Here is an 82,055-nt window from a genome sequence, read left to right as displayed (position 1 = left end):
TCTGGCGTTGACTTTTGGCACGCTGTTGAGTTCTCAAGGAACGGACGCTTCCTTCGGTCCCGTTTCACCGGGCCCTCCGGGCGCTTCCCTTCGGTCTTGCGTTTCCGACTCTATCAGATCCTCGCGGTCCTGATTTCCGCCGGTGCGTTTCGGCCTTTCGGCTTCTGCGCGGTTCCAACCTTACCAGATCCGTTCGGCGTTTCCGCTTTCCGTTTCCGGCTCCCTGCTGGAGCGGGCCGGCCGTCCGGCTTTCGCTTTCCGGCCTTTCCGACGTTATCAGATCCGTTTTCCGTTCCGGGCTTCCGGTTATGGAAGCGGTCGGTTCGAATGTGAATCCGAATTTCCCCGTCGGAGGGGGTTGTTCGCGCCTTCCGGCGTGATCACTACTTTAGCGGCTTTTCCCGGTGACTCATAATCGAGTCGCGGTCGAATTCCGGCATGCCGAAATCCGTCCCGTTCGGGAGTCGTGCAGGTAGTGATGGTGCCGTTTGGCGTGAGGGGCTGTCACGGCGCCGGTCGGCTCCGTGACAACTCGGAGAACACTACATGAGGGGTTGGGGCGCTTCAAACCCGCCTCGACGGCCGTTTCGCGTCTCTCCTCGCAGCCGGCCGATGGGCCTGGCGGTCCGCTTCGACCAGCGCTACGGGCACACGTTCGTGGTTTCGAAGGTGACGTACCCGGCCGTGGCCGCGCGGGTGAGGGACGGCGCGCTCAAGAAGGACACGGCCGAGGTGGTGGTGGAGCTGCTGCGGCCGGTGCGGGCGTGGCCACCGCGCGGGTCTTGTGCGGCGGTGGCCACGGGCCGGCCGGGCCGGGTCCGATTCCGTACGTACGGGGCCGGGCGGGCCGGTTCCGTACGGGGGCGTGGCCGGCCGGGTTCCGTGCGTACGGAGCGGGGTCAGCCGTTGCCGGAGGCCAGTTCGCGGCTGCGGTCGCGGGCGGCTTCGAGGGCGGCGATCAGGGCGGCCCGTACGCCGTGGTTCTCCAGTTCGCGGATGGCGTTGATGGTGGTGCCGGCCGGCGAGGTGACGTTCTCGCGCAGGGTGACCGGGTGCTCGCCGCTGTCCCGGAGCATGGTCGCCGCGCCGATCGCGGCCTGCACGATCAGGTCGTGGGCCTTGTCGCGCGGGAGGCCGAGCAGGATGCCGGCGTCGGTCATCGCCTCGACGAGGAAGTAGAAGTACGCCGGGCCGGAGCCGGAGAGGGCGGTGGCGGCGTCCTGCTGGGTCTCCGGGACGCGCAGCGTCTTGCCGACGGTGGCGAAGATCCCCTCGGCGCGGGTGAGGTGCGCGGCGGTGGCGTGGGTGCCGGCCGAGATGACGGACATGGCCTCGTCGACGAGGGCCGGGGTGTTCGTCATGACGCGGACGACCGGGGTGGCCGCGGGCAGCCGCTCCTCGAAGAAGGCGGTGGGGATGCCGGCGGCGCCGCTGATGACGAGGCGGTCGGCGGGGACGTGCGGGGCCAGCTCGGTGAGCAGGGCGCCCATGTCCTGCGGCTTGACGGTCAGGATGAGGGTGTCCGCGCTCTGGGCGGCCTCGGCGTTGGTGACGGGGGTGACGCCGTAGCGGGTGCGGAGCTGGTCGGCGCGTTCCGGGCGGCGGGCGGTGACCATGAGGTCGGTGGGGGCCCAGCCGCCTCGGATCATGCCGCTGAGGAGGGCCTCGCCGATTTTTCCGGTGCCGAGTACGGCGACCTTCTGGGTCATGTTGCGGTTCACCTCGCCGGTGGGGCTTCGGGTACGGCGGCCGGGCGGGCCGCGCGGTGCCCGGTCATCCTCGCATCGCCTAGGTCGTCGGGGAGCGCCCTGAGAATCGGCTGCACGTGTCCCGCGGGGCGAACAGGCCGTACAGGAGGAGCTGCGGCATCAGGACGGCGGGCAGCTCGGCACGTCAAGGGCGGGCGCGCTCCGGCGGGCGCCGTAGTGATCGGAATCGACTGTTCCTTTTCGCTGACTCAGCGTTTACACGACGGTTACACGGCGACTCGCGCAAAGTCATGTCGCGGTGGACAGAATGAAGTTGACCGCCCAACCATGCGGGAAGAGGGGGCGACGCCATGCGCCGCGTGCTGCTGTTCGTCGTGGCAGCACTGCTGGCGTTCCCGGTCGGCGCCGAGGGCGCGTACGGGCGGGCGCCCGGGGCCGGGATCACGGCCGGCGCCGGGACCGGTGTGCGGGCCGCCGGCGTACGGGGTGCGCTCGACGCCGTCGCGCCGTACGCGTACGAAGAGGGCGGGCCCGCGGACTCGGTGGCCGAGCGCTGCCCGACCGGCCGCGCCGCCCGGTCCACGACCGGTGTGCCGGCCTTCCACCCCGGCGACCAGACCAGGTGCGCGAGCGACCCCACGGTCCCGCCGGCCGCCGGCCCGTCGCCGACGGCCCCGGTCACCGGACACCGTGCCATGCCTCTGACACGTTCGGGGCAGCTTCCGATCAGTCATCGCGTCTTTCGCTGCTGATCCGCTTCGGCGGTGACCGACGGCTGGTGACCAGTGGCTGGTCACCGCCACCCCCCATCACCGGCGAAAGATCTCCCGGCCGCGCCTGCCGACAGGCGCCCCACGGGCCGTCCCCCGTGCCCGCGCAGCACCCCTTCACGGATCGATCCGGACATCCGTACCTCCGCACGGCACACGTCCGTGCCGTGCGTTCCACCGCAACGCGCTGGAGGCATCCTCATGCGGAAACTCATGGCCATACGCCCGGATTTCACCGCTTCCCTCGTCGTCTTCCTGGTCGCCGTACCGCTGTGCGTCGGCGTGGCCGTCGCCTCCGGCGTCCCGGCCGAACTCGGCCTCGTCACCGGCATCGTCGGCGGCCTGCTCACCGGGCTGCTGCCCGGCAGCAGCCTCCAGGTCAGCGGCCCGGCGGCCGGACTGACCGTCCTCGTCTACGAAGCGGTGCAGGAATTCGGGCTGAGCACGCTGGGCGCGCTGGTGCTGGCCGCCGGAGTGCTTCAGCTCGGGATGGGCGCGCTGCGGCTGGGGCGGTGGTTCCGCGCGATCTCCGTGGCCGTCGTCCAGGGCATGCTGGCGGGCATCGGCCTCGTCCTGATCGCCGGCCAGCTGTACGCGCTCACCGACGCCAAGGCCCCCGGCACCGGCCTCGCCAACCTCGGCGGCCTGCCGGAGCTGGCGGCCGACACGGTCTGGTCGGACCAGGCGCTGACCGCGACGGCGATCGGCGTCGGCACCATCGCCGTCCTGGTGGTGTGGCCGCGCTGGCAGCGCGCGGCCCGCGTCCTGCCCGCACCGCTCGCGGCGGTGATCCTGGCCACCGCCACCGTCGCCGCGCTCCGGCTGCCGGTCGCGCGGGTGGAGGTCGAGGGGCTGCTGTCCGCCGTACAGCCGCCGGGGGGTGCGGACTTCGCCCGGCTGGTGGGCGTCGGCGCGATCGGCACCATCCTGGCCTTCGCCCTCATCGCGTCCGCCGAGTCGCTGTTCAGCGCCGCGGCCGTGGACCGGCTGCACGACGGACCGCGTACGGACTACGACAAGGAGCTGATGGCGCAGGGCGCGGGCAACACGGTGTGCGGGCTGCTCGGCGCGCTGCCGATGACCGCGGTGATCGTCCGCAGCTCCGCGAACGTCCGGGCGGGGGCCCGTACGAAGGTGTCGCGGGTGCTGCACGGCGTCTGGCTGCTGCTGTTCGCGGCGGCGTTCCCGACGGCGCTGGGCGTCGTGCCGCTGGCCGCCCTGGCGGGGGTGCTCGTCCACGCGGGCTGGAAGCTCATTCCCGTACGGGATCTCGTGCCGCTGTGGCGTGAGCACCGGGGCGAGGCCGTGGTGCTCGCGGGAACCGCCATCGCGATCGTCGTCACCAACATGTTCGAGGGTGTCGTCATCGGGCTGCTGATGGCGGTCGCGAAGTCCGCCTGGGAGACCTCGCACGCGCACCTTGAGGTGTCGGGGCTGGCGGAGAGCGGGCCCATCCGGGTCCGCGCCCTGGGCAACGCCACGTTCCTGCGGCTGCCCAGGCTGCTGGACCAGTTGGAGGCGCTGCCGCGCGACCGGGCCGTCGTCCTGGACCTCTCCGGGCTGCGGCACCTGGACCGCGCCTGCGCGGCGGCGCTCGGCAGCTGGGCGGAGCGGCGGCGGCCGGCCGGTGATCCGGACGCGGACGCGGGCGGGACGGGGGCCGGGGACGGCGCGGGGCCCGGCGGCGGTGCGGGGTCCGGCGGCGGTCCGGGTCCGGTGGGCGGGCCACGGCCCGGCGCCCCGCGGGGGACGGCTCCCGGTGCCGGTGCCGCCACCGCCACGATCGCACCGACAGCCGGACATAAGGGTGGATAAGCACCGTTAAGCGGAAGGGGGCGGCGTTGCGGGGCCAAAGGGCCGTAGGGTCGGGGAGCTTGATCACCCCGTCCCCACGACCCTAGGAGCCCCGTGACCCGCCGGCCTCTCCGCTCCTGCGGTGCGACCGCCGCGCTCTCCGTCGCCCTGCTGCTGTCCTCCTGTACGAGCGCGACCCGGCTGGACGGCACGGAGGGCGCGGGCAGCGTGCAGGACCCGCTCTTCCCCGCCCTCGGCAACGGCGGGTACCAGGTCGGCCACTACGGGCTCGACCTGGATTACGACGTCCGCGGCGGCACACTGGACGCCACCGCCGAGATCAGCGCCACGGCGCAGGAGGACCTCGCCTCCTTCAAGCTGGACCTCCAGGGGATGAAGGTGCACGGGGTGCGGGTGGACGGCAAGGACGCCCAGTTCTCGCGCAAGGGGCACAAGCTGACCGTCCGGCCGGCGGAGCGGCTGAAGAAGGGCGCCGCGTTCCGGACGACGGTCGAGTACGACGGCACGCCGGAGGAGATGACGGACCAGGACGGCGCCACCGAGGGCTGGGTGCGGACCGGGGACGGGGCGTTCGTCGCGGGCCAGCCGGCCGGGTCCATGACGTGGTTCCCCGGCAACAACCACCCGCGCGACAAGGCCGCGTACGACTTCAGGATCACCGTGCCGGACGGCTACACCGCCGTCGCCAACGGGGAGCTGCGCAGCCGCAAGAGCGCGAAGGGCCGGACCACCTTCGAGTGGCACAACGCCGAGCCGATGGCCTCCTACCTCGCCACCGCGACGATCGGGAAGTTCACCGTCACGGAGACGCGGACCAAGGGCGGGCTGCCCGTCTACACGGCGGTGGACCCGGCGGAGGCCAAGGAGAGCGCGGGGGCGCTGGACCGGCTGGACGAGATCCTGGACTGGTCGGTGAAACGGTTCGGCCCGTATCCGTTCACCACCGCCGGGGCGATCGTCGACCGTACGCCGGAGCGGGTCGACTGGGGCGCGCTGGAGACGCAGACCAAGCCGGTCTACGCCGGGGCGCCGGACGAGGGCACGGTGGTGCACGAGACCGCGCACCAGTGGTTCGGCGATTCGGTGACACCGAAGACCTGGAAGGACATCTGGCTCAACGAGGGGTTCGCGCAGTACGCGGAATGGCTGTGGGAGGAGGACAAGGGCGGCCGTACGGCGCAGCAGCAGTTCGACGAGCTGTACGAGACGGACGAGGACGACGAGGAGATCTGGGGCTTCCCGCCCGGCGACCCGGGCGGCCCGGAGAACGTGACCGGCGATCCCGTCTACAAGCGCGGCGGCATGGTCCTCCAGCAGCTCCGGAAGGCCGTCGGCGACAAGGTGTTCTTCTCGATCCTGAAGGACTGGCCGGCGGAACACCGGCACGGCAGCGCCGACACCCGGCAGTTCATCGAGTTCTGCCAGGACCGTACGGACGAGGACCTCACGGACCTCTTCGACGACTGGCTGTACGGGGAAGGAAAGCCGGACTGGGAGTACTGAGGCGCGGCGGGACGTGCGGGCGACCGGTAAAGGGCTTCCGGCCGCCGTTCGCACTTCGGTTCACCGTGCGGGACGGCGTGATCGTGCGGCACCACGTCCACGAGGACGGCCTGGCGATCGCCGTGGCCCGCACGCCCGGGGAGTGAGACGGGCGCGGCGCAGGTCTCAGCCGCGCTTCTTCTTCGTCTTCTTGGCCGCCGGGTTGCCCGTACGCGCCTTCCGGCGGCGCTCGTAGCGCTCGCGTTCCGCCTCGTACTCGGCGCGCCGCAGCCCCTCGCCCGGCGCCTCGACCAGGGTGCGGCAGAAGTAGGCGAGCAAGGAGCCGATGAAACCGATGAGCTGCATGCTCTGCGCGGACCGGTCGACCGGGCGGTCACCGGCCGCGTCGGCGGGGCGGGTCAGCCGTTCCCATGTACGGCGGAAGGCGACCGCGCTGCACACCGCGAAGCAGGCCACGATGAGGGCGTTGAGGAACGAGCCGACCTCGGCGATCTGAAGGCCCTGGAAGGCGAAGCGCAGCACCACCGCGCCGGCGGCGGCGAGTGCCAGGGAGCCGACGGCGGTCCCGGCCCGGCGCAGGCCGTAGCCGCCGTCGTGGTGCAGCCAGGTGGTCCCGAAGAAGCGGATCGGGACCGGTTCGGGGCCGGACCGGTCCGGGGCGGGCGGTGTCTCGTCGCTCATACCGGCGATTATCCCTGGTGGGCCGGGGTGCCCGGGGACGCGCCCGGGCGGGCCGGGGACGCCGCGCACCGGGGCGGGCCGGGCCGTCCCGTGCCCGGCCGGCTCCGGCCGGTCAGTTGGCGCAGCGCGGTGCCACGAGGCCGTCACTGCCGGTGTGCACATAGCTGTCCGAGACGTACTCGCCGGGCGCGATGCAGTCCCAGATGTCGGTGGTGCCGTACGGGCCGCTGACCCGCTGGCCGTGGCGCTGGCAGCGGATGGTGACCCGCGCGCCGTACGGGAGCTGCCGGACGACGGAGGCGCCGGTGCTCGGGCCGCTGCGGACGTTGACGCGGTAGCCGGGCGCGACCGGGTAGGAGGCCGCGGTCGCCGCCATCGCCTCGGCGGCCACGCCCTCGGCCGCCGTGACCGCCTCCGCCTCCGCGACCGCCGCGGCGCCGTCCGTGCCGGTGCCGTCCGTACCGACGGTGTTCTCAGGCGTGCTGCTCATGCGTACTCCCCGTTGCGTGGTCCCGGTGTCGCGGCCCGGTCCGCGTGCCGCGGCCGGTGCACCGCGCACGCTAGCAAGCCTCACCTGTCCCGTACGCACCATCGACTAGGCTCCGTGCGTCGCATCTGCGGCCCATGGACACGGGGGTGGGAAGATGCCGCCGCTGCGCGGTTCAGAAGCGGACCCGGAAGCGGAACGTCCGCGATACGCCGGCCGGTACCGTCTGGACGCGCGCCTGGGCTCCGGCGGGATGGGTGTGGTGCACCTGGCGCGGTCGTCGTCGGGGCTGCGCCTGGCGGTGAAGGTGGTGCACGCCGAGTTCGCCCAGGACCCCGAGTTTCGCGGCCGGTTCCGGCAGGAGGTGGCGGCGGCGCGGCGGGTGAGCGGCGCGTTCACCGCGCCGGTCGTGGACGCCGACCCGGACGCCGGCCGCCCCTGGATGGCCACCCTCTACATCCCCGGGCCGACCCTCGGCGACCATGTGAAGCGCAACGGCCCGCTGGCGCCCGCCGAGCTGCGGCGGCTGGCCGCGGGCCTGGCCGAGGCGCTGCGCGACATCCACCGGGCGGGCGTGGTGCACCGCGACCTCAAGCCGGGCAACGTGCTGCTCGCCGCGGACGGCCCCAAGGTCATCGACTTCGGTATCTCGCGCCCCTCGGACAGCGAGATGCGCACCGAGACCGGCAAGCTCATCGGTACGCCGCCGTTCATGGCGCCCGAGCAGTTCCAGCGCCCGCGCGAGGTGGGCCCGGCGGCGGACGTCTTCGCGCTGGGCTCGGTGCTGGTGCACGCGGCGACCGGGCGGGGGCCGTTCGACTCGGAGAGCCCGTACATCGTCGCGTACCAAGTGGTGCACGACGAGGCGGATCTGACGGGCGTTCCGGAGGACCTGGCGCCGCTGATCCGCACCTGCCTGGCGAAGCACCCGTCCGACCGGCCGACGCCGGACATGCTGATGCGGATGCTGCACACCGAGGTGCCCACCGAAGCGCACGACGACCTGCTCGCGAGTATCCCGGACACTCCGGTCGCCCTTGTGCCGGAGGGCGGCCGTTCGCCGGAGGGCGCCCCCGCTCCGGAGGACGCGCGCGTGCCGGCCCAGCGGGAGCCCGTACGGATCGCCCCGGCGCCCGTGCCGTCCGCCGCGCCGGACCCGGCCGGGGCCACGCACGTACGGGACCGGCAGCCGGAAGCGGCCCCGGAAGCGGAAGCAGAAGCGGAGGTGGGACCGGGAGAGGGAGCGGGACCGGACGCCGCCGCGCCCGCCGCGGGAAAAGAGACGTCCCGCGCCCCGCGTGGCGCCCGCCGCTGGGCCGTCTGGACCGGCGTGGCGGCCGTGCTGGCCGGTGCGGGGATCTTCGCGGGCGTACGGTTCCTGGGCTCCGGCGACGACCCGGCGCTCCAGACGCGCACCGCCGGCAGCACCGCCCCGGCCTTCCGCCCCTGGCACACGCCGCTGGTCCAGCGGCCCGCCGGGTACCCGGCCGAGACGCCCTTCTGCGCGTACGGCGCGAACGCCCTGTTCTGCGTCGAGCGGGGGCTGAAGGCCGCGCGGGTCGAGCCGGGGAACGGCACGGTGACGTGGCGGCGGGCGAGCGGGCCGGTGCACAAGGGCGACACCCCGCCGGGCGCTCCGGTGTTCTCCGGCGGACTGCTCTACGTACGGTCCCCCGACGGCAAGCGGCTGGAGGCGCTCGACCCGTCGCCCGGCGGGCAGGGGGCGACGCGCTGGAGCAAGGAGCTGGCCGGGTACGCGCCCGAGGTCCGGTTCGTGGGCGGCACCATGCTGCTGACGGCGGCGGACGGCCTGGTCACCGCCCTGGACAGCGCCACCCACCAGGAGCGCTGGCACAAACGCTTCCCCGCCCAGCCGCTCGGCCAGTTCACCGCGTACGGGGACGGCCGTACCGCCTACGCGGCCACCGTCGCGGCCGACGGGGCCACCACCGTGGTCACCGCGATCGACCCGGCGCACGGCACGGTCCGCTGGGAGCGGCGGCTGCCCGGCGCGCTCACCGTGGTGGGCGCGAGCGCGTCCGGATCGGTCTACCTGACCGCCGCCGACCCGCTGATCGTCACGCGCACCGCGGCCGTCGTCCGCTACGACCCCGGAACCCACCGGGTACGGCGGCTGCCGCTGGCCGCGCCGGTGGACGACGCGGCGGCCGTGGTACGCGGCGAGACGGCCTATGTGCTCGCGGCCGGCGGCACCCTCCAGGCCGTCGGCGACCGGCACTGGACCGTGGAGACCTCCGTCAGCCGGGCCTCGGCGCCGGTGCTCGCCCCGGCGGACGACCGGCTGTACTTCACCGGCGCCGACGGGCGGCTGCTGGCCGTGGACACCCGGCGCGGGGCGCTGCTCGGCCAGACGCCGCCCCGGCTCGCCACCGGCCGCAGCGGGTACCTGGAGAAGCTGCCCGCGCCGCTGCCGGACCCGCGGCACGGCCGGATCTACGCGGCGGCGCCGGACGGTTCGGTCTTCGCCGCGGACGCGACGGACCCCGCCCGCTGGTGACGGCGGACGGGGCCCACGAGGCCGGGGGCCGGGCTCAGCCCAGCTTGGTCACGTCGCGCACCGCGCCCTTGTCGGCGCTGGTGGCCATCGCCGCGTAGGCGCGCAGGGCCTGCGAGACCTTGCGCTCGCGCTGCTTCGGCGCGTACACGCCGCCCAGCGCCGCCCGGCGGGCCGTCAGCTCCGCTTCCGGCACCAGGAGTCCGATGCTGCGGTTCGGGATGTCGATGCGGATCCGGTCGCCGTCCTCGACCAGGGCGATGGTGCCGCCGGAGGCCGCCTCGGGGGAGGCGTGGCCGATGGACAGGCCGGAGGTGCCGCCGGAGAAGCGGCCGTCGGTGACCAGCGCGCACGTCTTGCCCAGGCCGCGGCCCTTGAGGAAGGACGTCGGGTAGAGCATCTCCTGCATGCCGGGGCCGCCCTTGGGGCCCTCGTAGCGGATGACGACCACGTCGCCGTCCTTGACCTGCTTGCCGAGGATCTTCTCGACGGCCTCCTCCTGCGACTCGCAGACCACGGCCGGGCCCTCGAACGTCCAGATCGACTCGTCGACGCCCGCGGTCTTCACCACGCAGCCGTCCTCGGCCAGGTTGCCCTTGAGGACGGCCAGGCCGCCGTCGGCGGAGTAGGCGTGCGCGAGGTCGCGGATGCAGCCGCCCGCGGCGTCCAGGTCGAGGCTGTCCCAGCGCTCGGACTGGGAGAAGGCGGTGGCGGAGCGCTTGCAGCCGGGCGCCGCGTGCCACAGCTCGACGGCCTCGGGGGACGGCGAGCCGCCGCGCACGTCCCAGGTCTTCAGCCAGTCCGCCATGGAGGAGCTGTGCACGGTGTGCACGTCCTCGTTGAGCAGCCCGGCCCGGTACAGCTCGCCCAGGATGGCCGGGATGCCGCCGGCCCGGTGCACGTCCTCCATGTAGTACGTGCCGCCCGGGGCGACGTTCGGCGCGACCTTGGCCAGGCAGGGCACCCGGCGGGAGACCGCGTTGATGTCCTCCAGGCCGTAGTCCAGCCCGGCCTCCTGGGCGGCGGCCAGCAGGTGCAGGATCGTGTTCGTGGAGCCGCCCATGGCGATGTCCAGGGCCATGGCGTTCTCGAAGGCGGCGCGGGAGCCGATGCTGCGGGGCAGCACGGTCGCGTCGTCCTGGTCGTAGTACCGCTTGGTGATCTCCACGACGGTGCGGCCGGCGTTCTCGTACAGCGCCCGGCGGGCGGTGTGGGTGGCCAGCACCGTGCCGTTGCCGGGCAGCGACAGGCCGATGGCCTCGGTCAGGCAGTTCATCGAGTTGGCGGTGAACATGCCGGAACAGGAGCCGCAGGTCGGGCAGGCGTTGTCCTCGATACGGAGGATGTCCTCGTCCGAGACGCTCTCGTCCACCGCGTCGGAGATGGCGTTGACCAGGTCCAGCTTGCGGACCGTGCCGTCGACGAGGGTCGCCCGGCCGGCCTCCATGGGGCCGCCGGAGACGAAGACGGTGGGGATGTTCAGGCGCATCGCCGCCATCAGCATGCCCGGGGTGATCTTGTCGCAGTTGGAGATGCAGATCAGCGCGTCCGCGCAGTGCGCCTCGACCATGTACTCGACGGAGTCGGCGATCAGGTCGCGGGACGGCAGGGAGTAGAGCATGCCGCCGTGGCCCATGGCGATGCCGTCGTCGACCGCGATGGTGTTGAACTCGCGGGCGATGCCGCCGGCCTCCTTGATCGCCTCGCTGACGATCCGGCCGACCGGCTGGAGGTGGGTGTGGCCCGGCACGAACTCGGTGAAGCTGTTCGCCACGGCGATCACGGGCTTGCCGAAGTCCTCGCGCGCTACGCCCGAGGCCTGCATGAGCGCGCGGGCGCCGGCCATGTTGCGGCCATGGGTGACGGTGCGGGACCTCAGCTCGGGCACGTGGATCCACTCCCTCGGGTGCGTGTACGTCTCTCGTACGCCCAGTGCGCGTACGTACGTGAATCAGTCGAGACTACGCCCCGGCTCCAAGATCTGGACAGCGAATCCGGCATGTGAGACGAGTGACCGCTGTGCGGACACCCGCCGCGGGGCGCTTCCGCCCGGTCAGGGACCGGTCAGGTGCTGCTGCGGCGCAGGATGCGTTCGCGCGCGCCGGGGCCGTCGCCGGAGTCCGTACGGGAGGGGCGGCCGCGCCTGCGGGTGCCCCGGGCCCCGGTGGGGCCGGGGGTCACGACCCCGGCACCCACGTCGGCGACGCCAGGTGCAGCCGGGTGAAGGCCAGTGCCTCCGCGAGGTCCGCCTCGCGCTCGGCCCCGGACATCGCCCGCCGGGTGTTGACCTCGATCACGATGTGTCCGCCGAAGCCGGTGGCGGCCAGCCGCTCCAGCAGCTCGGCGCAGGGCTGCGAGCCGCGCCCCGGCACCAGGTGCTCGTCCTTGTTGGAGCCGTTGCCGTCGGCGAGGTGGATGTGCGCCAGGCGCTCGCCCATCCGGTCGACCATGTGCAGGGCGTCGCTGCGGGAGGTGGCGGTGTGCGAGAGGTCGACGGTGAAGTGCCGGTAGTCGTCCTTCGTCGGGTCCCAGTCCGGCGCGTACGCCAGCATCTCGCGGTCCCGGTAGCGCCACGGGTACATGTTCTCGACGGCGAACCGGACGTCCGTCTCGCTCTCCATCCGCCACACTCCGCGGACGAACTCGCGGGCGTAATTGCGCTGCCACCGGAAGGGCGGATGGACGACCACCGTCGACGCGCCGAGCTTCTCCGCGGCGTTGCGCGCGCGCTGCAGCTTCACCCAGGGGTCCGTGGACCACACCCGCTGCGTGATCAGCAGGCACGGCGCGTGCACGGCCAGGATCGGCACCCCGTGGTAGTCGGAGAGCCGGCGCAGCGCCTCGATGTCCTGGCTGACCGGATCGGTCCACACCATGACCTCGACGCCGTCGTAGCCCAGGCGCGCGGCGATCTCGAAGGCCGTCGCCGTCGACTCCGGATACACCGAGGCCGTGGACAGGGCGACCTTCGCATCCGGGATGCGCACCACTGGCTCCGTCACGAGGGACAGGGTACGGGCCGCCGCCGACGGGCGTCGGCGGCGCCCTACCCCGGCGGCAGGTGGTCCAGGTGGCGCAGGATCACGCCCTCGCGCAGCGCCCACGGGCAGATTTCCAGCGTGCGCACGCCGAACAGGTCCATCGCGGCCTCCGCGACCAGCGCCCCGGCGAGCAGCTGGCGCGAGCGGCCCTCGGAGACGCCGGGCAGCTTGGCGCGCTCCGCGCCGGTCATCCCCGCCAGCCGCGGCACCCACTCCTCCAGCGCCTTGCGGTCCAGCTCACGCTGGGCGTAGAGGCCGTCGGCGGACCGGGCGGAGCCGGCGATACGGGCCAGCTGCTTGAAGGTCTTGGAGGTGCCCACGACGTGGTCGGGCGTGCCGAAGCGCGTGAAATCGCTCACCACCCGCCCGATTTCGGCCCGTACCCGCTTGCGCAGCGCCCGTATGTCCTCCGCCTCCGGCGGATCGCCCGGCAGGTCGGCCGCGGTCAGCCGGCCCGCGCCGAGCGGCAGCGACACCGCCGCGTCCGGCTGCTCGTCCAGCCCGTACGCGATCTCCAGCGAGCCGCCGCCGATGTCCAGCACCAGCAGCCGGCCCGCCGACCAGCCGAGCCAGCGGCGGGCCGCCAGGAACGTCAGCCGGGCCTCGTCCTCGCCCGAGAGCACCCGCAGCGGTACGCCGGTCTCCAGGGCGACCCGGCGCAGCACGTCCTCCCCGTTGGCCGCCTCGCGGATCGCCGAGGTGGCGAACGGCAGCACGTCCTCGACGCCCTTGTCCTCCGCGACCTGCACCGCGGCCCGGACCGTGGCCACCAGCCGCTCCACACCCGCGTCGGCGACCGCGCCGTCCTCGTCGAGGAGTTCGGCCAGCCGCAGCTCCGCCTTGTGGGAGTAGGCGGGCAGCGGACGCGCGCCCGGGTGCGCGTCCATCACCAGCAGATGGACCGTGTTCGAACCCACATCGAGGACACCGAGTCTCATACCGTTGAACCTACTGCGGGCGGACGGGCGCCGACGGCGAGCCCCCGGCCTCGGGATGACGGCACCGGGCACCGGCCGTCTTAGGCTGGAGCCGTGGCTAAGACGAACAAGGCGAAGCAGGAAAAAGCCCTGAAGAAGGCGGAAAAGCAGCGTGCTGCGCGTGCGGCGCAGGAGGCGCAAGGGGCTCGGGCCGACGAGGTCGGCGGTCTGGACTTCGCCCGCGCCTGGGTCACCTTCCCCGACCCCGCCGACGACGAGCAGGTCTTCCGCTGCGACCTGACCTGGCTCACCTCCCGCTGGACGTGCATCTTCGGCAGCGGCTGCAAGGGCATCGAGGCGGGCCGGGCGGACGACGGCTGCTGCACGCTCGGCGCGCACTTCTCCGACGAGGAGGACGAGCAGCGGGTCGCGGAGCACGTGGCACGGCTCACACCCGACCTGTGGCAGTTCCACGATGTCGGTACGTCCACCGGCTGGACCCAGGAGGACGAGGACGGCGACCGGCAGACCCGGCGCTGGAAGGGCTCGTGCATCTTCCAGAACCGCCCCGGCTTCCCGGCCGGCGCCGGCTGCTCGCTGCACATCCTCGCGCTGCGCGAGGGCCGCGAGCCCCTGGAGACCAAGCCGGATGTGTGCTGGCAGCTGCCGGTCCGGCGTACCTACGACTGGATCGACCGCCCCGACGACACCCGCGTCCTCCAGGTCACCATCGGCGAGTACGACCGCCGCGGCTGGGGCCCCGGCGGCCACGACCTGCACTGGTGGTGCACGTCGGCGACCTCCGCGCACGGAGCGGGCGAGCCGGTCTACGTGTCCTACGGGCCCGAGCTGACCGAGCTGATGGGCAAGGAGGGCTACGCCCGCCTCGTCGAACTCTGCGAGGAACGTCTGGCGGCGAGCCTGCCGATGGCGCCGCATCCGGCGGATCCGAAGTAGGAGTGCGGAAGTACGGGAGTACGGATGTCCGGGGGCGCGCGGTGGTGGCCGCGTAAGCGCCCGGGGTGTGGGCGGCTCGCGGTGGCGGGCGGCGCGCACCCGCCGGTCAGCCCGCCGTGCCCGTCGCGCTCGGTGACGGGCTCGGCCCCGTGGTCGGCCCGCCCGTCGCCGGTGGGGACGTGGGACTGGGGGTGGGCGGCACCGTCGGCCGGTCCGTCGGCTCCGGTGCCGACGAGGTCGGCCCGGTCCCGGGGCGGGGGCCGGGACCGTCCCCCGGGGGTTTTCCGGGCCCCGGCCCGTGGCCGCCGCCCCCTTCGCCCCATCCCTCCAGCGTCACCGTCGTCCCGCCGGGCGCCAGGGTGACCCGCGCGTTCCAGTACCCCTCCGGCTCCCGGCCGTGGTCCACGGTCACCACGACCGTGGTGGACTCGCCGGGCCGCAGCACCCCGGCCGTGGCGCTCGGCCGGAGCCACGGCGCGCCCGCCCGCGCCGACCAGTGGACCGGCGCGCCGCCGGACGCGGTGAGCGTGACGGCCGTGCCGCCGCCGCCCGGCCGCGCCGTGACGGTCAGCCGCCCGGGGCCGGTGCCGGAGCGGTCCGGTTCGCCGGGCCGCAGCAGCATGCCGTCCGCGCCGACGACCTGCACCGAGACGGCGGGCAGCCCGCTCGCGGAGGCGAGGTGCGGCCCGGCGGACGTCCGTGCGCTGCTCGCGTTCTGGTACGAATCGCCGTCGAACGTGCCGGCGCCGGCCGTCTCGCCGGCCGCCACCGCAGGTCCCTCCGCCTCGGCCGACGGCGCGCCCCGGTAGGCGGCCCACAGGGCGAGCACCGGCGCCGCCAGCACGGTGGCGAGCACCGTCGTGGTCACGGCCCGGGTCCGCGCCCGGCGCCGGCGGGTCGCCGGGTCCTTGGGGCGGACGGGGAATCCGCGCCGGTCGTAGCGAGGAGAACCGTTTACGCCGCCCGAGCGCCCGGTACGCCCGGAGCGCGGCGAGGTACCCGCGCCCGCCACCCCCTCGGCGCGCCCCGAACGCGAGCTCTGCGCCGCCGCCATGGCGGTGTGCACCGCCGTGCGCGGGGTGCCGACCAGCGGCAGCGCGCCGTGATCAAGAGGGGCGGTGCCCGGCCAGGGCCCGTGGGCGGTGGCCCGCTCGGCCGTACGGCGGCACTCGGCGCAGTCGTCCACGTGCCGGACCAGCTCCCGGCGCAGGGCGGCGCCCAGCAGCATCTGGGAGTCACCGGCGAGTTGGGCGACGTCCGGGCAGCGGCCGAACTCGACGACGGCGAGCGCGGCGCGGGTGCGCTCGACCTCGCAGGAGGCGGCGGCCAGGAGGGTGCGGGTGGCGGCGAGATCGCCGCCGAGGACCGCGGCGACCTCTTCGGTGGACAGGCGGTGGCGTACGGCCAGTTCCAGCGCCTCGCGCTGCTCGGGGGTCGTGCCGGCGGCTTCCGGCCAGGCCAGGGAGGCCAGGTCCCGGCGGCGGCGCGCCGCTTCCGGGGTGCCGTCGGACCCGGCCGGGGCGCCGAGGGCGGCGGACGCGCCGGTGCCGAAGGTCGTGCCGGCGCCGGACGCCGCCGGGGCCGTGCCCGACGGGTCCGTACCGGGTGCGGGCGGGTCCGCGGCCGTGGCGGGCGAGCCCGCGGCCGTGGAGGAGGGGCCCGCGTCCGGAGCGGGCGTTCCCCCGCCGGAGGGAACTCCGCTGTCCGCGCCGGCTCCGGACCCGCCGCGAGCCCCGGTTCCCGGCCCGGTTCCGGGCCCGGCCCCGGTACCGTGGTCGGCTCCGTCCGGCCACCGGTCGGCGAGCCGCCGCAGGCAGCCCCACCGGGCCAGCGCGTACAGCCAGGAGCGGTAGAGGGCCGCGTCGGAGGGCCGCCGCCCGTGGTGCCGCTCGGCGACGGCGAGCACCTCGCCGAGGACGGCGGTGGCCGCGTCGTGGTCGCACAGGACGGACAGGCAGTAGGTGAACAGCCCGTCCAGGTGGGGCTCGTACCGCTCGGGGAGGCGCGGCCGGCCGCGGCGCCGGCCGTCGTCGTGCGCCTGATGTGCGCCGGTGGCGTGCGTGGGGTGATCGGACCTGCTGCTCATCACCCGGCGACGGTAGGCGGGGGATGCGGGACCTATCGCGCCGCACGGCCTCATTTAATCCATACGGGTGATGTTCTCCCTCAAAAGGGGACACGAGACCCGTGTTTCACCCTCGACTTCCGCGTTCACGGCCCGTATCCGGACCGGACGGCCCCGGCGTTGTCACACCCCGCCGCTACGGTGAACTCCATGGCGACTCGTAAATCCTCGGCCAAGGAGCGGCCCTCGTACCGCTGCACGGAATGCGGCTGGACCACCGCGAAGTGGCTCGGCCGCTGCCCGGAGTGCCAGGCGTGGGGCACGGTCGAGGAGTTCGGCGGCGCCCCCGCCGTCCGTACGACCGCGCCGGGCCGCGTCACCACCGCCGCGCTGCCCATCGGCCAGGTGGACGGCCGGCAGGCCACCGCCCGCTCCACCGGTGTGGACGAGCTGGACCGGGTGCTCGGCGGGGGCCTGGTGCCCGGCGCCGTGGTGCTGCTCGCCGGCGAGCCCGGCGTCGGCAAGTCCACCCTGCTGCTGGACGTGGCCGCCAAGGCCGCGAGCGACGACCACCGCACGCTGTACGTGACGGGCGAGGAGTCCGCCAGCCAGGTGCGGCTGCGGGCCGACCGCATCGGCGCCATCGACGACCACCTGTACCTCGCCGCCGAGACCGACCTGTCCGCCGTCCTGGGACACCTGGACTCGGTCAAGCCGTCGCTGCTGATCGTGGACTCCGTGCAGACCGTCGCCTCCCCCGAGATCGACGGCGCGCCCGGCGGCATGGCGCAGGTCCGCGAGGTGGCCGGTGCCCTGATCCGGGCGTCCAAGGAGCGCGGCATGGCCACCCTGCTGGTCGGCCACGTCACCAAGGACGGCGCCATCGCCGGCCCCCGCCTCCTGGAGCACCTGGTCGACGTCGTGCTGAACTTCGAAGGCGACCGGCACGCCCGGCTGCGCCTGGTGCGCGGCGTCAAGAACCGCTACGGCACCACCGACGAGGTCGGCTGCTTCGAGCTGCACGACGAGGGGATCATCGGCCTGGCCGACCCGTCCGGGCTCTTCCTGACCCGCCGCGACGAACCGGTGCCCGGTACGTGCCTGACGGTCACCCTGGAGGGCCGCCGCCCGCTGGTCGCCGAGGTGCAGGCGCTGACCGTCGACACGCAGATCCCGTCCCCGCGCCGCACCACCTCCGGCCTGGAGACCTCCCGCGTCTCGATGATGCTGGCCGTCCTGGAGCAGCGCGGGCGGATCGCGGCCCTGGGCAAGCGCGACATCTACAGCGCCACGGTCGGCGGCGTGAAGCTGACCGAACCGGCCGCCGACCTGGCCGTGGCGCTCGCGCTGGCCAGCGCCGCCAGCGACACACCGCTGCCGAAGAACCTGGTCGCGATCGGCGAGGTGGGGCTGGCGGGCGAGGTCAGGCGGGTGACGGGCGTGCAGCGCCGACTGGCCGAGGCGGCCCGGCTCGGTTTCACCCACGCCCTGGTCCCGGCCGATCCGGGCAAGATCCCGCCGGGCATGCGGGTGCTGGAGGTGGCCGATGTGGGCGAGGCGCTGCGGGTGCTGCCCCGGCGTCCGCGCCGGGAGGCGCCGCGCGAGAAGGCCCCGGCCGAGTAGGGCCGGCCCGCGCGGGGAGCCCTGCCGCGCGGACGGACGACGTGACTTTGCAGACAGCCTCTAGCCTGGGCGCCGGTAGACTTTGCCCCGGTCTCGCCTGTCAATGAAGTCATGCCGTCGGCCCGCGCAGCCCGTGAGCTGCGTGACCAAGGCATCTGCCGGGCGGCCTGCGGCACCGACAGACCTTGCGACGGAGGAGTGCAGTGGCAGCCAACGACCGGGCATCGTCGTCTGGTGGCAGGTCCGGTTGGGGGCCGCCCACCCGGAGGTCGGGCGACGGCGGTACGGAAGGTCTGATGCGGGCCTCGCTGAGCGCCGTGGCGCCCGGCACGGCGCTCCGCGACGGTCTGGAGCGCATCCTGCGCGGCAACACCGGCGGTCTGATCGTCCTCGGTTTCGACAAGACCGTCGAGTCGATGTGCACCGGCGGCTTCGTGCTGGACGTGGAGTTCTCGGCGACCCGGCTGCGCGAGCTGTGCAAGCTGGACGGGGCCCTGGTCCTGGACAAGGACATCACCAAGATCCTGCGGGCCGGTGTGCAGCTGGTCCCGGACGCCTCCATCCCCACCGAGGAGACCGGCACCCGGCACCGCACCGCCCAGCGCGTCTCGATACAGGCCGGTTTCCCGGTCGTCTCGGTCAGCCAGTCGATGCGTCTGATCGCGCTGTACGTGGACGGTGAGCGCCGCGTCCTGGAGGAGTCGGCGGCCATCCTCTCCCGCGCCAACCAGGCGCTGGCGACCCTGGAGCGCTACAAGCTGCGCCTGGACGAGGTCGCCGGCACCCTGTCCGCGCTGGAGATCGAGGACCTGGTCACGGTCCGGGACGTCACCGCGGTCGCGCAGCGGCTGGAGATGGTGCGCCGGATCGCCACCGAGATCGCCGAGTACGTGGTCGAGCTGGGCACGGACGGCCGGCTGCTCTCCCTCCAGCTGGACGAGCTGATCGCGGGCGTCGAGCCGGAGCGCGAGCTGGTCGCCCGCGACTACGTCCCCGAGCCGACCGCCAAGCGCTCCCGCACGGTGCCGGAGGCGCTGTCCGAGCTGGACGCCCTCAGCCACGCCGAGCTGCTGGAACTGCCCATCGTGGCCCGCGCCCTGGGCTACAGCGGCTCGCCCGAGACGCTGGACTCGGCGGTCTCGCCGCGCGGCTTCCGGCTGCTGGCGAAGGTGCCGCGGCTGCCGGGCGCCGTCATCGACCGCCTGGTCGACCACTTCGGCGGCCTGCAGAAGCTGCTCGCGGCGAGCGTGGACGACCTCCAGGCGGTGGACGGGGTCGGCGAGGCCCGCGCCCGGTCCGTGCGCGAGGGCCTGTCCCGCCTGGCGGAGTCGTCGATCCTCGAACGGTACGTGTGAGCCGGGCCGCGTAAGCGGTACGCGGCCCGGCGAGCGGTGTCCGCCGGGCCCGGGTCCAGGCGCGCCTTCCCGGGCCTGTCGTCGGCCTTCCGTCAGCCCCGCAGGAACGGTTCCTCGCGCTCCGGCGCCAGGCCGGTCGTCTTCCGGTCCGGGCGCAGGGGCGCCTCGCCGCCGAGTTCCTGGAGCCACGCCCAGGTCCCGGCCACCGTCTCCGCCACCGGCCGGCAGCGCAGCCCCGCCCCGTGGGCCTTGGCGGCGTTGCCGCAGTGGATGGCGTCGTACAGTTCGCCCGGCGGCAGCCAGATGGGCAGCTCCGTCCACGGCGCGATACCGGCCGCGAGGATCTTCTCCGGCTCCGTCCAGCGCAGTTCGGCGTCGGAGCCGGTGACCTCGACGCAGGTCCCCAGCAGTTCGCCCATCGTGGTGTGCCCCGGCTCGCTGATGATGTTGTACGGGCCGGACAGCCCGGCCCCGGCGGCGTACAGGATCCATTCGGCCAGGTCGCGGACGTCGATGTACTGAAGTCCGAGGTCGTGCGGGCCCGGCGCGAGCACCGGGCCGCCGCGGGCGATGCGCGTCAGCCACCACGGCAGCCGGCCGATGTTTTCCCACGGCCCGAGGATCAGTCCGGCGCGGGCCAGCAGCGTGCGGTCCTCGCCGAAGGCGGCCAGCGCGGCCAGTTCGCCGCCGCGCTTGTCCTCGGCGTACGCCACCGCGTCCGCGTCCGGCGAGCCGTCCACCAGCGGGCTCTCCTCGGTGTGCCCGGGGCCGGCCGGGGGCGCGTACACCGATCCGGTGGAGACGTACACGTACCGCCCGGCCCGGCCGGCCAGCAGCCGGGCCGCGTCACGGACCGCGGTCGGCGCCCCCGCCCAGGTGTCCACGACGACGTCCCACGTGCCGTCGGCGAGCGCGCCGAGGGTGGCCGCGTCGGTGCGGTCACCGTGCACGACGGCCGTTCCCGGCGGCGGCGCGTGCCGTCCGCGGTGGAAGACCGTGACCTGCCAGCCGCGGGTCAGCGCCGCGTCGGTGACCGCGCGCCCCACGAATTCCGTTCCGCCCAGCATCAGCAGCTTCATGCGGACGACTGTGCCGGATCTTGCGCGGCCGGGCTACGGCTGCACGCTCACAGCGCAATCGCCGTCGGCGGAACGCGGCCCAACGCCGTTGCCGGACGCGGTGATTCAGTCCTTGGCCAGGACGAACGACGTGCGCACCGCGGCCAGCCCGCCGATCTTGGCCTCGACCAGGTACGTACCGGGTCCGACCGGTTCGGCCTGCGGCGTCGGGCACTCCGAGGTGCTGGGCCTGCGGTCCCACTCCACGGTCCGCGTGACCGAGCCGCCGGCCGGCACCTGGACGGGAGCGCTGCCGCCGCTGCCCGGCGGGCAGTCGCCGGAGGACCAGACCCGCTCGTCGTCGGAGGTCTCGGTGACGGTCAGCGCCGCGTAGCCGCGGCCGAGGTCCACCTTGCAGGCGCTGTCGGCCGTGTTCTCGACCGTGACCTCGAACTTCGGCTTCTCGTCGGGCCCGTAGGTGTTCTTCAGGCTGCGCAGCTTCAACTTCGTGTCGGCGGGCGCGCAGTTCGGGAGCGCGGAGCCGGCCGGTACGGTGACGGCGCCGCCGCCCTCCCCTATGGGCGCGCCGCCGGAGCCCGTGCCGCCGCCGCTGCCGCCCGTGGCGCCGGAACCCCCGGCGCCACCCGAGCCGCCGGCACCGCCCGGGCCGCCGGATCCGGCGGCGGAGCCACCGCCGCTCGACTCGTCGCGGCCGCCCGGCTTCTGACTGATCCCGGAATCCGTCGCGTTGGGGCCGGGGGTGATGGAGGTGGCGGGACCCGGCGCACCCGGGCCCTTGCCCTCGCTGCCGGTCTTCCCGTCGTTGCCGCTCCAGTTGAGGGCCCACACCACCAACAGGACGAGCAGGGCGAGGATGGCCAGCGCAACGGCCCTCCGCCGCCAGTAGATGGAGGAGGGAAGCGGCCCGATCGGATTGCGCAGAGATCCCACGCGGAAACTCTACGAGAGATCAGCTGTCACACCGGCCAGTACCCGCCGCACGAAGCAGCAACTTTTCACATCATCACCACGGAGCCGGTCCGTGGCACCGCCCTGCGCCGTGATCCCTCCGTGACCCGTAGCCGCCCGCGCCCCCGGTGACCACCCCACTTTCGTCAGGTGTGCTCCTGGACGATCGCCGGATGCCGCTTTCCCGTAACAGTCCGTACCGTATGCGTTCATGTACAGCACCGATCTCTATCGCGTCGTCACCGACTTCGCGCACGACACCCCTGGCTGGATGCATTCGCTGGCCGCCGGGGGCACCGAAGGCGGCATCCTGCTGCTCATGGCCCTGGCCGTACTGGGCTGGTGGCGGTCCCGGAAGGGGGAGGAGCGGCTGGTCGCGCTGGCGATCCTGGTACCGATCGGCACCGCGGTCGCGTACCTCGTGAGCGAGATCGTCAAGAGCCTGGTGGACGAGGAGCGGCCCTGCCGGGCCGTGGCCCATGCCGCGGCCTCCATAGTCCAGTGCCCGCCGCAGGGCGACTGGTCCTTCCCCAGCAACCACTCGACGATCGCGGCGGCGCTGGCCGTCGGCATCGTGTTCGCCTGGCGCGCGGCGGCCTGGCTGGTGCTGCCGATCGCGCTGCTGACCGGCTTCTCCCGGGTCTTCGTCGGTGTGCACTACCCCCACGACGTGGTGGCCGGCCTGGCGCTGGGCACCCTGACCGCCACGCTGTGCGTGACGCTGTTCGCCCGGCCGCTGACCGCGCTGGTCGTCCGGCTGGGGGCGGGGCGCTGGAAGATATTGGTGCGGGCGTAGTCCCGCATCCCGTCCTTCGGCGCGGTGGGGCGTCCTCCCGGGGCGCCCCGGCAGGCGCCGCGCCCCCGCCGCACCCGGTGGCTACGGCGCGTGCCACTCCTCCTTGTGCCCGAAGCCGCGCCCGTTGTCGATCAACCGCAGCCAGTCCGGGCGGACTTCCCAAAGTGCGGTACGTTCCAGCGCCGCCGCGAGCCGGTCGTCGGCCGCGACGAAGGGGAAGCGCTCCAGATACGTACGCCACCCGGCCGCGCGGGCCTCGCCCGCCAGCCGGTGGCAGACGCCCCGGCCCTGCACTCCGGTCAGCTCGGTCCACTCCTGTCCGTCGCGCTGGGCCGTGAAGGCGACCCGGGCGCCCGGACCGGTCCCGGCGGCCCGTGCGAAGGCCCGGCCGTGCCGGGTGGACTCGGCGGTGACCAGGACGAGCGAGGGCACCGGGCGTGCCGCGGTGGCGTAGAGCACGGCGCACGCCTGCGGCCCCTCGTCGTCGGTGTAGGCGAGCGTCAGCGTCGTGTGCGCGGCCAGCGCCCGGCGGATCGTGGCCGGACAGTCACGTACGGTGGTCATCGCGGCTCTCCCGCCACTCCGGTCGGCATCCACATCATGTGGACATCCTCATCCCCTGTGTCACGCGGGCCACACACCGGCCCTGTCCCGGCCCGCTGAGCCGGGCCGGTCCGGCCGGGCGTTCCCGCGAGCGGGTGGGCCCATCGTGGCGCGCGCCCGGTGCGTTTCACGGCGGAGCGCCGTCGTGCCAGGATCGGCAGTGCCATGACTTCCACTCCTGCCGCCACCGGCGCCGCAACCGTCACCGCCGCCCCCGAAGCCGCCGAGGGGGCCCGGCTGCACGGCCCCGTCACCGACTGGTTCGACGAGCACGCCCGCGATCTGCCCTGGCGCCGCCCCGAGGCGGGCGCCTGGGGCGTGATGGTGAGCGAGTTCATGTTGCAGCAGACGCCGGTCAGCAGAGTGCTGCCGGTGTACGAACAGTGGCTGGCGCGCTGGCCGCGCCCCGCCGACCTGGCGGCCGAGCCGCCCGGCGAGGCGGTGCGCGCCTGGGGCCGCCTGGGCTACCCGCGCCGCGCGCTGCGTCTGCACGCCGCGGCCTCCGCGATACAGGAGCGCCACGGCGGCGACGTACCGCGCGAGCACGCCCAGCTCCTCGCGCTGCCGGGCGTCGGCGAGTACACGGCCGCGGCCGTGGCCTCCTTTGCGTACGGGCAGCGGCATGCCGTACTGGACACCAATGTCCGCCGGGTGTTCGCGCGCGCCATCGCCGGCCGGCAGTACCCGCCGAACGCCACCACCGCCGCCGAACGCAAGCTGGCCCGCGCGCTGCTGCCGCACGACGAGGAGACCGCCGCCAAGTGGGCCGCCGCCACGATGGAGCTGGGCGCGCTGGTGTGCACCGCGCGCGGCCCTGAGTGTGTGCGCTGCCCGATCTCCGCGCAGTGCGCCTGGCGGCTGGCGGGTTCCCCGGCGCACGACGGGCCGCCGCGCCGTGGCCAGACGTACGCCGGTACGGACCGGCAGGTGCGCGGCAAGCTGCTCGCCGTTCTGCGCGAGGCCGTCGGGCCCGTGCCGCAGGCCGTACTGGACGCGGTGTGGGACGAGCCGGTGCAGCGCGCGCGGGCGCTGGACGGGCTGGTGGCGGACGGCCTGGTCGAGCCGCTGGCCGGTGGCCTGTACCGCCTGCCGACCGGCCGCAGCGCCTCGTGACGGCTCGGTGACGACGCCTGTGCGAAGCGGGCTTTGGCGACGGCCGCGTTGACGGTCGCGCCCGCGGCCACGTTCCGGGTCTCGGCGACGGCCACGTCCACGGCCTCGCTGATGGCCCGTTGACGGCTTCCTTGACGGCTTCGTGACGACCGGAACCGTGCCGCCCGCCCGGCCTGCGGCCCATGGCCCTTCCGGCCGCCCCCGCCGTCCCCCGGGAGGATGACCCGCTCCGGCCCCCGGTCCGCCGGAGGTATGACGCCCGGCCCGCTGTTACACAACCGACGGTTTTCCGTGCACTGCCTGTGGGGCCGACGCACATTACGCCGCAACACCCCCTCCGTAGCGTCTTCCTCGTGCTGGAGATGACCACCAGCGCGGTCAACGTGGGGAATCGCAAGCGGATCGGAGGCGTCGGGATGGCGACCAGCGGCGGCAAGGTACTGGACTTCGAAGAGTACGTGCGTACGCGGCAGGAGGCCCTGCTGCGCAGCGCCCGGCGCCTGGTGCCCGACCCCGTGGACGCCCAGGACCTGCTCCAGACGGCCCTGGTCCGCACCTACGGGCGCTGGGACGGCATCGCCGACAAGTCGCTCGCCGACGCCTACCTCCGCCGGGTCATGATCAACACCCGTACGGAGTGGTGGCGCGCCCGCAAGCTGGAGGAGGTGCCCACCGAGCAGCTCCCGGACGCCAGCGTCGACGACGGCACCGAGCAGCGCGCCGACCGGGCCCTGCTGATGGACATCCTCGGGGTGCTCGCGCCCAAGCAGCGCAGCGTGGTCGTGCTGCGACACTGGGAGCAGATGAGCACCGAGGAGACCGCGGCGGCGCTGGGCATGTCCACCGGTACGGTCAAGAGCACGCTGCACCGGGCCCTGGCCCGGCTGCGCCAGGAACTGGAGAATCGCGACATCGACGCGCGCATGCTGGAGCGCGGCGAACAGGAGCGGGAGCGGTGCGCGGCCTGACCGGCCGCGACACCGGGGGCTTAGCCAGAGGGACTGTGAGCGGGAGCGGTTTGACCAGGAAGAGGCCGGCCGGAGGCGGGACGGCCGCGAGCACGCCGGCCGGCCCCCCGCCGGCCGGCGGCGGCCTGCCCGGGGCCGGACCGCCCCGACGCGTACGGAGCGGAACCGGGCGGACCACCGGCCGGCGGGCCGGAGCCTTCCGCACGACCACCGGAGCGGCCGTCGCATCGATGGCCGCCCTCGCGCTGTTGCTGGCCGGCTGCAACCCGGGCGGCGAGGGCGTACGGACCGAAGGCTCGGCGAGCAGCACCCCGGCGCCCACCGGCCGCTCGGCCCAGGCGCCGTCCCCGTCCCCCTCGGCGTCGGTCGCCTACCAGAAGGTCGACGCGGTGGAGCTGATGAAGCACGACCCGAAGGTCGGCGCGGACGTCAAGAAGTCCCTCGCCAAACCCTGCGCGGCGGACGAGTACCCGGTCGAGGTCACCTACGCCAAGCTCACCGGCGGCTCCTCCCCCGACGTCGTGGTCAACGTGGTGACCTGCGCGGATTCCGTCGGCATCGGCTCGTACGTCTACCGCAGGAGCGGCGACGGCTATGACAATGTCTTCACCGACGAGCAGCCCTCGGTGTACGCGAGCGTCAACAAGGGTGAGCTGGAGGTCTCCAAGCAGACCTATGACACCGGCGACAAGGTGTGCTGTGCTTCCGGCGAGGATGTGATGACCTACCGCTGGACGGGCGGCCGCTTCGTCGAGTACGCCCGGCACCACACCGACTACAGCTCGACCGGGGGCGCGGAGCCCGCGCCCCGGGACAGTACGGCACCGGAGGATTGAGAACACCGCATGGCCGATACCCATGTGCTCTTCGTCGAGGACGACGACGTCATCCGCGAGGCGACCCAGCTCGCCCTGGAACGGGACGGCTTCGTGGTCACCGCCATGCCCGACGGCCTGGCCGGGCTGGAGGCGTTCCGCGCCGACCGGCCCGACATCGCCCTGCTGGACGTGATGGTGCCGGGCCTGGACGGCGTCAGCCTGTGCCGCCGCATCCGTGACGAGTCGACCGTGCCGGTCATCATGCTGTCGGCGCGTGCCGACTCCATCGACGTGGTGCTCGGCCTGGAAGCCGGCGCCGACGACTATGTGACCAAGCCGTTCGACGGCGCCGTGCTGGTGGCCCGGATCCGCGCGGTGCTGCGCCGCTTCGGCCACGCCTCGGGGCCGGACGGCTCGGGCGCCGCCGCGTCGGAGGCCGCCGTACCGGCCGAGGCGGTGCTGCGCTTCGGCGATCTGGAGGTCGACACGGAGGGCATGGAGGTGCGCAAAGGCGGTCAGCCGGTCGCGCTGACGCCCACCGAGATGCGCCTGCTGCTGGAGTTCTCCAACGCGCCCGGCACGGTCCTCTCCCGCGACCGGCTCCTGGAGCGGGTGTGGGACTACGGCTGGGGCGGCGACACCCGCGTCGTCGACGTCCACGTCCAGCGGCTGCGCGGCAAGATCGGCCAGGACCGGATCGAGACCGTCCGCGGCTTCGGTTACAAGCTGAGAGGCTGACTCCTGCGGTGGTCAGGCTCGCCCTGCGTACGGGGCTGAGGTGGAAGCTCAGCGCCGCGATCGCGCTCGTCGGAGCGCTGGTCGCGATCGCGCTGAGCCTCGTCGTGCACAACGCGGCCCGCGGCTCGATGCTGGACAACAGCCGCGACGTGCAGACCGAGCGCCTCAACTTCACGCAGAAGATCTACGAAACCACGCACCAGCTGCGCTTCGGCGCCAAGCTGGACGACCCGGGGCTGCCGAAGGCGCTGCGTGACGAGGTCGCCAAGGGGAAGCGGGCGACCTATCTGGAGGACACCGGCCAGACCACGCCCAAGGTGTGGGCGGCGGCGCCGGTCGCGGGCGGCCGGGTGCTGTCCATCCAGGGCTACTTCCCCGACCGGTTCGCCGTGCTGGACGATCTCGACCAGGCGCTCGTGATCGGGTCGACGGCGGTCGTGGTCGGCGGCTGCGCCCTCGGCGTGCTGATCGGCGGACGGCTGTCCAAGCGGCTGCGCAAGGCCGCGGCGGCGGCCGGCAAGCTGGCCGACGGCGACACCTCCGTACGCATCCGGGACGAGGTCGGCGGGCGTATCCGGGACGAGACGGACGACCTGGCCTGGGCGGTGGACGCGATGTCCGACGCGCTCCAGAAGCGCATCGAGGCGGAGCGCCGGGTGACCGCCGATATCGCCCACGAGCTGCGCACCCCGGTGACCGGGCTGCTCACCGCGGCCGAGCTGCTGCCCCCGGGCCGCCCCTCGGAGCTGGTACGGGACCGGGCGCAGGCGATGCGCACGCTCGTCGAGGACGTGCTGGAGGTGGCGCGGCTGGACGGCTACGCGGAGCGGGCCGAACTCCAGGACGTGGCACTGGGCGAGTTCGTCACCCGGCGGGTGCGGGCGCTGAACCCCGACATCAAGATCGCCATCCTGCGGGACGCGGAGGTCTCCACCGATCCGCGGCGCCTGGAGCGGATTCTGGGCAACCTGATCGCGAACGCGGCCCGGCACGGCAGGCCGCCGATCGAGGTGACCGTCGAGGGGCGCGTCGTGCGCGTGCGCGACCACGGCACGGGCTTCCCGGAGGCGCTGCTGCGCGAGGGCCCGAGCCGGTTCCGCACCGGCAGCAGCGACCGGGCCGGGCGCGGCCACGGGCTCGGCCTGACCATCGCGGCGGGCCAGGCCCGGGTGCTGGGCGCCCGGCTGACCTTCCGCAACGCGGACGAGCTGACGGACGGCTCGACCGGCGCGGTGTCGGTGCTGTGGCTGCCGGAGAACGCGCCGACGAACACGGGCAGCTTCCCGGTCATCCAGCTGCCGGACCGGTGACCGGCGGCGGCCGGCCCGGCCCCGGTGCCTACTCCACGCAGTCCCCCCAGCCCTTGCTCATGTCGAGCTGTTCGCTGGGCTGGGTCAGCGAGAACCAGTTGCCGGAGTCGTCGCGGAAGATCGCCTCGGTGCCGTACGGGCGCTCCTGCGGCTCCTGGAGGAACTCCACGCCCTTGGCCTTCAGCGCCGCGTAGTCGGCCTTGACGTCGTCCGTCCTGAGCACCCCGGCGCCCATCAGCCCCTTGCTCACCAGCTGCTTCAGCATCTCGCCGGCCTCCGGGTCCATCCCGGGCGGGCCGGGGACCATGAGCGTCAGCTCCACCTCCGGCTGGTCCTTGGCGCCGACGGTCAGCCAGCGCATGCCGTCCTCGCCGCCCATCCGCATGTCCGTGCGGACCTCCAGCCCGAGCTTTTCCGTGTAGAACTCCTTCGCCCGGTCCTGGTCGAGGACCCACACGGTGGTGATGGCCAAACCCTTGATCATGATGTGCCTCTCGGTACTCGTACGCGGGGTGCCCCGCGTGGCCTTCGCTTCACCGTAGGCAGCCCGGCGGCTCCCCGGCTTCTCCGGAATTGCGGTCGGCGGAACCCGGCCCGTCCCGCCTCTCGAAGGACTTGAAGCCGCCGGACCACAGCAGCGCGTAGCAGCCCGGTATCAGCCCGGCGCCCCGCCCCACGTGCCGCTGCCGGTACTCGCTCGGGGTCAGGCCGGTCTGCTTCTTGAACCGCGCGGAGAAGGTGCCCAGGCTGCCGAAGCCGACCAGCCAGCAGATCTCCGTGACCGAGAGATCGGCCGTACGCAGCAGTTCCTCGGCGCGCTCGATCCGGCGGCGGCTCAGGTACTGGCCGGGGGTCAGCCCGTACACCTGCTTGAAGGCGCGGATGAAGTGGAAGCGGGAGTAGCCGGCGTGCGCCGCCACCGCGTCCAGGTCCAGCGGCGCGGCCCAGTCGCGGTCCATCGCGTCCTTCGCCAGCCGCAGCCGGCGGAGCCGGGCGAGGGGCACCGGGACGGCGGCGCCGCCCGCCGCGCGCCCGTCCGCCCGCTCGTCCCCCACCCCGTTGCCGTCCACATTCCGATGCTGGCACGCACCACTGACAACGGCCCGGCGGCGGCCCCGGCCCCGGACACGCCAGTGGCCCCCGGCGCGCACACCGGGGGCCACTGGCCAGGGAAAATCAGGGCCGGATCAGACGGGCTCCGCCACCGCGGCCTGGGCCGGGGCGCCGCCGTCCGCCTTGTCGGCCGGCTGGGCGGGGCCGCCGCGCAGCGGCACCTCCTTGAGGAACCACGCCGCGAGGAACCCGATCACGCTGATCGCCGCGCCCCACAGGAAGACCTGGTGGGTGCCGCCGGAGACCGCGTGCATGTACGCGTCCTTGACCGCGGCCGGAAGCTTCTCCATGGCCTTCAGGTCCATCTGGCCACCGCCCGCGGTCGCCTTGGCGCCCGCGGCGCCGAGCCGCTCCTTCATGACGTCCTGCACCTGGTTGTTGAAGATCGCCCCGAAGATCGCGACGCCGAAGGAGCCGCCGATCGTACGGAAGAGGGTGGCGGACGAGGAGCCGACGCCCATGTCCTTCATCTCGACGCTGTTCTGCGCGATCAGCATCGTGGTCTGCATCAGGAAGCCCATGCCGGCGCCCAGCACCGCCATGTACAGACCCGAGGTGAAGCGGGTGGTGCCGGTGTCCATCAGGGACAGCAGCGCCAGCCCGGCGGTGATCAGCGCGCCGCCGCCCACCACGAAGATCTTGTACTTGCCGGTCGTGGTGGTGACCCGGCCCGCGACCAGCGAGACGGCCATCATCGCGAGCAGCATCGGCAGGAGCAGCAGGCCCGAGTTGGTGGCCGAGGCGCCCTGCACGGTCTGCTGGAACAGCGGCAGGAAGGTCATCGACCCGAACATCACGAAGCCGACCAGGAAGCCGATGACCGTGACGAGGCTGAAGTTGCGGTTGCCGAAGATGTGCAGCGGCAGCACCGGCTCGCGGACCTTGGTCTCGGTGAGGACGAAGGCGAGCAGGGCCACCACGCCGATCACACCGAGGCCGATGATCTGGCCCGACATCCAGTCGTACTCGGTGCCGCCCCAGGTGGTGATCAGGACCAGCGCGGTGATGCCGATGGTGAGCAGTACGGCACCCACGTAGTCGATGCGCGCCTGTGTCCGCTTCTTCGGCAGGTGCAGCACGGCGGTCACCATGACCAGGGCGATCGCGCCCAGCGGCAGGTTGATGTAGAAGCTCCAGCGCCAGCCGAGGTGGTCGGTGATGGTGCCGCCGACCAGCGGCCCGCCGATCATCGCGACGGCCATGACGCCGGCCATCATGCCCTGGTACTTGCCGCGCTCACGCGGCGGGATCAGGTCGCCGATGATCGCCATGACGCCGACCATCAGACCGCCCGCGCCCAGACCCTGTACGGCGCGGAAGCCGATCAGCTGGCCCATGTCCTGGGCCATGCCGGACAGCGCGGAGCCGATCAGGAAGAGCACGATGGACGACAGGAAGACGCCCTTGCGGCCGTACAGGTCGCCCAGCTTGCCCCAGATCGGGGTGGAGGCGGCGGTCGCGAGCGTGTACGCGGTCACCACCCAGGACAGGTGGCTCAGCCCGCCCAGTTCGCCCACGATGGTGGGCATGGCGGTGCCCACGATCATGTTGTCCAGCATCGCGAGCAGCATCGCGATCATCAGTGCGAACAGCACCACACGGACGCTGGCCGGCTGCTTGCCACCGGCTTCCGCCGGTTTCGGTATTTCCCCCGTTGGGGTCGCTTTCGTCTGCGACATCCCCATTTTTGCTTCTCCCACTTACTTGCCGCCCGGCTAGTTCAGTACAGTGAAGAAGGTAAACACCGCACTAGCCGGGCGTCAAGTAAGTTATGGCGTGACCCTTGGCCACGGCCCGGACGATCGACGCAGGAGAACAGCAGCATGGGCACACCGCACGCGCGCAGGGGCAACACCCGCCAGCGCATCCAGGACGTCGCCCTGGAGCTGTTCGCCGAGCAGGGGTACGAGAAGACCTCGCTGCGCGAGATCGCCGAGCGGCTCGACGTCACCAAGGCGGCGCTCTACTACCACTTCAAGACCAAGGAAGACATCGTCATCGGTCTCTTCCAGGACCTGGCCCGGCCGATCGACGAACTGATCGAGTGGGCCGGCGCGCAGCCGCGCACCCTGGAGACCAAGCAGGAGATCCTGCGCCGCTACAGCGAGGCGCTGCGCTCCGCCGAGCCCCTCTTCCGCTTCATGCAGGAGAACCAGGCGGCCGTACGGGACCTGAGCATCGGGGAGACCTTCAAGCAGCGGATGGTCCGGCTCACCGGCCTGCTCAGGGAGCCGGAGGCGGAGCTGACGGACCAGGTGCGCTGCATCACCGCGATCTTCTCGATGCACGCGGGCCTGTTCGCGATGCAGACACTCGAAGGCGACCCCGAGGACAAGCGCAAGGCCATCCTGGAGGTCGCCACCGAACTGATCACCGCGGCCCAGCCGGGAAGCCGCGACTGAGCCCCCGCCGTACGGGGCCCCGTCTGTCCGACGAGGGGATCACACGCCGTCGCCGTGGGCCTTCAGGAAGGCGGTCGGCTCGACACCGGAGCCGTAGTTCGGGCCGGTGCGGACCTCGAAGTGCAGGTGCGGGCCGGTCGAGTTGCCGGTGCTGCCGGACTTCGCGATCTCCTGGCCGGTCTCCACGGTCTGGCCCGGCCTGACCTCGGTGCTCGTCAGGTGGGCGTACTGGGTGTACGTACCGCTGTCGTGCTTGATCACGATGGCGTTGCCGTACGCGGGACCGTCGCCGCCGCCGTTCGGGCCGGCCTTGACCACGGTGCCCCCGTGGACGGCGTGCACGGCGGTGCCGCTCGGCACGACGAAGTCCTGGCCGCTGTGGTTGTGGGCCCAGTGCTTGCCCGCCAGGCCGAAGCTCATGCCCATCTTGTAGTCGTCCACCGGCTTGACCCAGGAGCGGGCCTTCTCCTCGGCCGCCTTCCGGGCCTTCTCGGCCGCCTGCTTCTCCGCCTCGGCGGCCTTCTGCTGGGCGTCGGCCTGCGCGCTCACCGAGGAGCGGATGTCGGACGTGAGCCCGGTCAGCGCGATCGACTGCGGATCGCCGCCGGCCGCCATCGCCACCCCGGCGCCCATGGCGACGGAGACGCCCAGGCCCGCCACGAGCACGGAGGTGCGGTTACGGAGAACGGACTTCGTCGTCAGGCGGTGCAGGGGGTGGTGCTTCGACATGCGGGAACTACCTCCGAAAAAAGACGGGGTCCCGGCCGTCGACCGGGATCGCCCTACCTTGGTAACCCGAATCCGACATGCTGCCAATACCCCCTTCTACTACCCCAACCCGTATTAAAAGCCGGGGAAATAAACGCCCGGAACTACCCTCCGACCCAGGGCTCAAACCCGGCGGCGCATTCCTTCTTCCGGCCCCTGGGCGCCCCGGCTGCACAGCCTCTGACCTGCATATTTCCCCGACTGAACCGGGCCGCCCGACACCCGGGCCGCCCTCCGCCCCCACCGCTCCGGTCACCGCCGCCACAACAGTCCGCCGCACCGCGGAAAGCGTCCGCTATTCCACGTAGTAGGCCGCAGAGGCCCTGTGCGGCATGTCACCGCGCCCCGCGTTCTCCCGGCTTCGCAGCGGGCCTTTCGCAATGTCGGCGGCGGGCCTTTCGGAATGCCCGTATCGGGACCAAAGGCCCCCGCGGCACTCCCGTACACCCCGCCCGCCCGCGCAGCATCACCCGGCCGGGAGACACCCGGGGAAGCTCCCTCTCCTCTACGCTGGAAGTCCGGCAGCGCCCCGGCCCGGCCCGGCGCTGCACAGGTGATGGGGGATCACCGCATGGATCCGATGATCATCGCGGCCCGGCTCGCACCGAAAGTCGTCGGCCCACTCCTCAAAAAGCTCTTCGTCCGGCCAGGACCGGGCGCCTTCCTGGTGAGCAAGCCCTTACGGATCGCCCGCCTGGTCTCCTTCCGGGGCGAGCGGCGCACCCTCCAGGAGCGCGATGTGCGGCGGATCGCCGCGCAGCTCGTCGACCGGGCCGTGACACCGCCGCCCGGCGCCACCGGCGCACAGCGCGAGCGGCCGGTCTCTTCCGACGAGGCCGAGGCCGTGGCGGACGCCCTCGGCCGTACGCTCTGGGCGCTCGGCGACATCGACATGGAGCTCGCGCAGGACGCCGGGCTGGACGCCGCCGAACTGGCCCGCCGGCTGATCCGGGCCGCCCCGGACGCCACCCGTCACCTGACCGGCGACGCCACGGAACTGCACGGCATCCTCGTGGAGACCGCGTCGCGGCACATCCTGAACCACCTCACCCAGCTGACCGGCTTCACCGCCCGCACCGCCGTCGAGAACCGCCGCACCCTCCACCGCCTCGACGACACCGTCAGCGCGCTGGCCGCCCGGCTGCCGTCCCGCTCCGCCGAGGACGCCGCCTTCGAGACGCAGTACGCCCACGACACCGCCGTCCTCCACAGCCACCTCACGATCTTCGGCCTCGATCTCGTCCACTCCCCCGACAGCTGGCCGCTGGACGCCGCCTACCTGGGCCTGCGCTGCGAGCCGGAACCGCCCGTCACGGACGGCGGCCCCCCGGAGCCGGCCGTCCCCGCCGAACTCGCCCTGTCCGGCCGGTGCCGGATCCTCGTCCGGGGCGTGGCCGGCTCCGGCAAGACCACCCTGCTCCAGTGGCTGACCGTCGCCACCGCCCGCGGCGAGCTGCCCCCGGCACTGCGCCACGCCCTGTACGGCCGCGTCCCGTTCCTGCTCCCGGTGCGCCGCTTCGCCCGCCACGGCCTGCCCACCCCCGGCGCCTTCCTGACGGCCGTCGGCTATCCCGGCGCCGACGCGCAGCCGCCCGGCTGGGCCGACCGCGTCCTGCGGGCCGGGCGGGCCCTGATGCTGATCGACGGCGTGGACGAGGCCCCCGAGGGGGAACGCGAGAAACTGCGCCACCGGCTCCGCGACTGGACCGCCCTGTATCCGGGCAACGTCTGGATCGTCACCTCCCGCCCCTCCGCCGTCCGCACGGACTGGCTGACGGCCGACGGCTTCACCGAACTGTCGCTCGCCCCGATGAGCCGCGAGGACATCGCCGCGTTCATCCAGCGCTGGCACCGTGCCGCGGCCCAGCAGGCGCCGGAGGACCTGGACCGCCTCCCGCAGTACGAACGGACCCTGCTCAACGCCGTACGCATCACCCGCGACCTGGGCCGGCTCGCCACCAACCCGCTGATGTGCGGCATGCTCTGCGCCCTGCACCGCGACCGCCGCGGCTACCTGCCCAACGGCCGCAAGGAGCTGTACGAGGCCGCCCTGTCCATGCTGCTGGAGCGGCGGGACCGGGAGCGGGCCATGGGCACCACGGACGGCATCGACCTGCCGCGCCAGCCCAAGATCCAGCTGCTGCAGAAGCTGGCCCACTGGATGCTCGTCAACGGGCGCTCCGAGATGGACCGCGAGGTCGCCGTCGACACGCTCGCGCAGCATCTGCCGGCCATCCCCGACGCCGCGCGCCAGGGCGGCCCCGAGGAGATATACCGCCACCTGCTGAACCGGACCGGTCTGCTGCGCGAACCGGCCCCCGGCACGGTCGACTTCGTACACCGCACCTTCCAGGACTTCCTGGCCGCCCGCGCCACCGTGCAACGCCACGACTTCGGGCTGCTCCTGAACCACGCCCACCTCAGCGAGTGGGAGGACGTCATCAGGATGGCCGTCGCCCTCGCCCGCCCCGACGAGTGCGCCGCGCTGCTGAACGGGCTGCTCGCCCCGCGCCCCCGCATCCGGGCCGCGGAGGCCCGGCACCGCAAGCTGCTCGCCGCGGCCTGTGTGGAGCACGCCACCGAGCTGGACCCCGAAGTGCGCCACCGGGTACGGCGCTTCACCCGCGACATGGTCCGCCCCAGCACCGCCGCCGGTGCCCGCGCGCTGGGCTGGATCGGCCCGATCGTCCTGGAGATGCTGCCGGAGCCGGCCGAGGTCTCGGACGGCGAGGCATACCTGCTCGCGGTCACCGCCACGTCCATCGCCGACGACATGGCGATCGACTACCTGACCGGGCTGCGCAAGCGCGCCCACCACGACGTACGGGCACAGCTGGCGGGCGCCTGGCGGCGGTACGACACCGCCCGCTACGCCCGCGAGATCATCGCCCACCTCGACCCGGACGGGCTGTACTTCCCGGTGTCGGACGTCGAGGAGCTGGAGATGCTGCGCCGCCTCGGGGGCCGGCCGCTGATCCAGATCGCCGGGCGGTTCACCGCGGCCGAGCTGACCGGCGGCATCGCGCCGGCGGACGGCCTGACCGGGCTGTGGCTGGCGTACGACCTCGGGATCTCCCTGGAGTGGCTGGCCGCGTTCCCCCGCCTGGAAGTGCTGCTGGTCGGCGGCAAGCTGCCGCGGGTCACCGGCGTACCGGACGGGATCCGCGTCATTGAGCTGTGATATCGCGGTCCTATAGGGCCGCCCGCCTGCATTGTCGGGAGTTGCCCGGCAGTGGCGCCTTGCGTTTCCGGGGTACGGAATAGTTCCTTCCGGTTTTATGCCGGGCGTCGGCGGAGCAATCCGGAATGGCGTTTGTCTTTTGGCTCCCGGCAATAGCCGGGCCGCTCCCGCACCGGCCGGGAAGGCCGGGTTCCGGCGGTTACGGATATGCCCCGCGCCCGTCGGCGGAAATACGCTTCCACCCGGGCCCGGCACCCGCCCCGCACACGACAGCGCCGCGGCCCGGAACCTGGAGCAGGTTCCGGGCCGCGGCGTTCGCCGTAGCGGTCAGGCGCCGGGCGCCCGGGCCGTCACGCGTCCTTCGACAGGTCCGGGCCGCCGGCCGCGGACTCGACGGGCGGGGCGTCGGGCAGCGCCGACTTCTCCTCGCCGCGGAAGGTGAACTTGGCGTTCTCTCCTTCGCCCTCGATGTCGACGACCACGATGTGCCCGGAGCGCAGCTCGCTGAAGAGGATCTTCTCCGAGAGGGCGTCCTCGATCTCGCGCTGGATGGTCCGGCGCAGCGGGCGGGCGCCCAGCACCGGGTCGTAGCCGCGCTTGGCGAGCAGCTTCTTGGCCTCACCGCTGAGCTCGATGCCCATGTCGCGGTCCTTGAGGCGCTCGTCCACCTTGGCGATCATGAGGTCGACGATCTGGATGATGTCTTCCTCGGTGAGCTGGTGGAAGACGACCGTGTCGTCCACACGGTTGAGGAACTCGGGCCGGAAGTGCTGCTTGAGCTCTTCGTTGACCTTGTTCTTCATCCGCTCGTAGCTGCTCTTGGTGTCGCCCTGGGCGGCGAAGCCCAGGTTGAAGCCCTTGGAGATGTCCCGGGTCCCGAGGTTGGTCGTCATGATGATGACCGTGTTCTTGAAGTCCACCACCCGGCCCTGGGAGTCGGTCAGGCGACCGTCCTCCAGGATCTGCAGCAGGGAGTTGAAGATGTCGGGGTGGGCCTTCTCCACCTCGTCGAACAGCACGACCGAGAACGGCTTGCGGCGCACCTTCTCGGTGAGCTGGCCGCCCTCTTCGTAGCCGACGTAGCCGGGAGGCGAACCGAAGAGCCGGGAGACCGTGTGCTTCTCGCTGAACTCCGACATGTCGAGGGAGATCATCGCGTCCTCGTCGCCGAAGAGGAACTCGGCGAGCGTCTTGGACAGCTCGGTCTTACCGACACCGGACGGACCGGCGAAGATGAACGAGCCACCGGGGCGCTTGGGGTCCTTCAGACCGGCCCGGGTACGGCGGATGGCCTGCGAGAGCGCCTTGATGGCGTCCTTCTGGCCGATGACGCGCTTGTGGAGCTCGTCCTCCATCCGCAGCAGCCGCGAGGACTCCTCCTCGGTGAGCTTGAAGACCGGGATGCCGGTGGCCGTGGCCAGGACCTCGGCGATCAGCTCGCCGTCGACCTCGGCGACGACGTCCATGTCGCCGGCCTTCCACTCCTTCTCCCGCTTCGCCTTGGCGGCCAGGAGCTGCTTCTCCTTGTCGCGCAGGCCCGCGGCCATCTCGAAGTCCTGCGAGTCGATCGCGGACTCCTTCTCCCGGCGCACGTCGGCGATCTTCTCGTCGAACTCGCGGAGGTCCGGCGGCGCGGTCATCCGGCGGATGCGCATCCGGGAACCGGCCTCGTCGATCAGGTCGATCGCCTTGTCCGGCAGGAAGCGGTCGGAGATGTAGCGGTCGGCCAGCTGAGCGGCCTGGACCAGCGCCTCGTCCGTGATGGAGACGCGGTGGTGCGCCTCGTAACGGTCGCGCAGACCCTTGAGGATCTCGATCGTGTGCGGCAGCGACGGCTCCGCGACCTGGATGGGCTGGAAGCGGCGCTCCAGGGCCGCGTCCTTCTCCAGGTACTTGCGGTACTCGTCGAGCGTGGTCGCACCGATGGTCTGCAGCTCGCCCCGCGCCAGCATCGGCTTGAGGATGCTCGCGGCGTCGATCGCGCCCTCGGCGGCGCCCGCACCCACCAGGGTGTGGAGCTCGTCGATGAACAGGATGATGTCGCCGCGGGTGCGGATCTCCTTGAGCACCTTCTTCAGGCGCTCCTCGAAGTCACCGCGGTAGCGGGAGCCGGCGACCAGGGCGCCCAGGTCCAGGGTGTAGAGGTGCTTGTCCTTGAGGGTCTCGGGCACCTCGCCCTTGACGATGGCCTGGGCCAGGCCCTCGACGACCGCCGTCTTGCCGACGCCGGGCTCGCCGATGAGGACCGGGTTGTTCTTGGTACGGCGGGACAGCACCTGCATGACCCGCTCGATCTCCTTCTCGCGCCCGATGACCGGGTCGAGCTTGGTCTCGCGGGCGGCCTGCGTCAGGTTGCGGCCGAACTGGTCCAGGACCAGCGAGGTCGAGGGCGTGCCCTCGGCCGGGCCGCCGGCGGTGGCGGCCTCCTTGCCCTGGTAGCCGGAGAGCAGCTGGATGACCTGCTGCCGCACCCGGTTCAGATCGGCGCCGAGCTTCACGAGGACCTGGGCGGCGACGCCCTCGCCCTCGCGGATCAGGCCGAGCAGGATGTGCTCCGTACCGATGTAATTGTGGCCGAGCTGAAGGGCCTCGCGGAGCGACAGCTCCAGGACCTTCTTCGCACGGGGGGTGAAGGGGATGTGGCCGGACGGGGCCTGCTGCCCCTGGCCGATGATCTCCTCCACCTGCTGGCGGACCGCCTCGAGCGAAATCCCGAGGCTCTCCAGGGCCTTAGCGGCGACACCCTCACCCTCGTGGATCAGGCCCAGGAGGATGTGCTCGGTGCCGATGTAGTTGTGGTTGAGCATCCGGGCTTCTTCCTGAGCCAGGACGACAACCCGCCGCGCACGGTCGGTGAACCTCTCGAACATCGTTAATCGCTCCTCAGAGCGGTCAGGCAGTTAGGGGTCGGTCCCCTCCCTGTCCTTCCGCATGCTAGTCCCGTGGGACGGGACAGCTCATTCCAACTGCCGACATCCGTCCGGATCACCCCCGCGTCGGCGGGGAAATCTGCTGCCGAACAGCCGACATCTGCTCCAACCCGATGGTGCGAGACGATGTTCCCGCAGGCCAGGCATATACGCCCCGGGCCAGTACGCCCGTGGCGAACGCACCCTTCACCGACACGCCCGCCCGGAGGCCGCCGCCGCTCCGGAAAAGGCGCTGCGCACGCCGCTGCACCGTCTCTCCCCACTGGGAATGTCTTACCCGCCGCCACGGACACTCCATGCGGCGCGGGCCCGTTCCATCCGCTACGGGCGAACACCCGAGCGCCGTCGATTGCGCCGTCACGCCCCCATCTGACCCCTCCTCCGGCGACAGTACGTGCCCATATGTCAACCCAGCGTAACTTCTCGGGTTTTCCTGAGTTGCTCCGGGTATGCCCGTCGCGATCCCGCGATCCCGTCCCCCCCTCGCCGCCGTACGGCGGTGGTACGAGGACGAGCTGCGCTGGCCGACCACCGGCACGGAACCGGTGGAACTGCTGACCGGGGTGCGCTTCGACGCTCTCGACCTGCCCGCCGACGCGGGCCTGGCCGTACTGGGGCGGGTGGGCCGCACGGGGCCCGTGGCGATCGACCGCAGCGGTGCCGCCGGCCCCAGGATGCTCATGCTCGTGGCCGCGGGCACGGCCGAAAAGCTGGCCGAGCTCCTGGAATGGCTGGAATGGGGCTCGCTGGGGCTGGATCTGACCGCCCGCGGCGCCGGGGACCGGATGCCCGCGCCGTCACCGCCGCCGCACGCGCCGGGGCCGTACGGTGCCGGTCCGCGGGAGGCCGCGGGGTGGGTGCGGCCTCCCGAGCCGGGGTACGAGGTCGAGGCGGGCCTGCCCACCACGGGGACCGGGGCAGGGCGCGGGGGCCGCGGAGTTCCCCTCGCTGATCGCCAGGGGCGCGCCCCCGACCTCGTACGACTCGTGAGCGCGGCGGCGACGGAATGCCACCGGGCCCGTTTGCTGCGCAGTCGTGGAGCTCGAAGACAAACGGATCGCGGGTACGGCGATCAGCCGTTCGCCTTCTCGAACGCCTCACGGATCTCCGCGGGTACCCGGCCGCGGTCATTGACGTTGTAGCCGTTCTCCTTGGCCCACGCGCGGATCTTCGCGGTGTCCTGGTTGCCGCCCGAAGACGCCCGGGCCTTGCCGCGGCCACCGGAACGCCCGCCGGTCTTGCGACCCGCCTTCACGAACTCGGCGAGCGAGTCGCGCAGCTTCCGGGCGTTGTCGTCGGACAGGTCGATCTCATAGGACTTGCCGTCGAGGGCGAACGTCACGGTCTCATGGGCGTCGCCGCCGTCGAGGTCGTCGACAAGAAGAACCTGAACCTTCTGTGCCACCGGTTTCCCTTTCATCGAATGCGGATTACGACGGAAAGCAAACCGCTTTTCCGGGAAAAACACAAACCCCTGGGTAGGGTTCAGTTGCGCGGCCACCGGGGAACGCTTGCTTCCACAGCTATGAGATAGGGGCGCGATTCGGACATAGAACGCTGATCACAGGTGCAGAAGCATGCGGCTGTTGCCCAGGGTGTTGGGCTTCACTCGTTCGAGACCGAGGAACTCGGCAACGCCCTCGTCATAGGAACGCAGCAGCTCGCTGTAGACATCCCCGTCGACGGGCGTCTCACCGATCTCCACGAAGCCGTGCTTGGCGAAGAAGTCCACTTCGAAGGTGAGGCAGAAAATGCGCCGCACTCCGAGCCAGCCGGCGGTGCGCAGCAGCTTGTCGAGGACTTGGTGGCCGACCCCGGTGCCCTTCAGCTGCGGGTCCACCGCCAATGTGCGGACCTCGGCCAGGTCTTCCCACATGACGTGCAGGGCTCCGCAGCCGACGACCGCGGCGTCCTCGTCCCGCTCGGCGACCCAGAACTCCTGGATGTCCTCGTAAAGCGTCACGGTGGCTTTGTCGAGGAGGATGCCGTCCGGTGAGTAGGCGTCGATGAGGCGGCGTACGGCCGGTACATCACTGGTCCTGGCACGGCGGACGGTGAGTCCATTTGATAGCGGCGGCATGCGGCGACGCTATCGCCCCGAGTCACCGGAACCCGCCGCGGGTACTTCCCCCGCCTCCGCTTCCCCCGCGTCCACCGGTTCCACGGGGCCGGCGGGTTCGCGCGTCTGTCCGCCCCGTTCATCGGCGTGTTCGGTGTTCTCCGGCTGTTCCGCCGGCGCGGCGGGCCCGGGTTCGGCGCGGCCGGCTTGCGGTGCCGGTGCGGGTTCCGCCGGTTCGTCGCCCTGCACCATCCGTACGGCATCCCGCAGGGCGTGGCGCTGTTCCGGCGACATCATCCCGAAGAACGCCACCAGGGCCGCCGCGGGGTTGTCACTTGCGGACCACGCTTCGTTCATCAGTGCGGCCGAGTAGGCGGCACGAGTGGAGACCGCCTCATATCGATAGGCGCGCCCTTCGGCTTCCCGGCGCACCCAGCCCTTCTGATGGAGGTTGTCCAATACGGTCATCACCGTCGTGTAGGCGATCGACCGTTCCTTCTGCAGGTCTTCCAGGACTTCCCGAACGGTGACCGGGCGGTTCCACTCCCACACCCGCGTCATGACCGCGTCTTCCAGATCACCCAAGCGTCGTGGCACACCAGCACAATAGTGGGAGATGTCGCGAATGCCGGTTCTTACCCGGTTGATTTACCCCGGAAAAAGGCAGTACGGCCCGAGATGCGCAATCTCGGGCCGTTACGGACGGGTGCGATGCGCACGGCCGGGCAGGCCGCCGAACGGACGGACGAATTCCGTCGGCGGCCCGGTGCCGGGCGGGAGCGGCCGGAACGGGCCGGCCGGCGCCGGTCAGGCGCCGTGGGCCTTGGGCTCCTGGCGGGCGCTCTCGGCGCGGGCCAGCGCGGCGTCGACCGCCGCGTCCTCCTTGGACTTGTTCTCGCCGCCCTGGCTCTTCACGATCGTCACGATGAGCGCGACGAACGCCACGGCCATCACCACGGGCGGTACCAGCGCTGCGACGTAATCCATGACCAGGGGCCTCCTTCGGGAGTGAGGCTTCCAGAGTACGCAGCGCTCAGGCGGTCCGGGCCGCGGGGGGCGGCGTCGGCTTGCGGCGCGGCGGGAACACCTCGCCGGGCGTGGGGACGGGGCGGCCGGGGCGCGGCGCCTTCGGCTGCGGCTGCGGGCGCGTCGGCACGGGCCGCGGGGCGGGCTCGGGCTCGTCCGTGCTCCGGCCGCCCGGCAGCGCGCGCAGCCGGGCCCGTACGGACTGTTCGGCGAGGCCCTCGCAGCGGCGCAGCAGGGCGGTGCGGCGCGCGCTCTCGGCCGGCCCGTGCTGTCCGGCACACAGTGAGCGCAGGGCGGCGAGATCGTCGGGGCCGGGGTCGTAGCCGGCCGCCAGGGCCTCCTGGAGCTGTCCCAGGTAGCCGCCGGCGGAGCCGGGCAGGGCGGCCCGGTAGCGGGCGAGGTCGGCGAGGAGGAAGGCGCGCAGCCGCCCGCCCTCGCGCACCGCCTCGTCCACGGCTTCGGCCAGCCGCAGATATTCCTGGACCTCCTGGGCGCCGTCGGCGTCGTAGCCCGCCGGGGCGTCAGGGGCACCGGTCGTGCGGCGCGTCGGCCGGAGGGCGACCGCGAGTGCGCGCCGCAGCACGCGCAACTCGTCGGCGCTGAAGGCCATACCGCCGCGGGATCCGTAGGGCATAGGCATGGGCCGACCATACGTCCCCGACGGACAAAATCGGCTTAACACGATTAGAACGTCACAAGTGTCGCGCAACTCTCCTAAGCCCACAAAAGCCACTTCAGGCCGACTGGCTAACGAACTTGCCTCAACTGGACAATTCACCCCGGCAGTCGGGACGGGCGGGCCCGGTCGCCGCGCGCCCGCCCGTTCCGTACGGCTCAGCTCCGGGGGACGTTGCGCTCGTACACCAGGCGCAGGCCGATCAGCGTGAGCCACGGCTCGTGCTCGTCGATGACCGAGGACTCGCCGAGCACCATGGGCGCCAGCCCGCCGGTGGCGATCACCGTCACGTCGTCCGGGTCGTCCGCCAGCTCCCGTGCCATGCGCTGGACGACACCGTCCACCTGCCCGGCGAAGCCGTACAGGATGCCGGACTGCATGGCCTCGACGGTGTTCTTGCCGATGACACTGCGCGGCCGGGCCAGTTCGATCTTGCGGAGCTGGGCGCCCTTCACGCCGAGCGCTTCCACCGAGATCTCGATGCCGGGCGCGATCACGCCGCCGACGTACTCGCCGCGCGCGCTGACCGCGTCGAACGTGGTGGCCGTACCGAAGTCCACCACCACCGCCGGACCGCCGTACAGCTCCACCGCCGCCAGCGCGTTGATGATCCGGTCGGCGCCGACCTCCTTGGGATTGTCCATGAGGATCGGCACGCCCGTCTTGACGCCCGGCTCGACCAGGACGGCCGGCACATCACCGTAGTAGCGCCGGGTGACCTCGCGCAGCTCGTGCAGGACGGAGGGGACGGTGGAGCAGATGGCGATGCCCTCGATGCCGTCCCCCAGTTCCTCGCCCAGCAGCGGGTGGGTGCCCATCAGGCCCTGGAGGAGCACCGCGAGTTCGTCGGCGGTGCGGCGGGCGTCCGTGGAGATCCGCCAGTGTTCGACGATCTCCTCGCCGTCGAACAGGCCGAGGACCGTGTGGGTGTTGCCTACGTCGATGGTGAGCAGCATCCGCGTCAGCGCTCCTCGCGCAGGTCGAGACCGATGTCGAGAACCGGGGCGGAGTGCGTGAGCGCGCCCACGGCCAGGTAGTCCACGCCGGTCCCGGCGTAGGCGCGGGCGTTGTCCAGGGTGAGCCCGCCGGAGGACTCCAGGGCCGCCCGCCCGGCCACCAGCGCCACGGCTTCGCGGGTCTGCTCGGGGGTGAAGTTGTCCAGCAGGATCAGGTCCGCGCCCTCGGCGAGGATCGGCGGGATCTGGTCCAGCCGGTCCACCTCCACCTCGATCGGCAGGCCGGGGAAGCCGCCGCGTACGGCCTTGAACGCCTCGGCCACGCCGCCCGCGGCGACCACGTGGTTGTCCTTGATCAGGGCAGCGTCCGACAGCGACATGCGGTGGTTGACGCCGCCGCCGCAGCGCACCGCGAACTTCTCCAGGGCGCGCAGGCCGGGCGTCGTCTTGCGGGTGTCGCGGACCTTGGCGCCGGTGCCCTCCAGGGCGTCGGCCCAGGCGCGGGTGGCGGTGGCGATGCCGGACAGGCGGCACAGCAGGTTCAGGGCGCTGCGCTCGGCGGTGAGCAGGTCGCGGGTGCGGGCGGTGACGCTGAGCAGCCGCTGGCCGGCCGCGACCCGGTCGCCGTCCTCGACGTGCCGCTCGACCTCGAACTCGGTCGTGCACACCAGGGACAGCACGGCCTCGGCGACCCGCAGACCGGCCACCGTGCCCGCCTGACGGGCGGTGAAGTCCGCGGTGGCGACGGCCGCTTCGGGCACGGTCGCGACGGTGGTCACGTCCACGCCCTGGTCGAGGTCCTCGGCGAGGGCCACGTGGGCGATGTCCTCGACCTGTACGGGGTCCAGGCCGGCCTCGGCCAGGAGGGCGGCGAGGGAGGGGTCCAGACCGCAGGCCGCCGGGTCGAGTTCGTACGCGTCGTCGCCGGCGCCGCAGCCGCAGGAGTCGCCGCAGCCGCCTCCGGGGGCCGAGGCCCGGTCCGCGTCCTGGTCCGGACGGCCGATCTGGTGCAGGGGGAGGTCGTCGGGGGTGCTCACTGGGTCGGCTCCGTTTCGGACGCGGGTGCGGCGGTCGTCGCGGGGAACGCGGCGGTGTCGGTGGTACGGATGTGCAGGGTGTGCGGCGGGCGGTGGGTGACCAGGAAGTGCCGCTGCCAGTGGGTGTCGTCGCGGTCGGCGTGGTCCTCGCGCCAGTGGCAGCCGCGGGTCTCCTCGCGGCGCTGCGCGCCGGCCACCAGCACCCGGGCCACCAGGAGGAGGTTGGTCGCCTCCCATGCCTCGACACCGGGCTCGGCGGGCTTGGGGCCGTCAACCGGGGCCGAGGCGGGGGCAGTGGCCGGTTCCGGAGCCGCGGCCGTTTCGGCCGCGGCGCGCTGCAGCCGGGCGAGGGCGGTGGCGGCCTCGGCGAGGCTGGCCGCGGAACGCAGCACTCCGGCGCCCGCGGTCATGATCCGCTGGATCACGGGGCGCGTCTCCGGGGCGAGCAGCGGTACGGGGGCGGCGGGCTCGACGGCCGGGCCGGGCCGGCGGACCGGGGCGGCCGTGATGTCGTCCGCGATGCGCTCCGCGAAGACCAGCCCCTCCAGGAGGGAGTTGGAGGCCAGCCGGTTGGCGCCGTGCACGCCGGTGCACGCGACCTCGCCGCACGCGTACAGGCCCGGCACGGTCGTCCGGCCGTACAGGTCGGTCCGTACGCCGCCGGAGGCGTAGTGCGCGGCGGGGGCGACCGGGATCGGCTCGGTGACCGGGTCGATGCCGTGTGCGCGGCAGGCGGCGAGGATGGTCGGGAAGCGCTGCTCCCACATGGCGGCGCCGAAGTGCCGGGCGTCCAGGTACATGTGCTGGGTGCCCTGTTCGTGGGCGCGGCGCATGATCCCCTTGGCCACGATGTCGCGCGGGGCCAGTTCGGCCAGTTCGTGCTGTCCGAGCATGAAGCGGGTGCCGCCGGCGTCCACCAGGTGGGCGCCCTCGCCGCGTACCGCCTCCGAGATCAGCGGCTGCTGGCCCTTCGCGTCCGGGCCGAGGTAGAGCACCGTCGGGTGGAACTGGACGAATTCGAGGTCGGAGATCTCGGCGCCGGCCCGCAGCGCGAGGGCGACGCCGTCGCCGGTGGAGACGGCGGGGTTGGTGGTGGCGGAGAAGACCTGGCCCATGCCGCCGGTCGCGAGGACGACCGCGGGGGCGTGCACGGCGCCCACGCCGTCGTGCTGGCCCTCGCCCATCACGTGCAGGGTGACACCGGCCGTGCGGCCGTCGGCGTCCGTGAGCAGGTCGAGGACGAGCGCGTTCTCGATGGTGCGCAGGCCCTGGGAGCGGACCGCGTCCACCAGGGCGCGGGAGATCTCGGCACCGGTCGCGTCGCCGCCCGCGTGCGCTATGCGGCGGCGGTGGTGGCCGCCCTCGCGGGTGAGGGCTATTTCGTCGCCGCCGGGCGCGGTGTCGAAGCGCGCGCCGGTGGCGATGAGGCGGCGGACGGCGTCCGGGCCCTCGGTGACCAGGGTGCGTACGGCGGCCTCGTCGCACAGCCCGGCGCCCGCGACGAGGGTGTCGGTCAGGTGCTGCTCGGGGGTGTCGCCCTCGCCGAGCGCGGCGGCGATCCCGCCCTGGGCCCAGCGGGTGGAGCCGTCGTCCAGGCGGGCCTTGGTCACCACGACGGTACGGCGGCCCGCGGCGGCGCAGCGCAGCGCGGCGGTCAGGCCCGCGACCCCGGAGCCGACCACGACGACGTCGGCCTCGATGGACCAGCCGGGGGCCGGGGCCTGGAGGCGGAGGGTGGGGTTGCCGGGTGCGCTGGAGCCGGTGGGGGCACCAGGGCCGGAGGGGCTGTCATGGCCAAGGGGGCTGCCATGACCAATGGAATTGTCGTGGCCGGTGGAGGTGTCGTGGCCGATGGGGCCGGTGCCGGTCATCGGGGCGCTCCGAACGTGAGGCGAATGTTGTCGATGAGGCGGGTGGTGCCGACCTTGGCGGCGACCGCGAGGACGGCCTCCCCCTCGTACGTGTCCGGGACCTCGGTGAAGTCGGACGGATCGACCAGCGCCACGTAGTCGAGCACGAGCGGCGGGTCGAGGCGGGCGGCGTCCTCCAGGACGGCACGGGCCGCTGCACGGGCCACCGAGGGGGCGTGCGGCGGGGTGGCGACGGCGTGCGCGAGGGCGTGTGCGTCGGCTGCCGCGCGGTCCTCACCGAGGGCGGCGAGCGCCGCGGAACGGCCGTGCGCCCGGTGGGCCGCCTGCGCCGTACAGGAGGCACGGTCCCGCAGCGCCTCCTCGGCGGCGAGCCGGTCGCGGGCCGCGAACAGGGACCGGGACAGCGCCAGGGCGGTACGGCGCTCGGCGGCGGAGAGGTAGCGGTTGCGGCTGGAGAGCGCCAGCCCGTCCTCCTCGCGGACGGTGGGGACGCCGACGATCCGTACGCCGAAGTTCAGGTCGGCCACCATCCGCTCTATGACGGCCAGTTGCTGCGCGTCCTTCTGGCCGAACAGGGCCACGTCCGGGCGGGTGAGGTGCAGCAGCTTGCCGACGACCGTCAGAACGCCGTCGAAGTGGCCGGGCCGGCTGGCTCCCTCCAGAAGGTCGCCCATGGGGCCGGCGGCTATCCGTACCTGCGGGGCGCCGCCCGGGTAGACCTCGTCGGCGGCCGGGGCGAACACGACGTCCGCACCCGCGGCGCCGGCGAGCACGACGTCCGCGTCCAGGGTGCGCGGGTAGCGGTCGAGGTCCTCACCGGCGCCGAACTGGAGCGGGTTGACGAAGACGGTGACGACGACGAGCCCCTCCGGGCCGACCCGGTCGCGGGCGGCGCGGACCAGCGACGCGTGTCCCTCGTGGAGGGCGCCCATGGTCATGACCACGGCCCGCTCCCCGGAGCGGCCCGGCACGTCGCGCAGCTCCGCCGCGGTGTGCACGAGGCGGAGGCGGGCGCCCGGGGCGTTCATCGGTCGCCTTCTTCGGGGTGGTCGGTGGGGGGATCGTCGGGGTGGCCGGGGGGCCGGCCCTCCTGGCCGCTGCTCGGCTGGCCGGGGCCTTGCCCCTCCTCCCTGCCGCTGGTGGTGCCGGTGCCGACGTTCGCCAGGACGCCCAGCAGGTCCTCGGCCAGCTCCGGCTTCAGCAGGCCGTGCGCCAGGGCCCGGTCGGCCGTCGTACGGGCCATGGCGAGGTAGCCCTCCACGCTCTGCGGCGCGTGTTTGCGCAGCTCGGAGACGTGCGCGGCGACGGTACCGGCGTCCCCGCGGGCGACCGGGCCGGTCAGTGCGGCGTCCCCCGAGCGCAGCGCGTTGTCCAGGGCCGCGCCCAGCAGCGGGCCGAGCATCCGGTCCGGCGCGCCGACCCCGGCGCCCCGCAGCAGTTCCATCGCCTGCGCCACCAGCGTGACCAGGTGGTTCGCGCCGATCGCGAGGGCCGCGTGGTAGAGCGGGCGGGCGTCCTCCGCGATCCACTCCGGCTCCCCGCCCATCTCGATGACCAGCGCCTCGGCGGCCATCCGCAGCGGTTCGGGGGCGGTGACCCCGAAGGAACAGCCGGCCAGCCGCTGTACGTCCACGCGCGTGCCGGTGAAGGTCATCGCAGGGTGCAGGGCCAGCGGCAGCGCGCCGGCCCGGGTGGCCGGATCGAGGACGGCCGTACCGAACCGGCCGGAGGTGTGCACGAGCAGCTGTCCCGGCCGTACGGCACCGGTCTCGGCGAGACCCGCGACGAGCCCGGGGAGGGCGTCGTCGGGCACGGTGAGCAGCACCAGTTCGGCGCGCTCCAGCACCTCGGCGGGGGAGACGATCGGCACGTCGGGCAGCAGCGTCGCCGCGCGCCGTACGGAGGCGTCCGAGACGCCGGACACGGCGACCGGCCGGTGCCCGGCGAGCTGCAGCGACGCGGCGAGGGCAGGGCCGACACGGCCGGCTCCGACGACTCCGACGGTCAGCCGGGCGGGGCGGTCCTGGGCCTCGGTGGGTGGGGTTGTGTTCACGCGGCGACGGCCTTCCGTTCCAGTCCGCGGGGGGTACCGGACGATTCGTTGGCCATGCTACGCGAGTGCTTGCGGCGGCCTTCAGGGCCGTACGCAGGGTGAGACGGCCGTCTCGCACCGCGTCCCCGAACGTTTTCCACAGGCGTCGCCGGGGCCGCGCTCCCGAGTTATCCACAGGGCTGGCCGGCGCAGGCCGAACCGGTCATGGTTGGGGGTGACAGCGGAAAGGGCGGGACGGAGCGCAAGGAGGGGAAGGGTGAAGGGAAGGGGGGACCAAGGCGTGTTTCAAGAGTTGCTGATGTGCTGGGCTGGTCGTGCCGGGAAATCGCGGGCGGCCATCCAGATAGTGAGGTCATTGGCGATCCGGTCGATGCTGGTTTCGGTGATGACATCGTGTTCGCGGCGGGTGGCGTCGCGGCGGACGATTTCGTAACCGCCTTCGTCCAGGACGGCGACCGAGGTGAACCAGACAGGGTCGTCCTCGTCGGGCTGGATGACGACGAAGGTGTTGTCCGAGCTGTTGAGATCGTCGAGCAGCATGTACAACGCGTCCTCGGACGGGTCGTCGATGTGGTCACCGTTCTCGCTGTCGGCGCGGTAGTACGCAGCGCCCATGAAACTCCCGTCCCTTCACTCTCCGGCCTGGCCGAGGCCAGGGTGGCACGGGGGACTGACATCTCCGGCAGGGTCGCAACCATTCGTTGATCGCAGCGATGAGGAAGGGGGCCTCGAAGCGGACGGCGAGCTTGTCGAACCGAAAGGCCACCGCCCGGTTCCTCTTCAGGCGGTTGATCCCACGCTCGACCACGTGCCCAGCCTTGTAGTCACGAGTAGGCCTTGCCGCCCCGCCCCGGAGCGGGTGGCTCCTGGCTCGGCCACCACCGAGCCGGGGCACCCAGGTCGCGTCCAGCAGGGCCAGGTGTACGGGGCCCTCAGGTCAGGGACTGGCGTACGGCGCGTCGGAAGCGGGCCAGGGGGCGGTCCGCAGGTGGAGTGATCACGGCGCGGAACCGGAGCCACTGCCGGATCTCGCGCACGGCCTGGAGTTCGCCGGTGCCGGGCGGGGCGGGGGGAAGTTCGCCGCGCTGGGCGGCACGGTAAGCGTCGAGCATGTGCTGCTGTGATGCGTCCATGGGAACCACATTGGGGCCGTCCGGCAGCTGGCGGCCCGACGTTTGACGGGAGCAGTCAAACGACGCCGCCGCAGGTCAGGGGCTCGCGCATTATGAGGTTGTGGGGGCGGGGTTGGGGTGGAGTTGGGGCGGTGCCAGGGCCAGGTCCGGAGGCGGCGCCGGGCGGGGAGGTCGGTAGCGGGAGGAGGCGTGGGTGGGGTTGGGCCGGTGGCTGGGTGGGGGCGGGGGGAGGGGAGGGCCCCCGAAAGGCCGACAGGTGGACGGGTCGTACGAGCGCGCCCGGCACCGGCACCGGACCGCAACCGGCCCCCCGGAGCCCGGCACCCTGAGCCCGGCATCCGGCACCCGGCACCCGGCACCCGCACCGACGCAGCCCCGCTCCGGCCGCCGGCGCGCGGGCTCGGCGCCGCGGCCCAGGGCACGACACGCCCCGGACGGCGCGCACGATGGCAGAGCGATACAGGGCCCGGACGCCCCGCCCGGAGGGCACGCACGGCACCAGCGCGACCCAGGGCCCCCGCCCGGAGGGCACGCACGACGACAGGGCGGCGCAGGGCCCGGACGCCCCGCCGGAGGGCACGCACGACGACCGAGCGACACAGGGACCGGCACCCCGGGCGGCCTATACACCAACAGTGCAGCACACAGAGTGAGGACAGGACGGCAGATGAGTGTGTGGATCGATGTGGCGGGGCTGCCTGCCGAGCGCATGGTGTTCAGCCCTTCGCCGCTCGCCGAGTTGGGCACCGCTCTGCATGCGCTCGCCGAGCCCGCCCACCACCCCGGGCTGCACGGCTGGACGACCGCGACGGCCAGCGCTCTGAAGCCCGACCTGGCCGACCGGCTGTGCGAGGCGGACTTCCTGTGGGGGCCGACCTTCTCCGACGTGTCGATGCCGTTCGCCGCGCTGGCGGACGCCGCCGGGCAGCCCGGTGCGACGCTCGCCGAGGATCTGGATCTGCTCGACCGGCTCGACGACGAGGTATACGTGAACGCGGCGCTGGAGATCTCCTGCACCAGTTCGTTCAGGTTCGGCAGCCCCTCGCCGCTCGTGGACGCCGAATCCCGGCGGCTGGCGCTGGAGCGGGCCACCGCCCGCGGCCCCCGGCAGGTCGAATTCGCCCAGCGACTGCTCGCCGACCCGCCTGGCGTTCGGGCCTGGATACGGCGCCTGTTCGAGGACTGCGACCAGGCGTTCTTCGCGGACGTCTGGAAGCGGGTACGTGTCCAGCTCGCGGCCGACGCGCGGCACAAGGCCGAGGTCCTGCGGCACAAGGGGCTGGCCGGGGCACTGGCCGAGATATCACCCGCGGTGACGTTCGACGAGAAGCGCTCCCGCATCGTCGTCGACAAGCTGCTCAACGGCCACACCACGGCCTTGGACCCGGCAGTCGGCGCGGGGATCACCTTCATCCCCACCTCATTCGGCTGGCCGCATCTGATGGTGCTGCACGCGCCGGGCTGGCGGCCGGTGATCCACTACCCGGTCGCGGCGCCGGAGCTGTCCGGCCCCGCCTCGGTCGCCCTGCTCGAATCCCGGCTCGACGCGCTCGCCCATCCGATGCGTCTGCGGATGTGCCGCAACCTGGCCCGTACCGCCTACACCACCGGCGAACTGGCCGCCGCGCACGGCATATCCGCGCCCGAGGTCTCCCGGCACCTCGCCGTCCTGAAGAAGGCCGGGCTGCTCCAGACGCGCCGCCGCGGCCGGTATGTGCTGCACCAGCTGGACCTCCCGGTGGTGGCGCGCCTGGGCAGCGACTTTCTGGAGGGCGTCCTGCGCTGAGGTCCGCCGGACACATGCCTCAGGCGCATGCCCCAGGCGACACCTCCCGGGGCCGCACCTCCCCGGACGGCACGTCCCCGCACCTCCCCGCACCGCATCTCCCCGGACGGCACGTCCCCGAGCACATGCCCCCCGGGCCGCACATCTCCGGACGGCCCCTTCCCAGGCGGCACCTCTGCGGACCACCCCCGGGCGGCACCTCCTCGGCCTGCACACCGGGATGGCACCTTCCCGGCCGGACTACGCCAGTCGTACACCCGCAGCCCTGCCCGCCAACCACCCCACGCCCGCCCCCTCCCGGTCCCGCCCAGCCCCGTCAGCCCCCCGGGCCTCACCAGCCCCCGTCCCCCTCAGCCTCTCAGCCCCCGCCCACCCCCTCAGTTCTCCTGTCCCCTCAGTTCTCCTGAAGGAACTTCTTGGCCAGCGCGTCGCCGCGGGTCACGGCCTCGCTGTGGCTTTCGATGGGGGTCGCCTTGGAGTTCTTGAACAGGATGTAGGTGACGCCGGATTCGGCGCCGCCGGTGGCCGGGTCGGGGTCGATGCCGAGGCCCTTGGCGGCCGCGTAGGACGCCTCACCGATGATCTTTTCGGGGCCGGTGTCGCCGACGACCGCGTACTCGACCTTGTTCTTGTAGATGATGGCGACGACACCGCCGCCCTTGATGCCCGCCGACTCGTAGTTCCAGATGCCGCTGACCGACGGGACGACGACGTACGGCAGCTTCTCGGCGTTCAGCGGCTTGCCGTCGGACTGGTGGAAGCGGGTGTCCGGCTGGAACCAGGGGTCGGTGTTCTTGTTGCACTTGGCGGTGACCTGGCCGTCGCAGTCGATGTCCATGTCCGCCTTCCAGAACACGGCGTTCTTCTTGCCGCAGACCGGGACGGTCGCCGACGTCTCCTCGTCGGTCCGGTACTTGCCGTTGGATATCTGTGAACAGTCCTTGACCTTGGCGAGCAGGTCGGCGGCGCCGACCGACCCCTCGGTCACACCCGGCCGGCTCGCCGCTCCGGCGGCGTGCGGGGTGGGGGCGGTGGACGGCTGGGCGGTGGCGGGCAGTGCCGCGGCGGCGAGCAGCGCGGTTCCGGCGGCGGTGGCGAGGGCGAAGGTACGTACGCGCACAGCAGGACTCCTCTGTTAGGAAAGTTTCCTTACGGAGCCCGCTCAATGTCCTCCCCTCCCCCACTCCCGTCAACCCCGCCCCACCCGGCAACTCGCCGCCCAGCAGCCCCGGTTCCTCCCGCCTCAGACCGCCTCCGCCTCGATGACCGAGGTCAGCGCCGGCGTCGGGATGACGCGGCGCAGCCGGAACCCCGAGCGGTCCAGCAGGTCCTCGAATTCGGCGGCCGTACGCTCCCGTCCCTGAAGCATCATCAGCATGACGATGTCCAGCGCGAGGGCCGGATGCGGACTGCCGTCGGCGGGCAGCACCGCGTCGATCACGAGCAGCCGGGTGCCGGGCGCCATGGCCCGGCGGACGGTGCCGAGGATGCGCAGGCAGTCGTCGTCGGGCCAGTCGTGCAGGATGTTCTTGAGCAGGTACAGGTCACCGCCCGCGGGTACGGCCGTGAACAGGTCGCCGCCCTCGGTACGCCAGCGGCCCGCCAGTTCGGCGGTGTCGAGCAGGTGGTCGGTGACCGTTTCCGGCCGGTCGAAGAGCACCCCGGTCAGGCCGGGCGAGCGGGTGAGCACCTCACGGAGCAGTCCGCCCCGGCCGCCGGCCACGTCGACGACCGTCCCGCTGTCCGGGAACCGGTAGCTCCCGGCGAGCAGTTCGTTCACGCCGCCGGTGAGCGAGGTCATCGCGGTGTCGAAGAGGCGGCTCGCGTCGGGGGCCTCGGCCAGGTGCGTGAAGAACGGCACGCCGTACGCGGCGTCGAAGCCGGGCCGTCCCGTGCGGAGGGTGTCCACGAGGCAGTCCGCGGAACGGCGGTACATCTCGTCGGTGAACAGCATGACCCCGGCGTGCCGGGAGCCGGGCACGCCGGTCCGCAGCGCCGTCCCGGCCTCCGTCAGGCCGAAGGTACCGTCCGCGTTCTCGCTGAACAGGCCGCGCGCGGCGAGCAGCCGCAGGATGCGGCGCAGCGGAACGGCACGGGTACCGGACCGTTCGGCCAGTTCCTCGGCGGACCGCGCGCCGTCGGCCAAGAGGTCCGCTATGCCGTGGAGTGCGACGGCGCGCAGCGCGGACGCGTAGATGTGGCCGTACATCAGGTCGTGCAGCAACGACGCGGGGAAGTGGGGATGAGAGTCGGCCGACGGGGCGGCGGGGATGGCTGCCATGGATGCGCTCCTACCGTTTGGCGGTGTGTCCACGCCTCTCAGTATCGGCTATTTCCGCAGCTCAGGGCGGGTTTTCGCAGGTTTGCGCGGCTCCGCGGACCTACGTCCCCGCCCCTCCCCGTACCGGTACGTGCCCTTCCGGGCCCGCCGCCGTGATGTTCCGGAACGCTATGCGCCCGCGCCGCCCCCGGCCCGTACGAGCCCCGTCTCGTACGCGAGCACCACCGCCTGCACCCGGTCGCGCAGTTCCAGCTTGGTGAGGATGCGGCCCACGTGGGTCTTGACCGTGGCCTCCGACAGCACCAGCCGGGCCGCGATCTCACCGTTCGAGAGACCCTGCGCGACCAGCAGCAACACCTCCCGCTCGCGCTCGGTGAGCCGCCCCAGCTCCGGGCGGACCGGTTCGGCGGCGGTCGTCGGCAGCATCGGCGTGAAGCGGTCCAGCAGGCGGCGGGTGGTGGAGGGGGCGACCACCGCGTCCCCGCTCTGGACCGCGCGGATCGCGGCCAGCAGCTCGTCCGGCGGCACGTCCTTGAGCATGAAGCCGCTGGCCCCCGCCTTGAGCGCGGAGAAGGCGTACTCGTCCAGGTCGAAGGTGGTCAGGATGAGCACCTTGGGCGCGTCCTCCTTCTGCCCGCCCGCGCAAATACGGCGGGTGGTCTCCACACCGTCCAGGTGCGGCATGCGGACGTCCATCAGGATGACGTCGACCTTGGTGGACCGCAGCACCTCCAGGGCCTCCACCCCGTCACCGGCCTCGGCGACGACCTCCATGTCGGGCTGTGCGGCCAGCACCATGCGGAAACCGGTCCGCAGCAGCACCTGGTCGTCGACGATCATCACGCGGACAGTCATGGCAGGAGGTCCCTTTCAACGGCGGAGCTGGTGGTGGAGCCGGTCGTCCCGGCGCCGGGGAGGCCGGCCGTCGACGGCGCGGCACCAGGGTACGGAGCGCAAGAACGTACGGAACGGGCGGTGGAGCGGGCGGGGTGCCGGAGGTGACCGCAGCGGGCGGCCGGGCAGCAGTCCGATGGCGGCGGCGAAGCGGCCCTACCGCCAGGGGACGGAGCGGCCCCGCTGCCAGGGGACGGAGCGGCCCTGCTGGCAGGGGCGGAGCGAACCGCCCCAGCCGACGCCCCGCTCACTGCCCCGACTTCAGCGGCAGTACCGCGCTGATCCGGAAGCCGCCGCCCGGCCGCGGCCCCGCGTCCAGGCTGCCGCCGACCATGCCGACGCGTTCGCGCATGCCGATCAGCCCGTGGCCGAGGCCGTCCGCCCCGCCGCCCGCGTACAGCTCGTGCTGGGCGCCCCGTCCGTCGTCCTCGACCAGCAGGTCCAGCTCGCTGTCCTGGTAGGAGAGGCGGACCGTGGCGCCGACGTCCGGGCCGCCGTGCTTACGGGTGTTCGTCAGCGCTTCCTGCACGATGCGGTACGCGGTCAGCTCGACGCTGCTGGGCAGCGGACGCGGCTCGCCCGCGACCTGGAAGTCGACCGGCAGCCCGGCTCCCCGTACCTGGTCGATCAGGTCGGCCAGCTGCTCGACGCCGGGCTGCGGCACGTACTCGCCGCTCTCGGGCTGTTCGCCGGTGCGCAGCACGCCGAGCAGGCGGCGCATCTCGGCCAGTGCCTGCCGGCCGGTGCCGGAGATCGTCTCCAGTGCCTGTTTGGCCTGTTCGGGCGCGGTGTTCAGGACGTACGCGGCGCCGTCGGCCTGGACCACCATCACGGAGACGTTGTGCGCCACGACGTCGTGCAGCTCGCGGGCGATCCGGGCGCGCTCGGCGGCCACCGCGATCCGCGACTGCGTTTCGCGCTCCTTCTCCAGGCGGGCGGCCTTCTCCTCCAGCTGGGCCCAGTACGCGCGGCGGGTACGGACCGAGTCGCCGAGCACCCACGCCAGGACGAAGGGGACGGTGAACAGGCCCATGATGAACAGCCCTTCCCACAGACTGCGGGGCAGGGCCTCACCCTGGGCGGTGCGGACGCCGTAGAGCGGCGGGCCGAGCAGGGCGCCGACGAGGGCGGTGCGCGATGCCCAGCGGCTGGTGCCCGAGGCGACCGTGTAAATGATCACCAGCATGGCGAAATCGGCCGGGCTGGGCTGGACGCCGAACGCGACCTGGCAGAGCCCGACCACGACCGACAGCAGCAGCATCTTCCCGGGCGCCTTCCGCCGCAGCGCGACGACCAGGCACATCGCGATGACGACGAGGGCGTCGGCACCCGTCCTCAGGTCGCTCTGCGCATCCACCGACGCCACCAGCGCCAGGCAGTTGAAGCCGAACAGGAGGACCGCCCAGAAGGTGTCCACCCCGGTCGGATGCCTGCGGAAGAAGTCGTAGAGACGCTGCACGTCACCCAGCGTAGGCAGAGCGTATAGGTGTACGGGTCAACCGGACGGGCGATCCTGGGGGACGGGTGTACTCCGCAAGGTGGAGACAGGGCCGAGACCGTGGTCCCGGTCGCCGTGTCCCCCACCGTGGACGCCCGCCCGGTCCCGCGTACCGTGGTGCGGTGACACAGGACTGGTGCGGCTGGCGGGACGCGACGGAACGGGCCCTGTACGGCCCCGGCGGCTTCTACACCAGCGGTGACGGACCGGGCCCGGCCGGCCACTTCCGTACGTCCGTGCATGTTTCTCCGCTGTACGCCGAGGCGCTGGCCAGCCTGCTGTGCCGGGTCGATGCGGCACTGGGCGGTCCGGCGGAGCTGGCGCTGGTGGACGTGGGCGCCGGGCGCGGCGAGCTGCTGACCGGCGTACTGGCGGCGCTCCCCGAGCCGGTGCGCGCCCGCGTGCGCCCGTACGCCGTCGAACGCGCCCCCCGGCCCGCCGGCCTCGATGCCCGCATCACCTGGCGAGCCGAGCTGCCCGCGCCCGGGTCCCTGACGGGTCTGCTCTTCGCCAACGAGTGGCTGGACAACGTCCCCGTCGACGTCGCCGAGACCGACGCGGACGGCGTGCCGCGGCACGTGCTGGTCCGGCCGGACGGCACCGAGCGGCTCGGCGACCCGGTCACCGGCGCGGACGCCGAGTGGCTCGCCCGGTGGTGGCCCCTGCCGGGCGCCGCCCCGGACCAGGCCCCCGCCACCGGGCTGCGCGCCGAGATCGGCCGCCCCCGGGACGCGGCCTGGTCCCGCGCCGTGCGTGTGCTGCGCGCGGGGCTCGCCGCCACCGCCGACTACGCGCACTTTCGCGACGCACGCCCGCCCTTCGGCACCCTCACCGGCTTCCGCGACGGCCGCGAGGTGCACCCCGTACCCGACGGCAGCTGCGACATCACCGCCCACGTCGCCCTGGACGCCTGCGCCGGCCCCGGCGCCGAGCACCTCACCCAGCGGCAGGCGCTGCACGCCCTCGGCATCGACGGCAGCCGCCCGCCGCTCGCCCTCGCGTCCAGCGACCCCGCCGCCTACGTACGGGCGCTCGGCTCGGCGGGCGCGGCGGCCGAGCTGACCGACCCGGCGGGCCTGGGCTCCTTCGGCTGGCTGCTGCAACCGGTCGGCGGCAGCTGTACGGGCCTGCTCACCCTCTGACCGCCCGGCCCGGTCCCGGCCCCGCTGCCCCCGACCACAGCCTCCCCCCACGGGACCGAACTGCAAGACTGTCCCCATGACGGAGACCACGGTCGGCATCGGCGGCGCGGCGGAAAGCACCGACATGGTGCTGAACATCGGCCCGCAGCACCCCTCCACGCACGGCGTGCTGCGGCTGCGCCTCGTCCTGGACGGCGAGCGCATCCAGCACGCCGAGCCCGTGATCGGCTATATGCACCGCGGCGCCGAGAAGCTCTTCGAGGCGCGCGACTACCGGCAGATCATCATGCTCGCCAACCGCCACGACTGGCTGTCGGCCTTCTCCAACGAGCTGGGCGTGGTCCTCGGCGTGGAGCGGATGCTCGGCATGGAGGTCCCCGAGCGCGCCGTGTGGACCCGTACGCTCCTCGCCGAGCTGAACCGGGTCCTGAACCACCTGATGTTCCTCGGCTCCTACCCCCTGGAGCTGGGCGGCATCACCCCCGTCTTCCACGCCTTCCGCGAGCGCGAAGAGCTGCAGAACGTGATGGAGGAGATCTCCGGCGGGCGCATGCACTACATGTTCAACCGCGTCGGCGGCCTCAAGGAGGACCTGCCGGCCGGCTGGCTCGGCCGCGCCCGGCACGCCGTCTCCGAGGTGCGTTCCCGGATGGACGTCTTCGACCGGCTGGTCCTGGGCAACGAGATCTTCCGCGGCCGTACCCGCGGTATCGGCGTCCTGAGCCGCGAGGCGGTGCACGCGTACGGGGTGTCGGGGCCGATCGCCCGCGCCTCCGGCGTCGACTTCGACCTGCGCCGCGACGAGCCGTACCTGGCGTACGCCGGTCTCCAGGACACGCTCAAGGTGGTGACCCGCGAGGAGGGCGACTGCCTGGCCCGCTTCGAGTGCCTCCTGGAGCAGACCCACAACTCCCTGGAGCTGGCCGACGCCTGCCTGGACCGGATCGCCGAGCTGCCGCCCGGCCCGATCAACCAGCGTCTGCCGAAGGTCCTCAAGGCGCCCGAGGGCGCGACCTACGCCTGGACCGAGAACCCGCTCGGCATCAACGGCTACTACCTCGTCTCCAAGGGCGAGAAGACCCCGTACCGCCTCAAGCTCCGCTCCGCCTCGTACAACAACATCCAGGCGCTGACCGAGCTGCTGCCGGGCACGCTCGTCGCCGACATGGTCGCCATCCTCGGCTCGCTGTTCTTCGTGGTGGGCGACATCGACAAGTAGCGGGCGGCCGGGGCGGTCCGGGGCGTGCGGTGCCGCGCTACCTGCGCGGCTTCGGGCCCTCCCGGTGCCAGGCCGTGACGCCCAGCTTGCCGGTGGAGCCCAGATCGATCAGTTCGCGGACCGTCTGCGGACGGCCGCCGCCCTCTGCCGGGGTGAGCGCCAGGAACGCGCCGTTCACGGCGGGGCCCGTCACGTCCGTGACCCGGTTGCGCCACATCAGTACGGCCCTGGCGTGCTCGCCCGGCTTGAGCGTCAGCGGCTCGGGTCCGACGTCGTCCACGATGTCCGAGCCGTGGCCGATCTTCACGTCCAGCGGCTTGCGGTGCTCGTCGAGGACGCGGACGCCCGGGTAGCCGTCGAGCCGGTACGGATGGGTGCCGCAGTTGGTCAAGGTGATGCCCATCGCGCGCGTGCCCATCGCGGCGTCCACCCGCGACCCCTTGATGACGACGCCGTCCTCGGGGCAGGCGGGTGCGGTCCTGGAGGGCGTGGGCTTCGGTTCCGGCTGCGCCGTGGTCCCGGGCGCCGCCGAGCAGCCCGCGCCGACGAGCGCCACGGCGGCGAGCACGGCCGCCGGCGCCGTCCGCGTCACCGGCCCGGCCGCTCTCCCGGGCACGCTCCTGGCCGTTCTTCCGGCCGTTCTTCCGGCCGCTTTCCTGGTGACTGCTCCGGCCACTGGTCACCCCCGCGGTCGCCGGGCGCCCGCGCGTACCCGTAGTACGGTGCGCGCCCGCCCTGATCAAGACGGGCGCCAGCGTACCCGTACGGGAACAGCGCTCGCCCGGCGCTCGTCCGGGCCCCGCACCCACCCGCACGCCGTTCGCGCCCCTCGGCCCTCGGCCCCTCGCCCCTCGACACCCCTCGACTCCTCATGCCCGAACAGCGCCCGGCTCGCCTTACGCCCCGAACAGCGCCCGGCACTCCTCCGTCCACCCCTCCACCTCGACCGGCACCGTCCGGTGCGCTTCCCACCGCGCCCGGTCCAGCCGCAGCCGCCGCAGCGTCCGCGCCTGCCCGCGCACCGCGATGACCTGCACGCCGTCCGGTACGTACCCGAGCTTGCGCGACACCGCCAGGGACCGGGCGTTGTCCGACATCGCGGCGGAGGTCATGGCGTGCGCGCCGAGCCGTTCGAAGGCGAAGTGCAGGACGGCCGCGCGCATCTCCGTACCGATGCCCTGGTTCTGGTGGGCCAGCCCCAGCCAGGAGCCGGTTCCCGCCTCCCGGGTCACCCCGAAGTCCTCGGCGCCGATGTCCTGCAACCCCACCGGCTTGCCGTCCCGGGTCACGGCGAGGCCCAGCGTCCAGCGCTCCGGCCGCCACTCCGCGATCGTGCCGAGCAGGTGCTGGAAGGCCGAGCGCCCGCGCTCCTCCGGGGGCACGTCCGTCCAGGGCACGCTGAACGGCATCTGCGCCGGGTCGTGCACACCGTCCGCGGCGAGCGCGGCCAGCTCGTCCAGCAACGCGAGGTCGGGCAGGCGCAGTTCCAGGCGCGGCGTGCGGATGCGGATTCCGTGCGGGGGCCAGTAGCGGAACCCCTGAGGTGGGCGAAGCTGTTCCATGACGGAATGCTGCCGAACGCGCGTCGGCCCGTCGACCGGATTACGGCCGACCGTCACCCCTCGTACGTGGCACGGGAACTCCGCCGCACCCGCCCCGTCGACCGGATCACACGCATCACCGAGGCGTCGCCCGGAGCCCCTGGAGATGCCGCCGCAGGACCGTGCGCTGGGCTTCCGGAGTGACATACTCCGGCTCCAGCATCGCCCGCAGGTTGAGCCCGTCCAGCAGGGCGGACAGGCGCAGGCACTCCAGGTCCACGTCCAGGCCGGCGGGCAGGGCGCCGGATTCCTGCGCCTCGCGCAGCACCCGCGCCAGCAGATCGCGCAGCCCGGCTTCCATCTCCACCGCGCACGCCCGCAGCTCCGGGCGGGTACGGGCCGCTCCGCAGAACGCCAGCCACAGGACCGCCTCCTGGCGCCGCCCCTCGTCCAGCGCGAGGAACTCGCCGATCAGCTCCTCGACCCGCACCGGGCGCTCGTCCCGCGCCGCCGGGTCGAGCAGGCGGTCCACGTGGGCGCGTACGCGGTGATCGATGCGCGTACTCAGCTCCCGCATCGTGAAGAGCAGCAGCTCGTCGTGGTCGCGGAAGTAGTGCCGCACCGATCCGATCGCCAGTCCGGCCTCTTCGGCGACGTTGCGCAGCGAGGCGCCTTCCACCCCCTCCCGGCCGATCACGCGCAGCACGGCGTCGGCGACGGCCCGGCGCCGGGCCGCGGGGTCAACGATCTTCGGCATATTGCCATTGTGGCACGACCGAGCTAAATTATTTTTTTAGCACGAGCGAGCTAAAAAGTGGGCCACCCGCGCCCACCGGAGCACACCCAGGGGGAACAGTGAACGGCTGGCTGCTCGCGGCGATCATCGTCGCGGTACTCGTCATCGTGATCGTCAAGCGGCTGTGGGGCGAACCGGTCAACGTCCGCGAACTCTTCGCCGGCCCGGTCGTCCTCACCGGACTCGGCATCGCCTTCATCGCCAAGGCCGACAACGTGACGGGGACCGACCTCGCCTGGGTGATCCCCGGCGCCTTCCTCGGCTTCGCGCTCGGCGCCGTACGCGGCGGCCTGGTCCGCCTCGGCGAGAAGGACGGCGCCCTGTGGCAGCGCTACACCGGCCGCACGTTCGCCGTCGTCATCGCGTCACTGCTGGTCTCCGCCGGTTACGGCGCCCTCGCCGAGCACCTGGGCATGCACCCGTACGCCCGCCCCACCCAGCTCACCATCGGGGTCAGCTTCCTGGGCGAGTCGCTGCTGATCCTCTATCGGGCCCACAGGACCGGAATACCGTTCGCGCCCGAGAGGAGCCCGCTCTCCTTCCTAGACCGCCGTTCGCGGTGAGCCGTACGGCGGTTGCGGGGAAGCGCGCCACCGGGGAGCGTCACGCGGCCGACAGGAGGGCGGTCGCGACCGCCTTGGCGCGGTGGGCGGGGGCCGCCGAGCGCTCGCGCAGGGCGGTGACCTGGGCGCCGTCGATCAGCAGGACGAGCTGTTCGGCGAGTTCCCGGGTGCCGCCGGTGTAGCCGTCGGCGGTGAGCAGTTCGGCGACGTACGCGGTCAGCGTGTGCTTGTGGGCGGCGGCCGCGCGGTGCGCGGGGCTGGCCGGGTCCGCGATCTCGACCATCGTGTTGATGGCGGCGCAGCCGCGGTAGTCGTCGGACTCGAAGCGCGCGGCGAGTGCGTCGAAGAGGGCGAGCGGCGTGCCGCCGCGCTCGGCGACCGCGGCGTGCAGCCAGTCGAACCAGCGTCGGCCGTAGCCGTCGATCATGGCCACGACCAGGTCGTCCTTGCTCGCGAAGTGCCGGTAGAACGAGGCCCGGCCCACTCCCGAGGTGGCGAGCAGCCGCTCGACGCCGACGGCACGGATGCCCTCGGCGTAGAAGAGCTCCTCGGCTGCCCTGACGAGCCGTTCGCGGGCGTTGGTCGGCATGCGGCCACGATAACCAATCTTGACCTCAGATGGAACCGATCGGTACCGTCTCGCCATCCCAGCAGACGGTACTGATCGGTACCATTTACTGAGCCGGAGCTTCGCATGCCCCGCAACAGCCCGTCCCACCCGCCGTCGTGCGCACCGGCCACACCGGTCGCGCCGGTCACACCAGTCACGTCAGCCGCTCCCATCGCGCTCGACGTATCACCTGCCCCGTCCACACCACCCGCCCCGGACACGGCGTCCCCACCGGACGCGTCCGCCGCGCCCGCCGGGAACTGGCGCTTCCACGGCGCGGTGCTCGCCCTGGGCACGTTCGTCGTCGGCACCGACGCCTTCGTGATCGCCGGTGTGCTCCCGAGCATCGCCGCCGACCTGCACATCGGGCTCGGCGCCGCCGGACAGCTCGTCACCACGTTCGCCATCGGGTACGCGCTGCTCTCGCCCCTGCTGGCGGCGTGCACCGCCGGCTGGTCCCGGCGCACGGTCCTGATCACCGCGCTGCTCGTCTTCGCGCTCGGCAACGCGGCCACCGCCCTGGCCCCCACCTATCCGCTGGCCCTCGCCGCCCGCGTCGTCGCGGCGGCCGGTGCCGCGCTCTACACCCCGAACGCCTCGGCCACCGCCGCCGCCCTCGCGGGCGAGGCAGCACGCGGCCGGGCCTTCGCCCTGGTGAACACCGGGCTGACCTCCGCGCTGGTCCTCGGGGCGCCGCTCGGCACCGCCGTCGGCGGCGCGTACGGCTGGCGCACCACGATGTGGCTGGTCACCGTGCTGCCCCTGCTCGTCGTACCGCTGCTCGCCGCCCGTCTGCCGCGCATCCGCATCGACACACCGCGCGGCCTGCGCCGCCGGCTCGCACCGCTGGCGGACCGGAGCATCCTGTACGTGCTCGCCACCACCGTCGTGGTCTTCGTCGCGATCTACATGCCGTTCGAGTACATCAGCGCCGTCTACGCGCCCGTGCTCGGCCACGGCGCGAGCGGCGGCGACACGGACAGCGGCCTGGCGGCGGTACTGCTGCTGGTCTTCGGCGTCTGCGGTACGGCGGGGAACCTCGTCGCCGGGCACCTGGCCGACCGCTTCGGCCCGCGGCGGGTGGTCCTCGCTGCCGCGCTCGCGCTCACCGTCGTCTTCGGGCTGGTGCCGCTGAGCAGGGAGTGGCTGCCCGCCGCGCTGGTCGCGGTGGCGGTGTCCGGATGGGTGTCGTTCTCGGTGACCACACCGCAGCAGCACCGGATCGCCGCGCTCGCCCCTCAGGCGCAGGCGGTGGTGGTCTCCCTCAACGCGGCCGCCATCTACCTGGCCGTGTCCCTGGCGGGCGGCCTGGGCGGGATCGGCGTGGAGACGGTGGGAGCGGCCCGCCTGCCGTGGGTGGCCGCCGGGTTCGCCCTGGCCGCCGCCGTGATGACGGCGGTCCACCGGGGCCGGGGCGGGGGCCGGGCAGCCCACCGGGCCCGCCCGGCGACGGACCGCCGGTCACGCTGACGCGCCCGGAAACGGGCCGGTCACGTCGATGCGCCCGGCAGTGGGCCCGCCTGCCGCCGTATGAGGGCGGCGAAGGCAGGGGCACCATCGCCGGGCGCATCGTGGCCCCGAAGCTCGCGCGCCGGGCACGGGACGATCAGTACGGAACGATCAGGAGGAGACCGCGCTGCGCAGCTCCGCCATGTCGATCTGCTCGGTCTCGTCGTGCGCGGTCAGGTCGATGACCTCTCCGTCGCCGGAGTCCGGACCGGACGCTTCAGCTTCCGCACCCGCTTCCGCGTCCGCAGCCGCATCGCCGTCCGCCGCCTCAGCAGCCGGCTCCGCCACCCCGGTGTCACCGGTTGACCGGCCGTCACCGGGCTTCTGCCCTTCGCCGGACTGCCGGCCGTCACCGGGCTGCCGCCCGGCCTCGGCCCGCACCTCGTCCGTCGTGCGGGCCCGGCCGAGCGCCGACTGTTCGGCGACCGCCTCGTCCCCGACCACGTCGGCCAGGTCCTCCTCCAGCCGCCGGACCGGCTTCGACCGCCGCGGCACGGCCGACGGCAGGCCCTTACCCGCACCGTTCGGCGTACCCGGACCGGTCTGCGCGGCGGTGCTCCGTACGGCTCCGGTGCCGGTGGCCGTACCGAAGAAGTCGAAGCCGCCCTGCACGCGGGAAGCGGGCAGCCGCGGGGTCTGGACGGGCGCGACGACGGCCGCCGCGGCCGGGACCGGCCGCAGGCCCGGCGCCACCCGCGCGGCCTGCTGTGCGGCTTCCGGCGCGTCGGCGGCAGCCTCGGCGGCCTCCCGGGCGCCATCGGGGCTCCCGTCACCGGGAACGGCGTCCGCACCGAGGGCGTCCTGCCCCTGGCCGGAGGCCGTACGGCCGGAAGCACCGCCGTCGCGGCCGGGAGCCTGATCCGTCTTCGCGTCGGCGGGCGACGGGTCGGCAGGCTGCGCGGCGGCGGACTCCGCAGGGGAGCCGGGCCGACGCGGAACGGTCGGCTGCGAGGCGGCGGCCGTACGGGGGCGGCCGGGCGCGGCCGAGGGCTCCGTGGCCGCCACGGAATTCCCCGGGCCGTCCTCACCGTCCCGGGCCTGCGCGCTCTCGGCCTGGCGGGCCGCATTGCGCGGCAGCTGCCGCAGCGCTTCCGCCGCCCGGTGGTACAGCACCGCGGTGAGCGCGCCCGGCACGTTCCCGGCCGGGTCCGCCACGGCCCCGGCCGTCAGCTCCCGGGCAGGGGTGCCGGCCTCGATCGCGAGCAGCCGGCGGCCTTCCAGCGCGCTGGCCCGCTCGGTCTCGGCGGTGGCGTAGCGGCGCAGCAGCTCGGCGTGCTCGCTGCGCAGCCGGGCCAGCTCGGCACGCTTGGCCCGCAGCTTGGTGTCCAGCTTGCCGCGTACCGCGCGGGACTCCTCCAGGTCCGTTTCGAGCTCGGCTATCCGCTCGTCGGTCTTCCACTCGTCCCGCACCCGGGCGTTCTTCAGCTCGGCGACGCTCTTGCCCGCCGTACGGTCCCATGCGCGCAGCAGTACGGAACCGGTGACCGCGGCGGCCGCCGCGCCCGTGGCGAACACACTCCGGGCCAGGTCATCACCGACGAGCCAGGCGCCCGAGGCGCAGGCTAGGGACGCACCGGCGACCGTCACGGGAGGAAGAAGCCGGTGCAGGGGTGGCGAATGGCGGTGGCGTCCTCGTGGCATGGCCTGAAACTTACCGTGCGTGCGGGACCTATGGGGCCCCGCCCGCCGCTTCGTTTCCCGGTGGTTACTTCTCCGCCAGTCCCTTCGACTCCAGATATGCGCTCGCGACATCCGCCGGCTTCTGCCGTTCCGCGTCGACCTTGCGGTTCAGGTCGATCAGATCGGCGGTCGTCAGCTTGTCCCTGAGCTTGCCGAGAGCCGCCTCGATCTCCTTGTCACCGGCGCTCTTGGCATTCACCACGGGCAGCACATTGTCGGCATTCTGCAGCTTCTTGTCGTCCTTCAACAGCACCAGGCCGAAGTTGCCGAGCGTGGCGTCCGTCGTCGTGGTCAGCACCATCTGGTCCGTGCCGTCCTTGACCGCCTGCTTGGCCTGCGTGGTGCCGACGCCCTTGGGGTCGATGCCGGTCACGTCTATGCCGTAGACCTTCTCCAGGCCCGGCTTGCAGAACGGCCGCGTCTCGCACTCCTCGCCCGCCGCCAGCCTGACCTTCTGCCCGGACCGGCCGAGATCGGAGAGCGTCTTCAGCCGGTGGCGGTCGGCGAATTCCTTGGTCACCGCGAACGCGTTCTGGTCCGTCGCCGCACCGGCCGGCAGCACCTTCAGTCCGCGGGGCGCGGCGAGCGCCTTCAGGGCCGCGACCGTCTTGTCGATGTCGCTGGAGGCGACGGGCTTCGCGTCGGGGCCGTTCTTCTTGGCGTTGAGGAATTCGGCGAGCGTCGAGGCATATTCCGGTACGACGTCGATCTGGCCCTTCTCCAGCGCCGGTTCGTACAGCTCGCGATTGGCGAGCGTCTTGACGGTCGCGTGGTATCCCGCATCGTTGAGGATCTTGGAATACATCTCGGCGAGCACCTTCGACTCGGTGAAACCGGCCGACCCGATGACGATGTCCCCCTTTCCGCCACCGCTCTGCGCGCCGCCCTTCTCCTCCAGGCTCTTCCCGCCGCAGGCCGCCAGCCCGCCCGCCAGCGCGGCCACGGCGCCCGCGACGAGCACGGCCCGCGCCGTACGGGACGGCCTGCGCCCGCGGTGGGGGCGGTGGCTGGGGCGCTGGCTGTTCGGGTCGTGGTTCATACCGGTTCACCATCCAAGGAGGAGAGAGGGAAAAAGTCCGTGTGCGAGCCCCGGAAGCCGTGGCCGTCCCGCCGGGTGCGAGCCCAGAGGTCGGGGCCGTCCCGGCGAAAGGCCCACTGCCGGGCCCGTCCCGGCGCGGGGCCCGCTGCCGGGCCGGCCGGCGTGCCCGTACGGGCTCACGCGGGGCTCCCGGCGGGGGCCGCGTCATCGGCCGGCGTACGGGACTTCCGCGCCCGGCTCCGGCCCCGGCGCATCGGGTCGAAGACCTTGTCCGTCAGCACCAGCAGTCCTTCGACCACCAGCGCCAGTACGGCCACGAGCACCGCGCCCGCCACCACCTGCGGCGTGTTGTAGTTGCCGAACCCGGCGGTGATGATGCGGCCCAGGCCGCCACCGCCGGCGAGCGCGGCCAGCGTGGCCGTGGCGACCACCTGGACACCGGCCGACCGTAGCCCCGTCATGATCATCGGGTAGGCGAGCGGCACCTCGACCCGCAGCAGCAACTGCGGCCCGGACATGCCCATCCCGCGCGCCGCCTCGACCACGTCCCGGTCGGCCTCCCGCATGCCCACATACGCGTTGGTCAGCAGCGGGGGCACCGCGAACAGCACCAGCGCGATGATCGTCGGCCAGTCCCCCGCCGTACCCAGCGGGCTGAGCGTCAGCAGGACCAGCACGGCGAACGTCGGCACCGCGCGCCCCACGTTGGAGATGTTGACCGCCAGCGCCCCGCCCTTGCCGATGTGGCCCAGGTACAGGGCGACCGGCAGGGCTATCAGGCAGGAGATCGCCAGGCACATCGCGCTGAGGTAGACGTGCTCGCCGAGGCGGTGCCACACCCCCTTCTCGCCCGCCCAGTTGGCCGGGGCCGCCAGCCAGTCCCACGCGCCCGTTATCGCGTCCATCGCCTCAGACCACCGCCTTCTTCGCCCGTCCCGCGGCCCGCCGCGCGCGCCGGGCCCGGGAGCGCGCCCGCGCCTGCGCCCGGGTCCACGGCGTCAGCAGCCGCTGGAGGCCGAGGAGCAGGAGGTCCGCGACCACCGCCAGCAGGACGCACAGCACCGAGGCGGTGAGCACCTCCGCCTTGAAGAAGCCCTCCATGCCGCTGGATATGAGGTTGCCGAGGCCGCCGTAGCCCACCACGGCGCCGATCGTCGTCATCGCCACCGTCGACACCGTCGCGATGCGCAGCCCGGCCGTCAACGCGGGCAGCGCCAGCGGCAGTTCGACGCCGAGCAGCAGCTTCACCGGGCCGTACCCCATGCCGCGGGCCGCCTCGCGCACCTCCTGCGGCACGGACTCCAGCCCGGCGAGGATGTTGCGCACGAGGATCGTCAGCGAATACAGCACGAGGCCGGTGACGACCACCGCCGCCGAGACCCCGAAGACCGGTGTCAGCAGGGCGAACATCGCCAGCGACGGGACCGTGTACAAAATCGTCGTCAGTCCGAGGACCGGGCCCGCGGCGGCCCGCCAGCGGCGGGCCACCAGCGCCAGCGGGAAGGCGATCAGCAGCCCGATGACGACGGACACCAGCGTGATGCCCACATGCTGGACGGTCGCGTCCAGCAACTCCCGGCTGCGCGTCCGGACATACTCACCGCAGATCCAGTCGTTCGCCTCCAGGCAGCTCTGCGCACTCACCCGCGGTCACCTCCCCCGCCCTGTCGCTCACATTTTCGGTGACTGTCTGCGACCCTATCCCCCACCACTGACAATCCAACCGGCCCGCCATCCAGTCGTGACAAGACGCCTGCGACGGAACGGATGCCGCGGGTATCAGCCGAGGAGCGCCCTGCGCCTGCCCGGCCGGCGACCGTTCACACTGGGGGAACCCACCATGATCCGCTTCGAGCACGTCACCAAGAGCTACGCCGACGGCACCACCGCCGTCGACGACCTCTCCTTCGAGGTCGCGGAGGGCGAGCTGGTCACCCTCGTCGGGCCGTCGGGCTGCGGCAAGACCACGACGATGAAGATGGTCAACCGGCTCATCGAGCCGACGAGCGGTCACATATACCTGGACGGCGCGGACATATCGGCCATCGATCCCGTCGAGCTGCGGCGCCGCATCGGCTACGTCATCCAGCAGGTCGGCCTCTTCCCGCACAAGACCGTGCTGGACAACACCGCCACCGTCCCGCACCTGCTCGGCTGGCAGCGCAAGAAGGCCCGGGACCGCGCGGCCGAACTCCTCGAACTGGTCGGCCTGGACCCCGCGCGGTACGGGGACCGCTACCCCGAACAGCTCTCCGGCGGGCAGCGGCAGCGCGTCGGCGTCGCCCGCGCGCTGGCCGCCGACCCGCCCGTCCTGCTGATGGACGAGCCGTTCGGCGCGGTCGACCCGGTCGTCCGCGAACACCTCCAGACGGAGTTCCTGCGCCTGCAGTCCACGCTCCACAAGACGGTGCTCTTCGTCACCCACGACATCGAGGAAGCGGTCCGGCTCGGGGACCGCATCGCGGTGTACGGCACGGGACGCATCGAGCAGTTCGACACCCCGGCCACGGTGCTGGGCGCGCCGGCCACCCCGTACGTCGCGGAGTTCGTCGGCGCCGACCGCGGCCTCAAGCGGCTCTCGGTCACCCCCATCGAGACCGGCGACCTGGAGCAGCCGCCGGTGGTCCGGCTCGACGACGACGCGGCGCGGGCCGCCGCGCGGCTGGCCGAGGAGGGCGCGGCGTGGGCCGTGGTGCTCGACGCGGACGGGGACCTGCACGGGTGGGTGTCCGGCGCCGGCCTGGCCGCCGGCACCGGTGGGGCCGGTGGGGCGGGCAAGGCCGGTGCGGAAGTACGGGACCACGCGCGGCGCATGGACGCGTGGCTGCCGCTCGGCGCACCGCTAAAGCAGGCGTTCAGCACGATGCTCCAGCACGACGCGGGGTGGATCGCGGTGCTGGACGGCGACCGCTTCCTCGGCGTCCTGACGCCCGCGGGGCTGCACGCCGCGCTGCGGCGGTCCACGGCAGCGGACGCGGGCCGGGTGGACCGGGAGGACGTCGTGGTGGAGAGCGTGCCCGGCGCGTAGCCGTACGGAGCGCGGGAGGGGAAGGGTGGCGGGCCGGGTCCGGCCGCCGGATCAGGCCGTCGGCCGGACGGCCGGCCGTACGCCACCGCCCCGCCTACGCCGGGCTCGCGCCCCCCGTCTCGTCGTCGTCCTCCGGAAGCTTGCACACCCGCTCCAGGAAGATGGCGGCCACCACCACCGCGGCAGCCGCCAGCACCGCGAACCCGGCGTAGATGGCCTGGTCGCGGCGCGGTTCCACGTCCAGCCCGGCGGTCAGCAGGAAGACGCCGACGCCCCCGTACAGACCCGCCACCAGGGAGGCCACCAGGGCGCTCGCCTGGCCGAAGACGACGGCGCGGGCGGCGACCAGTGGATCGACGCCCTTGGCGCCGGGCTCCCGGGCGCGCTGGGCGTTCAGACGGGAGCGCAGGGACAGCGCGGTGGCGGCCAGTACGGCGGCGATCAGGGCCAGCACGACGGGGGCCGCCAGCGGCACGCTGGGCAGCGTGCCGAGGGCGTCCCACAGCCGGGCGCCGGCCCACGCCAGCACCCCGGCCGCCAGGAACAGCCCGACCAGCACCTTGATGTGTAGCTGCTTCACCGAGCGCTCGCCCCTCGTGCTTTCGTTCTCGTACCTGTGCCGGACTCTTGACGACTGCCCGCAGTCACGGTTCCAGGGCCGCTGTCCGGCAGGCGCGGCCCTCCCGGGGGCGGCTACTCCGGCAGCCGCAGTTCCAGGTCCACCCGCGGCGTCACACCCTCGCGGCCGACCGCCGAGAGCAGTTCCACCACCGCGCCGCGGCCCGGAACCTCCGCCTCCGGATCGACGTCGTGCCACGGCACCAGCACGAAGGCCCGCTCATGGGCCCGCGGGTGCGGCAGGGTGAGCAGCGGGTCCTCGGAGACGACGTCCTGATACGCGAGGATGTCGACGTCGATCGTGCGCGGGCCCCAGCGCTCGTCGCGGACGCGCTCGAAGGCCTCCTCGATGGCGTGCCCGCGCTCCAGCAGCGAGCTGGGCGGCAGCGTCGTCTTGATGAGCACCACCGCGTTGAAGTACGTGGGCTGGGAGCCCGGGTCGACGCCCCACGGCTCGGTCTCGTAGACCGGCGAGACGGCCTTGACCCGCACGCCCGGGGTGTCCTCCAGGGCGTCGATGGCGCCCTGGATGGTCTCCAGGCGGTTGCCGAGGTTGCTGCCGAGGGAGATCACGGCGCGTTTGGGGTTGGAGAGCGTCACGTCCGCGGCGTCCACCCGCTCCACCACGGAGGTGGGCACCGGCTGAACGGTCGGGTCACTGCTGGTCATACTCGGCTCCGGGTGATGGTGATGGTCACGTCGTCAAAGGGGACGGTGATCGGGGCGTCCGGCTTGTGGACGACCACCTCCACCTCCTGCACCCCCTCGTGCTTGAGGCACTGACCGGCGATGCGCTCCGCGAGCGTCTCGATGAGGTCGACCGGCTCGCCCTCGACGACGGCCACGACCTCCTCCGCGACGACGCCGTAATGCACGGTCTTCGCGAGGTCGTCGGTCGCCGCCGCCGGGCGGGTGTCCAGGCCCAGCACCAGGTCCACGATGAAGGTCTGGCCCTCTTCGCGTTCCCGGGGGAAGACCCCGTGGTGCCCTCTGGCCTTCAGCCCACGCAGCGCGACACGATCCACGCGAATCACACTCCCACTGGTCCCATTGGCACCTCTGGTACCACTGATCGTCGGAAATCCGGGCGGGGACCAGAGACTCGTCCGGCACGCCGCCCCATCATCGAATCTACCTGCGAGTGCCGACAGTGCTTGCCCATGGGGGTTATGGGCAAGGCCCCGTACCGCTGCCGGGCGACGTTGCCGGGGCGGCCGAGCAGCCGTCCGCGCGGCCACTACCCCGGGCCCTGCGGTCCCACCCCTACCCGTACAGCACTTGGCTCGAACGGGTGCGCAGAAGTCGACCTTGCTGACGCTTCCCGCTGACGGCCCCGTTCGCGCCCGCCCCGGTACCGGCCCGCCGACGGCCCGGCACCACCACGGCACGACCACACAGCGACCGCAAAACTCCGCGAAGACTTCACGCGGGTTTCACGTGCGTCAGACCCCGCCGCCCACGCCGCCGGCGCCCGGCCCGTCGCCGTCACCGGCTTCCCCGTCCCCGTCGTCGTCCTGGTCCGTATCCGCCAGCACGGGCGAGCCGTGGTGCGACCAGACCCGCCAGCCCTCTTCCGTACGCCGGAAGACGTTGGTCGCCACGACCAGCTGGCCGATCAGCGGCCCGACCGAGCCGTCCTCCTCCGCCGGCCCGCCGCTGAGGATGTTCTCGGTGCAGGTCACCAGCGCGGTGTCGCCGAGGACGTCGATCTCCACGTCCGTCAGGAAGAACTGGATGTACTCGGTGTTCGCCATGATCAGGGCGTACGAGCGCAGCACCTCGCCGCGCCCGCGCAGCACCGGCCAGCCCGGGTGCACCACGCTCACCTGACCGTCCATCCACATCTCGGACATGGCCGCGTGGTCACCGCGCTCCATGGCCTCGTACAGGTCGGTGTTCGCCTGCTCGACCAGTTCGATGTCCGTACGTGGACTCACACCGCTCCCGTCGCGTCCGCCGCGTCCGCGGCGCCCGTCACACTCGTCCCGCCCGTCACCTGCGCCGCGCTCTCCACGGCGCGGGCGACCCGTACCGCGTCCGCGCTGGCCCGTACCTCGTGCACCCGCACCGCCCAGGCTCCCTCCCGCGCGACCATCGCCGACACCGCGGCCGTCGCCGCGTCCCGCTCCCGGGCCGGCGGCGGGTCCGCCTGCGCGTCCCCTGCCAGCACCCTGCCCAGGAAACGTTTGCGCGAAGCGGCCACCAGCAGCGGACGGCCCAGCTCCCGCAGCCGGGCCAGGTGCGCGACCAGCGCGAGGTCGTGCGCGGCCTCCTTGGCGAAGCCCAGGCCGGGGTCGATCACGATGCGCTCGGGGCCGATGCCGCCGGCCACCGCCCGGTCCAGGCTCTGCCGCAGCTCGGCGACGACCTCGGTGACGACGTCCCCGTAGACGGCCCGGTTGTTCATGTCGATGGACCGGCCGCGCCAGTGCATGACCACGAACGGCACCCCGGCCGCGGCGACCACCGGCACCATCGCCGGGTCGGCCGCGCCCGCGCTCACGTCGTTGACCAGCCGCGCGCCGGCCGCGACGGCCTGCTCGGCGACCGAGGCCCGCATGGTGTCCACGGACACCGTGACCCCGGCGGCGCACAGCTCCCGTACGACGGGCACGACCCGGCGCAGCTCCTCGGCCTCGTCCACCCGGGCCGCGCCGGGCCGCGTCGACTCGCCGCCCACGTCCACCAGGTCGGCGCCCTGCGCGACCAGGTCCAGGCCGTGCTTGACGGCCAGCTCGGTGTCGAACCACTGGCCGCCGTCGGAGAACGAGTCGGGCGTCACGTTCACCACGCCCATCACCGCGCAGCGGTCCCAGTCCGGAAGTCCGGCCACCCGGCCGCGCAAGGTACTCATGGCTCCAGCCTAGGCGTGTGCGGTACGGCGCCACCCACCCCGGGCGGGGGCGGGCGGCGTACGGGCGGGGCGGCGCTTCCCGCGCCGCGGACCCGGCCGCTACGCGGCGGGCTCGACCGCGTCCGCGCTGATCGGCGCGGGGGTGTGCGCGCACGGCCGCGGCTCGGCGGGCTTCCTGCGGCGCAGCGCCCGGGGCAGCCCCAGGTCCAGGTACCCCTCGGCCTGGAGGGCGGCCAGGCCGATGCGCGGGATGTCCCGGCTGTTGCGGAAGACCACGAAGCGCGGCTCCCAGCGCGGGCGGAACTTGTCGTTGAACTTGTACAGCGACTCGATCTGGTACCAGCGGGACAGGAAGACCAGCATGCCGCGCCAGATCCGGATGACCGGGCCGGCGCCCAGCTTCTCGCCGCGTTCCAGGGAGGAGCGGAAGACCGCGAAGTTCAGCGACACCTGCTTGATCTTGAGGTCCGGGGCGGCCTGGAGGGAGGCGACGATCAGCAGCTCGTTCATGCCGGGGTCGGCGGCGCGGTCGCGGCGCATCAGCTCCAGCGAGATGCCGTCCGAGCCCCACGGCACGTAGTGCTGCATCGCCTTCAGGTCACCGAACGGGCCGGGCTGCTCGCCCTCGGCCGGCGCCAGGTGGGCGGTGGCGATCACCGCGTCGCCGTCCTGGTCCGCGTCGATGCGGCCCAGCGCCATCGAGAAGCCGCGCTCGGTGTCGGTGTCGCGCCAGGCGTCGGCGGCCTTCTGGATGCGCGCCAGCTCCTCGGGCTCCAGGTCGCGCACGCGCCGTACCCGGGTCTGGTAGCCGTTGCGCTCGATGCGCTTGACCATCTGGCGCACGTTGCGCATCGAGCGGCCGGTGAGGGTGAAGTCCGCCACGTCCACGATCGCCTCGTCGCCCAGCTCCAGCGCGTCCATGCCGGTCTCGCGGGTCCAGACCTGGCCGCCGGTCTCGCTGCACCCGGTGACGGCGGGGGTCCAGGAGTGTGCCCGGGCCTCCTCCATGAAGCGCTCGATGGCGCCCGGCCACGCCTCCACGTCGCCGATCGGGTCGCCGCTGGCGAGCATCACGCCGGATATCACCCGGTAGCAGACCGCGGCCTTGCCGGTCGGCGAGAAGACCACGCCCTTGTCGCGGCGGAGCGCGAAGTAGCCGAGGGAGTCCCGGCCGCCGTGCTTGGCCAGCAGCTCGCGCAGCCGCTCCTCGTCCTGCTCGGTGAGCCGGGCGGCCGGGTGCTCGGGGCGGAAGGCCAGGTAGGCGGTGGTGGCGACGGTCAGCAGGCCGAGCGCGCCGAGCGAGTAGCCGACGGTGTAGTCGACGTTGTTCACGTACCGGACCGGGCCCTCGAAGCCGAACAGGCCCCACATGACGTGCTTGAGCCGCTCCCACACCGACGGATCGCCGACGATCTTGTGCGGGTGGGAGTTCACGATCACCAGGCCGAGGCCGAAGCTGATGCCGCCGAGGGCGACGAAGTTCAGCAGGGCCTTCACCCGGCTGCGCGGGTCCGGCAGCGCCTCGAAGGCGCGCCGGTGCCGCACCAGGAAGGCCAGCAGGGCCAGCGAGAGGGCCGCGCCGACGATGGAGTGCCGGTAGACCAGCTGGGCCGCGATGCCCACCGGGAGCAGCGCGACGGCCGCCGCCCAGGCGCGGCGCTTACGCCGTTTGAGCCCGTGGGCGAGCATCAGGAGCAGGATGCCGACGACTATGGAGGAGGCCGCGGCCAGGGCGCTCACGGTGCCCGGCAGGACCTCCGCCAGCGCATGCAGCCGGCTGTGCCGGAACCGGGGGAAGAGCCCGGCCACCAGGTTGAGCAGCCCGACGACCGCGCCGGCCGTCCCCACCAGTGGCGGCACCTTTTCCGGGCGGGGGCCGCGCAGCCAGCGTGGCGGACGCCACGCAACCGTCCCGGACTTTTCGCCATCTAGCCTGTCAGACATTACTTTCCCGTCGCCCCGGTCGAGAGAACGTGCGAGTCTTAGTCGCAGCATCTGGACTTTTGCGCCCTGTATGACGGCGTTTCAGGGCCCGGGGTTCCACCTGCGGCCCGGCTGACCGGCCGCCCGGAAGAAAGCACCACATGGGTCTCACCAGCAAAAAAGTGCTGCTCCTGGCCGTCCTTTTCGCGGTAGCACTCTTTGTTCTCACCATCTGGCTGTGGCCGCGCCTGTCCCGGCGCAACTGGCGCACGGTCCTCGGCCGCATCGGCCTGCTGCTGGCCACGCAGCTGTCGATCTTCGCCGCGATCGGTCTCTTCGCGAACAATTCGTTCGGTTTCTACGCATCGTGGGCGGACCTGTTCGGCAAGGAGCAGGAACCGGGAGTGGTGACCAATTACGAGACCGGCCCGAACGGCACCAAGCTGAAGATGCTCGGCAGCGAGAAGGTCAGCGTGCCCGGCGGGTCCACGCCGCATGTGGGCGGCCGCATAGACAAGGTCCTGCTCAAGGGCGAAGTATCCAAGATCAACAGCCCGGCGTTCGTCTATCTGCCGCCGCAGTACTTCCAGGCCAGGTACGCCAAGAAGCGCTTCCCCGCCTCCGTGGTGCTGACCGGCTACCCGGGCACCGCGCAGGCCCTCTACAAGAAGCTGCACTTCCCGCAGACGCAGCACGACCTGGTCCGCAAGAACAAGATGCAGCCGACCATACTGGTGATGATGCGCCCGACCGTGGCGCCGCCGCGGGACACCGAGTGCGTGGACATACCGAACGGCCCGCAGACCGAGACGTTCTTCACCCATGACGTGCGCCACAGCATCGCCAGCGAATACCGGGTGGGCACCGACGCGAAGAACTGGGGCGTCATAGGAGACTCCACGGGCGGCTACTGCGCCCTGAAGATGCCGATGCGCCACCCGAAGGCGTTCTCCACCGGTGTGGCCCTCTCCGGCGCGTACAAGGCCCCGCTGGACGCCACGACCGGCGACCTGTTCGGCGGCAGCAAGCAGCTCCAGCGCGAGAACGACCTCATGTGGCGGCAGAAAAACCTTCCTGCGCCGCCGGTGAACCTCCTCGTCACCTCCAGCAAGCAGGGCGAGGAGAACTACAAGGACACGCTGAAGTTCATCCAGCAGACCAAGTCCCCGAGCCGGATCGCGTCGATCATCCTCGACAGCGGCGGCCACAACTTCAACACCTGGCGCCGTGAGATACCCGCCGCCTTGGAGTGGATGGGCGGCCACCTCAAGGCGTAGCGCGACTCCGCCCCAGGGGGCGACGTACGACGCGGGCGGGGCCCGGTGGATGTCCACCGGGCCCCGCCCGCGTCTGTACCGGCTCAGGGCCTGTGTGCGGCCCCTCGGCGCCCGTGTGCGGCCTCAGCGGGCCAGGATCAGGCTCATCGCCTCGGAGCGGGTCGTGGAGTCGCGCAGCTGGCCGCGTACGGCCGAGGTGGTCGTCTTGGCGCCCGGCTTGCGTATGCCGCGCACCGACATGCACATGTGCTCGGCCTCGATCACCACGATGGCGCCGCGGGCCTCCAGGATGCGCATCAGGGAGTCCGCGATCTGCGTGGTGAGGCGTTCCTGCACCTGCGGGCGGCGGGCGAAGACCTCGACCAGCCGGGCCAGCTTGGACAGCCCGGTGATCTTGCCGCTGTCGGCCGGGATGTAGCCGACGTGCGCGACGCCGTGGAAGGGCAGCAGGTGGTGCTCGCACAGCGAGACGATCTCGATGTCCTTGACCAGCACCATCTCGTCGTGGCCCAGGTCGAAGGTGGTCGTCAGGACGTCTTCGGGCTCCTGGTGCAGTCCGGCCAGGATCTCCTTGTACGCCCGCGCCACCCGCGCCGGCGTCTCCAGGAGCCCCTCGCGGTCCGGGTCCTCGCCGACGGCGATCAGCAGCTCACGTACGGCGTTCTCGGCGCGCTTCTCGTCGAACTCGCCGATCTTGCCGTCGCCGTCCAGCGTCACCGGATCGGTCATCTCGTGCCTCGTTCCTGTTGCGCCCGCTCCTCAGGCGGAGTACCACACGTCCAGGCTAGAACCCGTGGGACGCCGCATTCATTCCGGGGCCGGTGTGCCCCCGCCGGGAAATCCGGATATACCGGGCAGCCGGTGGCGAAAAAAACCGGGCCCGTACGGAATCTTCCGTACGGGCCCGGTCTGCGGCCGGGCGGACCCGGCCACCGCCTGTCACCGCCGCTCGGCAGCGGTTCAGCTCTCCGGCGACCGGTCCTCGGGGGCCTCGGTCTTCTCGGTCGAGACGTTCGACGAGGAGGAGGCCGAGGGGGCCGCGCCGTTGGCCGGCGCCAGCTCCTTCGGGGACAGCACCGGCGGGCGCGTCGAGGGCGTACGCCGCGAGGAGCCGGTCCACGCCGGGCGGGCCGGGCGCTTGACGATGTGCTTGAAGACCTCGGCGACCTCTTCCTTGTTCAGCGTCTCCTTCTCCAGGAGCTGCAGAACCAGGTTGTCGAGCACGTCGCGGTTCTCGACCAGGATCTCCCACGCCTCGTTGTGCGCGGTCTCGATCAGCTTCTTGACCTCTTCGTCGACCAGCGCGGCGACCTCTTCGGAGTAGTCGCGCTGGTGACCCATCTCACGGCCGAGGAACGGCTCGGAGTTGTCGGAGCCGAACTTGATCGCGCCGAGCCGCTCGGTCATGCCGTACTGGGTGACCATGGCACGGGCCGTGGCGGTCGCCTTCTCGATGTCGTTCGCGGCGCCGGTGGTCGGGTCGTGGAAGACCAGTTCCTCGGCCGCGCGCCCGCCGAGCATGTACGCCAGCTGGTCGAGCATCTCGTTGCGGGTGGTCGAGTACTTGTCCTCGTCCGGCAGGACCATCGTGTAGCCCAGGGCCCGGCCGCGGGACAGGATCGTGATCTTGTGGACCGGGTCCGAGTTCGGCGAAGCGGCCGCGACCAGGGCGTGTCCGCCCTCGTGGTACGCGGTGATCTTCTTCTCCTTCTCGGACATGATGCGGGTCCGCTTCTGCGGACCGGCCACCACGCGGTCGATCGCCTCGTCCAGCGCCTTGTTGTCGATCAGCTTGGCGTCGCTGCGGGCCGTCAGCAGGGCGGCCTCGTTCAGCACGTTCGACAGGTCGGCACCGGTGAAGCCGGGGGTGCGCTTGGCGACGGCCGTCAGATCGACGTCCGGCGCGACCGGCTTGCCCTTCTGGTGAACCTTGAGGATCTCCAGACGGCCCTGCATGTCCGGGCGGTCGACGGCGATCTGCCGGTCGAAGCGGCCGGGGCGCAGCAGCGCCGGGTCCAGGATGTCCGGGCGGTTCGTCGCGGCGATCAGGATCACGCCGCCCTTGACGTCGAAGCCGTCCATCTCGACGAGGAGCTGGTTCAGCGTCTGCTCGCGCTCGTCGTGGCCGCCGCCGAGGCCCGCGCCGCGGTGCCGGCCGACGGCGTCGATCTCGTCGACGAAGACGATCGCCGGGGCGTTCGCCTTGGCCTGCTCGAACAGGTCACGGACCCGGGAGGCACCGACACCCACGAACATCTCGACGAAGTCGGAACCGGAGATCGAGTAGAACGGCACGCCCGCCTCGCCGGCGACGGCGCGCGCGAGCAGCGTCTTGCCCGTACCGGGCGGGCCGTACAGCAGCACACCCTTGGGGATCTTGGCGCCGACTGCCTGGAACTTCGCCGGCTCCTGGAGGAACTCCTTGATCTCCTGGAGCTCCTCGACGGCCTCGTCCGAGCCCGCGACGTCCGAGAACGTCGTCTTCGGGGTGTCCTTGGTGATCAGCTTGGCCTTGGACTTCCCGAAGTTCATCACCCGGGAGCCGCCGCCCTGCATCTGGTTCATCAGGAACAGGAAGATGACCACGATGAGGACGAAGGGCAGCAGCGAGATCAGCATCCCGACGAACGGGTTCTGCTTCGACGGGGAGACGGTGTAACCGTCCTTGATCTCGCCCGTCTGGTACCTGGCCTGCAGGGTCTTGGCCAGATCGACGCCCTGGTCGCCGATGTAGCTCGCCTGGAGCTTGTTGGAGCCGTCGACCTTGTTGTCGCCGGACAGCTCGACCTTGATCTTGTTCTCGTCGCCGGTCGTCAGCTCGGCGGATTTCACCTTGTTGTCAGTGATCGCCTTGACGACCTGACCGGTGTCCACCGTCTTGTAGCCGCCGGACGAGCCGACGACCTGCATCAACACGACCACGGCGAGGACGGCCAGCACGATCCACATGACCGGCCCACGGAAGTATCGCTTCACGTCCATCCATACGGAGCCGTCCGGCCCCGTCCCTCCTGCCACAGTGAGGCACAACAGCCCTGTGGAGGGCTGGTCGTGCGTACGGTGTATTACTGGCCCGAAAAAAGACTGACCTTCGGACGGTACCCCAGCATTGTCACCCGGCGACGCCGCCCACGGTTAACAATGCAGCTTCGGATGCCGTTCTCCCTGCTCCAACGGCGAAAGACCGCGCGGGGTTCCCGCCGCCGGGCACCGGCCGGTCCCGGGCCCCGGCCGCCGGCGACGCGGCGGCCGGACGGACCGGCGCCGCTCAGCCGCCGTAGACGTGCGGTGCGAGCGTGCCGACGAACGGCAGGTTGCGGTACTTCTCCGCGAAATCCAGGCCGTAGCCCACGACGAACTCGTTGGGGATGTCGAAGCCGATCCACTTCACGTCGATCGCGACCTTGGCCGCGTCCGGCTTGCGCAGCAGCGTGCAGACCTCCAGGCTGGCGGGCTCGCGCGAACCCAGGTTCGACAGCAGCCAGGACAGCGTCAGGCCGGAGTCGATGATGTCCTCGACGATCAGGACGTGCTTGCCCTTGATGTCGGTGTCCAGGTCCTTGAGGATGCGGACCACTCCGGAGGACTGGGTGCCCGCGCCGTACGACGACACGGCCATCCAGTCCATCGTGACGGGGTTGGACAGCGCGCGCGCCAGGTCCGCCATGACCATCACGGCGCCCTTGAGGACGCCGACCAGGAGCAGGTCCTTGCCCGCGTACTCCGCGTCGATCTTCGCAGCCAGCTCCGCCAGCTTCGCGTCGATCTCTTCCTTGCTGATGAGCACCGACTGAAGGTCGGAACCCATGTCCTTGTCGTCCACCCGTGCCACTCTCGCTCGGTTCGGTGTCATGAGACTCATGCAGCAAGGCGGTCTCGTACGGCTCAGCCCTGCCGGATCACCAGTCTGCCACCCTGCCGTCGCACACCCACCCGCCCGGGGAGGTTGACGGTGCCCTGCCCCCGCCAGCCCGTGATCAGCCGGTCCACCTCTTCGATGTGGCGGGCGAAGAGCGAACCGGCCGGCGCGCCCGCCGCGATGGCCGCCCGGCGCAGCACCCGGCGGCGGACGGCCGCGGGCAGCGCGTACAGCTTGGGGACGTCGAGGGTGCCGCGCTCGTCGAGGACCGTGCGCTCCGCGTCGGCGGCCCAGGAGTCCAGGGCGTCGGCGTCGTCCCGGGACAGCTGCGCCGTACGGGCCAGGGCCTCCACGACGCCCTTGCCGAGCGCCTTCTCCAGCGCGGGCAGGCCCTCGTGGCGCAGCCGGGAGCGCGTGTAGAGGGGGTCGGCGTTGTGCGGGTCCTCCCAGACGGGAAGCGACTGGATCAGACACGCCTTGCGGGCGGTCTGCCGGTCCACCTCCAGGAAGGGGCGGCGATAGCGCCCGCCGCGGCCCGTCGTGGCCGCCATGCCGGACAGCGACCGGGTGCCGGAGCCGCGGGCGAGCCCCAGCAGGACCGTCTCTGCCTGATCGTCGCGGGTGTGGCCGAGGAGGACGGCGGCGGCGCCGTGGCGCTCGGCGGCGGCGTCCAGCGCCGCGTAGCGGGCGTCGCGGGCGGCGGCCTCGGGGCCGCCCGCGCGGCCCACCTCGACGGCCACCGCGTCGACCGGGTCCAGTCCGAGGGCGCGCAGGCGCACCACGACCTCGGCCGCGCGCACGTCGGAGCCGTCCTGGAGTCCGTGGTCGACGGTGATGCCGCCGGCCCGTACGCCCAGCCTGGGCGCCTCGAAGGCCAGTGCGGAGGCGAGTGCCATGGAATCGGCGCCGCCGGAGCACGCGACGAGCACCAGAGGGGGCCCGTCCGCCGCGGCGGGCGGGGGCGGCGCCCCGGCGGAGCACGCGGGGCCCGCGGCGACCGGCTGCTGCGCGGGGCGCGCGGGGACGGGGGACTGCGAGGAGTGGTGGTTCAGTACGTCGTGAAGTACGCGGCGGACCGCCACGCGTATCGCGGCGACCGCTGGATGGGGACCCATGTCCGTTTCCAATCGTCAGCTGGGGCCTCGGGCCGTCTATGGCTTTTTTCGTCACACAGAGTGCCTAGATGGTGACAGAGACGAGCAGTTCCCCGAGCATTGCACGCCCATCCTGCGGTCACGGTCCCTCAGAAGAGTGATTGAGGGGAGCGTTCACCCGCCCTGCGGTGCGACCGGCTCGCACCTCTGCCCTCCGGGGCTCCGCCCCCTCAGCGGTGCACCCGCGCGACCCAGTCCGCCGGTTTGGCGATCTCCTGTTTGGTCGGCAGCGTGTTCGGCGACGTCCACACGCGGTTGAAGCCGTCCATGCCCACCTCGTCCACGACGGCCCGGACGAACCGCTCGCCGTCCCGGTACTGGCGCAGCTTCGCGTCCAGCCCCAGCAGCTTGCGCAGCGCCTGGTCCAGCCGGCCCGCGCCGCTGGCCCGCCGCTTCTGGAACTTCTCGCGGATCTCCGCCACGGACGGGACCACGGCCGGGCCGACGCCGTCCATCACGTAGTCGGCGTGCCCCTCCAGGAGGGACATCACCGCGGTCAGCCGCGCCAGGATCTCCCGCTGGGCCGGGGTCTGCACCAGATCGACGAAGCTGCGGCCCCCGGCGTCGCCCTCCTCGCCCTCCGGCCGGCCGCCGGCCAGCGACTGGACGGCCTCCCGCAGCCGCTCCAGCAGCGTGCCCGGGTCGATCTCGGTCTCGCCGAGGAAGGTCTGGATCTCGCCCTCGATGTGATCGCGCAGCCAGGGCACGGCGGTGAACTGCGTCCGGTGCGTCTCCTCGTGCAGGCACACCCACATGCGGAAGTCGTGCGGGTCCACCTCCAGCTCCCGCTCGACATGCACGATGTTCGGCGCCACCAGCAGCAGCCGGCCGCCCTGCGTGCCCGCCGGCAGGTCGCGCGAGGCGGGCGCGAAGGTCTCGTACTGGCCGAGGACGCGCGAGGCCAGGAACGACAGCAGCATGCCCAGCTCCACGCCGGTCACCTTGCCGCCGACGGCCCCCAGCACCGCGCCGCCCGGTACGGAGGAACGCCGCTCCTCCATCTTCCGCAGCAGCGGCTTCAGCACGGCGCGGAAGCCGGCCACGTTGGCCCGGATCCAGCCGGGGCGGTCCACGACGAGGACCGGCGTGTCGTGCTGGGCACGGGCCTGCTCCGCGCCCGGCTCCCCCTCCGCTTCCGGCTGCACCATGCGGGTGAACGCGCGCACGTGCTCCTCGGAGGACTTCGCGTGCCGCCGCAGCTCGGCGACGATCGCCCGCGCCTCGTCGCGGCTCACCTCTGGCCCCGGCCGTACCAACCGGGTCGCGGTCGCTACCGCGAGGTTCCAGTCGACCATCTCCACACCACCGATGCTCGTCATGGGTTCACGGTACGTGGGCGCTCCCGCTGGGGGTAGCGCGGCGCCCTTCGGGCGCGGTTTTCCGGGTGGCCCGTGGCCGGTCCGTTTGCGGCCGCCGCGGTTCGCCTGCGGCGGGCTGGGCCGACTCGTCGGCGCCGGTTCGCTTGCGGCCGCAGCACCGTTCGCGCCTGCGGGGGGCGGTGGCCGCTGCGGAGCGTCCTTCGGGCGCGGTTCTCCGGGCCGTCGGTGGCCGGTTCGTTTTCAGCTGCCGCGCCGTTCGCGCCTGCGGCGGGCGGTGGCCGCTGCGCGGGGCTGTCAGGTTCGGGGGCGGGCCTGCGCGGCAGGCCGCTCCGGCCCGCCCCCTTCCGCGGTGGGGTGGGGAGTAGGTGGGTGGGGGCTGGTGTGAGCGGTCGGCTGTCGGCCGTCGTGCGAGGACTATCGGCAGCCGCAGTTCGCCACCGCCGTGGCCA

At 72.6% G+C, this 82,055-nt stretch carries 74 protein-coding genes and 1 pseudogene (1 of these 75 running past the window's edge); 24 read left to right on the top strand and 51 right to left on the bottom strand.

Features of this window, described 5'->3' with window-relative positions:
- The coding region (locus tag ACH4FX_RS25075; RefSeq protein WP_398482453.1) for a hypothetical protein at window positions 1-333 on the top strand (333 nt) is incomplete at its 5' end.
- Window positions 334-899: 566 nt separating this feature from the next.
- On the opposite strand, the gene proC is transcribed toward ACH4FX_RS25075, so the two are convergent.
- Window positions 900-1,709 (bottom strand): pyrroline-5-carboxylate reductase, encoded by an 810-nt coding sequence (gene proC / locus ACH4FX_RS25070; protein WP_398482451.1) that lies wholly within the window; start codon window positions 1,707-1,709, stop codon window positions 900-902.
- A gap of 350 nt (window positions 1,710-2,059) precedes the next feature.
- On the opposite strand from proC, the gene ACH4FX_RS25065 reads away from it, so the two are divergent.
- From ACH4FX_RS25065 to ACH4FX_RS25055, 3 genes are all read left to right on the top strand, one after another.
- Window positions 2,060-2,461, top strand: coding sequence for a hypothetical protein (locus ACH4FX_RS25065; protein WP_398482450.1), 402 nt, complete (start codon window positions 2,060-2,062; stop codon window positions 2,459-2,461).
- Between the two features lie 231 nt (window positions 2,462-2,692).
- Window positions 2,693-4,294, top strand: a complete 1,602-nt coding sequence (locus ACH4FX_RS25060; RefSeq protein WP_398482476.1) for a SulP family inorganic anion transporter — start codon at window positions 2,693-2,695, stop codon at window positions 4,292-4,294.
- Window positions 4,295-4,387: 93 nt separating this feature from the next.
- On the top strand, window positions 4,388-5,797 hold the full coding sequence (locus ACH4FX_RS25055) for a M1 family metallopeptidase (RefSeq protein ID WP_398482448.1): 1,410 nt from the start codon (window positions 4,388-4,390) through the stop codon (window positions 5,795-5,797).
- 165 nt (window positions 5,798-5,962) lie between these two features.
- Here the strand turns inward: ACH4FX_RS25055 and ACH4FX_RS25050 are convergent, their stop codons facing one another.
- Together ACH4FX_RS25050 and ACH4FX_RS25045 are read right to left on the bottom strand one after the other, a co-directional pair.
- Window positions 5,963-6,478, bottom strand: coding sequence for a hypothetical protein (locus ACH4FX_RS25050; RefSeq protein ID WP_398482446.1), 516 nt, complete (start codon window positions 6,476-6,478; stop codon window positions 5,963-5,965).
- Window positions 6,479-6,590: 112 nt separating this feature from the next.
- On the bottom strand, window positions 6,591-6,968 hold the full coding sequence (locus tag ACH4FX_RS25045; protein WP_398482444.1) for an SH3 domain-containing protein: 378 nt from the start codon (window positions 6,966-6,968) through the stop codon (window positions 6,591-6,593).
- 154 nt (window positions 6,969-7,122) lie between these two features.
- Between ACH4FX_RS25045 and ACH4FX_RS25040 the strand changes: the two genes are divergently transcribed.
- On the top strand, window positions 7,123-9,483 hold the full coding sequence (locus ACH4FX_RS25040) for a PQQ-binding-like beta-propeller repeat protein (RefSeq protein ID WP_398482443.1): 2,361 nt from the start codon (window positions 7,123-7,125) through the stop codon (window positions 9,481-9,483).
- Window positions 9,484-9,517: 34 nt separating this feature from the next.
- Here the strand turns inward: ACH4FX_RS25040 and ilvD are convergent, their stop codons facing one another.
- The 3 genes from ilvD to ACH4FX_RS25025 all read right to left on the bottom strand — a co-directional run bounded on the left by ilvD (window position 9,518) and on the right by ACH4FX_RS25025 (window position 13,459).
- Window positions 9,518-11,368: a dihydroxy-acid dehydratase gene (gene ilvD / locus ACH4FX_RS25035; protein ID WP_398482441.1), complete on the bottom strand. Its 1,851-nt coding sequence runs from the start codon at window positions 11,366-11,368 to the stop codon at window positions 9,518-9,520.
- A 289-nt stretch (window positions 11,369-11,657) separates the two neighbouring features.
- On the bottom strand, window positions 11,658-12,470 hold the full coding sequence (locus ACH4FX_RS25030; RefSeq protein ID WP_398482474.1) for a sugar phosphate isomerase/epimerase family protein: 813 nt from the start codon (window positions 12,468-12,470) through the stop codon (window positions 11,658-11,660).
- Between the two features lie 56 nt (window positions 12,471-12,526).
- Window positions 12,527-13,459 (bottom strand): Ppx/GppA family phosphatase, encoded by a 933-nt coding sequence (locus ACH4FX_RS25025; RefSeq protein ID WP_398482439.1) that lies wholly within the window; start codon window positions 13,457-13,459, stop codon window positions 12,527-12,529.
- Window positions 13,460-13,552: 93 nt separating this feature from the next.
- Between ACH4FX_RS25025 and ACH4FX_RS25020 the strand changes: the two genes are divergently transcribed.
- Window positions 13,553-14,395, top strand: a complete 843-nt coding sequence (locus tag ACH4FX_RS25020) for a hypothetical protein (protein WP_398482437.1) — start codon at window positions 13,553-13,555, stop codon at window positions 14,393-14,395.
- Window positions 14,396-14,501: 106 nt separating this feature from the next.
- Here the strand turns inward: ACH4FX_RS25020 and ACH4FX_RS25015 are convergent, their stop codons facing one another.
- The gene (locus ACH4FX_RS25015; RefSeq protein ID WP_398482436.1) at window positions 14,502-16,481 is read right to left on the bottom strand and encodes a sigma-70 family RNA polymerase sigma factor; all 1,980 of its coding nucleotides are present in this window, start codon (window positions 16,479-16,481) and stop codon (window positions 14,502-14,504) included.
- 189 nt (window positions 16,482-16,670) lie between these two features.
- Here ACH4FX_RS25015 and radA point away from each other — a divergent pair, with 189 nt between their 5' ends.
- On the top strand, window positions 16,671-18,083 hold the full coding sequence (gene radA, locus ACH4FX_RS25010) for a DNA repair protein RadA (RefSeq protein ID WP_398482434.1): 1,413 nt from the start codon (window positions 16,671-16,673) through the stop codon (window positions 18,081-18,083).
- A 203-nt stretch (window positions 18,084-18,286) separates the two neighbouring features.
- Window positions 18,287-19,438: a DNA integrity scanning diadenylate cyclase DisA gene (disA, locus tag ACH4FX_RS25005; protein WP_398482432.1), complete on the top strand. Its 1,152-nt coding sequence runs from the start codon at window positions 18,287-18,289 to the stop codon at window positions 19,436-19,438.
- Between the two features lie 92 nt (window positions 19,439-19,530).
- Here the strand turns inward: disA and ACH4FX_RS25000 are convergent, their stop codons facing one another.
- Both ACH4FX_RS25000 and ACH4FX_RS24995 read right to left on the bottom strand, forming a co-directional pair.
- Window positions 19,531-20,517 carry an NAD-dependent epimerase/dehydratase family protein gene (locus ACH4FX_RS25000; RefSeq protein WP_398482430.1) on the bottom strand — a complete coding sequence of 329 codons (987 nt, stop codon included), beginning with the start codon at window positions 20,515-20,517 and terminating at the stop codon, window positions 19,531-19,533.
- 105 nt (window positions 20,518-20,622) lie between these two features.
- On the bottom strand, window positions 20,623-21,447 hold the full coding sequence (locus ACH4FX_RS24995) for a hypothetical protein (protein WP_398482428.1): 825 nt from the start codon (window positions 21,445-21,447) through the stop codon (window positions 20,623-20,625).
- A 229-nt stretch (window positions 21,448-21,676) separates the two neighbouring features.
- On the opposite strand from ACH4FX_RS24995, the gene ACH4FX_RS24990 reads away from it, so the two are divergent.
- Entirely contained in the window at window positions 21,677-22,261 is a 585-nt protein-coding gene (locus ACH4FX_RS24990; RefSeq protein ID WP_398482426.1) for a phosphatase PAP2 family protein, read from the top strand.
- 81 nt (window positions 22,262-22,342) lie between these two features.
- Here ACH4FX_RS24990 and ACH4FX_RS24985 read toward each other — a convergent pair whose 3' ends face one another.
- On the bottom strand, window positions 22,343-22,825 hold the full coding sequence (locus ACH4FX_RS24985; RefSeq protein WP_398482424.1) for a pyridoxamine 5'-phosphate oxidase: 483 nt from the start codon (window positions 22,823-22,825) through the stop codon (window positions 22,343-22,345).
- Window positions 22,826-23,029: 204 nt separating this feature from the next.
- Between ACH4FX_RS24985 and ACH4FX_RS24980 the strand changes: the two genes are divergently transcribed.
- The 5 genes from ACH4FX_RS24980 to cseC all read left to right on the top strand — a co-directional run bounded on the left by ACH4FX_RS24980 (window position 23,030) and on the right by cseC (window position 27,811).
- The gene (locus ACH4FX_RS24980; RefSeq protein WP_398482422.1) at window positions 23,030-23,977 is read left to right on the top strand and encodes an A/G-specific adenine glycosylase; all 948 of its coding nucleotides are present in this window, start codon (window positions 23,030-23,032) and stop codon (window positions 23,975-23,977) included.
- Window positions 23,978-24,393: 416 nt separating this feature from the next.
- Window positions 24,394-24,945, top strand: a complete 552-nt coding sequence (locus ACH4FX_RS24975) for a SigE family RNA polymerase sigma factor (RefSeq protein WP_030023568.1) — start codon at window positions 24,394-24,396, stop codon at window positions 24,943-24,945.
- 230 nt (window positions 24,946-25,175) lie between these two features.
- Window positions 25,176-25,781: a hypothetical protein gene (locus ACH4FX_RS24970; RefSeq protein WP_398482420.1), complete on the top strand. Its 606-nt coding sequence runs from the start codon at window positions 25,176-25,178 to the stop codon at window positions 25,779-25,781.
- Between the two features lie 9 nt (window positions 25,782-25,790).
- Window positions 25,791-26,501, top strand: a complete 711-nt coding sequence (gene cseB, locus ACH4FX_RS24965) for a two-component system response regulator CseB (protein ID WP_398482418.1) — start codon at window positions 25,791-25,793, stop codon at window positions 26,499-26,501.
- Between the two features lie 8 nt (window positions 26,502-26,509).
- Window positions 26,510-27,811 (top strand): two-component system sensor histidine kinase CseC, encoded by a 1,302-nt coding sequence (gene cseC, locus ACH4FX_RS24960; protein ID WP_398482417.1) that lies wholly within the window; start codon window positions 26,510-26,512, stop codon window positions 27,809-27,811.
- Window positions 27,812-27,839: 28 nt separating this feature from the next.
- Here cseC and ACH4FX_RS24955 read toward each other — a convergent pair whose 3' ends face one another.
- From ACH4FX_RS24955 to ACH4FX_RS24945, 3 genes are all read right to left on the bottom strand, one after another.
- Entirely contained in the window at window positions 27,840-28,295 is a 456-nt protein-coding gene (locus tag ACH4FX_RS24955) for a VOC family protein (RefSeq protein WP_398482415.1), read from the bottom strand.
- 49 nt (window positions 28,296-28,344) lie between these two features.
- Window positions 28,345-28,770: a helix-turn-helix transcriptional regulator gene (locus tag ACH4FX_RS24950; protein ID WP_398482472.1), complete on the bottom strand. Its 426-nt coding sequence runs from the start codon at window positions 28,768-28,770 to the stop codon at window positions 28,345-28,347.
- A 228-nt stretch (window positions 28,771-28,998) separates the two neighbouring features.
- Window positions 28,999-30,522, bottom strand: a complete 1,524-nt coding sequence (locus ACH4FX_RS24945) for an MDR family MFS transporter (protein ID WP_398482413.1) — start codon at window positions 30,520-30,522, stop codon at window positions 28,999-29,001.
- 225 nt (window positions 30,523-30,747) lie between these two features.
- Here ACH4FX_RS24945 and ACH4FX_RS24940 point away from each other — a divergent pair, with 225 nt between their 5' ends.
- Window positions 30,748-31,326 carry a TetR/AcrR family transcriptional regulator gene (locus tag ACH4FX_RS24940; protein WP_398482411.1) on the top strand — a complete coding sequence of 193 codons (579 nt, stop codon included), beginning with the start codon at window positions 30,748-30,750 and terminating at the stop codon, window positions 31,324-31,326.
- 39 nt (window positions 31,327-31,365) lie between these two features.
- Here ACH4FX_RS24940 and ACH4FX_RS24935 read toward each other — a convergent pair whose 3' ends face one another.
- Window positions 31,366-32,055 carry a M23 family metallopeptidase gene (locus ACH4FX_RS24935; protein ID WP_398482409.1) on the bottom strand — a complete coding sequence of 230 codons (690 nt, stop codon included), beginning with the start codon at window positions 32,053-32,055 and terminating at the stop codon, window positions 31,366-31,368.
- A gap of 610 nt (window positions 32,056-32,665) precedes the next feature.
- On the opposite strand from ACH4FX_RS24935, the gene ACH4FX_RS24930 reads away from it, so the two are divergent.
- Window positions 32,666-35,275, top strand: coding sequence for an NACHT domain-containing protein (locus ACH4FX_RS24930; RefSeq protein ID WP_398482407.1), 2,610 nt, complete (start codon window positions 32,666-32,668; stop codon window positions 35,273-35,275).
- A 350-nt stretch (window positions 35,276-35,625) separates the two neighbouring features.
- Here ACH4FX_RS24930 and ACH4FX_RS24925 read toward each other — a convergent pair whose 3' ends face one another.
- Entirely contained in the window at window positions 35,626-38,145 is a 2,520-nt protein-coding gene (locus tag ACH4FX_RS24925; protein WP_073760604.1) for an ATP-dependent Clp protease ATP-binding subunit, read from the bottom strand.
- 509 nt (window positions 38,146-38,654) lie between these two features.
- On the opposite strand from ACH4FX_RS24925, the gene ACH4FX_RS24920 reads away from it, so the two are divergent.
- Window positions 38,655-39,347 carry an SCO3374 family protein gene (locus ACH4FX_RS24920; protein ID WP_398482405.1) on the top strand — a complete coding sequence of 231 codons (693 nt, stop codon included), beginning with the start codon at window positions 38,655-38,657 and terminating at the stop codon, window positions 39,345-39,347.
- Here ACH4FX_RS24920 and ACH4FX_RS24915 read toward each other — a convergent pair.
- The 12 genes from ACH4FX_RS24915 to ACH4FX_RS24860 form a co-directional block, all read right to left on the bottom strand.
- Complete coding sequence (locus tag ACH4FX_RS24915; protein ID WP_398482470.1) at window positions 39,278-39,610, bottom strand: Lsr2 family protein; 333 nt, start codon at window positions 39,608-39,610, stop codon at window positions 39,278-39,280. The two genes, ACH4FX_RS24920 and ACH4FX_RS24915, sit on opposite strands and share 70 nt — an antisense overlap.
- A gap of 156 nt (window positions 39,611-39,766) precedes the next feature.
- A complete protein-coding gene (locus ACH4FX_RS24910; RefSeq protein WP_398482404.1) occupies window positions 39,767-40,285 on the bottom strand; it encodes an amino-acid N-acetyltransferase in 519 nt (172 codons plus the stop codon).
- A 9-nt stretch (window positions 40,286-40,294) separates the two neighbouring features.
- The gene (locus ACH4FX_RS24905; protein WP_398482468.1) at window positions 40,295-40,825 is read right to left on the bottom strand and encodes a BlaI/MecI/CopY family transcriptional regulator; all 531 of its coding nucleotides are present in this window, start codon (window positions 40,823-40,825) and stop codon (window positions 40,295-40,297) included.
- 246 nt (window positions 40,826-41,071) lie between these two features.
- A complete protein-coding gene (locus ACH4FX_RS24900) occupies window positions 41,072-41,251 on the bottom strand; it encodes a hypothetical protein (protein WP_365837981.1) in 180 nt (59 codons plus the stop codon).
- Window positions 41,252-41,297: 46 nt separating this feature from the next.
- Entirely contained in the window at window positions 41,298-41,900 is a 603-nt protein-coding gene (locus tag ACH4FX_RS24895) for a hypothetical protein (RefSeq protein ID WP_398482466.1), read from the bottom strand.
- Window positions 41,901-42,124: 224 nt separating this feature from the next.
- Window positions 42,125-42,922: a type III pantothenate kinase gene (locus ACH4FX_RS24890; protein WP_398482402.1), complete on the bottom strand. Its 798-nt coding sequence runs from the start codon at window positions 42,920-42,922 to the stop codon at window positions 42,125-42,127.
- 5 nt (window positions 42,923-42,927) lie between these two features.
- Window positions 42,928-43,959: a carboxylating nicotinate-nucleotide diphosphorylase gene (gene nadC, locus ACH4FX_RS24885; protein WP_398482400.1), complete on the bottom strand. Its 1,032-nt coding sequence runs from the start codon at window positions 43,957-43,959 to the stop codon at window positions 42,928-42,930.
- On the bottom strand, window positions 43,956-45,830 hold the full coding sequence (locus tag ACH4FX_RS24880) for an L-aspartate oxidase (protein WP_398482398.1): 1,875 nt from the start codon (window positions 45,828-45,830) through the stop codon (window positions 43,956-43,958). Before ACH4FX_RS24880 ends, nadC begins: the two co-directional genes overlap by 4 nt.
- On the bottom strand, window positions 45,827-46,858 hold the full coding sequence (gene panC, locus ACH4FX_RS24875; protein ID WP_398482396.1) for a pantoate--beta-alanine ligase: 1,032 nt from the start codon (window positions 46,856-46,858) through the stop codon (window positions 45,827-45,829). The genes ACH4FX_RS24880 and panC overlap by 4 nt, the downstream gene beginning before the upstream one ends.
- The gene (locus ACH4FX_RS24870; protein ID WP_398482394.1) at window positions 46,855-47,883 is read right to left on the bottom strand and encodes a Rossmann-like and DUF2520 domain-containing protein; all 1,029 of its coding nucleotides are present in this window, start codon (window positions 47,881-47,883) and stop codon (window positions 46,855-46,857) included. Before ACH4FX_RS24870 ends, panC begins: the two co-directional genes overlap by 4 nt.
- A 285-nt stretch (window positions 47,884-48,168) precedes the next feature.
- The gene (locus tag ACH4FX_RS24865; protein ID WP_398482392.1) at window positions 48,169-48,498 is read right to left on the bottom strand and encodes a hypothetical protein; all 330 of its coding nucleotides are present in this window, start codon (window positions 48,496-48,498) and stop codon (window positions 48,169-48,171) included.
- A 317-nt stretch (window positions 48,499-48,815) separates the two neighbouring features.
- Window positions 48,816-49,016 (bottom strand): hypothetical protein, encoded by a 201-nt coding sequence (locus ACH4FX_RS24860; protein WP_398482391.1) that lies wholly within the window; start codon window positions 49,014-49,016, stop codon window positions 48,816-48,818.
- Between the two features lie 667 nt (window positions 49,017-49,683).
- On the opposite strand from ACH4FX_RS24860, the gene ACH4FX_RS24855 reads away from it, so the two are divergent.
- Window positions 49,684-50,802, top strand: coding sequence for a DUF5937 family protein (locus ACH4FX_RS24855; RefSeq protein WP_398482389.1), 1,119 nt, complete (start codon window positions 49,684-49,686; stop codon window positions 50,800-50,802).
- 394 nt (window positions 50,803-51,196) lie between these two features.
- Here the strand turns inward: ACH4FX_RS24855 and ACH4FX_RS24850 are convergent, their stop codons facing one another.
- From ACH4FX_RS24850 to ACH4FX_RS24835, 4 genes are all read right to left on the bottom strand, one after another.
- On the bottom strand, window positions 51,197-51,922 hold the full coding sequence (locus ACH4FX_RS24850) for a glycoside hydrolase family 75 protein (protein ID WP_398482387.1): 726 nt from the start codon (window positions 51,920-51,922) through the stop codon (window positions 51,197-51,199).
- Window positions 51,923-52,045: 123 nt separating this feature from the next.
- A complete protein-coding gene (locus ACH4FX_RS24845; protein WP_398482385.1) occupies window positions 52,046-53,083 on the bottom strand; it encodes a methyltransferase in 1,038 nt (345 codons plus the stop codon).
- Between the two features lie 168 nt (window positions 53,084-53,251).
- The gene (locus tag ACH4FX_RS24840) at window positions 53,252-53,938 is read right to left on the bottom strand and encodes a response regulator (RefSeq protein ID WP_398482383.1); all 687 of its coding nucleotides are present in this window, start codon (window positions 53,936-53,938) and stop codon (window positions 53,252-53,254) included.
- A gap of 286 nt (window positions 53,939-54,224) precedes the next feature.
- Entirely contained in the window at window positions 54,225-55,436 is a 1,212-nt protein-coding gene (locus ACH4FX_RS24835; RefSeq protein ID WP_398482381.1) for a sensor histidine kinase, read from the bottom strand.
- Between the two features lie 161 nt (window positions 55,437-55,597).
- Here ACH4FX_RS24835 and ACH4FX_RS24830 point away from each other — a divergent pair, with 161 nt between their 5' ends.
- The gene (locus ACH4FX_RS24830; RefSeq protein WP_398482379.1) at window positions 55,598-56,617 is read left to right on the top strand and encodes an SAM-dependent methyltransferase; all 1,020 of its coding nucleotides are present in this window, start codon (window positions 55,598-55,600) and stop codon (window positions 56,615-56,617) included.
- A gap of 76 nt (window positions 56,618-56,693) precedes the next feature.
- Window positions 56,694-57,836: an NADH-quinone oxidoreductase subunit D gene (locus ACH4FX_RS24825; protein WP_398482377.1), complete on the top strand. Its 1,143-nt coding sequence runs from the start codon at window positions 56,694-56,696 to the stop codon at window positions 57,834-57,836.
- 37 nt (window positions 57,837-57,873) lie between these two features.
- Here the strand turns inward: ACH4FX_RS24825 and ACH4FX_RS24820 are convergent, their stop codons facing one another.
- The 3 genes from ACH4FX_RS24820 to ACH4FX_RS24810 all read right to left on the bottom strand — a co-directional run bounded on the left by ACH4FX_RS24820 (window position 57,874) and on the right by ACH4FX_RS24810 (window position 60,134).
- Window positions 57,874-58,452: a DUF4232 domain-containing protein gene (locus ACH4FX_RS24820; protein WP_398482375.1), complete on the bottom strand. Its 579-nt coding sequence runs from the start codon at window positions 58,450-58,452 to the stop codon at window positions 57,874-57,876.
- A 280-nt stretch (window positions 58,453-58,732) separates the two neighbouring features.
- The gene (locus ACH4FX_RS24815) at window positions 58,733-59,398 is read right to left on the bottom strand and encodes a GNAT family N-acetyltransferase (RefSeq protein ID WP_398482373.1); all 666 of its coding nucleotides are present in this window, start codon (window positions 59,396-59,398) and stop codon (window positions 58,733-58,735) included.
- Window positions 59,399-59,513: 115 nt separating this feature from the next.
- Window positions 59,514-60,134, bottom strand: coding sequence for a TetR/AcrR family transcriptional regulator (locus tag ACH4FX_RS24810; RefSeq protein WP_398482371.1), 621 nt, complete (start codon window positions 60,132-60,134; stop codon window positions 59,514-59,516).
- 98 nt (window positions 60,135-60,232) lie between these two features.
- Between ACH4FX_RS24810 and ACH4FX_RS24805 the strand changes: the two genes are divergently transcribed.
- A complete protein-coding gene (locus ACH4FX_RS24805; protein WP_398482369.1) occupies window positions 60,233-60,736 on the top strand; it encodes a DUF1453 domain-containing protein in 504 nt (167 codons plus the stop codon).
- A 40-nt stretch (window positions 60,737-60,776) separates the two neighbouring features.
- Here the strand turns inward: ACH4FX_RS24805 and ACH4FX_RS24800 are convergent, their stop codons facing one another.
- The gene (locus tag ACH4FX_RS24800) at window positions 60,777-61,325 is read right to left on the bottom strand and encodes a TetR/AcrR family transcriptional regulator (protein ID WP_398482367.1); all 549 of its coding nucleotides are present in this window, start codon (window positions 61,323-61,325) and stop codon (window positions 60,777-60,779) included.
- Between the two features lie 105 nt (window positions 61,326-61,430).
- On the opposite strand from ACH4FX_RS24800, the gene ACH4FX_RS24795 reads away from it, so the two are divergent.
- A complete protein-coding gene (locus ACH4FX_RS24795; protein WP_398482365.1) occupies window positions 61,431-62,816 on the top strand; it encodes an MFS transporter in 1,386 nt (461 codons plus the stop codon).
- A gap of 150 nt (window positions 62,817-62,966) precedes the next feature.
- Here the strand turns inward: ACH4FX_RS24795 and ACH4FX_RS24790 are convergent, their stop codons facing one another.
- From ACH4FX_RS24790 to ACH4FX_RS24775, 4 genes are all read right to left on the bottom strand, one after another.
- A complete protein-coding gene (locus ACH4FX_RS24790; protein ID WP_398482363.1) occupies window positions 62,967-64,442 on the bottom strand; it encodes a hypothetical protein in 1,476 nt (491 codons plus the stop codon).
- Between the two features lie 118 nt (window positions 64,443-64,560).
- A complete protein-coding gene (locus ACH4FX_RS24785) occupies window positions 64,561-65,574 on the bottom strand; it encodes an ABC transporter substrate-binding protein (protein WP_398482361.1) in 1,014 nt (337 codons plus the stop codon).
- A 176-nt stretch (window positions 65,575-65,750) separates the two neighbouring features.
- On the bottom strand, window positions 65,751-66,479 hold the full coding sequence (locus tag ACH4FX_RS24780) for an ABC transporter permease (protein ID WP_398482359.1): 729 nt from the start codon (window positions 66,477-66,479) through the stop codon (window positions 65,751-65,753).
- Between the two features lie 4 nt (window positions 66,480-66,483).
- Complete coding sequence (locus tag ACH4FX_RS24775) at window positions 66,484-67,218, bottom strand: ABC transporter permease (RefSeq protein ID WP_398482357.1); 735 nt, start codon at window positions 67,216-67,218, stop codon at window positions 66,484-66,486.
- Window positions 67,219-67,414: 196 nt separating this feature from the next.
- Between ACH4FX_RS24775 and ACH4FX_RS24770 the strand changes: the two genes are divergently transcribed.
- Window positions 67,415-68,602, top strand: a complete 1,188-nt coding sequence (locus ACH4FX_RS24770; RefSeq protein ID WP_398482355.1) for an ABC transporter ATP-binding protein — start codon at window positions 67,415-67,417, stop codon at window positions 68,600-68,602.
- Window positions 68,603-68,696: 94 nt separating this feature from the next.
- Here ACH4FX_RS24770 and ACH4FX_RS24765 read toward each other — a convergent pair whose 3' ends face one another.
- The 6 genes from ACH4FX_RS24765 to ACH4FX_RS24740 all read right to left on the bottom strand — a co-directional run bounded on the left by ACH4FX_RS24765 (window position 68,697) and on the right by ACH4FX_RS24740 (window position 74,018).
- Window positions 68,697-69,182 carry a DUF3180 domain-containing protein gene (locus tag ACH4FX_RS24765; RefSeq protein ID WP_398482353.1) on the bottom strand — a complete coding sequence of 162 codons (486 nt, stop codon included), beginning with the start codon at window positions 69,180-69,182 and terminating at the stop codon, window positions 68,697-68,699.
- Window positions 69,183-69,295: 113 nt separating this feature from the next.
- Entirely contained in the window at window positions 69,296-69,889 is a 594-nt protein-coding gene (gene folK / locus ACH4FX_RS24760; protein ID WP_004571915.1) for a 2-amino-4-hydroxy-6-hydroxymethyldihydropteridine diphosphokinase, read from the bottom strand.
- Window positions 69,886-70,245: a dihydroneopterin aldolase gene (gene folB, locus ACH4FX_RS24755; protein WP_030019216.1), complete on the bottom strand. Its 360-nt coding sequence runs from the start codon at window positions 70,243-70,245 to the stop codon at window positions 69,886-69,888. The genes folK and folB overlap by 4 nt, the downstream gene beginning before the upstream one ends.
- 417 nt (window positions 70,246-70,662) lie before the next feature.
- Entirely contained in the window at window positions 70,663-71,157 is a 495-nt protein-coding gene (locus tag ACH4FX_RS24750) for a nuclear transport factor 2 family protein (RefSeq protein ID WP_398482351.1), read from the bottom strand.
- A complete protein-coding gene (gene folP / locus ACH4FX_RS24745; protein ID WP_398482350.1) occupies window positions 71,154-72,074 on the bottom strand; it encodes a dihydropteroate synthase in 921 nt (306 codons plus the stop codon). The genes ACH4FX_RS24750 and folP overlap by 4 nt, the downstream gene beginning before the upstream one ends.
- A gap of 99 nt (window positions 72,075-72,173) precedes the next feature.
- The gene (locus ACH4FX_RS24740; RefSeq protein ID WP_398482348.1) at window positions 72,174-74,018 is read right to left on the bottom strand and encodes a phosphatidylglycerol lysyltransferase domain-containing protein; all 1,845 of its coding nucleotides are present in this window, start codon (window positions 74,016-74,018) and stop codon (window positions 72,174-72,176) included.
- 140 nt (window positions 74,019-74,158) lie between these two features.
- On the opposite strand from ACH4FX_RS24740, the gene ACH4FX_RS24735 reads away from it, so the two are divergent.
- Window positions 74,159-75,274: an alpha/beta hydrolase-fold protein gene (locus ACH4FX_RS24735; RefSeq protein WP_398482346.1), complete on the top strand. Its 1,116-nt coding sequence runs from the start codon at window positions 74,159-74,161 to the stop codon at window positions 75,272-75,274.
- Window positions 75,275-75,397: 123 nt separating this feature from the next.
- Here the strand turns inward: ACH4FX_RS24735 and folE are convergent, their stop codons facing one another.
- The 6 genes and pseudogenes from folE to dacB all read right to left on the bottom strand — a co-directional run.
- Window positions 75,398-76,003: a GTP cyclohydrolase I FolE gene (gene folE, locus ACH4FX_RS24730; RefSeq protein ID WP_398482344.1), complete on the bottom strand. Its 606-nt coding sequence runs from the start codon at window positions 76,001-76,003 to the stop codon at window positions 75,398-75,400.
- A 231-nt stretch (window positions 76,004-76,234) separates the two neighbouring features.
- On the bottom strand, window positions 76,235-78,256 hold the full coding sequence (ftsH, locus tag ACH4FX_RS24725; protein WP_398482342.1) for an ATP-dependent zinc metalloprotease FtsH: 2,022 nt from the start codon (window positions 78,254-78,256) through the stop codon (window positions 76,235-76,237).
- Between the two features lie 286 nt (window positions 78,257-78,542).
- The gene (gene hpt, locus ACH4FX_RS24720) at window positions 78,543-79,082 is read right to left on the bottom strand and encodes a hypoxanthine phosphoribosyltransferase (RefSeq protein ID WP_004571923.1); all 540 of its coding nucleotides are present in this window, start codon (window positions 79,080-79,082) and stop codon (window positions 78,543-78,545) included.
- A gap of 77 nt (window positions 79,083-79,159) precedes the next feature.
- Window positions 79,160-80,071 (bottom strand): annotated as a pseudogene (tilS, locus tag ACH4FX_RS24715) (tRNA lysidine(34) synthetase TilS); the annotation flags it as partial.
- A 386-nt stretch (window positions 80,072-80,457) separates the two neighbouring features.
- Complete coding sequence (locus ACH4FX_RS24710) at window positions 80,458-81,606, bottom strand: zinc-dependent metalloprotease (protein WP_398482340.1); 1,149 nt, start codon at window positions 81,604-81,606, stop codon at window positions 80,458-80,460.
- Window positions 81,607-82,020: 414 nt separating this feature from the next.
- Window positions 82,021-82,055 carry the end of a D-alanyl-D-alanine carboxypeptidase/D-alanyl-D-alanine-endopeptidase gene (dacB, locus tag ACH4FX_RS24705; protein WP_398482338.1) on the bottom strand. The gene runs 1,606 nt beyond the window's last position, so 35 of the gene's 1,641 nt are visible here — the last part of the coding sequence; its start codon lies beyond the right edge, outside the window — the gene reads right to left on this strand; it ends in the stop codon at window positions 82,021-82,023.

The organism is Streptomyces sp. NPDC018019, assembly GCF_044327805.1.
Taxonomy (GTDB): Bacteria; Actinomycetota; Actinomycetes; order Streptomycetales; family Streptomycetaceae; genus Streptomyces.
This window is presented reverse-complemented; position numbering and strand designations above follow the sequence as displayed.

Coding starts and splice junctions, on each gene's coding strand:
- ACH4FX_RS25025 (WP_398482439.1), bottom strand. CDS start 13,459: ATGAGACTCGGTGTCCTCGATGTGGGTTCGAACACGGTCCATCTGCTG.
- ACH4FX_RS24825 (WP_398482377.1), top strand. CDS start 56,694: ATGACGGAGACCACGGTCGGCATCGGCGGCGCGGCGGAAAGCACCGAC.
- ACH4FX_RS24865 (WP_398482392.1), bottom strand. CDS start 48,498: ATGGGCGCTGCGTACTACCGCGCCGACAGCGAGAACGGTGACCACATC.
- ACH4FX_RS24890 (WP_398482402.1), bottom strand. CDS start 42,922: ATGCTGCTCACCATCGACGTAGGCAACACCCACACGGTCCTCGGCCTG.
- ACH4FX_RS24950 (WP_398482472.1), bottom strand. CDS start 28,770: ATGGACCGCGACTGGGCCGCGCCGCTGGACCTGGACGCGGTGGCGGCG.
- ACH4FX_RS24740 (WP_398482348.1), bottom strand. CDS start 74,018: ATGTCTGACAGGCTAGATGGCGAAAAGTCCGGGACGGTTGCGTGGCGT.
- panC (WP_398482396.1), bottom strand. CDS start 46,858: ATGAACGCCCCGGGCGCCCGCCTCCGCCTCGTGCACACCGCGGCGGAG.
- ACH4FX_RS25060 (WP_398482476.1), top strand. CDS start 2,693: ATGGCCATACGCCCGGATTTCACCGCTTCCCTCGTCGTCTTCCTGGTC.
- ACH4FX_RS24880 (WP_398482398.1), bottom strand. CDS start 45,830: ATGACCGGCACCGGCCCCATCGGCCACGACACCTCCACCGGCCACGAC.
- ACH4FX_RS24940 (WP_398482411.1), top strand. CDS start 30,748: ATGGGCACACCGCACGCGCGCAGGGGCAACACCCGCCAGCGCATCCAG.
- ACH4FX_RS25045 (WP_398482444.1), bottom strand. CDS start 6,968: ATGAGCAGCACGCCTGAGAACACCGTCGGTACGGACGGCACCGGCACG.
- ACH4FX_RS24780 (WP_398482359.1), bottom strand. CDS start 66,479: ATGGACGCGATAACGGGCGCGTGGGACTGGCTGGCGGCCCCGGCCAAC.
- ACH4FX_RS24735 (WP_398482346.1), top strand. CDS start 74,159: ATGGGTCTCACCAGCAAAAAAGTGCTGCTCCTGGCCGTCCTTTTCGCG.
- ACH4FX_RS24795 (WP_398482365.1), top strand. CDS start 61,431: ATGCCCCGCAACAGCCCGTCCCACCCGCCGTCGTGCGCACCGGCCACA.
- ACH4FX_RS24975 (WP_030023568.1), top strand. CDS start 24,394: ATGGCGACCAGCGGCGGCAAGGTACTGGACTTCGAAGAGTACGTGCGT.
- ACH4FX_RS24900 (WP_365837981.1), bottom strand. CDS start 41,251: ATGGATTACGTCGCAGCGCTGGTACCGCCCGTGGTGATGGCCGTGGCG.
- ACH4FX_RS24810 (WP_398482371.1), bottom strand. CDS start 60,134: ATGCCGAAGATCGTTGACCCCGCGGCCCGGCGCCGGGCCGTCGCCGAC.
- ACH4FX_RS24770 (WP_398482355.1), top strand. CDS start 67,415: ATGATCCGCTTCGAGCACGTCACCAAGAGCTACGCCGACGGCACCACC.
- ACH4FX_RS25040 (WP_398482443.1), top strand. CDS start 7,123: ATGCCGCCGCTGCGCGGTTCAGAAGCGGACCCGGAAGCGGAACGTCCG.
- ACH4FX_RS25065 (WP_398482450.1), top strand. CDS start 2,060: ATGCGCCGCGTGCTGCTGTTCGTCGTGGCAGCACTGCTGGCGTTCCCG.
- ACH4FX_RS24930 (WP_398482407.1), top strand. CDS start 32,666: ATGGATCCGATGATCATCGCGGCCCGGCTCGCACCGAAAGTCGTCGGC.
- ACH4FX_RS24910 (WP_398482404.1), bottom strand. CDS start 40,285: ATGCCGCCGCTATCAAATGGACTCACCGTCCGCCGTGCCAGGACCAGT.
- ACH4FX_RS24785 (WP_398482361.1), bottom strand. CDS start 65,574: ATGAACCACGACCCGAACAGCCAGCGCCCCAGCCACCGCCCCCACCGC.
- ACH4FX_RS24970 (WP_398482420.1), top strand. CDS start 25,176: ATGGCCGCCCTCGCGCTGTTGCTGGCCGGCTGCAACCCGGGCGGCGAG.
- folE (WP_398482344.1), bottom strand. CDS start 76,003: ATGACCGATCCGGTGACGCTGGACGGCGACGGCAAGATCGGCGAGTTC.
- ACH4FX_RS24920 (WP_398482405.1), top strand. CDS start 38,655: ATGCCCGTCGCGATCCCGCGATCCCGTCCCCCCCTCGCCGCCGTACGG.
- ACH4FX_RS24905 (WP_398482468.1), bottom strand. CDS start 40,825: ATGACGCGGGTGTGGGAGTGGAACCGCCCGGTCACCGTTCGGGAAGTC.
- ACH4FX_RS25015 (WP_398482436.1), bottom strand. CDS start 16,481: ATGAGCAGCAGGTCCGATCACCCCACGCACGCCACCGGCGCACATCAG.
- ACH4FX_RS24860 (WP_398482391.1), bottom strand. CDS start 49,016: ATGGACGCATCACAGCAGCACATGCTCGACGCTTACCGTGCCGCCCAG.
- ACH4FX_RS24990 (WP_398482426.1), top strand. CDS start 21,677: ATGTACAGCACCGATCTCTATCGCGTCGTCACCGACTTCGCGCACGAC.
- ACH4FX_RS24895 (WP_398482466.1), bottom strand. CDS start 41,900: ATGGCCTTCAGCGCCGACGAGTTGCGCGTGCTGCGGCGCGCACTCGCG.
- ACH4FX_RS24800 (WP_398482367.1), bottom strand. CDS start 61,325: ATGCCGACCAACGCCCGCGAACGGCTCGTCAGGGCAGCCGAGGAGCTC.
- folK (WP_004571915.1), bottom strand. CDS start 69,889: ATGACCAGCAGTGACCCGACCGTTCAGCCGGTGCCCACCTCCGTGGTG.
- ACH4FX_RS24980 (WP_398482422.1), top strand. CDS start 23,030: ATGACTTCCACTCCTGCCGCCACCGGCGCCGCAACCGTCACCGCCGCC.
- ACH4FX_RS24925 (WP_073760604.1), bottom strand. CDS start 38,145: ATGTTCGAGAGGTTCACCGACCGTGCGCGGCGGGTTGTCGTCCTGGCT.
- proC (WP_398482451.1), bottom strand. CDS start 1,709: ATGACCCAGAAGGTCGCCGTACTCGGCACCGGAAAAATCGGCGAGGCC.
- ACH4FX_RS24845 (WP_398482385.1), bottom strand. CDS start 53,083: ATGGCAGCCATCCCCGCCGCCCCGTCGGCCGACTCTCATCCCCACTTC.
- ACH4FX_RS24985 (WP_398482424.1), bottom strand. CDS start 22,825: ATGACCACCGTACGTGACTGTCCGGCCACGATCCGCCGGGCGCTGGCC.
- ACH4FX_RS24710 (WP_398482340.1), bottom strand. CDS start 81,606: ATGACGAGCATCGGTGGTGTGGAGATGGTCGACTGGAACCTCGCGGTA.
- ACH4FX_RS24935 (WP_398482409.1), bottom strand. CDS start 32,055: ATGTCGAAGCACCACCCCCTGCACCGCCTGACGACGAAGTCCGTTCTC.
- ACH4FX_RS25050 (WP_398482446.1), bottom strand. CDS start 6,478: ATGAGCGACGAGACACCGCCCGCCCCGGACCGGTCCGGCCCCGAACCG.
- folP (WP_398482350.1), bottom strand. CDS start 72,074: ATGAGTACCTTGCGCGGCCGGGTGGCCGGACTTCCGGACTGGGACCGC.
- ACH4FX_RS24855 (WP_398482389.1), top strand. CDS start 49,684: ATGAGTGTGTGGATCGATGTGGCGGGGCTGCCTGCCGAGCGCATGGTG.
- radA (WP_398482434.1), top strand. CDS start 16,671: ATGGCGACTCGTAAATCCTCGGCCAAGGAGCGGCCCTCGTACCGCTGC.
- hpt (WP_004571923.1), bottom strand. CDS start 79,082: ATGGGTTCCGACCTTCAGTCGGTGCTCATCAGCAAGGAAGAGATCGAC.
- ACH4FX_RS25000 (WP_398482430.1), bottom strand. CDS start 20,517: ATGAAGCTGCTGATGCTGGGCGGAACGGAATTCGTGGGGCGCGCGGTC.
- cseB (WP_398482418.1), top strand. CDS start 25,791: ATGGCCGATACCCATGTGCTCTTCGTCGAGGACGACGACGTCATCCGC.
- ACH4FX_RS24840 (WP_398482383.1), bottom strand. CDS start 53,938: ATGACTGTCCGCGTGATGATCGTCGACGACCAGGTGCTGCTGCGGACC.
- ACH4FX_RS24815 (WP_398482373.1), bottom strand. CDS start 59,398: ATGGAACAGCTTCGCCCACCTCAGGGGTTCCGCTACTGGCCCCCGCAC.
- ftsH (WP_398482342.1), bottom strand. CDS start 78,256: ATGGACGTGAAGCGATACTTCCGTGGGCCGGTCATGTGGATCGTGCTG.
- ACH4FX_RS24955 (WP_398482415.1), bottom strand. CDS start 28,295: ATGATCAAGGGTTTGGCCATCACCACCGTGTGGGTCCTCGACCAGGAC.